We start from the raw sequence: 115,343 nt of genomic DNA on the forward strand, positions 1-115,343 counted from the left end.
TGATGACCTTTGACAAAAGGTAGTCTACCGACGGAGGCACTCAAAAAGGAACGCGCACAAACATAGAATGACAAAAAAACACTATCCACAATTTATATTAAGTTAGTGTTGAGCGTAGTTTACAGACTACCGCACCGGCGGAACAGTGCGGTAGTCTGTAAACTACGCCAGACGCGATCAAGCGTGCGATTCTTGAAAAACTTGGAGAGTACGCTATTTCAATACGTTGCTTTCCTGCGCGTTTTTGATGTATTCTTGAGCATCTGCGGCTAACAGGAAGCGCCTTTCTACCAATTCCTGAACAGAACGCCGGACGGCCGCTACGTACCCATCATGAGTTTTGTAGCGTTCCTCCAAAGACAGTCGGGAATCGTTTACGGCCAACCGTTCGGCTTTTGTTGTTTTGAACGGGATGTATTGGCCCGATCCTTCGCAACCTTCATTTTCGCCAAAGTCAGCCCGACGTAACGCCCAGCCTGTCGTGGTAGCCGTTGGGGCTGCAACAGGAGGTAAGCGAATACCCGCTATCTCATTTCCGTCTTTATCAACTTTAGAGACAAAATTTACATAAACGAGTCGCCCATCTATTGTTGGCGGATACTTCGTCAGGATTCCCTGCCCGACCGAAGTGCCGAAATCAAGCTGGTAGCGCGTTGTAATGAGGCCCATATACGTAACGCCGGGAATAGTCGGCCAACCCAGCGCACTTTGTGGAACCAGGCCAGTTTGAGAGCCAGCTTGCGGAACAGCCACTACGCTCGTTCCGTCTGATTGTCTGGGTACGGCGCTCCTAGGGGGTTCCGTGCCTTTCGTAACCCAATCGTCGAGCGCCATGAAAAGTGCACGTAGCAGCGGTTCTCCGTTCGTTGGATTCTGAAATTGCTGGCACATGCCGCGCGTGGTTGCATTGCCCGCGCCATGCTGAGCACCTGAAACGAGAAAGAAACGAACATTCTCAGGATCAGGCAGATCATTGCCTTTTGTATCGGTATGCAGAAGCGAAGCCGCTTTTACCCAGTATTCATTGGCCGAATTAATTTCGAATACCTTAGGGCACGTAGTACTAGCCGAACAGGCCGCAATTCGGCCCGCCGTTTTACCGGTAAGCGGATCGGTCATTACGGGATAGGCGAACGGGAACAATGCTTCGGGATAAAGGTGATTTTGCCGGTTGCGTTCGGTGCGGGAAGGTTGAGCAAAGCGTACATTCAGACCGATACCACTGCCGCCACCCAGCCAGTTTTCGATTCCGTCGAGAACGCGTTTGCCTCCCTCATCGGCATTGAAACCGAGTGTTTGAAAATCGTTCAGGTAGCGGGCGGGTTGCGAAACAGCAAAAGAGTATGTGAATTTGATATCGTTTGCCAATGGATTTGGATTACCAAAGTCATCGGACGTAGCGTACCGCAAGAACGAAACGAAATCGCGCGTAGCGGCAAATCCGATTCCAGCGACTATCGGATCGCGGGCAGTATAACTGAACTCATAAATGGCACTTTGCTTGAACGCTGTACCGGCTGGCAATAACCGAATGGTGCGTGCATTTTCGTATTCCCATCCATCCGCCGGAATAGTTTTAGGAGTATCTTGTAGGTGCTCGCGGACGGTGAGTGTCGCCTGAGTCTTATTCAACGTAGCGGCAGGGTAGGCGAGAGGATAACTTGCCGACGTAGCATTATCATACACAATATACTCGTAAGAGGGACCGGTAATAGCTGAGCCATCCGCGTTTTTAGCAACCGGCACATTAATAGTCAGATTGTTATTGGTTGGAGCGGCCGACGGGTCCCAGCCGTTCCAGATGATGGTGTAACCCTGATTCATGAGAAAACCGTCGCCAGCATGGGCCGCTGTAGTGGGGTCGTTGCCACCGCTACTTTTGTTAAATCCGCCGAACAGCTTTCCGCCCCGGTTGTTGACTTCCAGAAAGAGTTTATGATTGCCTTTGCTCAAATCAAGAGGCTTGAGAATGTAAATATCCATTACGTACTCAACCATGCCTTTTGCATTACGGGGCGCTAGTGTAAGGTCTGTAATGACTGAATTTTGCGGGCTGTTCGGATCAAGTTCGCCATATGCTTTTCCGCGAAGCTTTTCGTAAGTACCTACCTGCCCGAACACTTTTCCCTCAAACGTTGGTGACTGTCGGCTGGTGATCTCGATACGAACGATACGTGCCTGTGCCGTTGAGAGTAGGCAAATGGAAATACAGGTGAATAGAACAGCCTTCAATCGATTCATGCAGCTTCTTTTTGCTAATAAACCGTTTTCCGATCGAACCTACTCTGACGTTTCTTAACCAAGGGTAGTTTTGCCGAAACGGACGGGCTGCCCAAGCGGATAATTCGTTGTTGCGTCAGTAGTTTAAAAAGCCGTTGCAAGGATAAAGGGCTTTGTGGGACGACCGCTATTCAGGCATGAGCAACTTTTGGTTCCCACTAATCTTAATTCTTGTGGTTTTGCCTCACAAAATCATTTCTTTCATGGCTCAACGTTAAATGAGCCGTACGGGCAAAATAGTTGAGCCGTAGAAGAAACTAGTACGTGTTTTGACGGTTGACCTTTGTGACATGAAAAACAGCACAAAAATTCAGTTGGGTCAACATGGCCCGTTCGTGTCCAGGCTTGGTTTAGGCTGTATGCGTATGTCGTCTATCTGGGGCGGACCTACACCTGACGAAACAGAAAGTATGGCTACGATCCACGAAGCCCTGGATAATGGGATCAATTTTTTGAATACCGGGGACTTTTACGGCGCCGGTCATAATGAACTACTGGTTGGCAAAGCCATTAAAGGAAGGCGCGACGATGCGTTCATCAGCGTAAAATTCGGTGCCATCTTTCACAACGGTCAGTGGTTGGGAATGGATTTGCGCCCCATCGCTATCAAGAATTTTATCAATTACTCGCTGACCCGGTTGGGTATTGAAACCATTGACCTCTACCAGCCTAGCCGAATGGATAACAGCGTACCAATAGAAGACATCATTGGCACGGTCGCCGACCTGATCAAAGAAGGCAAAGTGCGTCACATTGGCGTATCGGAAATTACGGCTGACCAACTTCGTAAAGCCAACGGCGTTCACCCCATAAGCGCGCTGGAGATTGGCTATTCGCTGGCCGACCGGCAAATAGAAAACGACCTGCTGCCAACAGCCAGGGAATTAGGCATTGCCGTCGTGGCCTTCGCCAATACGGCTGAAGGGTTATTGACCGGTGAACTGAACGCACCGCTCGCTGAAAACGATTACCGAAACCATTTCTCTCGTTTTCAAGGTGAAAACTTAGTGAGTAACCTGGAAAAAGTCGACGTCCTGAAGCAAGTAGCTAGCCATAAAGGGTATACGCCAACACAGGTGGCAATCGCCTGGGTAAAAGAGCAAGGCGATCAGATTATGCCGTTAGTCAGCATGAGTCGTCGGTCGCGCTTGCCCGAAAATATCGCAGCGATGGATATTATGTTTACGCCGGAAGAACTGAACACCCTGAACACTACGTTTGCCATAGGCGCAATACGTGGCGGCACTTACTTACAACGCTAAATGACCAGTCCAGCAGAAATTCTCCCCGGCGTAATCTTCTATTCTTACCTCTCCGCTGAGCGGAAGGAAAAAGTATGTTTCTGGAATCACCATACTTTAATATTGCAGGTTTCAGGACAGTTTACCCTAGAAACCTCCGGGCAAACCATTTCGATGACTGGGGGAGAAATGCTGCTGATCGGCCGAAACCAGGTGGGAACGCTCATCAAAACTCCGCTACCCGGAGCGAACTATGAGACAATCGTGATATCCCTGCAGGAAGACCTGTTGCGCAAGATCGTATTAGAAGAAAAGCTCGAAGCAGACCGGAAATACATTGGGCCACCAAATATCCTGATTCCTGCCAACGAATTCCTGCAGGGGTATTTTCAATCGATTGTTCCCTACGCCCGAAGCTCAGGAGCGACCATGACTGACGAAATGGGCATTCTAAAAGTGAAAGAAGGCGTTAAATTACTACTCCTTGCTCTACCGGGACTTCGCAACTTCCTGTTCGACTTTTCAGAACCTCATAAGATCGACCTGGAAAAGTTCATGCTCAGTAACTATCATTTCAACGTTCCCATTGAAAAATTCGCGCAGCTCACCGGCCGCAGTCTGGCCGCCTTCAAACGCGATTTCCTGAAAACATTCGGTGCTCCGCCCCGTCACTGGCTGCAGGACAAACGGCTGACCGAAGCCAAACACCTCATCGAAACGAAACATCAAAAACCCTCAGCTATTTACCTCGACCTGGGGTTTGAAAGCCTGTCGCACTTCTCCTATTCCTTCAAAAAGAAGTTTGGCATGGCGCCTACGGCACTGAATTATGGTCTTTCTCCAAAGAGATCTTTAGAAAATGTAGTAGGCGTCTCGTAAAATGCCCCTGTAAACGATGGTCGCTGAACGTCTACTAATTGCGTTAATGCTAGTCCCGTTCTATCCGCTTCGGCGACCGGGTCCGTTTCTGCAAAACCACCCATCTAAGACAATCAGATACTTATTTGACTCCGTCAGAATCTAAACCTGACTCACTCGTTTGGTACGTTGTCCGAACTTATAATCGCTGTCGTACGCCAGACCCAGACCGACGCTGGAGAGCTTATTCTCATCGGCAATAGCGGCATTCGGGAAAAGGTTTTTGAAGGCCGTTTGTATAGACTGAACCTCGGTTGAACCGCCCGTGAGAATAACCAGATCAATGGCTTCGTTTCTAACCCCGGCTAATTGAAGACACTGTCTGGCCGAGGCTGCTATTTTTTCAACATCGTCTTCAATAGACTTTTCAAAAAGCTCCCGTTTGACGGGAATGAAAAAGCCATCCTCGATAAAATCAAACGTAGCATTATGCTCCGCCTGACTCGAAAGTGCGATTTTTGTTCCTTCAGCAGCGGCCAGCAGCGTGTGGCCGGTTTCGTCTTCAAGCACTTTCAACAGCCGACCGTACCGCTTTTTATCGTGCGATTGATGGAGTAATTGCCGGACCTGCATGATTATTTTGGGCGTATACAGAAAGTTGACTTTACTCCACTCCGCCAGATCGACATACGGTTTCAACGGAACTTCCAGATTTTTAGGGCCATACGTGCTTCGGAAACCCAGCTCGGGCATGATGGCCGCCAAACTTAACTCTTTATCAAAATCATTACCGCCAACCCGAATACCCGTATTGGCTAAAATATCCGACGAACGATCCGGTTTGTGAACGTATTGATTCGATAACTTGATCACCGTAAAGTCGGACGTCCCTCCGCCCAGATCCGCTACAATCGCCAGTTTTTCGCCACTTATTCGGGCTTCATGCGCAAAGGCAGCCGCAATAGGTTCAAACTGAAACTCGATATGCTTAAATCCAATCCGTTGTGCAATGGCCAGTAATTCCGCCTGTGCCCGAACATCAGCCTCCGGGTCGTTATCGACAAAATGAACGGGGCGACCCATAACAACATGGTCAATTTCCTGATTGGCTACCGCATCCGCTTTATCTTTGATGTGTTTCAGAAAGGAGCTAATGATGGTGGAAAAATTCATGGAAGCCCCGTTGACAAGCGTGCCCTGTTTCATCAGAGAGGTTCCCAGCACTCGCTTTAAGCTCCGCATAAATCGACCGTCCTGCCGATCGAAGAATAAACTAATGGCCGTTCTGCCGTAAAACGCTTTGTTATCGACACGCCTGAAGAAAAGAGCACTTGGAATCGTTACGTGCGCAGCTTCAACCGGCACAAGGCTAATCTGGCCATCGTTGGCAATAGCTACGCTTGAATTTGACGTACCAAAATCGATTCCGCAGGAAATTAGTGCCATTCTTAACTGTCTTAAAATTTCTCTTACCCGATTTCTTTTGTGGCGGAGCTAGGATCAAAAAAGAATCATACTCCGCCGATTTTTTTCCTGGAAAAAGGGCGCAAATTTAACGAAAACGCGATAAAGCACAGCGCTATGCTATGGATTATCGCGTTACAGTACCCAGATTAAAATGCAGGTTGAACCCTATAGTTTCTGGAAGATGACCGTACCATTATGGCCGCCAAAACCAAACGTATTACTCAAGGTCGTGTTAACTTGTGTAGGTAATGCTTCGCCTAACACAATCGGCAGGTTTTCTGGAATTGCCGGGTCCAGTTCGGTTGTGTTGATGGTGGCTGGAATAATATTGTCGCGCATCGCGAGCAGGCAAATAATCGCTTCGATGGCACCAGCAGCGCCCATCAAATGACCCGTAATTGACTTCGTAGCGCTGATTTTTAGCTTCACTGGCTCATTTCCCGTTAAGGTATGAATGGCTTTGATTTCCGATAAATCACCGACGGGTGTAGACGTAGCGTGCGTGTTCAGGTAATCGATATCGACAATTGTCAGATTCGCTTCGTCCAGCGCCAGTTGCATGGCTTTGGCGGCTCCCAATCCTTCCGGATGCGTAGCGGTCATGTGATATGCGTCGGCAGTCATGGCGGCACCGGTAATCTCGCCGTAAATGGTGGCTCCCCGCTTAACGGCGTGTTCATATTCTTCCAGCACTAGCGCTCCCGCTCCTTCGCCCATAACGAATCCATCCCGATGAACATCGAAAGGCCGCGAAGCCGTAGTCGGATCAACGTTACGTGTCGACATCGCTTTCAGGGCACTAAATCCACCGAATGAAGCGGGCGTAATCGTCGCTTCTGAACCGCCGGTGATGATGATTTTGGCTTTCCCGAGTCGGATGTACGTAAACGCGTCCATAATGGCCGTGTTCGACGTAGCACAGGCCGAAACCGTAGTGTAGTTAATGCCCATGTAGCCGTTACGTATTGAAATCATGCCCGATGCCATGTTGATAATGAGTTTGGGGACAAAGAACGGGCTAAAACGGGGCTGGCCATTTCCACGTGCGTATTCCGTTACCTGCTCTTCGAAGACGTCCATGCCGCCCTGTCCTGATCCCCAGATAACGCCCACATCGTAGGGGTCCATGCTGGAAAAATCGAAACCCGAATCGGTAATAGCCTGATCAGATGCAATCAACGCGTATTGCGTAAACAGGTCGGTACGTTTGATATCGGCGTGATTTAAATATTGCGAGGCACTGTAATTTTTGAGTTCAGCGGCAAACTGCGTTCTAAATAACGATGCGTCAAAATGCGTAATAGGAGCGACCCCACTACGTCCGGCGACTACATTCTGCCAGAAGGTTGGAATATCATTGCCCACGGGCGTTAACGCCCCTATACCTGTAACAACAACTCGGTGTAACATTGTCTTTGATTCTTCGTAGTGACTGAACGGATCTATAATTCGCAGATCAATTCAGTTAGTGGATTGATAAAAAATTGCACGCAAAGGTAGGTAAATAAAATACCATTTGGTATTTTTGTAGTATGAAAAACGATTTGTCCAAAGCTGAACGAACCCGCCAGTACATTATCGAAACAACGGCGGGCATATTCAATACGAAAGGATATGCAGGAACGTCGTTATCTGATTTGACTGAAGCTACCGGGTTAACGAAGGGTAGTATTTATGGCAACTTTGGAAACAAGGAAGAAGTTGCTTTAGCCTGCTTCGATTACAATCTCTCGAAAATCAATCAGACCGTTCAGCAGCGTCTTGCCGAGGCAACTACGTATCATCAGAAATTGATGGTGTATGTACAAATCTACCAAGATTTCGCTAAGATGCCTTTTCCGGAAGGCGGTTGCCCAATTTTAAATACGGCAATTGACGCGGATGATACAAATAACCTGCTGAAAGATAGAGCCGCTAAAGCAATTCAGGCCTGGAAGAAACGTATCGTCGATCTGATTCGGGGTGGAGTTGAGGCCGGTGAGTTTAAAGCCGACGTGGTACCCGAACAAATAGCGTTGTCGATGATCGCTCTGATCGAGGGCGGAATCATGATTGCCAAAGTGACGAATAATCCAGCCAGTCTGGCAAAAATCCTAAAGACAGTGGAAATGCTCATCACTCAAATAAAAACATAAAAAATTTTGAACTAAAAAATACCGATCGGTATTTTAATTGAAATTGACAAATAACATTCAATAAAATGAAAACGACTCAGAATACAGTCTTGATTACGGGTGGGAGTGCAGGTATTGGTTTAGAAATCGCGAAATTGCTTGATCAGAAAGGTAATTATGTCATTATTACCGGTAGGGATCAACAACGGCTCGATAAAGCACTGGGCCAGTTAACGAATGCGACTGGTATTATCAGCGACGTTAGTAAAAAAGAAGATGCTGAAGCCCTGGCCGCTACGTTGACGCGCGATTTTCCAGCCCTCAATCTGGTGATCAACAACGCGGGTCGGGCCATTCTGTACGACATTGCCAATAGCGAAGGCGGTTTTGATAACGCCCAGGATGAAATGCTAACCAATTATCTAGCCGTTATCCGGTTGAATGAATACCTGTTGCCGTTGCTGAAAGCTCAGCCCGAATCGGCTATTGTCAACGTATCGTCCGTCGTCGCTTTTGTTCCGGGTAATTTACCCACGTATTCGGCCAGCAAAGCGGCCCTGCATTCCTACACCCAATCGTTACGTATCGCCCTGAGTCGGACCAGCAACGTAAAAGTATTCGAGTTGATGCCCCCGCTGGTCGATACTGAATTTTCGGCGATCATCAACGGCAAAAGCGGTATTGCGCCATCCGCGGTTGCCGAGTCATTTATCGAAGCGCTTGAAACAGATACCTACGAGATCCGCGTGGGCAAAACGCAGTACATCTATGACCTCTATTTGAAATCGCCAGAGGAAGCCTTGAGCGTAATGCAGCCTGCGCATTAAGTTGCGAGTAGAATAAATTGATAATCAGACTTTCGCCGTAAGTTGTGCCACCGTTCTAAACCGTAGCATAATTTACGGCGAACGCTTTTTTATTGGGCTTATACAAGTGTATTAACCACAGAGGCACAAAATGCACAGAGGGTTAAATTACGGATAATAAGCATATTTTTTCTCTGTGTTTTCCGTGTCTTTGTGGTTACTATCTTTTCTTTTTATTCAGCTTCTTCTACAGAAAATCCTCCCTGATGACTAAACGATCTTCCCTTCTCTTTATCCTCCTTTTTTGCCTGATCGGATTGGCGCAGGCACAAGGTCCCAAGTTGGATAAGCTGCTATTTGGCGTAGCGTATTACGACGAATATATGCCCTACGAGCGCCTGGATAAGGACATTGCGATGATGAAAGAAACGGGCATCAACGTAGTACGTATTGCCGAATCGACCTGGAGCACGGTTGAGCCGCAGGACGGTACGTTCGATTTTTCGCATATCGACCGCGTACTGAACGCCATGCAGAAAGCAGGCATTAGCGTTATTGTCGGAACACCGACCTATGCCGTTCCAACCTGGCTAGTAAAAAAATACCCCGATGTACTGGCAACCACTCCGCAGGGACAAAATCGTTACGGTCCACGCCAGAACATGGACATTACTAATACACACTTTCGTTTCCATGCCGAGCGTGTTATCCGGAAGATCATGGAACACGTAAAAGATCATCCGGCCATCATTGGCTATCAGGTCGATAATGAAACGAAGCACTACAACACGACGGGTCCGAACGTTCAGAAGCTCTTTGTGGATTACATGAAAGCGAAATACAAATCGCTGGATGTGATCAATAAAATCTACGGCCTGGATTACTGGAGCAACCGAATCAATTCGTGGGACGATTTCCCGTCAACAGTCGGGACGATCAACGCCAGCCTTAGTTCAGAATTCGCTACGTTCCAGCGTAAACTGGTGACGGATTATCTGGCATGGCAAGCCGCGATGGTGAAGGAGTACAAACGACCAGCGCAGTTCGTTACGCAAAACTTTGACTTTGAATGGCGGGGCTATTCGTACGGAATTCAACCCGATGTCGATCATTTTGCGGCTGCCAAAGCGATGGACATGGCGGGTGTCGACATTTACCATCCAACGCAGGACCAGCTCACCGGAACGGAAATTTCGTTCGGTGGCGACGTAGCGCGTTCCATGAAACTCGATGCGTCGAACCGGGGCAAAAATTATCTGGTGCTGGAAACGGAAGCGCAGGGGTTTCCGCAGTGGGTACCGTATCCGGGTCAACTTCGTTTACAAGCGTTTAGCCACGTAGCGTCGGGGGCCAACATGCTCGAATACTGGCATTGGCATTCCATTCATAACTCCGCAGAAACGTACTGGAAAGGGTTGTTGAGCCATGATTTTGAGCCAAATCCTACGTATACCGAAGCCAAAACCATCGGGAAGGATTTCGCCCGACTCAGTCCGCATCTGGTTAATCTGAAGAAAACGAATTCGGTGGCTATGCTTTTCAGCAATGAAGCGCTAACCGCTTTCAATGCCTTCAGTTTCGGATGGGGCGCTACCGAAAAATACAACGACGTATTACGGCCCATGTACGATGTCCTGTACCGTATGAACGTGGGCGTTGACTTTGTCGATCCGTCCAGCACCAATTTGGAAAGCTATAAACTGCTGGTTGTTCCAGCTTTGTATGCCGCATCGGATTCATTGTTGCAGCGGCTAAATCGGTACGTCCAGAACGGCGGGCACATTGTTTATACCTTTAAAAGTGGCTTTTCGGATGAACACGTAAAAGTGCGAACGACGCCCCAGCCGGGCATCATCAGCGAAGCCTGTGGCATTACGTATTCGCAGTTTACGATTCCCCGCGCAGTATCGTTGAAAAATGACCCCTATCAGGCTGGGAAAGACAACGTAGTGAAAACCTGGATGGAGCTGATCACGCCAACAACGGCGAAGGTTTTGGCTTATTATGATCACCCGGTCTGGGGAAAGTACGCAGCTGTTACGCAGAATACCTACGGAAAAGGAATGGCTACGTACATTGGCTGTATGACTAGTGAGGCCGTACTGAAGAAAATACTGGAAGATGCCAGTAAGAAAGCCAACGTTTGGGGATCGGACCAGCAACTGACCTTTCCACTGATTACGAAGTCAGGCGTAAATCAACAGGGGAAAACGATTCATTACTATTTCAACTATTCGTCGGTTCCCGGTTCTGTTACGTATCCGCATCAGGATGGCAAAGAATTACTCACGAATGAGTCAGTCTCGAAAAATAAGTCTATGCCGTTGGAAGCCTGGGGCATGAAAATCGTAGAAGAAAATTAACGTAGTACCTGCTTTCTGTTGCTTCTAGACGTATCAAGTTAATCCAGACAGGCACACTGTCTGTAAATTAGTTAGCTGTATTTTATAAATAGATACTTATAATACAATCTATATACCATTTAGTAGATTCACAAACCACAATTGGCGCTACTTTCTACATTTGGCGCAGTCTTGGGTCGTCCCATCTTCCTGTTCTTTTTTTCGGGATGACGGATCGATTGACCTGATTCTATGAAATGGCAAAACCGTTTCCTGCCATTTCGATTAGTCTTATCCATTTATCATCACCTTACCCTTTTAGTTATGAATCTTGATGTTGCCGTAGTAGGCGGAGGTGTCTCCGGAGCCTACAGTGCCTGGCGTCTCCAGCAGGAAAAAGGAGAAACCGACCGGATTGGTCTGTTCGAATATAGTGACCGTATTGGCGGCCGACTGTACACCATCACAATCCCCGGAATGCCTCATGTAAAGGCGGAAGTCGGTGGGATGCGCTACATTCCTGACCAGCATATTATGGTCGCTACGCTGGTCGATCATCTGGAAATTCCAACAAAAGATTTTCCGATGGGCGCCCCCGCCCCAATTGGCGCTAAATGCAATATTTTCTATCTGCGGGGCAAACACCTGCGGCTGCATGAACTGGCTGATCCGGACAAAGTGCCGTACCGACTGGCCTGGTCGGAGCAAGGACTTGGACCTACGAATCTGCAGGTGCAGGTCATGAACAACGTGTATCCGAACCTGGGTAATCTGAGTCTGTGCGACCAGATGAAGGTAAAAGTGTTTAACAAACCGCTGTGGAAACACGGATTCTGGGATTTAATGTACCGGACGCTGAGCAATGAAGGGTATCAGTTTATGCGGGATGCCGGTGGTTACGACGCCAATGTAGCCAACGCCAACGCCGTAACCCAGCTACCGGCTACCGAATACAGCGACGAAACGGAATTTCTTACCCTGCGTGATGGCTACGATCAACTGCCGATTACCCTGGTAAAGCAATTCAATGATACGTTGCCGGGGAAAATGCCCAAAGGGAAACGGGTATTTATGAACCATCGATTGGCAGAGATCGAAATCGGTTCGGGTGAGTATCCATATACGCTTACCTTCGAACTAACCGAAACGACGGATAATCGGACTTTGGTAAAAGCGACAAAATCGAAGGACGATGACAATACGCTGGTCGTAAAAGCGAAAAAAATTATTCTGGCCATGCCACGCCGGTCGCTGGAACTTATTAAAAGCTCATTCTTCGAAAATGAGTGGTTGAAGAAGAATTTGTCGTCGGTGCTGATTCAGAGTGCATTCAAACTTTTTCTGGCCTACGAGCGTCCGTGGTGGCGGGCCTTGGGTTTGGTGGCCGGTCGTGCTGTTACGGACTTGCCCGTGCGCCAGGTCTATTACTTCGGTACAGAAGGGGAACAGCAATATGGATTGCCCACTATGAATTCGCTGCTGATGGCGAGCTACAATGACATTAGTACCGTACCGTTCTGGAAGGGGCTTGAAGATGGCGAACCGTATCGGGGTTATCGGCCTGCGTGTATGGAAGAGGATGTAACGGATGTAATACCAAAAACCGAATTTCAGGCTACGGATGAGATGGTACAGGTTGCGAATCGGCAGGTGGCCGAAGTACACGCATTACCCGAAATTCCGATGCCCTATTCGGCTGTGTACCATACCTGGAACGAGGACCCATACGGTGGAGGCTGGCACGAATGGAAAGCCAATTATCGGCTGGATGAAGTGATGTGTCGCATGCGCAAACCTGACGATAAGGAGGACATTCACATTGTGGGTGAAGCGTATTCATACGGGCAGGGCTGGGTTGAAGGCGCGCTCACTACCGCTGAGTCAACACTACAGGATTTCTTTAAGCTGAAGAGACCTCACTGGCTTCCCGAAACGTATCAGTTATTGCCGAATCCATGTCCTGGCTGTGGTGACCTGACGGGCTGCGTAGAGTGTCCGGATTGCGTGGAGAACCTGAGTGGGATCACACCGAACTGTGCGAAACCTATCCCCATCAGCTAAGCTCATGACGAACACAACCGTTGCCGCCTATCTCATCGCCCGGTTGAAGGAGGCTGGCCTGGAACACGTATTCACGGTGCCCGGCGATTATGCCGGGCCTTTTCTGAAAATTCTGGATGATACACCTGGCATCACCCGGATTCCCACCATCAACGAACTCGGTGCTGGTTACGCGGCTGATGGCTATGCCCGGTATCGGGGAATTGGCGCGGCCTGTGTGCAATACGGTGTCGGTACGTTCAGTCTGCTGAACTGCACGGCGGGTTCGTTCGTCGAGCGGGTGCCGGTGGTCGTGATTTCGGCCAGTCCTAAAACATCTGATCGTAAACTAGAGCGCGAACAGGGGATTCTGTTTCACCACAGTACGGGTAATCTGCGCGCCGATCAGCTTGTTTTTCAGAACGTAACGGTCGCTTCCGAAATTCTCCGCAATTCGACGGATGCCCCTGGTCAGATTGACCGGGCCATTACGGCTATGCTCACGCACCGACGTCCGATCTATCTCGAAGGACTGAACGACGTCTGGACGGAAGTTTGCCCGGCACCCGCCGGTAAATTAATCCCTCAGACTGTTTCGAGCGACCCTGCCTCGCTGGCTGCGGCTCTTGATAGGGCCTGGGAAAAAATTCAGTCGGCTAAATTGCCTGTGTTGTGGGCAGGTGTTGAAATCCAGCGGTATGGTTTGCAGGATGTACTTCAGAAACTTATCGATGTCAGCGGGCTGTATTTTACGACAACCAGTCTCGGCAAAACGATACTGGACGAAAGCCAGCCATCCTTTGTCGGTACGTATGCGGGACCGGCCTCACCCGCGCTCACGCGAGCGGTAATGGACCGAACGGATTGTCCGATTGCGCTGGGCGCGATCATTACCGACGATTATCTGGCGATCATGCAATCGGATTTCGGGAAAATGATTGAGGTGACGGACGACGAAATGCGCCTTGGCTATCAGTATTACCACCGGGTGACGCTGAGCGATTTTCTGCATGGTTTACTGCACCGGTATCAGACTTCCAAAACTCACAAGAACTATAGCCTTCCAACTGTACCACCGGACGTAGCAAAACCAGTCAAAGGACAGGATACGCTCACCTACAATCTGTTCTATGCTGAACTGGCGGAGTTTCTCCGCGGTGAAAAGCTGACAGACACGACTGCGCTAATCCTGGGGGAAAGTACATCTCTTTACGTATTTGGTAATTTGTTTGGACTACCTCAGAATAGCTTCGTCGCGCAGGCGGCCTGGGGCTCGTTGGGGCACGAAACGGGCTGTGCTTTAGGCGTCGCCTTGGGTAGCGGGAAACGTCCGTTCGTTGTTGCTGGCGATGGCGGTTTCATGATGATCTGTCAGGAAATTTCCAGCCTGGTTCGGCAGCAGAGCAACGCTGTCATTTTTGTAATGAGCAATAAAGGCTATGCCATCGAGCAGGCGTTTGTCGATATTACGGCCTTTGAACCAACGGGTGCCTTTGCCGACTTCGATATTCTACCCGAATGGGATTATCTGGCCCTGGCAACGGCCTTCGGTGCGCAAGGGTACCGCGTAGAAACGGTCGATGAGCTGCACACTACGTTACATGCGGTTCAGGGATTGACAAACATACCGGCCTTGGTCGAAGTGGTGATTCCTCAAAAAGACCTGGCTCCTCAACTAAAACGGTTGGCGGCAACGCCCAGCCTAGATGGCTCTCCACTTACAGGCAGGCATCAGTGGTAGATTTAACCAATTTATCGATTCCTGACATTCGTTGCTGTTGTTTTACCCTGCTCTTCCGTTAATTTGCTGATCAGCCTGAACGGAAGGGCGGGGTATTTTTTGATACAGATAAATGATAGTCGTGCAAGTCTATGTCGCTCTCGGTTCCTGTTTATAAGATTCAGTCGTTTCCCCGTCATGAACCCGATGCGTTATTTTACATGACGCGGCTGGAAAAACTGGTGCAGGAGTTTAAAGGGATCGACAAGCCGCATTCGCATACATTTTATCTGGTCATGTGGCTGGCGCAGGGAAGTGGTACGCATACCATCGACTTTCGAACATATGACATAGCACCCCACCAATTGTATTTTTTAACTCCCGGTCAGGTGCACAGCTGGGAATTATCGCCCGATACCCGGGGCTATAATCTGTTTATCGACGCTAACTTTTTCCGGGGTCGGTTTGGGAATCGACTACAGCAGTATCCGTTTTTTCATTCGCACCAACATCAACCTTTGTTGGAAATCACCGATCAGCAGCCCCTCTTCAGCGATCTGTTTACCTATGCGTATGAGGAGTATGAACATCGCTTGCCGAACCGGGCAGACGTATTTCTGTCGTTTGTGCACATCCTGCTCGAAACCGCTAATCGGCTTTATAATCAGCAATGGGTAGGCACGGATACACATCTTTACGACCGGATTCGCCAGTACGAAGACCTGATCGAGCAGCAGTTTCTAGCGATTCGGGAAGTGAGTGCTTACGCTGAGAAAATGAACCTGACCCCGAATCATCTCAATCACATCTGCAAAAAAGTTCTGGGTAAAACGGCCAGTCAACTGCTGCACGAACGTATCGTTATCGAAGCCCAGCGATTACTGACACATACAGCCCAATCCATCAAAGAAATTGGCTTTCAACTGGGTTTCGAGGACCCATCTTATTTTGTTCGTTTCTTCCGAAAATATGCCGGGCAAACCCCCGTTGAGTTTCGCCAGTCGTTGGTCGCTAATCGTTGATTTGTACCATACATGGCCTGGTCTGTATGCTTCGAAAAATGGCTTGGTACGTACCTTTGTTACGTAAAAACTGTCTGAGCAACAGGTCTCAATGAGGTAAGTTTACCTCACTCATTGCTCCCAAGCCATGTCAACCGATAGCCGATTATACAGCGTTGTTTTCAATAAATGTCCTCGTTGCCATCAGGGCGATTTCTTTGTTAAGAATAGCGCATTCAGCAAAGATTTCGATAAGATGCACGAACATTGCCCGCATTGTGGCGAAAACTTCATGCCTGAGCCTGGCTTTTATTGGGCGTCGATGTTCGTGAGCTATGCGTTTTACACCATTTATTCACTGCTTACCTTCTTTATTTTCGTGCAGTGGTTACAGATTGATCTGGATTACTACCTGATCGGCCTGATACCCACGCTTATTCTCCTGACCCCGTATTTCTTCCGAATGGCCCGTCGTACGTGGTTGACGCTCTTTATTGCGCCGAGACCACATGTTCATGCCGACGTAACCGAGCAGAAATAATCGATTCGCGAACGGAGAATAGCTTGTCGCCACGAACTGATCAATGCTGTAGGTAGAACCGATCAGTAGCAATGAGCTTACCTGATACGTACTAAAGCGCCGTCAGTGCGATCTAAAAAGATAGGTCGCACCGACGGCGCTAACTTTTTGATACAGCTGTTCACTATTTTACAGGTCGCCCGTACCGGGCTTGAATGCTTTATCTTTGCTCTTTCGTCATAGCCGGGCGATGAATCGCGTTTCCAGGCGCTGTCGTGCTTATAAAAGTTCATCTTTACTAATCATCCAATGCAGATCAGAGTTGCGGTTATTCAGGCCACGCCCGTGTTCTTCGATATACAGAAAACGCTCGATAAGCTCGAAGCTCTAATAATTGAGTCGGCGCAGAAAGGGTGTCAGTTTGTACTATTCCCGGAATCATTCATTCCCGGCTATCCGCGAAAATTCACCTTTGGCGCAGCCGTTGGTTTACGTACCGATGCTGGACGCGAACTCTATAAAACGTACTGGCAAAATAGTCTGCAATTGCCCAGCCCTGAACTGAAACGTATCGAGCAGATTTCCCGCGAGAATAACGTCTACTTAGCCATCGGCGTTACGGAACGGGATGCCTTGAACAGTAGTCTGTATTGCACACTGATTTACGTATCGCCAACGCAGGGTTATTTAGGTAAACACCAGAAAGTGAAACCAACAGGCGTCGAACGATTGATTTGGGCAGAAGGAACGGGGAAAGATTCATTACGCGTGTTCGACACCGAAATTGGGCGAATGGGCGGACTAATTTGCTGGGAAAATTACATGCCTCTGGCGCGCATGCGTATTTACCAACAGGCACCCCAACTGTATCTGGCCCCTACCGCCGATGCTCGCCCGACCTGGCCCGCTACGTTGCAACACATCGCCTGCGAAGCTCGCTGTTACGTATTGGGCAGTAATCAATTTTTTAGCCGTACCGATTATCCTGAAGCTTATCAGGAATTCCTGGACGAAGACGAGACAATTTTATGTCGGGGTGGCAGCGCTATCGTATCGCCACAGGGTGAATTCATTGCGGGACCGCTGTGGGACCAGGAAGGTATACTGATCGCGGATCTAGATTTGGATGAAGTGTTGAAAAGCAAGCTTGATTTTGACGTGATCGGTCATTACACACGCCCGGACCTGTTCGATTTTAACGTGAACAAGCTATGACACGGGGCAAGCTAGATTATTGATGTGAACGACAAAAAATAACCGCTCTCTCAAAATGAGAAGAGCGGTTGAATTGAGTAGTGGATCGAAGAGGTTCATAACCGCATCAGGATTGTATAGTTCCCTATCGGCTTTGTAAAACTGCACTCCTGTCGCATCAACTATCAGGAAATGTATGTGAACTGATCGATTTGGTAGGTGAACGACTTGATTTGGTAGGAGAGCGAGCCAATGGTACTAACCTACCGGAAAGTAAAGCGGCTAATAAACGTATCGCGAAACGAACGACCCATCGGTATCTGATAGATTCCAATACTTACTTCATGCTCGTTAAAAGCATCTACCCGATCAATATTCACCGCATACGATCGATGAAGTCGCACAAATCGGACGTAGTTGAGCCGCTCCAGAACCTGTATCAGCGAAAGCCGCAGTGCATATTTCTTCTGAGTTGTAACCAGAGTTGTGTACGTATTGTCGGCTTCGAGATAAAGAACTTCTGAAAGATTCACGCGCACAAACTGTTGATTGCTCTTCACAAACACGTAGTCGTCAATTTGCAGAATGGTATCGCGGCTCAGGTCGGTTTCGGGTGCAGGTTTGGCTGGCGCGTTATCAGCGGCTGGCAATGATGGGGTTGGCGCCAAGGGACTGGCGAAATTACTGATGGCCAATTCGATCGCAATGCGAAGCTGGGCGATGTTGACGGGTTTGACCAGATAGGCAGCCGGAGCGGTTTGCTTGGCCCGGTTGAGGGTGGCTGAGTCGGAGAAGGCTGTGAGGTAAATCAGGGGTACGGCCCGTTCGGCCAGCAGTCGGCGGCTGGTTTCAATCCCATCCCAGTCTCCTTTGATATTAATATCACACAGTACCAGGTCAACCCGCTGCTGTCCACCAAAGAGTTCCAACGCCCGAACACCTGTCGAAGCGACACCTATTACTACGTAGCCTTCGCGATGAAGTTTGGCTTTAAGATCAAGGGCCAGAATGGCTTCGTCCTCAATAATCAGAATGTGTAGCTGTTCAGACATTGACAAGGAATAGGGAAGAGGTGGCAGTAAACAAGAACTCCTTATTGCTGCCGACTGTTCACCAATTCTATCAGGCCGCCTGTGGTATGGTGAGTTGAAAATACGCCCCATCGCGATTATCGACAGTAATTTTACCACCTACCTGCTCACTTAATGACCAGATCAATTGGCGGCCAAACGAGTCAGTGTCAATGTCCAGGTTACGCCACTGGTTCAGATCCAGTCCCGGGCCGTTATCCTGCACTTCAAGCGTCAGGCCATTTTGCTGATGCAGATCTATTCGCAGCGAAGGCTGGTTCCGTCGACCGATTCGATGTCGGTTGTTTCCATAGGCGTACTTGAACGAATTGGTTAGTAATTCGTTCAGAATCAGTCCTAACGGTATGGCTGAGTCCACATCCAACTCCGGTTGGTTAACGCTGACCGACAAATCGAACGTATCGGGACCGTAGCCATAAGCGGCCATCAGACTCTCGGCCAGATCGGTAATGTAATCAGCCATATTGATGGTCGTTACGGCATCGGTGCGGTACAGTCGCTGGTGAATCAGCGACATAGCTTCGACTCGTCGTTGACTTTCCTGTACGGCTTCGATGGCTCCGGTATCGGTCAGTCGATACGTTTGCAGGTTGAGCAGGCTCGATACGATGGCAAGGTTGTTTTTAACGCGGTGGTGTAATTCCCGCATCAATGTCCGTAATTGACTGGATTGTTCCGTAAGTCGATCACTCGTTTCGGCGATAACCCGATTCTGTTCCGACAGTTGAGCGTTAGCACGTCGGATAGCCCAATACTGTACGAAACTGATTCCCAGTAGCAACAAGACGAGCCCTAATCCACCAACCAAATAAGCCATCTGACGCGCCTTGAGGGTATTTTGCTCAGAAAGCTCCGAAATCTGTTGCGTTTTTTTTGCCGTTTCGTAGCGGGTTTGAACTTCGGTCACCGCCCGGGTCTTAGCCACTTCTGCTTGGGCCTCAATCTGCGCAATCCGATGTTTCTTTTCCGCTTCGATGGTCGCTACTTCGCGGGCAGTTTTGGCTTCAACGCTGGCGACTTCTTTCGTTTTTTCGAGTTCCAGATTCGCCCGTATGGTTGCTAATTCAGCCGCTTTCTGCTGTTCATATTTCCCCTGGAGATTCGCGATAATCCGGGTTTTCTGAATGTTCATCAAGGAATCTTCGATGGTTTTTTCACGTAACAGGAACTGATAAGCTTCTGCATGCTGACCATTCGCGGCATAAGCGATTCGCAGTACCCGATACACTGAACGGGCCAGGGAAGCGTCATTAACTTCGGCTAAAAAAGCCAATGCCTGTTTAGCGTGATGAAGTGCCTGCGGAGTTTTTTTTAATTCGTAATACGCTGTCGATAAGTTCCGATGATTGTGTACCAGACTTGATTTACGGCCAAGTTTCTGATTGATCGCTATGGCGCGTTCCAGAAACGGAATGGCTGAATCATTTTGTTGCTGTTTCTGGAATAAATTACCAATATCGTTGTAAATAACCCCCAGGCTTTCATTCGCCGGGTTTTGTTTCCTTGCTAATTGCTCGGCCATCTGATAATACCGTAGCGCTGTAGTAAACTCTTTCAGGTCTTCGTAGCAAATCCCCAGATTAATGTAATTGTCGATAAGTCCTGTCGTTTTACCAGCAGCCTGATTAAGCACGACCGCTCTCTGGATATAGTCAATACCCTGGTTCGTTAGGGCGGCAATATCTCCATTGTTACCCATATGTTTATACAGGTAGCCCATGTTATTGTAGACGGTAGCAACGGTATGGGGACGATTACTTTTCTGGAAATACGTAGCGGCCTGCTGCAACTGGACCAGGGCCGTTTCGAACATGCCTCGATTTCTGGCAATGTTGCCACTTAACTGGTAATAAGAGCCTAGGCCGTACCAGAACCGGGTTCGCTGACAAACCGGGAGCATCTGAGTCAGGTAAACCTGAGCCGAGTCGAACTGGTTACGTCTGTAAAAATCTCTCGCAATGGCGTGATACGTAAGCGCACGGGATGTATCGGGCAGAAACTTGACTAACTTATTTTTCAGGCTATCGATTAGTGGTTTTTGCGCCACGGCCGTCAGCGAAAACGATAGGCAAAGCCCCGATAAAATCCATCGTTTCAGCGCACAGTTCATAGATAGAGGATAAGCTCATAGAGAGTTACGCAATTTACTAACGAAACCTAATAAACTGGCTAAATGTATCTGAATAAACCGCTTAACGTAACCCTCCTGTCATTTCCTTTAACAAATCGAAGAATGCTTTCTTCCGAGGTGAGCTGATCTGCCAGTTCACTGGTACGGACTGATAGCCATCATTGAATCCGTCGTCTTTCAGCCGATAATCGAAGAATCCCCAGGAAGCATAGGCGCTGATAGCTGCCTGGAAATTATTGGACGGTTTGTCGAAATCGAAGTGATCATCCTCGTTGAAAACGATGGGCATCGGCCGGTAGCCAGCCACAGCGCGGGTTTGTTTCACCAGGTCAGTAATCCGGTTTGGGTCTTTTACGCCGTTGCCGTGCAAAATCAGAAAGTCCGCTTCCCGAACAACGTTCTCCTTCGGAATAGCACCACCCCCGTAACTCGTGCTGACTAAAAACCGATGCCCGTTCGCTTTTTTAGCTTTTACCCGCAGGATGAGTTCATGAACGCGCTCGGGTTGCAGAATGACATGGTCGTAGCGGATGTTACACTCGTTGTTAATCTCGATCAGTACGTTCCGGTAACCTCCCTCGGCAAGCCAGTCGATCGTATTGTCCACAGCCCGAATGACGGCGGCTTCATCAGTCAGATATTGATCCTGTCCAAAGTAAAAGAGGCCAATAATAGCCACCATACCCAGTTCGTCGGCTTTGTTCAGAATACGTCTCAGGCGATTCCAGTAATCCGGATTCCAGCTTCCGTTGGGATTAAATGCTGAATTGATCCACGGCTGATTCTGCGAGTACCCTTCCGGACTGCCACCCTGTAAATTGAGCGTAAAGGCCAATAATCCATGCGCTTTCCAGACAGGCATGGCCGCTATGAATTCGTCGGTGTTGCGGTTCGGGTCCCATGTTTTCGTATCCGGGTAAACCCATTTTGAGCGCGTTTCCGGATTCAGATCGTCGAAAATTCCCTGCACCATTCGGGAATTAGGCAGTAGTCCTTCGATACGATTTCCATTCCAGCTACGGCCTTTAAACGTTGGCTGGTCGTTTATGTAAAACCGCTCGCCTACGATGGATACGTTCGTTTTCCGCTTTGGTGGTTTGGGAGATTCTGCTGGTGCTGGATTGAACAAACAAGAGCCGAAAACCAACGCCAGAACAAGGGCGAATCGGTACGTTTTCATAGGAAAGAAAAGGTTTTACAATTCCTTTACAAGGTTTTACAGGTCTTTACCTACTCTCGCTGAGGGCAATTATACATTTGCTTCTGTATCACAAAAGAATCGAGACCATGAAAAACGTACTTCAATTAAGTGTCCTGTTTTTTTGCTGTGCCCTGTCAAACCTGTGCGCGGGTCAACATACGTTTACTACGTGCTCGGCGGCTTTTCTGAGGAATAAAATGATCGTGAATGAGTACACCACAAAAGGTAAGTGCAGCGTAGCGACCAATGCTACCGGTAAATTGACGGTAAACATCGTCGAGTTGTCACCTGGCGAAAGTAAGGTAACAACTCGACTGCCCTTTACCGTGGCTATCCGGGATAAGAACACGAAAACGCTGACGATGTATTCCACGCAGTCCTGTAAGCAGCTACCGGTTCAGAACGTACTGTCGAGATGCCGGAAAGGGGATCATATTGTGCTGATCACAACGGATAATCAATATGCTTTACCACATAATGAAATTTTGGTACGTTGAGTCTGTTTCTGAATATTACCTGTCCTTAACACTCATCTCCTATGCATAAGTACATAACCCGAACGTTGCTTGTTCTGCTGGCGACGTTATTGGCCACCCAAGTGCTGTTGGCGCAAACGGTGCAGTTCGCTAGTTATCGTTTAGAAAATGAACCAGCTCGAGAACGTAATTTCTCACATAATCCATTAGTTTTAGACGGTAATTCATTGGATTATACCTTTTTCTCTATCTTTAGTAAAGGTAGACTGGCGGTTGTTTCTGGAGAACCTGCATCAAAAGACGCCGTTAAAATCCCGTTTCGGATTTACCTTCGACGTAGTGGAATGATCATTCAGAAAGGAGCCTCCGACAATGGCCGACAGTACTATGATGTTGACATTGCTACGGTGTTGGCGCAGGCGCAGCATGGCGATGAATTAGTGATCGATCCGGTTTACAAAACCGACTGGGTAGCCCGGCGGATTCTGAGAGTGAGAAGCATGTTCTGGCTTTTTCCACTTCCAGGGTGCTAGCCGGTAAAACGAACAATACGTATGAGCAAATTGGCAAGAATATTCGGTATCACCGTGCTTGTATTAACCGGCATATTGTTCGCGCAGTTTGCTCCATTGCCGTTTGCTCATTCCACAACGGACACAACTCAGTTTTCCCGCAAAGTCAATCTGGCGCTCCGGCGAACGGCGCATCATCTACTACGTAATGCGGGTGATGATACGTCTCGAATTGCGCCTGTAAACCAACAGAATGCCTATACCTTCAGTGTGCAGTTGGATCGCCCGTTCGATTATAGTCAGTTGCCAGCCCTGCTTCAGGAATCGTTTCGGATTCATGAAATCAGGGCGAATTACGATGTTGCCGTGCTGGATTGCGCACATGGTGAATTGCAGTTAGGCTACAATTTTCGGGATCTGACAGAAAACAAAGAGGTGCCCTGCGAGGGTCGAAAACAAGTCAACGGCTGCTACAAGCTGCAAGTCACCTTCGCTACGTCCGAAACGGCTTCTCAACCACCCGTATTGGGATGGATACTGGCGCTGGGCGTGGTGATGACCGGATTTGGGTATGTTGTATGGCGTAAATCAGCTTCCACAAGCGCATTAGGCAGTACGTCCGAATCAAATCAACAGGAATCCAGGCTGGTACGCTTTGGCGAGTCTAGCCTGGATTGTACAACACAAACATTGATATCGGGCGCGGCCCGCCATAACCTGACCTATCGGGAAGCGAAGTTGCTCCGGTATCTTATTGACCACGCCAACCAGGTTATTGAACGCGATCGCATTCTCAAATCCGTTTGGGAAGACGAGGGAATCTTCGTCGGCCGTAGCGTGGATGTGTTCGTGTCACGTCTGCGTAAACTGCTTCAGGCTGACCCAACAGTCCGCATTGTAGCGGTACATGGCGTGGGCTACCGGCTGGAAGTTCAGTGACTGGGCGGAATGGGCGCCGGCACTACGTTGGCCACGGGTTTCGTCGATTTAAGATAGGCGAAAACCGCTTTGATATCCTCATCTTTCATAGTACGGTAGTTAGGCCACGGCATGGGCGGAAGTAACGACCGATTGGTGGCTATGCCTTTGTATTTGCCCTGCGTTAGCGCCCGCTTGAACTGATCTTCAGACCAGTTGCCAATACCCGTTGCGTCGGAGGTAAGATTAGCCGCGAAAGAAACGCCCCATGGACCTGCTGCGGCTGTATTGTCGCCATTGAACAGCACCCAGTCTTTTAGCGCGTCTGCATTCCGGGCGGCTACGGGCCGGTCGGCAGGGTAGCCCGACAATAATCGACTGGCAACAGGCTCGGGCCCCTGCGGCCCCATCATTTTAGGCGAGTGGCAATCGCCACAACCCATGATGGCGACTAGATATTCTCCTTTTTTGATGAGCGCCTGATCGGGCGGCAGGCTGGTTTTTTGGGTCTGGTACGTAGCGGGTGGAGACGAAAAGCCAGCCACTAGCACTACACTAAACAGCGCAGCAACAACGAAATGTAGTGAGTTCATGGTAAATTGAGGTTAGTGGCTGGTAAGCTACTGACCTGGAGAGTCTTGGGCAAAAAAATCTATTTACAGGCAGACAAACCAATCCTTACTCAGCAGGTAAGTAGACACTAAAGGTTGATCCCTGATTTAGCTGACTAATGGCCGTGATATCGCCCCCATGATTCGTTGCCACTTTCTTGCAGATAGCCAGGCCGATACCGGTCCCGGCAAATTCGCTCTTGCCATGCAGCCGCTGAAAAACCTGAAAAATGCGGTCCAGGTATTTTTCATCGAAGCCCACGCCGTTATCCACTACGTCGATGCGATGATACCGATTTGCCAATCGGGTAGGCTTGATGGTAGATGGTAACTCTGTCGTCTCGATCAGGCGGGTCGTAACATCAATGTGGGGCGCTATACCAGGTTTGTGAAACTTCAGCGCGTTACTTAGCAGATTCTGGAACAGTTGACCTAACTGGATAGAATCGCCGTAGATGGTCGGCAACGTATCGACTTTTATCTGCGCCCCGCTATCCTGAATGGTCAGTTCCAAATCGGCCAGTACGGTTTGCAGAACCGTAGTCAGGGATACAGCCGTACTTGTATCGCGCTGGGTCGAAATACGCGAGAAGTTCAACAAATCCCGAATCAGCGTCGACATGCGGCTGGCGGCCGACTGCATGCGCTCCAGATACACCAACTCCTCGCTGGACGACGGCGCGAAGCGTGTTCGGAGCAGATCGCCGAACTGCTGAATTTTACGCAGAGGCTCCTGCAGATCGTGGCTGGCTATGTAGGCAAATTGCTGTAAATTTTCGTTCGATCGTTTTAATAAGTCATTCGCTTCTTCCAGGTCTTCATTGACAGAAGCGTATTCGGTATTACTGTCTAGCAGCTCTACGTTCGTGGCCGCCAGCGTTGCATTCGCGACTGCCAGTTCTTCGGTACGCTGGTAGACTAACTGCTCCAGCGCCAGCTGAAGTTGCCGATGCTGCGTAACATCCTGAGCGGTTCCGTTTAGTGTAACAGGTTTTCCACTTTCGTCGTAAACGACCTGGCCCTGCACGTGAATGATACGTTCCTGACCCGTAAGCCGATTGATAATCGGGTGTTCGTTCTCGTAAAGCCCGGACGAACCTGGTTGAATGGTGGCCGCTATCGCGTTAACAACCATCGGCCGATACGCGTCGGGCAAGGGATTATAAGCTTCATCCAGATTTTTCGTCTCTTCGGATAAACCCAGCCAGTTCATAAATCGCGCTGAATACCAGTAGGTGCCTTTTTCGATGTCGAGACTCCACATGGCCAGTTCCGCCAGTTCAATGGCACCGTGCAACGACTCTTTCGCTTCTTCCAGCGCCTTTTTCGCTTTTATTACGTCCGTAACATCGGTTGCAATACTCAGAATAGCATACACCTGCCCATCGGCATTGAAGAGGGGCGTATAGATCAGATTGAAGAAATTATGGGTCACTGAGCCATCCTGCTGCACAATATCGACCTGCGTGCCGAAGTCGTTGTACGGCTGGCCTGAGGTATAGACGTTATCTAAAATGTCCAGGAATAATTGGCTTTCCAGTTCGGGCATCAACGCGCGCAGGGGTTTCCCCGTAACATCTGGGCCCCGGTCGATAATGTCGATGAAATTCTGGCTGGGCATCTCCACAACAAGCTCACGCCCAACGAACAGAACCATAGCTGCGGGAACGGCGGCAATAATGGCGCGCTGTTTGGCTTCACTTTCTTCTATCTTTTTTCGAGTCTGTACCTGCTGCGTTACGTCGATAACGACCACCAGCACCCCCGAAATTCGCCCGGAATTAGCTTCTCGCTGCGGTTGATAAGTTAGGTCAACATAAAGGGTTTCCAGCTGATTGTTACGGACCATATCCACGGCTACCTCGTTGGCAATATACGGCGTGCCGGTAGCCATTACCGACCGCATCAGGTCGTCGAACCCCTGTCCGACCAGTTCGGGCATGGCTTCCAAAAGTGGCTTTCCAACAATGTCCTCAGGCTTCCGGCCCACCAGATATCCGTAAAACGGATTCGCCATTTTCAGAATCAGATCATCCTCACTGATAATGGCAATACCAATCGGCGACTGTTCGAACGAAGCCAGTACCTGCCGCTGACTTTCTTCAAGTTCCTGGCGGCCTTTTACAGACTTCGTGGTTTCGGTACACGTAACAAAAACGCCCTTTATCTGGCTGGTATCGTCGTAGGCAGGACTATAGCTAAAGGTCCAGTAAATGTCTTCAATATGACCATTGCGGTAGAACGGAACGAGCTGGTCTTCGAAGAAAACCGGTTTTCCACTACGTATCACCTGCTGGATCATTGGCCCGATAAAGTCCCAGATTTCAGCCCATACCTCCGGGCCTTGTTTTCCCAGCGCCGGATGCTTGCCATCAACGCCCAGACTTGGCCGGAAAGCATCGTTGTAGAAGCAGACTAAATCGTTTCCCCAGAAGAGAAACATAGGGAAGGCTGAGTGCAACACAATACCTAACGTAGTGCGCAGGCTGATAGGCCACTGATCGGGTGCGCCCAGGGAGGTCTTCGACCAGTCGAAGTTTCGGGTGAGTTCACCCATCTCTCCGCCACCCGACAAAAAGGGATAGTTATTGGTAGCCGTTTCCAATGCAGTTCGGTATCATTCGATGGCAAGATAACCAGATGAATCCAATAGAATAAGTTTACAAAAACTGTTTTTGCGTCAGTCGATTCGGGACATCTGGGTTGCTTTCTTTTTTATCGGCTGAACGATACCGGTTTTAGCCTGCTGACGATGAAACAAAACCGAAAATCAACGTAACAAAACTGAAAACTGAATTATAAATATTTCAATAATTAATTGATTATCAGTCAATTGTAAAATGGCTTTTATTTGTAATTAATTGAACAATTCCCGAAAGCCTGCTCCTGATACGTAGCGTAAGTTTGACCTATGAATCGTGCGTATCCCGATTCATTTTTGTCAACCTATGAATCAGAAACAGCGTATTTTCTTTTGGTCCATCACGGCCGCTCTGGGTGGATTCCTCTTCGGCTTCGACACGGCTGTTATTTCCGGCGTAGAGCAATCCCTACAATCGCTCTGGAAATTGGACGTGTGGGAACACGGCTTAACGGTTTCGATCGCGTTGATCGGTACCGTACTGGGTTCCATGTCGGGAGGAATTCCAGCCGAGCGGTTGGGCCGAAAGAAAACGCTGTTTTGGATCGCCATTCTGTATTTAGCGGCTTCCATTGGAACGGCGCTGGCTCCCACCTGGGGCGTCTTCCTGGTCTTCCGGTTTCTGGGCGGTCTGGGCGTAGGCGCGTCGTCGGTGGCGGCACCGATGTACATCACTGAAATTTCGCCCGCTAAATCGCGCGGAAAACTGGTGGGTCTGTTTCAGTTCAATGTCGTATTTGGTATTCTGATTGCCTATCTGTCTAATTTTCTCCTGGCCGACGTGGGGGCCGAGCCGTGGCGCTGGATGCTGGGCGTACAGGCGTTACCATCACTGATTTTCCTCATTGCCGTTCTCAATATCCCCGAAAGCCCACGCTGGTTGTTGCTCAAAAAAGGCGATACAACGCAAGCGCTGGACGTGTTGAATATGATCGATCCTGAAACGGCCGAGCAGACGCTGGTCGCTATTCAGCAGAGTGATCATCACACAACAGCGTCGACGCGACTGTTTTCGGGAGAATACAAAACGCCCATTATGCTGGCGGTTCTGTTTGCCGTCTTCAATCAGGTATCGGGCATCAACGCCATCATTTATTATGCGCCCCGCATTTTTGAAATGACAGGCCTGGGTAAAAGCTCGTCACTGCTGTCATCGGCGGGAATTGGTCTGATAAACCTCGTCTTTACGCTGATTTCAATGAACCTGATTGACCGCTACGGTCGTCGGACGCTGATGAAAATCGGGTCGGTGGGGCTGATCGTTACGTTAGGACTGGTCGCACGGGCTTTTTACGTAGAGGATTTTAGCGGGATGACCGTACCGTTTTTGCTGTTCGGCTACATCGCCTTCTTTGGTTTCTCGCAGGGGGCAGTCATCTGGGTATTCATTTCCGAGATTTTTCCGAATGAGGTCCGGGCCAGCGGACAGGCACTTGGCAGCTTCACGCACTGGTTCATGGCCGCCATCATTACGTTCACGTTCCCGTATCTGGCCGAGCATTTCGGTGGAGGAAATACCTTCCTCTTTTTCACCATCATGATGGTGCTGCAACTCCTGTTTGTCGTACGACTCATGCCCGAAACCAAAGGCACCAGCTTAGAGCAAATCGAACGGACATTCGTCGTTCACTGATAATTAGTCATTGGTGGTCATGAGTTGTCATTGATTGCTGAACAATACATGGCTACGAATAGCGATCAATGACAACTAATGCCGCGAAGCGAATGACCACATAATGACAATCCAAAGATTATGACACAAACCATCACCTGTTTCGGCGAAATTCTCTGGGACGTACTGCCAACCAGCAAACAAGCCGGTGGCGCTCCCATGAACGTAGCGGCTGACCTTCGCAATTTCGGCATCAACGCCCAGATGATCAGCCGCGTGGGTACCGATGACCTGGGCCGTGAACTAATCCAGTTTCTGGAACAAAAAGGGCTCCCGCTCGATCTGGTTCAGATTGGTCAGAGCCATTTAACGGGCGTTGCCAAAGCCAATGTCTCGGATACGAATGAGGTCACGTACAAGATTGTTCAGCCCGTTGCCTGGGATTACATTCACCTCGAACCGAATCTAATCGATGCCGTACAAAATAGCGATCTGTTTGTTTACGGCAGCTTAGCCGCACGTAGCCAGATGACGCACGAAACGCTGACGGCACTGCTGGCCGTGGCTCGTCGGAAAGTATTCGATGTGAACCTTCGGGCTCCGCATTATGAGCGTACTACGGTCGAAGAACTGCTGCACCAGGCCGACATTGCCAAGTTGAACGAACACGAACTGGTTGAATTGTCAGACTGGTATGGCCATGAAAACGAGCTACGTCAGGCGATGGAGAAATTGCGGGAACGCTATAGTCTGGAAACGCTCTGCGTAACACTGGGCGAAAAAGGCGCGGCCTTGCTGGACAAAACCGGCTTCGTGCAACAGGCGGGTTTCCCGGTCGACGTTGAAGATACCATCGGCAGTGGCGATGCGTTTCTGGCGGCTTTTCTCTACAAAACCTTACAGGGGGCAACCCCACAGAATACCCTCGAATTTGCCTGTGCGACCGGCGCGTATGTCGCTACGCAACGGGGCGCAACCCCTACGTTCACGGCGGAAACGATTGTGGAGAAAATCCTGCGTACCGAAGTGATCTGATTGATGCATGACCGCTCTTTCAACCTATGTACCTCTTAAATCCAACAACAAAATGCGTAAGAAAAATTACCTGTTTACGCTGGTCGCTCTGTTGCTAACCGCTACGTTAGCACTCGCCCAGCAACGCACAATTACGGGGAGCGTTCTCGATTCGAAAACGAAGGACGCCCTCCCCGGAGCCAGCATTATCATTCCGGGAACGACGACGGGTACTGTAGCCGATGCTACGGGGAAGTTTACCATATCGGTGCCGCAAAGCGCTACGGGCGTTACGGTATCGTTTATTGGCTACGCGACACAGGACGTATCAGTGGCTAATACGAACAACATAACGGTTTTACTGGCCGAAGGTGGTCAACTGGCCGAAGTCGTTGTGCTGGGTTACACGACGGCCCGCCGTCAGGACTTAACGGGAGCGGTAGCCATTGTGGACGTAGCGGCTACGAAAGCGACTAGTTCGGGTAACCCCATGCAGGCATTGCAGGGGCGGGTACCGGGTTTGTACGTCGAGAAATCGGGTACGCCTTCTGGTGAATCCAGTCGGGTTCTGATCCGGGGCGCTAATACGTTGGGGAACAACGATCCGCTGTACATTATTGACGGGGTGCCGACCAAGCGGCCATTCGTATTTCAAAGTTTGAATTCAACGGCCATTCAATCCATTCAGGTGCTGAAAGATGCGTCGTCGGCCTCTATTTACGGAGCGCGGGCGTCGAACGGGGTGATTATCGTCACGACCAAAAACGGCTACAATACGGATGGAAAGCTGAATGTTCAGTTCAACACCAGTATTTCATCCCAGTCAGAAAAACCCGAGCGGTTCAAAATGCTGAACGCCGTTGATCGGGGGCGGGCGCTCTGGCAGGCATCGGTCAATGATGGTGCTGATCCGGCTTCGGCCTACGGCGAAATCTACAACTTCGACTGGAATAAAAATTTCAGCAATCCGGTACTCAACAACGTAACGGTGCAGCCCTTCGTTGGCGGCAATCAGAACGTACCGGCTGGTGACACAGACTGGCAGAAAGAGCTGTACCAGACTGGCTACGTAACAAACAACGACCTAACCATTTCGGGCGGCACCAAAAGCTCGTCGATTCTGGTCAACCTGAGTTATCTCAATACCAAAGGCATGGTCCGGTTCACCGACTACAACCGGATTACGGGTCGCGTGAATGGGCTAACGAGCCTGGCTGATAACCGGGTAAAATTCGGGGTTAATTTGCAAATGACAGCTTCCCGCGAAACCCCCGTTACAACTGACCTTGGGGGAGCGCCTACGCCGGGCCTGGCCGTTACGTTAGCGCCAACCATTCCGGTCTACACTAAAACGGGTGATTATGCCGGACCTATTGGATCAGGTTACTCGGACCGAAACAACCCAGTGTTTATGCAGTACATCAACCGCTGGGATAAAATCCGCCGGACATTTGTGTTCGGAAATGTCTTCACGGAGATCGAACCAATTCGGGGTCTGATTTTCCGGTCGTCGCTGGGGATGGACAACGCTGGTTTTTCTAACAAAAATATTGAGCAGTCGTTCCAAAACGGGTTTATTGCCCGTTCGCTGAATAGTCTGACACTCAATACCAACCAATTCCTTAGTCTGACCTGGACCAATACGTTACGGTACAATTTCGAACTGGGGCAGCACCGATTCAATGTGCTGGCGGGGGTTGAATCCATCAAAGATAACCTGGATAACGTCGTGTCGTACCGCGAAAATTTCGCCGTACAGACCGAAGATTACTTTGTGCTGAGTGCTGCTTCGGGCAATGCCAGCAGTACGGGTACATCGACCGGAAGCCGGTTGCTATCGCAGTTTGCCCGAATCGATTACGGCTTTGGCGACCGCTATCTGGCCGCACTAACGCTACGTCGGGATGGTTCCTCGCGATTCGGTACCGATAACCGGTATGGCTTCTTCCCGGCGGCTTCCGTCGGCTGGCGGATTGATAAGGAAGCGTTCATGCAGAACGTGAAGGCCATCAGCAACCTGAAACTGCGGGCGGGTGTCGGTCGGATTGGTAACCAGGATATTGGTGATCTGGCCCGGTTTGGTCTGTTCGAGCCCCGCTACGGTACGCTTGCATCGCAGGTGCCTAACGGACACAACAGCTTCTTTGATCAGTACTGGAATGTAGGAACGGCTTACGACTTAAACGGGACCAACAGCGGTACGTTGCCATCCGGCTTCGTGCAAACCCAGGGTGCAAACGCGGCCCTGAAATGGGAGACGACCGACGAACTGAACGTCGGGCTTGATTTTGGTTTCCTGAACGGCAGTCTCGTAGGTTCGTTCGATTATTTCACCCGTACAACGAAAGATATTCTTATTCAGCCACCCGTTGCGGCAGCGGTGGGTGAGGGTCAGTTGCGGTTTGTGAACGGCGCGACGAAAACTAACAAAGGCTTCGAATTGCTCCTGACGTACTACGGCAAACCTAAAGGCGACTTCCGGTATAACGTCTCGGCCAACTTTGCCCGCTTCCGGGATAAAATAACCGTACTGCCCGAAGAAGTGCGGTCGGCCTTTGCCGGTAACGCCGTAACGACGATCATTGGTCATTCGCAATTTGACCTGTTCGGTTATCGGACCGATGGCCTTTTTCAGAGCCAGGAAGAGGTGACGAAACACGCAGCACAGGTGGGCGCAGCGCCGGGCCGGATTCGGTACCGTGACCTGAATGGCGATGGTAAAATCGACGCGCTCGATCAGGAGTTTTTCGGAACAACATTACCGGGTCTTGAATACGGTGTTCGTGCCGAATTTGGCTATAAAAATTTCGACCTTTCGATCTTCGGTTCGGGCATAGCCAGCCGGACGGGCTTTGATCCGTATACGTTCTACAACAATTTCATCCGTGGTCGCGAAAACGTAGGACCGGGCGTATTTGGGGCCTGGACACCGCAGAACACGTCATCCCGTATTCCGGCGCTTACGCTGGCTGATGGAAACAACGAAACCCGTTCGTCGGATTATTTCAACGTCAGTACGGCCTATTTCAAGCTTCGGAACGTCCAGTTAGGCTATACGTTCCCACGGGATATGGTTGGTAAAATCGGCATGACGAGCCTGCGTCTGTATCTAATGGCAGAGAACGTATTCTGGCTGAAAAACAAGAATTTCCTGGGACCCGATCCTGAGCGGATTGATGTCAATACGGTTCCGGTGCCACGCACGATCACGTTCGGTTTAAATGTTTCCTTCTAAGACCAAGACTTACGATCATGAAAAATAAAATTCTGGTTTCATTGCTTCTGATAGCAGGTGGCGGTTTACTCACATCCTGCAAAGAGTTTCTGGATTATCAGCCGCAGGGAACACTCTCGGCCGATAATATAAAGAGTGCCGATAATGCCGATGCGCTGGTAACAGCCGCCTACGCGTCGCTGGGGAACGGCGAAATGATTGGGCCAATTGCCAGTATGTGGGTGTACGGCAGTGTCCGGTCCGACGATGCCTACAAAGGTGGGGGCGGAGTTTCCGATCTGGAAGATATCAACTTCTATGAGCAGCATAACCTGACGCAGCCGCAGCAGGGCGGTGGTTTCTACCATCCCTATACCTGGGAAAATTATTACAAAGCCATCTCCCGGGCGAACGTAGCGTTACGTTCGATCAATGATCTGACCGATGCAGCTTTTCCGTTAAAGAAAACCCGTCAGGCTGAGTTACGTTTCCTCCGGGGGCATGCGCACTTTATGCTGAAAATGCTGTTCAAGTTTGTTCCCTACATCGATGAAACGCTGACAAATGAACAGATCCTGACAAAGTCGAACCGGGAGTTTACGAATGATCAGTTGTGGGATAAAATCGCTACGGACTTTCAGTTTGCGGTCGATAATCTACCCGTTTCGCAGTCACAGGTTGGCCGGGCCAATAAACTGTCGGCGTCTGCCTATCTGGCTAAACTTCGGCTGTATCAGGCGTATGAGCAGGACGATAATAACAAGGTTACGACCATCAATAAAGACAAACTGCAGCAGGTTGTTACGTTGACTCAGGCAGTTATCAGTTCAGGAAAATATAGTCTGCAACCCGATTTCGCTGAGAACTTCCTGCCGGAATATGACAACGGCGTTGAATCGGTCTTCGCGGTTCAATACTCGATCAATGATGGAACAACTGTAGGCCGACTCAATTTTGAAGATGGGTTGAATTACCCGCACGGCGCTCCACAATACGGTTGCTGCGGCTTCCACCAGCCCAGCCAGAATCTGGCCAACGCATTCGGAACAGACGCGAACGGATTACCCAAATTTGATACGTTCAACGATGCTGTTATCGACTTCAAAACCGCTACGGTCGATCCGCGCGTTGATCATACCATCGGCATTGATGGTCACCCCTACAAATACAATGCGGCATCGCCGTTCAGCAGTAGCTGGGTACGTGATCCGGGCGTTTATGGGAATTTCCAGGCAATGAAATCGCAGCAGCTGGCGACCAGTTCATCCTACAAAAAGCAAGGACCGTTTATGGGTGTTTCGAAGAATATCGACATCATCCGGTATGCCGACGTATTGCTTTTCCAGGCTGAAGCCTATATCGAATTGGGCCAGCAGGCATTGGCGTTGCCACTCATCAACCAGATCCGGGCCAGAGCCGCCGTGAGTACGGGTCGCACGAAAAAGGCCGATGGTACTGCGGCCTCTAACTACCTAATCAAGCCGTATACGGCTGCCAACTGGACACAGGCTTACGCCCGGAAAGCGCTGCAATTCGAACGTCGCCTGGAGTTCGCTACCGAAAGTCCGCGCTTCTTCGATCTGGTTCGCTGGGGCATTGCGGCCGAAACGCTGAACGCATACATAACCAAAGAGAAAACCAGACGTTCTCATCTGAGTGGGGCTAAGTTCACCGCTGCCCGCGACGAATATTTGCCCATCCCGCAGCGGGAAATCAACTTTACGAAAGGACTTTACAAGCAAAATGTCGGCTTTTAATTGAATTTGTCCAACTATTAGAAAGTACCTATTAGGTTGGTAGTACAGTTTAGAGTAGGGGGCGACTAGTCATAGTAACGATCCCCTACTTTATCTTTCTAATCCCTGAATTTCTTACGCTACGTCTTATGAAAAAATTACGCTTATCGATTATCCTGCTGGCTTTTGTTGTGCAGTATTCATTCGGGCAGGCCAGTCAGGCCGATGCACAGTCGGAACGATACCGGCCTCAGTTTCACTTTTCGCCCAAAGCCCACTGGATCAACGACCCGAACGGGATGGTCTATTACAAAGGGACGTATCATTTGTTCTGTCAGTACCACCCGGAGAGTTCGGTCTGGGGACCTATGCACTGGATTCACGCAACCAGCAAGGATATGGTGCATTGGCAGGAGCAACCCATTGCGTTGTATCCCGATAGTTTGGGGTATATTTTCTCGGGTAGTGCGGTTGTCGATGTAAATAATACGTCGGGTTTTGGCAAAAACGGCCAGGTTCCGTTGGTCGCCATTTTCACGCACCATAATTCTAAACTAGAGAAAACCCAGCCGGAACAGGTTCAGTATCAAAGTCTGGCATATAGCCTTGATGAGGGAAAAACGTGGACTAAATACGCTGGAAACCCAGTGCTAAAGAATCCGGGTATCACTGATTTTCGCGATCCGAAAGTGCGCTGGTATGAGCCTCAGAAAAAATGGATCATGACCCTGGCAACGAAAGATCGCGTTACGTTCTACTCCTCGCCCGATCTGAAAAAATGGGCTAGGGAAAGCGATTTCGGCAGCGACGCGGGTGCTCACGGGGGCGTTTGGGAGTGCCCGGATCTGTTTCCGCTGAAACACAATGGGAAAGACGTATGGGTGTTAATCGTGAACATCAATCCTGGCGGACCGAATAAAGGATCAGCTGCGCAGTATTTCCTGGGCGATTTCGATGGAAAAAACTTCAACGCGTATTCCAAACAAACCAAATGGATGGACTACGGGACAGACAACTACGCGGGCGTTACGTTCTCGAACACCGGTAATCGGGTCGTTCTAATGGGCTGGATGAATAACTGGCAGTACGCTCGTGATGTTCCTACGCCGAAGTGGCGCGGAGCTACAACCATACCACGTGAACTTGGTCTGAAAGAAGCGAACAAAGAGTTGTACTTAACGTCAACGCCGATAAAAGAACTGGACGTACTGGACGGCAAAATAACGTCGCTGACGAATGTAGACGTAAAAGGCAGTTCTGATCTAACGGCCAAAACCGGCGGAAAGTACGACACGTTTAAGCTGACCCTGTCGGCACCGGCCACCAATGATTTCTCCGTGGTACTTGCCAATGAGCAGGGTAACGAACTGGTTATCGGCTACGACAAAAGCGCCAATACGTATTACATTGACCGGACGAAATCGGGGAAAACGGATTTTGAGAAAGATTTCGGGAAACGAATGACAGCGCCACGTTTATCGACCGACAAAACCATTTCGCTAACGCTGTTTATCGATGTGGCATCCGCCGAGCTATTTGCCGACGACGGACTCAGCGTCATGACGGGCATCTTTTTTCCGAATCAGCCTTTGACGAAACTGTCCATCAAATCAGCGACTGGTACGTCAATCAGTAAGTTAACGTATACAAAGCTGTCGCCTTCGGTGCAGTAAATTTTATCTATAATTGAGACAGCCGCCCCACTACGTATCAAAACAGGTTGATACGTAGTGGGGCGATTGCGTTATTAACAAGCTAAATGCTGGGTGCTTGAGTCATGAGGAAACCATTTTTGTCATTCCGACGCAGGAGGAATCTCAAAGCCGCCTATTATGGAAGTTTGAGATTCCTCCTGCGTCGGAATGACAAAAAATGGCTTTTAAACCTATTTTACACCCAGAGCATTTATGGCCTCGGAAAAGGTAGCTACCCAACAGGCTTACCATTTCTTGAAATTTTTGATTGGCGGGACTACCCGTTTGAAGCCGTGTTCTTCCCTGATTTTATCCTGCTCGGCTTCCGACATGTTTTTAGCCACCCCTTCGCTAAGCTTCTTAAAAAACTCTTCCATTTTACCCGCCGGTTGAAAGAACATTAACAGTCGACCTTCTCCTTTGCCCACTTTCGCAAAACTGTGCGGCACCTTCCCTGGACCGAAAACACTGTCACCCGCTTTGGCCTGGTGAATTTCGTCACCTACTTTAATCAGAAATTGCCCCTGAAGAACGTACCACCATTATGCAAAACAGCTAATCGGTTTTAACGTACTTTATTGCTGCGCTGTCCGTAGTCCACTTTGTTAAAAGCAGGCAGGTACTTCCTAAATCGCCTATTCAATTTTTAGTGGCGGACCCACTACCTGCATCTCGTTATCACTGAATACTTTGGCCAGTTCTTCTTTCGTGGGCTCATGATCCATACCCGCCATGGTGACAAAGAAATACTCCAGCTTACCAGCCGGTTGCAAAACGACCATCATTTTACCTTTTTCAGCCACCTGGGTCCAGGCATGAGGTACTTTGCGGGGCAGAAAAATACTGTCTCCTGTTTTCAAGTGGTATTTTTCGTCACCCACCTGAAAATAATAAGCTCCTTCCAGTACGTAAAAAACTTCATCCTGCGAGGGGTGCACGTGCAACGGCGTCCCTCGTCCCGGCGAGAGCGAGGTCTGTTCAAAAATTGCTAAACCGCCATCGGTATCCGTACCCGAAATTTTCACATCCAGTACGTTTGCGTTAACTCCTTTGAGTTTGATGTGGCCGTGTTTGCGGCCTTCTCCCGCATTAATTTTAAATCCTTTGCTCATTTGAAACGTTTTTTTTAACCCGGAAAAGGCCAGGGAAGGTGCAGCTGCCAGCGTGGAGAGGGCAGCTATAAATCGGTTTCTATTCATGATTTTAGCAGATTGGTGAAGGTGAATTGATTGCTTTCCTGGACCGAAATTGCCACCATCACGAACTGAAAATAGAACAGAATTAAGGGGGTAGCCTCTTTTACTGAACCAGTTTGCGAAAAGCCAGTGGGATGAGTCCGGTATGTTTTTTGAAAAGACGGATAAAATGACTCTGATCCGAAAAACCACAAGCGTAGGCCAGCGAGGTAAGCGAAATCGGATCACGGTTCATTAGTCGTTCGGTTGCCTTTTCAATCCTGATTTTACGCACGTACTCACTCAACGTACACTGGAATAGCTTTGGAAACTGCTGACAGAGGTAAACCGGATGAAGCTGAAGTTCGCTGGCAATGCTGGTCAGGCTGAGGGTTTCATCGTAATGAGCATAGAGAAGCTCTTTAATTTTTTCCTGCCAGGCTGGCTTATGATCCGAAAACTCACGCAGTTGTAGCATCTTACTGAAAGCCGTCAATACCAGGCTTTCCGTACCGATACCTTGCTCGGTTCCACCCTGCTTAGCCTCGGCCAGTAAGCGCGCAAAGATGATTTTCAGATCAGGCGATTGCAGTTCCCATAAGCCTTCGGGTCGGGTATGACGAAGGTCGCAGCGGTCAAACCAGCGTTCATCGATATCAACATGAAGGGCTGATACGTAGGGGGAATACCGGCTATTGCAATGTGGTTCCTGGCTATAATGATACGTTAGCGAGCCAGCGCTGAGTGCAATATCTTTTCGTTTATAGGTCTCGAGCAAATGGCCGCTGGTGGTAAAGGCGAAATACGCATTTTCGTGGTAATGCCAGGGGCAACTAGTCAGGTTATGATACGCGGACTGCACCACGGTTAGTCCATTAACGACCATCTCATTTCTAGAATGGCCAAAAAACTGCCCTTTTGCCAGATTATCCATAACCGAGTTTCGATGATAGATAAGATACATTCTCAGCGGATGCCGCAGGGAAGATTTTTATTCTTCGGTTAGTTTATTTCGGTGTGTGGTGACTTAGTAAACAAAGTACAGCTGACTTGTAAACCTATTTCATTACGTTTCGTATGTCTATTTAGGCCAGTTTCTGTTTCGACCGTACCAGTTCGTTGTTAACCGGGCAGGCCCACTACGTATCATTTGATTTGATACGTAGTGGGCCTGCCCGGTCACTAATTCTCGAAAAATTTGGCTTGTCTGTGAACTGAGCTTTATGAAAATAGTCGACTATGGTCTAAGCCGTTGCTGGAGTCTGTGGCTGTACACTACGATGAACTTTAGCAATCCGCTTACGTAACGAGACTCGGAAACTCTCTGGTTCAGCCACGATGCGTGCGCCCGTCCAGGTTGAGGCAATAACCATGCCTGCAGCTACCAGGATAATGTCCTTAATAATGTACTGAGCTGCTAACGTAGGGGCAAAGTACGGTTTAATGAAAAGCTCGCCGGGATAGATCAATAGGGGAGACATGGCACCGATCATCTGAGCCGCCATGAGCCAGACACCTACGCGCAGAAAGCGGCCCGTGAGGAAACAAATTCCAATAATGCACTCCAGACCCGCGACAAAATCCATTGCGTCGTGTCCTGACAATACTCCCAGCGTGAGTACATGCGTGGTGCGGGTCGCCAGGTCCTCAATTGGGCTAATTCCCGGAAAAAATTTCAATACACCGAAACCTAAAAAAACGATGCCCATGCCGATACGTAACAGCGCAATACTGTGAGCAACCAGCCAGCGGTTCATACTTGTATCAAGATGGTCAAAACGATCAAAAAGAGTGGTTAGCGTCTTCATAAGAGTAGAAGTTATATACTATCTACGTAATAAAGAGCATAGAAAGATTTAAAGAATTCTTATAACGCTATTAAAAAAGCAGGTTGCTTAACGGGAGGGCAATGTAAGAAGGTGTCGAAAGAAATGAAGGAGCTAAAATCGTTACTTAGCGTACTATTACTTAGCGTACTATTCAGATTATAGCGAATGAAAATTGCTAGTGTAGTGCCGAGTTTAAAACCTTGTTCCGCTGATACTGCGATGGCGTTACGCCCGTATATTTCTTGAACGCAATGGAAAAATGTTGTGCGTATTCATAGCCAAGAACATCCGCTACGTCATCAATGGATACGGCGCAATTACGTAACAACCGACCGGCATGTTCCATCCGCAGTTTCCGGATGTGATTGAATACGGTTGTTCCAAAGAGTTGCTTAAACCCTTTCTTGACCTTAAACTCATTCAACAAGCATACCCGGCTCAGTTGGGCAAGCGATAGTTCTGAGAGAAAATTAGCCTCTAAATAGGCCTTCAACTGATGCAGTTTTTCGACTTCATCCGGACGTAGCGTTTCGTCAGTGACGGGTGCCGTACTGAACTGTTCAATTTCCAGCGCCAACAGTTCCAGTATCCTCGACTGAATCAATAAATTCCGCATGGGCCCCTGGACTTTACAATGCCGAATATCCTCGATCAGATAAAGCATTTGGGGGGTAATAATTTGCGTACCCGTTACGGCCGAAAAGGAGCGTTGATTGTGCAGATCCGTGACAAGACGCTCGCTCCAATGGTCATTCTGCCCGATAAGCGACGCGAAGAAATCCTTATCTAAGCTGATCAGGAACAACTCCATCGACTGGTTGCCTTTTAGCTGATTAACATGGCCTATCTCTGGTGTGTGGATCAGGTTATGTCGGTTAGGGCGCATGTCGAGATCATGGGTCAACCCCTGAAACCGGGAATACATAAATCCCTTCAGCTGAAAATTGATGTGAATGTTATCGGAAGGCGTCGAATCAAAAATTTCGATGTCATCGGCGGTATTCCAGCGCATATCCATTACGTGCATATGCGGAAAGAACGTACTGTTGAATTTGAACTGTCCCGCTTTGGGATGATGGAAATAAGTGAACGTATCGGTTGGCGTACGAGAGGCTGGTGGTCCTAGTTGGTGAGGGTGGGGGAGTGATACAAAATCCGTCAGCTCACATGAGTTTACAACCGTGGTCGCCATATTCCGTTTTGCGTAGATTTTTATCCGTTTTGCGTAGGTACTCCCTGCGCTTGGGTGTGGACTTTTGTACAAAATTATAGGCCGTGTTCTGGGATCTCCCTACCGGTCAGTAAGTCACCACACTAAACAACAAAAAAGTCATGCTACGTAAACTAGCCAAATGGACGGGTATTGTACTGGGAACGCTCGTGCTCCTGCTACTGGCCGGGTACTTTCTCATTGCCCGGAGTATTGCCCAACGTATTGACAAAACCTATTCGTTTACTAATGAAACCCTGACTATTCCGAATGATAGCGCTACGGTAAGTCGTGGAGAACATCTGGCTGTGATCAAGGGCTGTACGGATTGTCATGGTACCAATCTGAGTGGAAAAATCATGATCGAAGATGATGCCCTGGGGCGGCTTTCTTCATCTAATCTGACGAAAGGAAAGGGCGGCCTTCCTGCTGATTATAGTACAACTGATTGGGTACGTGCATTACGTCATGGGGTAAGTCGGGCAGGTAAGCCGCTGTTGTTCATGCCTTCCCACGAAACAACGATGCTTTCGGAGCAGGACATGGCCGCTGTCATCGCTTACTGCCATAGAATCCCTTCGGTCGATCATGAATTGCCAGCTAATAAAATTGGGCCCGTGGTTAACGTAATGGCTTATCTCGATAAAATGCCGCTGTTGTCAGTTGAGAAGATTGACCACAACCGCTCGATGGTCGCCAAAGTAGATACAGTGGAAGGAGTCGCTATGGGTAAGTACTTGGCGGTATCGTGCAGTGGCTGTCATCAACCCACGTTTAAAGGTGGCGAGCCGGCAGCGCCCGGATTTCCGCCTTCGGCTGACCTGACTCGTACAGGCAACGTAGGAAAGTGGACGCAGGCGCAATTCATTGCCACACTACGTACCGGCAAGACGCCCAGCGGCCACCAGCTTAATAATGAATACATGCCCTGGAAAATGACCGCTCAATACGACCAGAAAGAACTGGCCTCGCTCTATCAGTATTTTCGGTCGCTTAAATAGACCTGGAAACGCCACCTGATGTTTGAGTCAACAACTGATCATCACTTTTGACTAATTCATACACCAAGTTTACCGGTTTATAAGTATCCGATAGAACCAATCTGGAATTGATACGACCTTTACCAGCGTAAACACAAAGTATCATGAAAACAGGCCTATCCCTTTTCCTACTGCTGGCTGTCACGACAGCGTTCGGGCAGATTGTTAATGAAAATACGTTTAACGCGAAGATTGACGGTAAGGATTATACGACACAACCCCGCCGTGTTCGTTTCGGTCACTACTGGTACGTTACCGCTAACGCCATCAAGCCCGACAAGTCGATGCGTCTTTGGCTGGCCAGTTATGATAATAAAGACAATGTAGAACCGGGGACGTACCTGATTGTGGACGCTGACAAGCCCGATACCAAAGAAAACTGGAAACGAATTCAGGAATTGGGTAAATACAAAGGTCTGGCAGCTGTCAAGTACGTCGAAGAAACAAGAGAGCCACGTATGGAGTACCACGTCGGTATGTCGCAGAACAACAACGAAACCATTACGGTAACGAAAGCTGCCGACGGGTCGTTAGAAGCTACGTTCAATTCAACACTGGCGGGAACGTACTGGAAAGAAAAAGGAACGGCTACCGTTTTTGGGGGTATGGGACGGTTAATGTCGAAAATGGAAGATAAAGTCATTACCAAAACAACCGGCTACGATTCGGATATCGACCCGGAGGGCAACGGCTATAAAAAGCAAGCCAAAACCGACGCCATAACCGTGTCAGACGCCAGGTTTAAGCTTAAAATGAATTGATTCCGGGCTTGCTTTTGATCCTGTATGACCCACCGGGGTCATACAGGATTCGCTTTTCTTACGACGTAGCACGCATATCCATTCGGTGATATGCCATTTGCTTCAGCAGAACCATAATACCCAACTGCGCGATCTGCGCCCTGTATGATTTATACAGCGTAACGAAATACGAAAACGTTTGTAAACGTGCCGAAGCCAGTGGCGAAATACTCAATAAAGAAACAACATCGGTGCTGTTGATCTTGGACCAATCATCCTGATGTAGATTGGGGTCATTTATTTCGTACGTAACGCCATTATCGTCAGTGGTTGTCGATAAATAATGGCCATAGGCGGCCAGTAAAAAGGCAATACGGCGAACATCCCGGTTTTCTTCCAGCAGTTCGCGTAACGTTGGGAGCACAAAAGCCGATAGCTTAGACGCTCCATCGCAACACAATTGATCGAGCGAGTCGCTGATCGCCAGTGAAGAAAAGAGACTGGCCAACTGATTCTCGTAGTCGTCTGAATCAGACGTAGTGAGGGCAACGTCCTGATCCAGAAAAGCACTTATATAATTACTGAACAAGCGATCATTCAGCGCTTCATCTACCGTGCGGTAGCCAGCCAGAAAGGCCGGATACGCCAGCATGGTATGCGATGCGTTTAGAATGTCCTGATTATAAGTTTGCATGATGATCGAGGTTGTATAGATTTGATTAATAGACACTTCGTACGCTAATTGACGTAGCAACATCTAATATAGCATAATGATGTCTATTTCTGTAGCTCTTTAGACTCAATAGACTTTTGAAATGTCACGTCTAGTCCACAGAATCTAAAAAAATTTACTTTATGGTCTCCCCAGAAAGATTAGGCAAAGTAGCTCAGGCGATTTGGCGAACCAGCTCGTTGCCATTCACTATCCCGGTAACGTAATGCCTGAGCAATGCTGATAATTTGGTTGCCCAACTTGCCTTGTTCTTCAATATCAGCATGATCGTATTGATCTTGCCGCCTGGGTTCCCAGGAGAAAAGCTCGGTTTTGGCGTCGTAAATGCCAATGGGAACACGGTCTTTTCTGCCCGTGATTTGTTGTAGAACAGTTTTGGCCTCTTCGAGAGTGGCACAATAAATCTGATAATATTGCTTCTTAAGAGTGTATACTACTGAAAAACGTTTCATCGTGATGGTTAGTAGCGAACGCCCTGCATCAGTTTGGTAACTGCTGAAGAGTATTCTGGTGAAAGTCTCGGGCCTTAAGCCAGCGAGGTTTGTTGAAAGTGTATGTAAGTGTTGCTCCTGATCCTGGAAGACGGACTAAAAACAATAGTGTCACTGTCAGCGTAAACAGGTTTCCAGTAATCGTAATTAATCCCGAATCTGTTACGTACCCTTAGGCGACTATTGGTTTACCGGTTATCCGTCAGTAGAAAATAAGCGAAAATGGTTGTCGTGATGGTTTGAAGCGAGGTTACTGGCTATCTCTTTTGGCTAGTAAGCTACCGCCGAATGGCGTTGCTGTGCGAGCCAGGCTCTCGAAAACCAGCGCATTTCGACTAATAAAGCTAAGAATAGATAAACGCGAAAAAGTGCAAATACGAATCCATATATTCTGAGCCTTATTTTCTATTTTTAGACCGTATGATGAGTTCATGATTTCTATAATTTATTTATAATCAATATAAAAAGATAGGGTATGACTCCCTTGTCTCCTCAGCAAATAAACGGGATGTACCAATAAAACGTTTCGCTCATATTGAAAAAGTGCAAAAACTGCCTTTGATTTTTCATCGAAAAGGTGAATTGTACAAGCGATTCTTTGTCAAGTAATATGATTTTACCGGGAAAACAGATGGTCTGTAGTCGTCATTACCTAAACAGAACACATAACCGTTGGCTGATTTTCCCGATTGATGACTACGTATCAAACCGTTTCGCCCGTCAGGTGCAAACGGGATGAAGTAGGTCGGAGCGGGTTTGAAAAATCATTCGTGACAATACGCTCAACAACGTTTCTGATACCGCTTAAACACTGCCCGTAAACTATCTGGAGTAGACATCGTTAGCTCTTAAATGCATTATACGTCTGGATGGCCACTACGTTTCTGACCGCTGAATGGCGAAACCTGATCTTCGCGAATTATGCCCTGGATCGGCAGTTGCTGGAACCGTTAACGCCGTACGGTACCGAACTGGACGAATTCGATGGTGTCTGTTACGGCAGTCTGGTTGGCTTTTATTTCCAACGCGTCAAGATGTTCGGGCGGCTATCCGTGCCGTTCCACCGCGAATTCGAAGAGTTCAATCTCCGGTTCTACGTACGGCGCAAAACGCAAACCGGGTGGAAACGCGGGGTCGTTTTTGTTAAAGAACTGGTTCCCAAACTCGCCATTACGCTTGTTGCCAATACGTTGTATGGAGAACCCTATGCTACGTGTCCAATGCGTCATACCTGGAACGTAGAGGAACAAACGCAGCATATCGCTTATGAGTGGAAAGTTGGTTCAGACTGGAACCACATCCGTGTGAGCGCCGACCGGACCGGACATGCGTTGGTGCCTGAGAGTGAAGAAGCATTCATTACGGAACACTACTGGGGTTATACGCGTCGTGGTGAAACCCGGACGTCGGAATATGAAGTAGTCCATCCCCATTGGACAATTTATCCCGTCAACACGTATGACGTACTATGCAACGTAGAAAAACTATACGGAGCTGCATTTGTGCCGTTTTTTGATCAACCTCCGCATTCGGTATTTCTGGCAGACGGCTCGGCAGTAGCCATAAAGTCGGGAGCAGCCATCCGATAGCTGTTTATTCATCGAACAAGAACTGGTGCTACAACTTCCTGAAATTCCTGATTCGGTGGAATGTCAGGAAATTGGCATCGTGGTTGTTGTGGGCGCCCCCTTCTTCATCGTCGAAGGCGGTACGTGATAAGAAAATCATATCCCGACCGTCGAATTGCCAGTCAACGTACTGAAAACCGTGTTTCGCTACGTCCGGATGCGTTAGAATAACCTGCCTGACATCCCAGTGCCGCAAATCCTTCGAACGGCACAGCGCCTGCGTGTTCCGGATACTCGCGGGGTTTTTTCCTGAATTCAACGCCTGTACGTCTGAGGGTATGACGTTTGCCAGCGTCCAGTAGGATTCCGTCTTGGGATCATAGCGAACGCAGAACTTTTTGCTCCCGCCCGGAAAGAAAATAAAGCCGGTTGCCGGATCGAACGTAGCAGTTTTGCCGTCGGGACTGATGGTTACCAACGCGGCTTTTTCATTCAGCGTCGATTTGTCATCAACCCGCAGAACGTCCAGCAATTGACCGGTGGGCGTTACAACCGCGTTCCCTTCCAGCCATCCCCCAAAATGGTTATTCAGATAGGTCGAATCATACCGCATTACGTTCGTTCGGGACCAGCTGCGGGCGTCCATCAGATCGGCATAAATCGGGATCGACATCAGAAAAGCACCGTACCGCTTCCCCCATTGTTTAACGGGCCCCATCGCATCTTCCATCGCCCGCCAGAGTCGGCCCTTGTATTCAACCAGGGGCATTGGGCCACAATGATATTCGCCTTTCAGTAACAGCCCGTTCTCGGAATTGCCTGGATCAGACCAACTTAATCCACCATCGATAGACGTACGGATAATCAGATTACCGTGGTGTTTATCGGTTCCCATGAAATAAAGCCTGCCGCGATGAACGAACAACTTCGACCAGAACTGGCCAATAATATCGGCAATGGGTGTCCACGTTTTCCCTTGATCGCGTGATCGGTAAATACGGGAAACGGGCCGCTCAAACTCTTCTGATTTTGGGCCAAACAGATCATGGGAGGCCAAATATTCGCCGTTGGGCAATACGCAAAGACTGGGTGAGCCGATATACAATCCCGATGAAGCCGGACTATGGGCCACAACCGTTCCGGGCACCTGCGGTATGTCGGATGATTGAGCGAACGAAACGCTCGACAGGAAAAAGAAGTAGAATAGAAAGAGGTGGATAGGTTGCTTCATAGTCCGGTCAGAAGGTATACGGCTCAAGTTTACTAAGAAACTTTCTGAAAATTACATCTTCATCGAACCTTACCTACACCTAACTCCGAGGCAAAGGCTTTAGTCAATAGCGTGAAATCCCTTCCGCAGATAAATAAACGGGTCGTTAAAACTCACCTTCGCTGCCTTCTTTCACTTTTTTCTTGGCCTGCCGTAACCGATAACTGAACGTTAAATTGATCTGCCGCAGCCGCCCCTGTGAATTGCTTTCTGTATAGAAATTAGGCCCTTCGGTGATGGATCGGTAACGACGCGAATTGAATACGTCGAGCACGTTGAGGGTTAACGTAGCGTTGTTGTTGAGCATATCCTTACTCACGGATACGTCCAGCGTAGCGAGCGATTTCCGGCGGCCCTGGGGCGTTTGCTGAGGAGCTTCGTAGTTACCCCGCAGTTGAATATCCGTTGATTTTGGGAGACTAAACCGGGAAATCATCCGCGTGAACCAGCTATACGTATCGCTCTGGTAATTGACGTCCAGGTTGCTTCCGTTTGTGACGGCTCGAAAAAAGTTAAAGCTACCATCAAGTTTCCACCAGGTATAGGGTGAATACGAACCGGCAAATTCAGCACCAAATGAATTTTCACTCGCCAGATTTTCGGGGCGGGTTGTCGCAAATCCCTGCTCATTTACCCGCCGGATCGACAGAATTTTGTTGTCCGTATGTCGATAATACGCCGACGAGCTAATCGACCCTTTGCTGAAATATTTGATGTGCCCCAGTTCAAATGCATTTGTGAATTCGGGATTCAGATTCGGGTTGCCGCTCCAGAAATTTCGATTGTCGCTAAACGTCGAGAACGGGCTCAGGTCGTTATAGGTAGGTCGGCGTATTCGACGGCTGTAGCTGAGTTGCAGGGCATGCTGGCGGGGCAGGTCATACGTAGCATGTACGCTCGGGAACAGATTCGAATAATGACGCGGATTCACATCGTTGGTACGTCTCAACGTAGTCGTTACGTCGGTTTTTTCGGCGCGGAGGCCTGCCTGATACGAGAATTTACGCACTTTGTTGCCCACCATGCCATACAGGGCGTTGATCCGTTCCTGATACAGAAAATCGTTGACTAGGCCGGGTAAGGGTACCCAGCTACCATCGCCCCCCTGCTGCGTAACCGAAAAATCGTTGGTCATGTCGCGTGTGCTGCTGCGTAATCCAGCTTCCAGCTTACCGTTCTTGCTGAAGGGGCGGACGTAATCGGCCTGAACTAGAAATTGCTTTTCGGTTTCGTCGTTGAGTGAGCGCTGTAAGATGGATGGTGCCGTCAACGTCCGACCGTCGGGTTGATACGTCTGCTGGGTAAAATACTGATCGGAGCTTTCCCAGTTGTCGAGGTAGCGCAGGTCGGCGGTGAATTCGTGTCCTTCCCGGGCGAACGTTCGTTTGTAAGTGAGCGCATACTCCGAATTCGGCTCGGTTTCGGTTTCGTCCTGCGTGCGGGTCGTAATGCCTCTTGGGTTGTTTACCGAAAACTGATAGTCACGATACGTAATGTCGGCGAACCGTTTGCCCTTGCTCAGTCGCCAGGTGTACGAAGCCGTCAGAATGCTTTTCGGACTGAAGAAGTAGTCGAGGCCAGCGCGGGCGCTGTTATTGATCCCTTTCAGGCTACTGTTCGAATTTTGCTGCGTAAGAAAAGTAGTGTCATTCCGGTATACCTCCTGATAGAGCGAACTTCGGCCCGGTGTATTCCGAAACGAGTTTGTATAGTTGATAAAGAAGTTCAGATTTTTTCGGCGGTAGTTCACGTTGGCGGCCAGACCAAAGTTGGTCGGATAACCCGTAATGACGTCGAACGAGCCATTGATGCCTTCTTTGTGTTCTTTTTTCAGAACGATGTTGATGATGCCGCCCATACCCTCGGCTTCGTAACGGGCGGACGGGTTGGTGATGACCTCAACGCGTTCGATGGCGCTCCCCTGTAACTGTTGTAAACCGGCCCCACCTTTAAAACTGACTAGCCCCGATGGCTTTCCATCGATCAGAATCCGGACGCTATTACTACCGCGAAGACTGACATTCCCTTCGGCATCGACCGCCACTGACGGTACGTTGCTCAGAATGTCGGAAGCGGTTCCGCCAGCATTGGCCAGGTCTTTCCCGACGTTGAATATTTTTTTATCCAGCGCCAGTTCCATCTGACTCCGTTCGCCTTTCACGACGACTTCTTCCAACCGCTTCGAACTGGCTTTGAGCACTAACTTCCCCAGATCGAGAGGCTGGTCAGCCACGCGGACGGTAGCCACGCGTCTCTCCTGATAGCCCAAAACGCTGATTTTTAAGAAGAAAAGACCAGATTTGCTACGTATCTCAAACGTACCGGTTTCATCGGAAATCGCTCCCGTTACCAAAACTGAATCCGATTTCTGGTACAACGCTACGTTCCCGAAAGGTATAGGCTTGTTCTGTTCATCGGCCAGCACGCCTTTGATGGAAAACGGCTGATCGGGTTTGGTTTGGGCCAGGGTTAATAGAGGCAAGAAAAAAAGAACGAGTAGTTGAATCCTTTTACGGGTCATGGTTGAGCGTCAGCGAGAGCATAATCGACTGCTGGTTAGCAAAGGCAGGCTTTCCGGAATTCTCCTTTGTTAAATACGCTCAAGTAGGGCAAAGCCCAGCTTGTTTTTTGTCAAGTATTTAAATAAATACGATTTTAAGGCAGTACCGAACGGCGAGTTGCCAGCGGAGTAAGTCTGGTTTTTCTTAGTGAAACCTGAAGTAAACGTTTCGACTCCTGCTGGTGAATGTTAAAGCTTGGCCGGATGACCGGTGCCACAGTTCAATTGTCGATTGTATCCCGTTTATATGAACCTGTTTAGGATTTTTCTTTTGACGGGGTTTTGTCATTCCGACGCAGGAGGAATCTTCGGTAGCAAAGCCAGATTTACGCTTTACCGAAGATTCCTCCTACGTCGGAATGACAAAACCCCACCCACTTCTTGACTTTTTTGTAAATCATAAACAGCCTATATAATAAGAGTTTAAAATTTCATGGTGTCATTTCCCTTTAATCAATGCCTGGGTTCTGAAACCCACATCGGAATTGATCTTGCCAAAGGTAGTCTGTCAGTAGCTGTACCGACAGCCTTTGTTTGTAATACGAATTTGTAATTATTTCTTACTTGAGAAACGTTACTTGACGAATCATTACACTAAGGGATAGCAGCAACCAATCGTAAAAGAAATTCTATTTTAGCTTTACCCGAGGATGGAGGCAAATGGGCTTACTAGTACGTCTGGACAAATCAGTATCCTACTACCTATCCAGACGTACTAGTAAGCCCTCGATCGAGGGTATACTAGGGAGGGGCCACTGTGACGACTAGGCCAGGGCTCACTGCTGGAAATACTCGACCTTATCGGCGTCAGTGTTGTTGTTGGTACGCGTCTCACCCCCACCCAACACCGTCGCACTGCAGTTGACCATGCCCGTGGTGCTGCCCGCCCTGAGCTGACCCGTTAAGCCAATGCTCAGCCTGTCGCCACCTCCAATCGACTGAGTAGTGGTGAGGATGTAGTAAGCCGCATCGCTACTCAACGTCCAGCTCCCATTCTGCACACTACGTCCCTCTACGCTGGTTAAGGCCTCATTCAGACTCAGGCTTATGCGGGCATCTTTGGTAATTTTGACCGTAATGAGGCCACTACTGACCACCCCATTGGTTTCCACCACATCCACCACCACGCTGAAGGGAGCGGAGCCGTAAACCAGGGTCGGTCGGGCATAGAGCAACAGGGTCAGATCGGGGGGCAGCGCCCGTTCATAGGCCCCCATATCAATGATACCATTCTGAATCCGCACATTGCCTGCCAGATCAGTAGGAGGGCCACTGACAGCGGTGTAAGCGGTCGTGCTGCCCTTGTTAATGGCCTGGGAACCGGCCGCTAACTGGGTATCGGTAGCACTCACAAAAGGGGAGGTGCTCGCCGTGAGGTTGGTAGGATCAGACGTGTAGCCCGTTACCGTGTTGTCGAACAAACTGTAGGTCGTTGTGACGGACGCGACCGTTGGGCTGCTCACGTTGTAGAATGTATTGCTCCCGCCGTTGCCAAACAGCACACAATTGGTGAGTTGCGCGATACTGGTGTTGTTGGCGATCGCTCCACCCTGGTTGGTCGTAGTCCCTCCCGAAACCGAATTATTCAGAAAACTACAGTTAATCAATTGCGGGTTGCTGGCGCCGTTATTGATGGCTCCGCCCCGGGTGTTGGTGCCGCCCATAGCCGAGTTCGTAACAAAACTACAGTTAATCAACTGCGGGTTGCTGTTGACGTTATTGGCCATCGCTCCACCGAAGTTACTGGAACTTCCTGAAACTGAGTTAGCCAGGAAATTGCAGTTGATCAGAAGCGGGCTACTGTTGGTGAAATTACTGATCGCCCCACCGTAGCTGAATTGGCCATTTGCCCCCGAAACCGAATTGCCCTCAAACTGACAGTTGGTCAGCTGTGGGCTGCTGCCATTGCCGTTGTAGATGGCCCCGCCCCGGCTGGTGGAGGTGCTGGTCACCGATACGGCATTCGACACAAAGCTACAGTTGCGCAGAGTGGGGCTGCTGCCCTCGTTGAACATTCCGCCCCCCAGACTGCCACCGGCCCCGCCAGTAATCACAAACCCATCCAGTACCGCCGTTGTGGTCAGGCTCAAGCTCGCCGGATTGCTGATGACCCGAAAACTGTTGTCGCTGGTATTGCCCACCGTACCGATATCCCCACTGAGCGTTGTGATGGCGGGTTGGCCTGTCACGGGATTGAGGGCTGGACGATCGGTCAGGGCCGTTTCATTGCCCGCAAAACCGCCGTAAATAGTTACCCCATTTCTCAGGGCAAAGCTGGCATTGCGGTCACTCCCGGTAGTTGGTTTATACGTCCCGGCAGCCACCCAAACCTGCCCGCTATTCCCGCAACTGGCGGCCGCGTTGATCCCAAACTGAAGTTGACTGCTTCCGAGCGCATTGGCCCAACTGCTGCCGTCGCGTTGCCCGCTCCCGGTTTGAGTCACATAAATAACCGGGCCGCAACTAATGGGCGTAACGGTGATGGCCAGACTCGCCACGGTTGAACAGTTGGCTCCGTTCCTGGCCGTTACCGAGTAGGTAACGCTGGTGGTGGGGTTGATCACGATTGAGCTACTGGTGCTGCCCGTCACCCAGTTGAACGAAGTGGCTCCCGTGCCCGATGCCATGAGGGTAATGGCAGCCCCCTGTGTGACGGTAGCCGATGGGCTGGCCGTGATGGTGACGCTCGGTCTGGTATCCGTTACGATAGCCGTGGCGGAGTTGAAGCAGCCATTAGTCGCCACGCCCGTCACTGAGTACGTACCGGGCGTAGTGGCAGTCAGCGTATTGCCCGTGGTATTGTCGCTCCAGGTGTATGCGCTGGCTCCGCTGGCGGTCAGTAAAACCGATGAAGCCTGACAGATGCTGGCTGGGTTGGGACTGATGCTAACAGTCGGTTTATTTTCCGTTATAATGGCCGTGGCAGTGTTGGTGCAGCCGTTGCCATCCACACCCGTCACCGAGTACGTACCGGCCGTGGTGGCAGTCAGTGTATTATCCGTGGTATTGTTGCTCCAGGTGTATGTGCCGGCTCCGCTGGCGGTCAGCAAGATCGATTTACCCTGACAGATAGTAGCCGATCCGGGACTGATGCTGATGGTCGGTTTGTTTTCCGTTACGACAGCCGTGGTGGAGTTGGTACAACCATTGCCATCCACGCCCGTCACCGAATACGTACCGGCCGTAGTGGCGGTTAGTGTATTACCCGTCGTACTGTTGCTCCAGGTGTAGGAGCTGGCTCCGCTGGCGGTCAGTAGCACGGACTTACCCTGACAGATGGTGGCCGAGCCGGGACTGACGCTGACGGTCGGTTGATTCACCGTCAGGTTGAAGGCCGTTGAGGTGAGTGAATTGCAGCTCCCCGTCACCACCAGCGAATAACTGCCGGCATCGGCCGGTTGTACATTGATCAGGCTAAGGGTAGCCGATGTCTGGCCCGTAACGGGGTTGGCAAAGCTGTCTTTGTACCATTGGTAGGTCAGGTATGTACCGCTCACGCTGACTGGTACCGACACGGATGCCCTCCCGCACACCACTGAGCTGGCAGCCGGTTGAGCGGTGATGGCTACGGTGGGATCATACTGAAGCTCATAGGCACCCATATCGATCCGGCAGCCAACAATACGGGGGTTGCCCGCTACGTCCGTCCCCTGAACACTGCTGTAGCCCGCGTTGACGGCGGGGGAGTTGGCCGCTAATGCAGGGCTGTTGGGGCTGGCAAACGGGGAGGTACTGGTTGTGATGGTGTTTAATGTACCTTCTACACCTTCGGGATAGTAGTTCGTTGCGGAGGACTCAATCAGGCTGTTACGGACCCGGATAATGTCGAAAACATATTGCCCTCCTGTACTCCCGGCGGCAAACGTTTTGGCTCCCCCATTACCAAACACGACACAACTAAGCAGGGTTACGTCGCAGAAGCTATACAGAAAACCTTGTCTTGCCTGACTATAGGCGTATATCGCTCCACCCAGGTTTGCCGCCGTATTCGCCTGAAAAGAGCAGTTGGTCAACTTAGCGTTGATTGACCCTCCTGACGCTGATAAATAAATAGCCCCGCCAAGCCTGCCAAGGTCACGCGTGTCCTGCTTAATTGAGTTTCCCTGAAAGGAACAGTTGATCAGCTCTGGATAAGAATACCCTCCCGCATCTGCACTGTGGTTGATGGCCCCGCCCGCTATGTCAGCCGTGTTGTCCTGAAACAGGCAGTTGGTTAGCCTGAAGTGGGACGCGCCACTATTATTGCTGTAGTTTTCCATGGCTCCCCCATTAACAGCCGTGTTGTTGATGAAGTGGCAATTGTCGAACTGAGGACTGCAAAAAAACGCACTGCCACTGGCATTGTTGCTGACCGCCCCGCCCGCTCGCGCTGAATTATCCCGAAAAACGCAGTTGATCAGGATAGGGCTGCAGTTCTGTGGATCACTACTAGATCCCCCCGGCGATGCATCGTTATAGATGGCCCCTCCATGGGAAGCCGCATTGCCCTGAAACAAGCAGTTACGCACCGTGGGGCTCATGACGCCTGCCGGGCGTCGGCATATGTTTGCCATGCCTCCTCCCCCCTCAGAAGAATAGACATCATTGGCATTACCGCCCGTAATGACAAAACCATCCAGAATATCGGTTGAGCCCAGTCCATCGCGATTCAGGATGACGTGGTAGCTGTTGTCTGAGTTGTTACCCACCACACCAATGTCGCCGGAGAGGATTGTCGCGCTGGGGTTACCCTTGACGGGGTTGATGGCCGGTCGGGCACCCAGGGACGTTTCATTGCCCACAAACCCCCCGTAGATTTCCACTCCGGGTCGCATGGCAAAACTGATGGTGCGGTCAGTACCGGTAGTCGGTTTATACGTACCGGCCGCCACCCAGACTTTCTCGGTTCCGAGAAGGTCGATCTGGCTTTGCAGGTCACCGCTGGCATTGGCCCAGCTATCGCCGTTACCCGTACCACCCGCTTTAACGTAGCGGATGGGTTTGTCGGACCTCACCCATAGGGTGCAACTACCCTCGCCCCAACAGCCGGTGACCTGGTCCATAACCCGCACCGTGAAGGAAAATCTGCCCACCTGGGTGGGGGTACCACTCAGTACGCCCGACGTAGACAGCGATATGCCCGGGGGGAGGCTGCCGCTGAGCAGCGAATAGGAACTACTGCCGCCCGAAGGAGAAAACGTCTGGTTATAGGCGGTGCCCACCGTTACAGTGCTCGGGCTGGGTGGACTAACCGTGATCGTGCTGGGAGCCCCCTGAAACTCAACCGCACCCATGTCGATGCGGCCACCGTAGAAGCGATTATTACCCGCCAGATCGGTACTGGGACCATTGATATTATTGTATGAAAAGTCATAGCCTCTGTCGATAGCCGGAGCGCAGGCATTGAGGGCTACCGAACTGGTACTAACAAAGGGATTGACCGTTACGCCACCCACATTATAATAAGCATTAGTGGTGAAAGCAGGAGTAAACGCGGCACCGGTCTCGAATAACGAGCATGTGGCCTCCACGTAGGAGTTCGCGGAATTACGAATGGCATTGCTCTCTCCATTGCCGAACAGTACGCAGTTATTCGGTTTCGGCTGACTATTGCCCCCAACACCGGTACCGTCATTGTAGACGGCCCCGCCCTGGGAAGCCGAATTGTTCTGAAACGAGCAATTCGTCAGCACCGGCCTGGCGGTGAAAGTCTCACCAACGTTGAAGATAGCCCCGCCCGCTGTGGCAGCCGAATTGCCCTGAAACGAACAGTTGGTCAGCATCACCTGATTGCTCCCCGAATATTTATAATTAAAGACGGCCCCGCCCGATATGGTAGCCGAATTACCCCGAAATGAACAGTTGGTGAGCATCGAATTACCGCTGCTACCCACATTATAAATGTAGAAGGCCCCGCCGATACTCGCCGAGTTGCCCTGAAACGAGCAGTTACGCACTGTGGGGCTCGCCCCCGGTCCACTCGCAGTACCCGGGTTGAACATCCCGCCCCCCGCCGAGCTACCACCATTGGCATTACCCCCTGTGATGATAAAGCCGTCGAGCACCGCCGTATTGATTAGGGTTATCGGGTTGCTGATGACGTGGTAACTGTTGTCGGCGATGATGCCTGGGGTACCCAGGTCGCCACTGAGTATACTACTGCTGGGCGTGGTCAGGTTGATGGCCGGACGCTGGCTCAGGGCAGTCTCGGTACCTGCGAAGCCTCCATAGATAGCGACCCCGTCCTTCATCGAAAAGCTGATGGCGCGGTCGGTGCTGGTGGTAGGCTTATACGTACCGGCCGCTACCCAGACCTGATCAGTGGCCGCACTGGCATTGATTATTGCCTGCAGGTTGCCGCTGGCGTTGGCCCAACTGCTGCCGTCGCCGGTGCCCGTGGCAGCTGGCTTAACATAGCGAATGGTCTGGGCCTGAGCCAGCAGGTCCATGCCGAGCAGTAGTACGAGCAGACTCAAGGCTCCCGTTCTAAAGTGGGTAAAGAAAGGTAAAGAAAGCGTCATAAGAGGATTAGTTGGCAGATGATTACGGGGAAAGAAAGCAAACAAAATGGGTAGCGGGTAGGCCTATCCGCCACATAGCCTACTTCCCTTGTCGCTCTTTGGAAGAGACCGATGGGTCGGCAGGATACGCTAGAGCCGCCATACGGGCAGTGGACAAAACCAGTTGGTTCAACCAGGTGAAGCAGGCACAAAGAGATTGATCAGAGTTAAAAAGAGGAAGATTCAAAGGCCTTTAACACGGGGGTGAAAAAAAGATGATTTTTCGGTGCTGAACGCTGGTGCAAGTTTAGCCCAATGCCCTCGTATGTATGTGCATTTTTCACCCAAATAGGTGCATTTTTCACCCAAACCGATGCATTTTTGTCACACCTTAGCCAAAAAATGAAACAGAAGCAGTCGATTTGTTTCACTCATTGGGGAAAATAAAACCGATAACCCAGTGACGAGTTCACAAGCGAAATTAGTTGCGTCAGCCCCAGGGCAGACAAGCAAAGGGGACCTGAGTAAATCGGATACGGGATCAATGACAAGCCAACCCTGACCGACATCACCCCGTCGACAGGGTACCGGCGACGGGGTCATGAGCTGGGGGGCTGCCCGTTCTTGGTGCTCGAGCCATCTGCCGCGGGCGTTAAGAAGCCCTATCTTTTTACACCCGTGCACGAGGCATGACGGCGTCAGTAATTCCTTACCTGAGGACGCTTCGCCTACAGAAAGCCGGAGCGCTGCTGAAACAGTCATCATTGAGTGTTGCCGAAGTTGCCTATGCGGTGGGCTTCGACAATCCCCGGTACTTCAGCCGGGTTTTTTCGGAAGAAAAAGGGGGCTCCCCCAGCAGCTTTAGAGACATGGACTAGCTCACATATTTCGGACAGTTTTGCTCCAGCAGACCAGCTGCTTCGGTAAAGTCACCTTAAGGGTATTATATTCGCCATCACCACAATTGCGATGAGTAACATGATTTTCCCGTCGTTTTTGAAGTGTAGATCTTCAACTACGGTCGTCTGTGCGGTTGAACCCCTGGGTTTTGAGATGCTTGAAGCATGTTTTAATCCGCCAACGAGAGTAGCTCAGCAGAGTCATTTTTTTGCTCTTGAGCATAACGATTGATAAAGTTCCTCCGTTGTGTGCGAACCCTTTGATAACGCTCCGGTTGCGTTGATAAGCCTGACGAGTTAGTTTCGAACAGCTGTGACCAGGTGCTTAGTCAATGGGACGTTTGGAACAGCCTTCGTTGAATCATATCGTTGCGCGCTGCTTTTCGTCATCTGTCCATTTTACCGCTCAGATGGAATTTATAAACCTAGGATAGGACGTAACATATTCGTGAATAACTTGCTTATAGCACGAGCTGGTGAATCAACATTTTGTAGTTACACTTAACTCTCAGCACAGTGCATTTAAAATACCTTACATATCATGAGGGGGTATGTAGACGTGTTCAGGCCGATTAGTCCGCCGGGGTGATCTTGCTGAGTATCGTTTTGTCGATGTAGAACGTACCGAAGGGAACCATACAGGCCAGTAAGACTTTCCAGGTTGTGGTTTTAAACTTCCAGTTATACTCTACGCCAACGCTTATCGTATTGAAAACGAATAGCAGAAATAAGATACCATGAACGGGCCCAATGGACCTGACCAGGACCGGATTATCGAATAGATGTTTGGCGGGAACGGCAATGCCAATTAACAGGATCAGCGAAATACCTTCCAGTAAACCGAGTAAGCGCAGGCGTCCGATGTTTGTGACGAAGTAATTTTTCATGATTAGTACGGTCTGAAATACGGTCTGTTTGCAAGTGGTGAAAACGGCCACAGAATGGCCAGGAAAATAAGCCCAAGGGCAATGGAAAACCAAACCAGCATCGTTCTGAATTTCTCTTTATCGGTCGGTTTCCGTTTTGCCAGCGCTGAGCCAATCGTAATGACAACAATGGCCGTCAGCATGAGCAGGAAGTGGATAATGCCAAAAAAGGCCAGGTCGATCCGTTGACTTTCCTGTTTAAAATTAGCAAAGAAATACTTGATAATCGGACTGGTGAAGTATAACGTAAAGCCGATCACCAGCTGACTATGCGCAATGGTTGCTGTCCAATGCCGGGCGGAATTATCCGTTTTGGTGAATACACCATCAGAAGTGTAACCTCGATACGCTCTGCCGATAGCGTACAATAAACTCACTAAGACAAGCCAGCGGAAAAGTGAATGAAAAAACAGCAGTGACGAATACATGTTCGTTACGTTGTTTACGCCCTGCAAAGGTCAACGTAACGAACGATTTTTGAGTAGGATGGACGAAGCTGATTTTAGGATTTTTCAATCATCTGGCGGAAAGCCAGTGGCGTAACACCTTCGTATTTTTTGAATAGACGGCTAAAATAAGACGCATCGAAAATACCGACTTCAGCTGCTACGTCACTGATTGATAAAGCGCTCTGGTGAAGGAGCACCTTTGCTTCCAGCACAATGGCTTCGTCAATCCATTTGGTCGGCGATTTGCCGATAATGGTCCTGACGGATTTGTTTAGATGGTTGGGCGTAATGTTCAGTAAAGTTGCGTAATCAGTGACGCGGTGGTTGGTTTTAAGGGTTGAAAACAGCAGTTCCTTAAATCGATTGGTAATGGTAACCGCATTCGTTTGCGTACTGGACGACATTGGTTTATAAACCCGGTTGATCTCGCAGAGAAGCGCCACGAAATACGATTGAATAATGTCCAGGTCCGTCAATCCATTTTCTGAATAAGCAAGTAGTATTCGCCGGAAAAGATGCGCGACAAAGTCGGACGTTTGGCCGTCCAGACTAATACGGGGGTTGCCCCATACGCGCAAAAAGTCAAAATCCTTCAGCAGCTCTGCCTTTCCAAATTTACCGATGATCATGTCGTTGTGGAAGTTGCATAGATAGCCCTGATTGAGATCGAGATTGGCGAACGAAAAAACCTGCCCTGCCGGAACCACCAGACACTCGTCTTTGACAATTTTGTGGGTCTCACTGCCAACGGTCATGATTGCTTCGCCATCGGTGAGGTAAATCAATGTGTGGTTGGTGCTGCGAACGGGTGGAACCGGCAGTTTGATCAGGCGAATCAGTTCGTCGACCTTAACAACGAAAAACTTACCAAAATCCAGCTTCAGCAACGTATCGATACGTGGTTCGGTCTGAATATAACTTTCCCGAAACGATTCAACGCTGTAGGTTTTTATCTTGCTTTTGGTCACCTTTTTTCTGCTTTCGATGAACTCAAAACTACAGGAAATTCCAATCGAAGACACTGGCCGTTTTGGGAAGACAAGTATCTTTGAGAAACCCAACGATACATCCGATCTGGATTTGAAATCATAACCTTATGAACCGAACCGAATTTCTTTCGCTCGGCGGCCTTCCAGTTCTGTTAGCGCTTACAGCCATGACCCAAAACGACACCGAACCCGAAACGTTTTTATTCAAAGACGACGGTAAAATTCCCAACAACAAATACCCGCTACTGCTCTACAAAAAAGCGTTTCAGGCAACGGGTTCAGCAGGTGCATTAGGGATGGAAGAGCATTTTGCGGCTAACAACTGGACTAATTCCTGGCGGAATGGCGTCTTTTCGTATCATCATTATCATAGCACAACGCACGAAGTTCTGGGGATTTACAGCGGTTCGGCACTCCTGCAATTAGGTGGAGAAAAGGGACAGAGAGTTCGGGTTCAGGCCGGTGATATTATTGTAATTCCCGCTGGCGTCGGCCATAAAAAACTCGAATCATCGGCTGATTTTGGGGTGGTAGGCGCTTATCCCGACGGGCGGAGTTATGATACGTTACGGGGTGAGCCCGGCGAGCGCCCGCAGGCCGACAAGAACATAGCCGCTGTGCCCATCCCAACCACCGATCCATTTTTGGGTAAAGACGGTGGAGTGGGCGATTTTTGGAAATAGCAGGACGTAGCATTGGTTTTAACGTTCTTTTTGAACTTAGCACCCATTGAACGTTTTTAAACTTTGTCGGAGAAAGCTTTCCGGGCAGAATCAACGTAAAGAACTATGGAATACAGACAATTGGGTGCGTCAGGACTATTTGTTCCGGTACTGAGTTTTGGGACCGCTACGTTTGGCGGACAAGGCGATTTTTTTAAAGCCTGGGGTAATACGCAGGTAGACGAAGCGACCCGCTTGGTCGATCTCTGTCTGGATGCGGGCGTCAATCTGTTCGACACGGCCGACATTTATTCGGATGGGGCTTCGGAGGAAATTCTGGGTAAAGCCATTCAGGGTAAGCGCGACAACGTGCTCATTTCGACTAAAGCCACGTTTACATTTGGCCAGGGACCTAATAATCAGGGCTCATCGCGGTTTCATTTGCTCAAACAATGTGAAGCCAGCCTGAAACGCCTGAACACAGATCATATTGACATTTATCATATGCACGGCTTCGATGGAAACACGCCGGTTGAAGAAACGCTGCGTACGCTGGACGATCTGGTACAGAGCGGCAAGGTGCGCTACATTGCCTGTTCTAATTTCTCGGGCTGGCATCTGATGAAATCGCTGGCTGTCTCGGAAAAATACGGCTGGAATCGCTACGTTGCTCATCAGGTCTACTACTCGCTGGTAAACCGGGAATATGAGTGGGAGCTGATGCCGCTCGGGATCGATCAGAACGTAGGCGCGTTTATCTGGAGTCCGCTGGCCGGTGGTCGGTTAGGGGGCAAATACGGACGTAATAAACCGAAACCAACCGAAGGTCGTGTTGTGGAAGGCGGCAGCCCGGTTCCGCAGGCTGTGGTCCCTGAAGAAACGTTCTATACTATTACTGATGCGCTGGATGAAGTCGCTGAAGAAACGGGGAAATCCGTTGCGCAGGTATCGCTTAACTGGCTCTTGCATCGGCCAACGGTGTCGAGCATCGTGATTGGCGCACGTAATGAAGAACAACTTAAACAGAACCTGGAATCTGTCGGCTGGAATCTGACCACTGACCAGATTAAGAAATTAGATGCCGCCAGCGACGTACCAACCATTTATCCGTATTGGCACCAACGTCAGAATCTGACGCTAAATCCGCTGCCGAAGTTTTACTAGGAGCCATCTGTACAAACAGAACGCAGATTTTTATGATCCTGGTAATCATAAAAATCTGCGTTCTGTTTCTTATTGATAGTTGCTGTTATTGATTTACTCGATTTCGCGGGTCAGGCTTTAGTTCGATCTGATATTCTTTTGGCGGCTCGGCACCTAACAGATTTTTGACGAAATAATCCCAGCGACGACGCATCATGTAGGAACTGTAGCTGCCAAACGCGTGGGCACTGTTGGGGAATATCACCAGATCATAATCTTTATTGGCTTTTTCCAGGGCCTCAACGACCAGCAACGTATTGTAAGGCGGTACGTTATTGTCCATCATGCCGTGCGCCAGCATTAGCTTGCCTTTCAGGTTTTTGGCGTAGTTCTGGTTAGCCTGCGCTTCATAGTCGGAATTAGCCGCCAGGCCATTATAGCGTTCGCCCCAGTCGTCCTCATAATTGCGGTTGTCGTGGTTGCCCGACTCAGAAATACCTACTTTGAAGAAATCAGGATGACGGAACATAGCCGTTGCCGTAGCAAATCCACCACCCGAATGCCCCCAGATACCTACGCGACTCGTATCCATATACGTATATTTCTGAGCCAGTTGCCGGATGCCGCCAATCTGATCAGGAAGCGTATTTTCGGCCATATTCCCGTAACTCATATCGTGGAAACTCTTGGAACGTAGCGGATTGCTCGTTCCTTCAATTTCAACCACGATGAATCCCAATTCAGCCAACGCCTGATTATCGCGTCTGGCCGCCGAAAACGACCAGTTGCCAACGCTACCCCCCTGCGGACCCGGATAAATGTAATTCACAATCGGGTACTCCTTACTCGGATCGAGCTGAGTCGGCTTATACATCAATCCATAGATGTCGGTTTTGCCGTCGTGCGCTTTTACCGTGATTGGAGTAGGCGGCTGCCAGCCGGTCGCTGTCAATCTGGAAATATCCATTTTTTCGAGCGTGGTAATGATCTTACCGTCTTTGTTACGTAGTACGATAACGGGTGGAACATCCGGTTTTGAATACGTATCAACAAAATAGGCTCCTGATGGGGAAATGGATACCTGATGATTCCCTTCTTCGGGCGTTAACACCGTCAAGTTTTTACCATCGAAGCCAACTTTGCAAAACTGACTAAAATACGGATTAACAGCCTGTCGCCCATTGGCCATGAAGTAGAGTACGCGGTTTTTCTCGTCCACTTTCAGGAGTCGGGTAACCAGCCAGTCGCCTTTCGTAATCTGGTTTTTTACTTTCCCGGTCGAGGCATCGTACAGATAAAGATGTCCCCAGTTGTCGCGCTCCGAGAACCAGATAAACTCGTTTGTTTTGTCCAGATACCGCCAGTTGATGGCTCCCCAGCCGGATTCATATTGCGTCGGTACGGTCTCTTCAAAAACTTCACGTACCGTTCCCGTTGCGGCATCGGCCAGGCGAATTTTTTCCTGTTTATGATCGCGGGAGGTTGAAACGAAAGCCAGTTTTGATCCGTCGTCGTTCCAGTTTACATCGTCGAACGTACCGCTGCTGGCTATGTCATCACTTAGGGTAGCCCGGTGTGGATCGGGGGGAATCTGTAACTGGATAACTTTCGGATTATCGACCTCAATAATAACCCGCTGGATGGTTGCTACGTCCTTGTCACCCGGCAGCGGATACTTCCATTGTTTCAGGGTTGGCTTGCCCACGTTCGTCGTAACCAGGTACATATCACTCACGTTACGCTGATCCTGCCTGAACGTAGCAATCTTTTTCGAATCCGGCGACCACGTCAGAATGGCCCTGTCGCTCGATTTCCAGCCAGCGTTATCCGTCGCGTAGCCAAAATCCTTTATGCCATCGGTGGTAAGCTGCGTTTGCTTGCCGGTTGGCACGTCACGAACCCATAAATTATAGTCTTTGATGTAAGCCGCTTTCTTTTTATCGGGAGAAAGTACCTCAAGACCAGCCGCTTCTCCTCTGGGTGGACGGCCACCATCGCCAGCTTCCTGTACGGGTTGCTTAGGAGCTGTACCGGCTGTGATTTGATTGCTCTGTAAATCATAATTCCACCATTTTCCGCCTGTTTGAAAGGAAATCGATTTAGCATCGGGCGAAAAACTAAAGCTTTGAAACGGCAGCATCGATGCGTCGTATGTTTTGCCGGTTGCCGCCGACAGCGCACTGGTCAGTTTCTGGTGGTCAAAAGCCGCCGAGCGCGTGCCTTTCGCTGGATCGACCAGGATAAATTCGCTTCCCTTCGCGGTTAAATCCCGATACCAGAATCGTTCACTGGGTAGCCAGTTGGGACGCACACTGCCATGATCGACAAGTTGTTCGGCATTGGTCGAAACAAACCGTTGGGCCTGATCATAGTCTTTAGTCGTTAACGTGTTACGTTGTTGAGCCTGAGCGGATACGATTAACGCAAACCCAATGCCCGCAAAGAAAAGTTTATGCATTTGTTGATTGAATTTGACGAAATATACTACGTAGAAATGTCAAATTCACAGTTTGTGCTTATAGCAAAATCACGACGCTTGAGCCTTATATTCGCCTAACGGATGTTAGCTACTGCCAATGTGGTATTATCACCAGATTCTCTTAGGATATTTCTATACAATCGACAACCTGAATAATTCCGATAAACTAAGTTCTTATGACATTTACTACGCAACGTTTAACAAGTAGCTGGTACAAGCTCTGCTACGTTACTCTATGTTTTCTTTTCTCGGTATTGACACACGAATCGGCTGCTCAAAGTCCTGTCAATAAACAGGATTCGATTTACGTCCGCGAGAACTATACAAAACTCGAACGGATGATCCCCATGCGTGATGGCGTGAAGCTGTTTACGTCGATTTACGTGCCGAAACGTACCGATCAGAAATATCCCATTATGCTGGGACGTACGCCGTACAGCGTAGCGCCTTATGGGGAAGACAAATACAAAACATCGCTGGGACCGTCCATGATCTTTGCGCGGGATGGCTACATCATTGTTTATCAGGACGTAAGAGGTCGGTATATGTCGGAAGGCGATTTCGTAGCGGTACGTCCTTACATGCCCAATAAGAAAAAGAAAACCGATGTTGATGAGACTACCGATACGTATGACACCATCGACTGGCTACTCAAAAATGTGCCGAACAACAACGGTCGGGTTGGTACCTGGGGCATATCGGCGCCGGGATTTTACACCACAATGACGGCTATCGATGCACATCCAGCGTTAAAGGCCGTTTCGCCACAGGCGCCAGTGACGGACTGGTTCATGGGTGATGATCGTCATCATAACGGCGCGTTTTTTCTGATGGGTACCTTCGCTTTTCTTTTCTCCTATGGGCAGCCTCGCCCGACGCCAACGCCGAAAAATAGCCCTGCTTTTTCGGCTTACGGTACGCCAAGTGGGTATGAGTTCTATAAGAATTTAGGGCCGCTTAAGAACGCTAATGAGCGGATTTTTAAGGACCAGAATGCTATCTGGAACGAGATGATGAATCATGAAGCGTACGATGAATTCTGGCAGGCCCGTACGCCCGTTCCATATCTGAAGAATATTAAACCGGCGGTTATGACGGTTGGTGGCTGGTTCGATCAGGAAGATTTATACGGTCCGCTGAAAACGTATGCGGGTATCGAGCGGAACAATCCGAAATCGCCGAATCTGCTGGTGATGGGCCCCTGGATTCATGGTGGCTGGGCTCGATCGACGGGCGAAATCTTGGGGAATATTCGCTTTGACGCCAAAACCGCTCCGTTTTTTCGGGACTCGATTGAATTTCCTTTTTTCAATCACTACTTAAAAGATACCCCGAATCCGCAGCTTCCGAAAGCCTACATTTTCGAAACAGGGTCAAACGAATGGAAAAAATACGAGCAGTGGCCTCCCAAAGCCGCTCAGCAGAAAAAGCTTTATTTCCACCCGAATGGCAAACTCTCATTTGAGACTCCTCCAACCAGTCAGGTCCCATTCGATGAATATATCAGTGACCCGAAAAAACCAGTTCCGTACACGGCTGAAATTCGGAATGTACGGGGTAGTGATTTTATGTATGAAGATCAACGCTTTGCCGCTACCCGGCCCGATGTGGTTGTGTATGAGTCGGATACGCTGACGGAGGACGTAACGATATCGGGAAATATGATGGCGGATCTGTTTGTCTCGACAACCGGAACGGATGCTGATTTTGTTGTCAAGCTGATTGACGTCTATCCCGACAAAGCGCCGAACAACAGCCCGATTGCAGCGACAAAAATGGGCGGGTTTCAACTGCTGGTGCGGGGTGAGGTGATGCGGGCTAAGTTCCGAAACAGTTTCTCGAAGCCCGAGCCGATGAAACCGGGGGAGGTCGCGGAAATCAAATTTGATATGCAGGATGCCGCCCATACCTTCAAAAAAGGACACAAACTCATGGTGCAGGTCCAGAGCTCCTGGTTTCCGCTGGTTGATCGAAATCCACAAAAGTTTGTCAACATTTATCAGGCCACCGAAGCCGATTTTCAGAAGGCTACGCACCGGATTTACTTTTCACCCCAGCAACCGTCGAGTGTGGTAGTCAGTGTATTAAACGAAGACAATTAACATGATCCAGTTCAAACGATTAGACCATATGCTTATTTGCATTCCTGAAGGAGCTACTGAGCAGGCCCGAGCATTTTATGGAGACGTGCTACGTCTGGAAGAAATTCCGGGTAATCATCCATCGGGAGCGATCTGGTTCAATATTGCCGATATTCAGTTGCATATTCGTGAAGAGGCTGGCGGGAATTATTCCAAGCGGCACCCCGCATTTGAAGTGACGAACTTAGCGGAAGCAAAACAGGAACTGGAACGTAACGGTCTTGCCATCGAATACTCCTCTGAAATTGATGGGCGGCAGCGCTTTTTCTTCCGCGACCCGTTCGATAACCGGATTGAATTATTGGAATTTATTGGGTAGGACGTAACGAAAAGTGTCTGACTTGTTACGGACAGACCGAAAAACCTAAAACTACTGGCTTTATGAAAATAACAAACGTATTGTCTCGTACGTACTTAACTTTAACGATGTAAATTGCTTCATAAACGTTGTCGTAGACAAACCATTGAATACATATACAGAAACGACTGGGGATCTCTTCGACCTGTTGACCAAAGCTACCCGGGACGCGGTTTGGAACTGGGACCTGGAAGCCAATACAGTTTGGTGGAACGAAGGGTTTTCGATTTTATTCGGTCACGATGATACCGTAAAAGAGAGCGGGTTACCATCGTGGTACGATCACATTCATCCAGACGATAAAGATCGAATTTTAACGTCTATTCATCACGTAATTGACGAGGCTGGAACAAACTGGTCGGCAGAATACCGATTTCGACGGGCTGATGATACGTATGCTACGGTTCATGACCGGGGGTATATTCTGCACCGTGACGGCAAAGCCGTCCGCATGATTGGTGCCATGCAGGATATTTCTGAGCGCGTTGCACTGCAACAGGCCCGGGAAGAAAGTGATGATCGACTACGTTTTGCCCTACAGTCAGCTCAATTGGGAACCTGGGATGTAGACCTGATTCGTGGCCTTGTTAATTGGGATGAGCGATGTAAGCAGATTTTCGGGCTCGCCAAGTCCAGCACCATCTCTTATGACGATACATTACGATATATTCACGTAGACGATCAGCGCCGGGTGCAGGATAGCGCAAAATGGTCGCTGAATCCCCAGTCGGGCGGGCATTACCAGTGCACGTATCGCATGATTGGGGATGACGGAAAACTGCGCTGGGTTCGCTCGATGGGGCAGACGTATTTTACGGAGAGCGGGCAACCTTACCGGTTCTCGGGTGTTGCTCAGGATATTACGGAAGAAGTCTTAGCCCGAGAGAAATCAGATTTGTCTGAACAGCAGTCTCAATTGGCGTTAGAAGGGTCGGGCTCGGGTTCTTTTCTGATTGACTTAAGCACCGACGCGATTCTGTACTCTCCCGCTTTTGCCCGTATACTCACCGGCGAAACAACCCTTGGTCTCACGCGGGATGTATTTATTAACAATGTCCATCCAGAAGATCGGCCAATTCGCGAAAAGGCTTACGAAACAGGGGCTAAAGACGGCACCATCAGCTACGAAGTCCGGTTTGTCTGGAACGATCAATCGATTCACTGGGTCAAAATACTGGGTCAATACATATTTGATATGTCCGGTAAGGCCATTTCGTTCTCGGGAATTGCCCTGGACATTACGGAGCAGAAAGAAAAAGCCAGAGCCCTCAAAGAAGCCGAAGAGCGTTTTTCAATTGCTTTTGCCAATACGTCGGTAGGAATGGCTTTCGCCGATCCACAAGCCAATTTTTCGGCTGTCAATGAAGCTTACACGCAATTGCTGGGCTACTCAGCGGAGGAGTTATGTGCACTGAATAGTATTGAGTTAACCCATTCCGACGACCGGGCGAATAACCTGAAATTATATGAGGAGGTTGCTCAGGGTAAACGTCCTTTTTTCAATCTGGTTAAGCGCTACGTTCGTAAAGATGGTTTATTCCGATGGGTGCAGATGAACGTGACCCGGCTGGCTGACGCGCAGGACGAGTCGCAGAGCATGGTTATTATAGCTTACGATATTACCGAAGGTGTTGAGGCTGAAGCGAAGTTACGAGCCAGCGAAGAACGGTTCCGGAATATGGTCACTCAGGCACCCGTCGCCATCGGTGTACTGAACGGACGTAACATGACTGTAGAAACAGCTAATACGTCCATGCTGGAAATATGGGGCAAAGACGCGTCAATTGTCGGTCTGCCCCTTATTGAGGCTCTCCCTGAATTACAGGGGCAGGCCTTTATCGAACTACTGGAAGGCGTCTACACAACCGGAATTGCTCACTACGGTTTTGAAATGCAGGCTCAGTTGCATCGTAAAGGACACCTGGAGGAAGCCTACTTTAATTTTGTTTACGCACCCATACGCGACGATGGCAATATTACCGGAGTCATCGTGATTGCCACGGAGGTAAGCGTTCAGGTAAAAGCCAAAAAAGCCCTTCAGGAAAGTGAGCAACGGTTTCGGACGTTGATTCTAGAGGCACCTGTGGCGATCAGTTTATTCACTGGACGCGATATGGTCGTTGAGTTACCCAATGAAAAAATGCTCAAATTTTGGGGTAAAGACAAAACAGCTGAGGGTAAACCGTTACGTGAAGCTGTCCCGGAACTAGTAGGGCAGCCATTTCTCCAGATTTTAGATACTGTTTTCACAACGGGAATTGAGCATAGTGAGCAGGAAGCTCCAGCCAGCCTCTTTGTGGATGGAACCTTAAAAACGTATTATTTTAATTTCACCTATAAACCGTTACGTAACGCCGAGGGCGAGGTGTATGCCGTTCTCGATATGGCTACAGACGTAACGGAGCAGGTAACAGCCCGGCGGGCCATTGAAGAAAGCGAGTTGCGCTTCCGCACGCTGATGGAAGCTATGTCACCAATGGCCTGGACCAACACGCCAGAGGGTGACGTCAATTTCTATAACCAACAGTGGTACGATTATACTGGATCAGATTTTGAGCAAACAAAAGACTGGGGCTGGCAAGAGGTAGTGCATCCCGACGATTTACCGCATACATTGGCCGCTTACGTCAGAGCGCTCGCCGACGGCACTATTTTTGTTGTTGAAAACCGCTATCGCCGTGGTTCCGATGGTATGTATCGCTGGCATTTAAACCGAGCTGTGCCGGTTCGGGATGAAACCGGTAAAATCACGATCTGGGTTGGTACGGCCACGGATATTCACGAGCAGAAACAGCTGGAAGCCGATCTGGAGCAGCAGATACAGGCCCGGACAGAGCAATTGGTGGCTTCTAATCAGGATCTCCGTCGCTCCAATGATAATCTGGAGAAGTTCGCCTATATCGCCAGCCACGATCTACAGGAACCGCTGCGGAAAATACAATCCTTCGGAGATATCCTGAAAACACAGCATACGGAACAGTTAGGCGCTGGAGTCGATTATTTAGATCGGATGCAGGCGGCCGCCAGTCGAATGTCGTTGTTAATTAGAGACTTACTGACCTTTTCGCGGATTTCGACCCGGCAGGAGCGCGTTACGCCTGTTGCCCTGAATAACGTACTGACCGATGTACTCGACGATCTGGAAATGACCATCAGGCAGACAGAAGCGAAGATCGAGATCGATACGTTGCCGACTGTATTAGGCGATAAGTCACAAATGAGGCAGTTGTTTCAGAATCTGCTGAGTAACGCACTTAAATTTCAACAAGCTGGTGTTTCGCCCCTTATCCGGATTCTGGTAGAAACTATTACCGCAAACCGACTGCCTGAATCGGTTAAACCAACCCAATCGGCAGCGCGATATCATCAAATCAGTATATCCGATAACGGAATCGGTTTCGACGCGAAATATGTAGATCGTATTTTTCAGGTTTTTCAGCGGCTCCACAGCCGTAATGAGTACGCGGGCACGGGTATTGGTCTGGCAATCTGTGAGAAAGTAGCGGCCAATCACGGTGGAGCGATTACAGCGATCAGCCAGCCAGGACAGGGCGCTTCATTTATTATTTACCTGCCTGTCGAATAGCAACGACTTAACAGTTTTTAAAGCCTAACATCCGTTTACACAGTCAGAATCTGGACTCGTAAACGGATGTTAGGCTTTTATGTGACTTATTTTCAGGGATAAAAATAATTTATTGAAAAAATTTTCTGTTCTGTGCAACCTGTCGACCGTACTCTGACATCTTCCTGTCAAATAAACAAAAAATCTACTGGACACTAACTGAATACAAACACCATGAACATGTTCAAACACCTCCTCACTACAGCGCTGATCGCTACCACTGTCACTACGTTCGCGCAAACAACCGTTACAGTTATAACTTCCTCTGATTCGACAAACACAACTAGTTCGACAAAATCGGAAAAAAGAACGTATCGTGTTCGATCCGGGCCTAGCTTCTACATAGGTTTCAATAATTTTGGTGGATCAGTTCCAGCAGGTTACGACTTGAGTCCAGTAGGGTCGCGGTTTGTTGCGCTGGGTTGGCAGACGCGTATTCCGCTGGCTATGAATGGTTCGACCAAGTTACGTCTGATCACGGGACCTGAAGTTGCCTGGAACAATTTTATGTTCGAAAATCGCAATACACTGGTTGAACGGAACGGACAACTCACCATTGAACAGGCTGATACGGATTTGCGCAGATCTAAACTGGTAACGGCGCAACTGAACTTACCTCTGATGATGAACGTATCGTTCCGATCTGGGCTATCGCTTAGCGCAGGTGCGTATGTGGGTATGCGTTTGGACAGCTATACTAAAGTCAAACCAGAAGGAGGCTCAGCCGTTCGGAAGCATGGATCGTACCAACTAAATCCGTTCCGCTGGGGGCTAACTACCGAATTAGGTTATCGTGGTAGCACTAAACTCTTCTTGCGCTACGAGCCAAACAGTCCCTTTCGAACTGGGCAAGGACCCGACGCCAGCGTATGGTCGGTGGGACTGAAAATCTGAGGATGCCTGAACGGGGATTTACAAGATTCGACAGATTCTCAGGATTGCTCCACCTGCAGAAATCCCGGTAATCTTTAGAATCTTGTAAAAATCCCGATTCCGTCATGCAACATTACGGCTTCGACGGTGTCTTTCGATCGAAGATCTTTTTCAACAACAGGAATTCAACCCCTTGAATCCACTCATCCTATCATTCAGACCGCTTGTGTAAGAACAGGTACTATGTGACACCCACTACCTACCTTTGCCATGTACTTTGGTATGAACAGAAAGAGACCTTCAAATAAATAGTGCCATGAAAAAGAATCTATCTTATCACCTATTGCTCTGGACAGCTTTCTATGGGTTGCTTTTGCTAACGCTCTCCACCGCGTCTGGGCAGGCTTTAACCCGGGGAACCGTCAATGGAAATGTAGGAACAGTAGCCGGAAAACCCTTGGAGTTTACCACTATGATGCTCCTGAAAGCGAAAGACTCTACGTTGGTAAAAGGCGCGATTAGCGATGCCGAAGGGAAATATGCTTTCGATAATGTTGGTGCTGGCCGTTATCTGGTAGCCGCTCAGCAGATCGGTTATCATAAAACGTATAGCGCTTCGTTCGCAATTGATGAAAAGCAGCCTGCGCTGGAATTACCTATGCTGGCCATGGCCGATGAAGCGAAAAACCTGACCGAAGTAAAGGTTGTTGCGCAGAAGCCTTTCATCGAGCAGCAGGTTGACCGAACCGTAGTTAACGTTGAGAATAGCATTGTAGCCAGCGGGAATACCGCCCTGGAAGTTCTGGAAAAAGCGCCGGGAGTAACGATTGATCGTCAGAATGACCAGATTCAGTTAAAAGGTAAATCGGGGGTTATTGTCTACATCGACGGAAAGCAAACCTACCTCTCGCAGCAGGAAGTATCGAATCTGCTAAAGAACACGCCCAGCGATAACATTGCTTCAATTGAGATTATCACCAACCCCGGCTCTAAATACGATGCGGCCGGTAACTCGGGGATCATCAACATCAAAATGAAGAAAAATAAGAATTTCGGTACAAACGGAAACGTTGTCGTTAGCACTGGCTACGGCTGGGTAAACAACCTGAATGGAGTCCGTAACGATTTACCGAAATTCAATGGCTCGCTGAATCTGAATCATCGGGAGGGTAAAGTGAATCTATTTGGAAATTACAGCTACACGAATCGGCAGAGTGCGCAGATGAATGAACTGAATCGGGTCATTCCATACAACGGCCAAACCACTTATTTCGACCAGACGTCGTTCCGTCCGAATCAATTTATGGGTCATTCGTACAAAGCCGGACTTGATTATTTCGTCAGTCAGAAAAGCACTATTGGCGTGTTGGTGAACGGTTTCTCGAACGATTGGCAGTCGACAGGGCAGAATAATACGCTTATCAGCAATGGTAATCGTCAACTGACCAGTAAAGCGCTGACTCAGACGGATATGCGGAACTTCCTCTCGAACGTAACGACTAATGTTAATTACAAATATGACATAGGCCAGGGTCGCGAGTGGACCGTCGATGCGGATTACGTTCACTACGGTGGTAATAACAGCAACAACCTGGGAACCTCGTATACCAACGCTGAAAATGTGACGATCCGTCCAAATCAGGATGTTCGCAACGTAATGCCATCTACGATCAACATTATGGCTTTCAAGACGGATTACGTTCATCCGATGAAAAATGGAAGCAAGTGGGAAGCCGGTTTGAAAAGTAGCTTCGTCAACGCCGATAACAACACGATTTATGATACGTTGCAGCAGGAATCCCGGCAGTGGCTGCCCGATGCGAGTCGCTCGAACCAGTTCAAATACGACGAAAATATCAACGCTGGTTATATTAATTACGCTGGCAAATTCGGAAAGTTGAAAGTGCAGGCAGGTTTGCGGGCTGAACACACGCACTCGGTTGGTACGTCGGTTACGCTCAATCAAACCGTTGATCGGAACTACCTGAACATTTTCCCGACGTTATTCCTGTCGCGCCAGCTAGATACAAACAACGTACTGAACCTGTCGTATAGTCGCCGGATCGACCGTCCTGATTATCAGAATCTGAACCCATTCGTGTTCTACCTGGACCCGTACACTTTTCAGAAAGGTAATCCGTTTCTGCAACCACAATACACGAATTCGGTTGAGCTGACGCACGTATTCAAGAACATGATCACCACAACGCTTGGGTTTAGCCGCACCACCGATTTCATCAACCGCGAGACACCCCGGCAGATCGCGTCTGAGAACATCACCTACATAACACCTGAAAACCAGGGGCATTTGGATAACCTGAGTCTGAACGTCAGTTTTCCGGTGACAGTTACCAAATGGTGGCGGATGCAGAACAACGTGAGCGCGTATTACCAGACGTACCAAACCTTCTATTCGGGAACACCATACGAAGTGAAGCTGGTGGCGTATAATCTGTACTCGTCTAACAACATCACGATCAGCAAAACATTATCCGCCGAAGTATCGGGTTGGTATAATTCAGCGTCGCAGTATGGCTTCTATCGGGCGCAGCCAATGGGTGCTTTCAGCCTGGGTTTGCAGCAGAAAGTAATGGATGGTAAGGGCAGTCTGAAGCTGAACGTAAGTGATCCCTTCTGGTTAAATTACTTCCGTGGACGGGCCGTTGTACAGGATATCGATTTCCGCGTAATGTCTCGTTGGGAGAGCCGCCGGGTTACGCTGACGTTTACGTATCGTTTTGGTAATCAGAATGTAAAAGGCGAACGCCAGCGCAACTCAGCTACGTCAGCCGAACAGAAGCGGGCTGGTGGAAATAATTAACGAATGGATAATGTACGATAAATAGTGAGTGTAGGGTCTCAATCTAATTTAGGAGACAGTATTCATTGAAAAATTTTAGTTTAGGTTAAGAAAACGTGAAAGCCATGCTCGCCTTGAAGCATGGCTTTTTTGTTACTTGATTGTCAGTGAGTTATGGACATGCTAGTGTGATGGGGTAGGAGGGGGATATAAATAAGGAACAAAATCTGACACTTGTTCAGATAAACTTGGGAACGTAGCCACTTGTACTCGTTCTCGAGGCAAAAAGTAAATAATATTCCACTGCCATCTATACTTAAATAATGACAGATTATTGATTTTACGGTGGGCGTTTGCTAAGTAAACAATGGTATTCTTTCTGGCTGGTAATGGTAAAGCCCCCTATATAGACTTTACCACCTTACCACCCAAGAATTGGCAAGACTTGAGCCTGACAATAAGGATCACAAAGCCAAAGCGTTTCAATAATGAATGTCTTGAAGGGGAGTCTCTTAATCTAATACTGTCGTAGTGTCTGGTTGATTCTAAAAAAATTCCGTTCCAATAGGAAATCACGTGTTTGCTGGTACGAGGGGTTCGTTTGTTTTTCCTCCTCCAGGGTTTGCAGTAATTGGTCTTTGGTCACTTGCAAGGCTATTGTAGTGACGGCAAACGTACCCAGCGATCTGATCTCATAATTACAGGTGAGATACTGATTACGTGTTGTTTTAGTCAGTGCGTCCTGAGTCGTTAAAACGAGTTGCCCGTTCAAAAGCTTAAAGGTTCCCCGCTCGAGCGTAACCAAGACGGTCGTAGCCGAGAGGGTTGAGTCGGACGAACGCTTGACATATGTGCTGTCCCAGTTGAAGGTATAGGTGCCCGCTTTAAAGGCGTTGAATAAGGCTGCCTGTCCAGTTGTCATGGGGGTACTGCCTTGACCCGCTGATTCAAAGTTGAGCCCGCTGGCGTTCCACGTACCGTAGATATCGGCAGGGATGGCTGGTCGGGATGTATCTCCCTGCTCTTTGCAGCCTAGTAGCCACAACAGCATTGCTAAATGGAGACAGACCGCCAGTAAACGGCCTGGACGTCGACATACATGGTTCATCATTTTTTTAGTTAGTTTAGATTCATCTTATTTGAAGTTGAGGGCTCACCCCTATACTTCACTACAGGAATAGCAGAGAACATCCAGTCGACTTTTGCCTCAATAGTCCTGCCCGATGCTGCCCCCCACCGTAACGTGACCTTTTTCCAGGTCATTTGGCTACTGAGCATTGGTCAGCTTTTGGCTCTGCCAACGAAGGGCAACGCCAGACTCAGTAGAATTAAAAACCGTCTCATCATATAGGCCGTCTGTTTTTCCTAAAGAGATGAAGTGAGTTGTCAAAGTTGGAAACTGGATCGACATTTTTTTTAACAGGACAGATGACGTCTCTGAGCATCATGCAACGAATGGAGCTGGTATTAAACTGCTTGCTTGTATGCCCTCAACAATTAGTACGTCAGTTATGGGTTACACTATGGCCTGCAACAATCAGACATTTCCCATGTCTTCTGCTAGCTTCTGATTACGTCGTAGTGAACCCTTCGACTGATACTATTGCTTTTGCACTAAAATTGGTATTGGTGATCAGCCTGCTGTTGCTGGTTTATTTTGCCTTGATAGTAATTGGCTACCGTGTTAGCTCCAATTTAACAGGTTTAGCATAAAGAGGAAAAGTAGCAACATGATGGCCATAGAATAGTAGTTAATTGAGTCCTTACCCGTTTGTCCATGCCCTCTTGTTTTCGGTAGTTATCAACTTATTTTTTCCAAAAGCGCTTATACAGGTGCCCGGCAAAACTGGCAAAAGGGTATAATACATCATAGTATGCAATATACTTGATATACTCCCCACCCTGCTTAAAAGAGGCTTTGCGCTACTTCGTCTCCACCAGAGAAGGCCCCCTATATACTCCCCTTCTCCCTTGTCCACAGCTCACCCCAAAACGCTGTGGATAAAATTCATAAAAAGGCAAAAAATGATTAGTGAACTAGGGGTAAGAACAGGCCCATTGTTATCAAATGGCAAAAACAGAGAACCATGTTTAATATGTGTGTTTACTTGATCCTACCGTACAATAACTTATCATCATATAAGGGCCATTTTCTATATTAATTCTTCCATTTTTGTTTAGCTTACCTCCGTTAAGTGAACCAACGAGTAAACAAAAACCGAATGCAGGACCATGGAAAAGAAAGGCATGATCCCGATCCGGTTATAAGACTACATGAGATACTTACCAAGTGGTTGGTTGCCGTCGCTGACTTTTACCAGCTGTATCACCAACTCAGCACCTGCCTGGGTTCGGATGTCAGTTCACAGACCACTATCTCAAAAACAGGCTGGCTTGGCCAGTGTCCAATTAGTCAACTACTAAACTTGCAGGATAGCATGCGAGCTGAGTTGGAGAAATTAAACCTTGAGATGCACCAAACGGATTCACAATCGATCGTAAGCAAAGGCGAAACGTTGATGAATCATACCTGTCGATTGCAAGCGATTAACCATCAAGCGATCGTCCTGTTGAGACTCGTTTCACTATCCGCATCGTAAACTTTTAGGGGTAGTGGAAAAGTAAAAAATAAAGATGCTTTTTGGCCTACATATCCTACATAGTTAAAACGGACTCTCCAACGGCTTTAAGGTTATGACTGACTGATCTGAAGGTAAATTAAATCCAGATTCGAGTTTATTGAAGCGGGCTTCATACGTTTCTACTTTTGCTTTTAGTTGCGAATTATCAGCTTTTAACTGTTGCACTTCTTTGATCAGTGCCTGAATGGCAATCAGGTTTACCCCATCAAAATCAGCCTGATTTATTGACTTGGCTTCGCCAATGATCCCTAGCTCGTCATGACCGAAAGCAGCAAAGAAGTCTTGAGCCATCGGGCCGTAGTGGCGGTATTGCTTCACATCCTGGCCTTTGTAATTCCAAGAGCCTAAACGCAGGCTAGCGATCTTGTTTAGAAACGAAGCGCCGTCCACGCTTCGGAAGTTCTCCTTGCGGGTCGAGTCCGATAGCGTCTGCCAGGCGTTACTACCAGGAGCCAGTTTTACCCCTACAGCTGCGGCTTGACTCGCTGGGGCAGTGCTGTAGAGTATGTAACCACCTCTAAAGCGCATCATCATTTGATTGTAGGTCGTATTGGAATAAAGGTCGGTGGAAAGATCCCCAATAATAAAAGAACCATTTTGATTGGTAGTAGATACATAGTTCCCCATTGCTGTCGAGTAATCGCCACTAGCAATAGCCTGGATGCCTAAAGCCATAGAGTTGTAGCCATTGGCGGTAGAGGTGTTGCCTATAGCTGTAGAGTAGAAGCGACTAGAGGTGTTACCGTAACCTATAGCTATAGAGTTTAAACTACTGGCTAAGTTTCCCCGCCCTATGGCTATTGCAGCACTACCGCTGGCTGTATTGTTGTCCCCTATGGTCACAGAACTATTACCACTGGCTGCATTATCTTGCCCCATCGCGATGGCGGTTAGGCCACTGGCAATACTACTGAACCCCAAAGCGGTGGCGTTCTGGCCACTGGCAATTGTATTACGGCCAGCCGCAAAGGAAGTGACACCTATCTGGGCCGGATCCCATTGACTTCCATCGATATAGCCAACCCGAAAGGAACCTTGTACGGGGTACCAGATAAGTTTACTGCCCGTACCCGACATACTGCCACCAAACAGCACCTCTTTATCAGCCGCTACATTAAAAAAGGATTTAGGCGTAGTCGTGCCAATGCCAACTTGAGCATGCAGGCTAGTTGAGATTAGTGCGAGGAGGGCAACCAGATAGAATGATTTCATGATGGGGATTAGTAGTAAAATTTATACGTGTTGATTGAGTTATTAATTTATTCCTTCTTGCTGAATGCTACTGTTTGGACAATGATCAGGTTTTAACTACTCATCCAGCCTAAGATTTGGGGCAACCTATATCAATTTGGAGGCAACAGAGTTGCCTGTTGAGCGAACGGTCAACGTCTCCTGAGTTGGTTAGTCGTAGATGAACTATTTAAAGCAAACAGATCAACAAAAAAGCCCCGACTCTTTGCCGGGGCCTTCTTATTGCTGTCACTAATTCAGCCGCTGGGCAGTCTTATGAGACTTAACTAAGCAGAAGGTTATTGAGTTGCCTCCACCTCTCACTGCTGAAAATACTCAATCTTATCGGCGTCAATGTTGTTATTCAACTTGGCTTCGACTACGGTTGTAGGCAGCACTGTCGCGCTGACCGTCACCACACCGGTGGAAGCGCTGGGAAGCAAACTACCTGTTAGTCCAAACGACAACTTGTCGCCAGCGGCTATGCTCTGGGAGGTGGTTAAGATGTAGTAGTTGAGATTCGAATTGTCCAGACTCCAGACGCTGTTTTGCACCGACCGGTTGTTGACGCTACTTAAACCGGGATCAAAGCTTAGGTTGAGCTTTTGATCTTTGGTAACCCGCACCGTGAATGTGCCGCTGGTGGCCACTGAGTTTAGCTCCAGTACGTCAACCACGACTGTAAAAGGCGAATTGCCGTAGACTATTGTGGGCCGGGCGTAAATAATGGGTGACAGATCCGAACCAAGCACCGTTAAGCTAAACACGCCACTGGTCACACTGCCGCAGCCATTACTGGCCACTAGTGAGTAAGAACCTGCCTGACTCAGTTGTAGGTTAGTCAGATTGAGCGTGGCCGAGGTTTGGCCACTGATAATAGCCCCCTCCCGGTACCACTGGTAGCTAGTGACCTGACCGCTGACCGAAACGACAACCCGCACACTACCACCGACTTGCACACTGGAGCCACTGACGGGCTGGCTACTGATGACAGGAGGAGCAATAACCACCAACGAAGCATTGGTGGACGTTGTTGGCGTGCATCCCGTACTCGATGAAATCCGCACGTTATAATTCGATGCGTTATCAGTGGGACTGGCGTTACTGATGCTCAGGCTGGCCGTGGTGGCGCCCCCAATGGATGATCCCGTGCCAGTGGCTCCATTAGCCAAAGCGGTGGTGCCTTTATACCATTGATAACTGAGCGTGCCGCTACCGTTGGCAGTGACGCCAAACGAGACAGTATTGCCTGCGCATCCACTGGTGTTCGCGGGCTGGCTACTGATGGCGGGGGGTATATTCACGACCAGCGAAGCGTTGGTGGCGGTGACGCTACACCCGGCGGTCGAACTAACGCGCAGGTTGTAATTAGTAGCGGCATCAGCTGAACCAGGATTAATGATGGTCAGGGTTGCCGTGGTAGCCCCCGAAAGGGTTGATCCGGTACCGGTAGCTCCATTGGCCAAAGCGGTGGTTCCTTTGTACCATTGGTAGCTGAGCGTACCACTACCCGTAGCGGCTGCATTGAAGGATACGGTCGTCCCTGAGCAGGTGGTTGCATTGTCAGGCTGGTCGGTAATCACGGGAGCGGCATTCACTGTTATCGAAGCCCTAGCCGTAGCATCATTGGCAGGAACATTGTCTACTACAGCGTTGACCGTACCACTGCCTGGAGTGGTGCCTGCGGTGAAGGTGGCGGTAGCGGTGCCGGTTGCCTGGATAGTAGTTTGGGCTGACGACATCGTACCTAGAGTCGTATTGAACGTAATGGGCACCCCGGTAAAGGCCGACAGATTACTGGCAGCAATGGCTGTCCCAGCGGAATTGACAGTAAAGCCGGCGGTGATACCAGTAGAATTGCCACTACATAGGGGAGAACTGGCTGCGGTGGTTCGTAATTGCAGGTAAGGTGTCGTCGTTAGTGTGCCCGAACTGCTGCCAGGATAGCGATAGGCCTTATCGGCACAACTGGTTGGCCCCCCGTTGCAGCCCCACCAGTTATTGCTGGCATCGACACTGCCCTGCGTATCAAAGCTGATCAAGGCACTGCCAGCGCTAACGTTGGCCGTATTACCCACAAAACGGTTATAGTTAATGCGAAATACATTGGTAGGACTGAATGAATTGGTGGCCGAAATAGCCCCACCTCTGCCATTGCCGCCCGAGCCAGGCGCACTGTTGTTAACAAACGAATTTTCAGCAATCGTAATGGACAGCGTTGGTCGGGGTGGATCAACGGTGGAGAAGCCTCCCGCCGAAACGTTGATAGCACCACCGATGCCGTTATTGCCCACCGAATTATTGGTGAACACAGAGTTGGTGACCGACAAGCTGTTGTCTGGATAGGTATAGACATTATTGATACTAAAGCTATAAGCTTCAAAATCAACCGCACCACCCGCCCCGTTTGCATTGGCATTAGAAGGGGCCGAGTTTGTGGTAAATGTACACTGATCGATGGCTAAATAACCACCCCCTAAATAGGCAATAGCCCCCCCTGCACTGGCCCGTGAGGCATCAATTGTATTATTAGTAAAACCACAACTCGTGATCGTCAGCGCATTATTCGGGCCACCCGCAATAATCGCCCCCCCGCCATAATTATCGGATGTCAAATGGCCATTGGTGAAGGACACGCCGGTGATTGTCGTTTGCACATTGTAAACGAAAGCGGTTGGATTAATAAAAAAAATCCGGTCACGATTCGTCGCGGTCATATTGATGATGGTGGAGCCCGCCCCCGCGCCATTAATGGTGATGTTCTGGGCTTTGTTGCCAAAAGTGACTGTACCCAGTGTCAGGTTATAGGTACCAGCGGGCACGTTGATCGTATGCGTACCGCCCAAAGCGTCAGCGGCCAGGATCGCTCCCCGCAAATTAACCGTACCGCTGGAGGAATTGCCATCGGCCGTTGTATTTACGTTATAGGTATTGGCCTTTGCCCACAAGCTGATCAGAGTGAACAGCAAACAGGTTACCAGTTGTTTGGTTGCCAATGGCTTTTTACTAACTCCACTTTGGGGAATTAGTCGATTGAAAAACAGATAGTTGTTGGTCATAGAGGTCGTTGTTTAGATAAAAATGGGAATTAGTTCAGACGTTTACAAATCATCCATAGCAGCATCATTTCTTACCATTTAAACAAAACGTATTATAGGCGGAAGTGGAGGGCTGATAAAGGCTGGCAGTAGTACTATCCGAGCACATCTGAGGGTAATACTCCGGCGGAGTGGCAGCCTCAGGGCCGAGTAGAGTCACGGTCATTATGATTCAGTGGGAATAAGATCAAGCGAGTTTAAGCAAAGTAAATCAGGGGATTACTTACTTGCTGGGGGATGTATGCGAATAACCACCAGTGGTATGTCAGTAACGCCAGCGTGTAGGTGAGTGAACAATCATACCCTTGTCGGATGAGTTCGCTGACAATGCATAGTTAAGCCTACAGTAGGCGAATCAGTGACTTACGAAGCTAAGAGAGGCAGTACAACCGCTCATCGTTACACTCCCTCTCCCTTCATTCAACAGCCAGACAGGGTTATAGCGCTCGGCCGAAAAGGCGACTTCGTACAGGGAAATTGTCCACGGCTGCTGAATTTTAGCAGGCCTTGTAGATGGGCAGGAATGGACGTGTTGGTTCGGGTGCCCTTTGCCCTGGAGCGGGATCCATTGAATTAGCCATGTAGCCACAGCCTCCGGCAACCGACGGTCATGGTTTACGTAACGAATCAACTGCCTGGTTGAGGTCCAACCGGCCGCCATCTTGATCTGGGGACGCATCAGCAGGTTATGGGTTGTCGGCTCGGCCGCTGTTCAGCTTGTAGTTCAGGTTGCACTGTGGCTACCTGAATGGGTTTTTCGGGTAAGCCAACCGGAGCTAAACTCCGCACGGCATAGGAGGCCTATTAAGGTAAATACAGTACTGTATTTACCTTCTTTTCCAGGAATACATCGTTGAGTTATATTGGATCGAGCCAGGCAAACCCACGCAGAATGCGTACATTGAACGGTTCAACAGGACGTTTCGGCGAGAAGTTTTAGATGCACATGTTTTTACCAGTATCAAGCAGGTAAGACAAATAGTGAATGCCTGGCTGATGGAATATAACACGTAACGGCATCATCAGGCCTTGAAGTTTATGATGCCGGTTGAATATCGGCAGGTGGCTTAAATGCTAGCAAAACTGGCTCGCTCAACGAGATAAGGACACTCATCAAGCAGCTTTTGGAGATAGAAATAAGAAACCTCTATCAGGGTCTCTTAGCTAGCCCAAAAACTCAATCAAGCGCTTCGAACAACTTATAACTTAGGATGGGCCTTTGAAAGATCGTGCCCTAGATCGAACGGATGAGCGTTAAGTAAACAGAACCTAACCGCAAGGTCTTAAAAGACTGTAGTTGGGCTATTCGGTGTATGAGGCTCTGGCCTAACTCTGAGACTCTTGAGCGTATATGTGCAGCCAAGCCCCATATCTCGGGCTAAGCACTTACTTCCTGGAAAGGGTGAGCCCGTTGCGGGATGCGCAAATAATTTCCAACCTGACGATGGTAGAGCAGCTAAGAAGCCTTAAGGAAGAAATAATCCAGCCGTTAGACAAACAGATTCGGGAGCTGGGCGGCTAAAAGATAAGACTTTATATTCGGTTAGATATCAGAACCCTAAATGGATGACATCAACCCTTACTTATTAGCCAAATGAACACATAATCCATTGATCATCAATACATAACGGCGTATATACGTCTCCCAAAAGAGACGTTTTTTTGTTTGTACTTTTTGATGAATCTTTTAGTATAGGTATTTCTATTACAGACTCTGTTACCAAAAAATGTTTTGTGAAAACAGCTGATAAATCAAGCATAATCAGCTAAGTATACTTAGATAAGATAAGTAGTACTACCTATACGTTTATATAACTATTCAAATATAAAATTTCAAATAATCAATAATTATTTATTGATTTAGCGGTATTTAACCCCGAATTTTCGCAAAAAAAGCTCTACAACAGGTTGACGACCAGATGCGGGGTCCTACAAGGGTTTAACGTTTTAACCATTAAACGATCAACGTTATGTAAAACTACGGATTGGCTTTATGGGTCCTAAAGCCAATCTCACTGACAAGCGCCATGGACACAAGCTGTCATTGGCTATTCATCGATCTGGTCTGCGCTACTAAGCCTGGGAAGCATCACGTACGTTGCTTAAAAACTGGTGTCAAATGCTCAATTCTTACCTCAACAAGATCATGAAAAATTCATCTCCAACCTCAATCGTATGGATACTGATTTGTATCCTATTGCCGCTCTCCTGTAATACAGAAATAAATTCGCTTACGCTCGATAAGGATAATACGGGGAAAGCTCCCCTGAATCTGAATGGCGTTGTTACGTTGGATAATATCCTGTCCAGAAACAACGCCTACGCCCGCCCCAGAGATACGACGGGCTACAATTTCAACACCCACGGCCAAGTACTACTGAGACATATCAAATATTACTCGGCAACGATCGATCCATTGACCTACTTACCTGCCGATCAACGAGCAGGATTCAAGGCCAAGTTTGACGCCTACCAGGCGAAGATAAACGCAAATCACTGGAATCATGACCAGATTATTGATGACCTGGTAGCTCAGAAAAGCTATACCCAGCGGCAGGGCCAGATCATCAAGGACCAGCAACGTTCGCTCCTGGAGCTGTTAGATACACAGCCGACTATGCAAAGCGCATGGGACTGGTTTGCCCAAAAAGAAAAGGAGGTTGCCCAAGATAATACCCTGACTCCATCCGAGAGAAGCGAAGTGTTGAATCAACGGTCAACTGTCAAATATGCCTTGCTTTTTCGCCTGGAACAGGCCCCTGCCTCAGCAGGCCCTAGTCAATCAAAGGCCCGCTCCACGTCCGCCTGCGGATTTTGGGCTAAGCTATATTGCTACGTAGGAACGATCAGTGGGTTATCGTCTACGGGCAATGCTATTGGTGGCGTTGAAGCTATTGTAAAATCGGGCGCGACAATACTCGTAAAAGGGTCAGCTATCGGCGCCATTATCGGCGCTGCTTACGGAGCCATCCAGGCCTTTACCTCCTGCCAATGCGATCAGCAGGAATTAGCAAAATGCGATGCGCCGACAACCGTTTCTTTCCCTTACCGCTGCTACGTACCGGGAGCTGGGCTACGCTATACGGCCGTTGGCTACGGTACAAATGGACCAACTCAGTTTATCTGGAAAATATCAGCCAATGATGACTTAAATAACGTCATCTATGAGAACATAGGCAGTGGTGACTACTTTGATATACCTGGCGACAAACTAACCCAAAACAATGTCAGTACGGTCGGCATGCGCGTCACAAGCCAGTGTCATGATACAGGGGTGACCGAATCCAGACAGTCTGATGCCTTCGGCTGGTATGATTTGAGCAAGTTGGGCAAGCCTTATTTTACCATATCAGGGGCTGACAATATTTCCCGGGGTCAGTATGCTACGTACGGCGTAGCTGGCTCATACGAGAATATTGAGGGTGGCGTTACGATTACCTGGGAAATCGTTCCTCAGGGCTACCCCAATTATTCCTTAACAGGAACATTTAGTAACGGGCAAACGACGATAACCGGTTATTCGTTTGTAGGGGTTCAGTGGAGTTCAAATGCGGGTTATGGGACCATCAAGGTTACCATCACCAGCTATTGTGATGGTGGCCAAATAAGTGAAGTTCAGTACATAAATGTTCATGCACAATAGGATCATTCTATAATTGCCTTAATCTAAGCGCTTCTACAGCCTTAACACGGTTCAGCAACTGCGGGAGTTTCAGGAGTAGATGAATAGCTTTATTGAGACGAGAATCAAAGAACTAGAAAGCCAAGCTGGCTTTCTTATAGAGTGGATATTTGAAAGCCCGGCGCTGATGGTGCCGGGTATTTTTTTGTGTGCAAAGTTAGTGCGTGTATTTATCTCTATCATAGGACAATGTCTTTATTATCAGTAGAATAGTAACGGATAGCCTTTTTAATCTATTACCACAGATGCATTATGTACACTTTGAACGGTATAGTATAATAACTACAATCAGGCTTACTTCTCCGGAATTTATAAGCTATTCATCCGCTGTTAGTCTGGTTGGTGGTTGTCAATACGAATCCGTGCCAAAATGGGATAAGCATCTGTTTTAATTGTCTATTTACTCTCTTTTTAAAAAACCAAAACCAATTTATGAAACAGTTCTTTACGGCCCTTCTGGCCACTTGTTTAACAACAGCCACGCTCGCCCAAAGCAATCTGGGTGTAGGTATTAACACGCCAACTCCTAACCCCTCAGCCATTCTGGACGTAACCAGCACCAAGCAGGGCGTACTCATCCCGCGCATGACCCGAGACGAACGAAACCTCATACAAACCCCGGCTACGGGCCTGATGATCTACCAGAACGACAACACGCCCGGCTTTTACTTTTATAACGGCTCGGCCTGGGTAACGCTCAATGGGGCCACTGGTCCCGCTGGTAATCCCGGACAGGGTTTTGCCAGCGGCACAGCCGGTGGACAAGTATACTTAACCGGCGCGACAAGTCCCTTCGCCCCTCAGGCTCCTCAAACCGTAACTGGCGACGTAACGATATCATCTACAGGGGCCACTTCAATCGCCAACAACGCAGTTACAACGGCCAAGATTGCCAATGGTGCCGTCAACACCAGCAAGCTATCAGCCACCGGTACGCCTAGCGCCACTACGTATTTACGAGGGGATGGGAGCTGGGCAACACCGGGCAGCAGCTCACCATTTTATTCGATTCTGACCAGCAATGTCACTGTTTCTACCACATCGCCTTCTTATGCCAATGTAACCAGTATTTCATTGGAAGCGGGAAAAACCTATTTTCTGAGAGGCACTATTTTCGGCCAGCGTGACCCTAGCCTCACCACAAACGCACCTTCAACTTACCGAATTACCTACAGCGGTACGGCAACTAATCCCATTGGCGCGGTCATTTACGCCAACGGAAGTTATTTAGCCGGAACCGTTTTTAATAGTAGTGGCGGTTATGATACAGAAACGGCTGGTTTTGGTGTTACAGCTACGACGAGCCTCGGTGTTCGATTTGAATTTTTCACCATGATTTCCACCACAACGGCGGGTACGTTAACGGTGCAGGCCGCCAGAGCCACGACCAATACAACCAATAACTTTATCTTGAGACCAGGTAGTTTCATCCTGGCAACGCCGGTGCAGGCTGGCAACTAGTAAGAAGCGGTCACTAACCAGATGACCTTACCGGCCTCGAAACATCAAACCAAATCTTATGAAGCTCTTATTCCTTACTCTTATCCTGCTACTGTCTCTGCGGGTATCGGCACAGCTGGTGGTCGGTAGCAGTGGCATGACTGTGCTCACAAGCACCTCGCTAACCATGGGTGGTCTGACGCTCACACCATCTACCAGTTTAAGTTTGGTCAACAACAGCATCCAGCGCACCAACACCCCCCTGGCTAACAATCCCAGCATCACCCGGCTCTACCAGTTTAGTGCTCCGCTGCTTTTTTCGGGCCAGGTAGGCATTAGCTACCTGACCCCCGAGCTTAACGGATATAGTGAGCCAACGCTGCAAGTGGCCTACGCCCCAGCACCTAGCACCAACCTGACCGTTACCACCAGCAGCACGGTCAATACAGCCACGCATTACGTGCAGAACATGTTGACTAATCAGAATCTGTATGTGGTCACGGCCACGGCGCTCTCGGATCTGTCGCCCATCGTCTACGCCCGGCCCACGACCGTCTACGGATCGGCGCCCTTTACAGTCGTCATCGATGTGGTCGAGCTAAACTCGGTAGCCACCAGTGGCACCTTTACGGTGCGGGTCACCAAAGATCAGAAGCTTACCCTGGGCTTTGATCCGGGCTTAACCAGCGTCAATGGCCGGACAGTGCAGAACAGCGTCTGGAGACTGGATAACTCAAACCCCAACTACTACATCTTAACCACTTCGCAAAGCGTAGCGGCTGGCGATCGACTGTCGTTTGGCTTGACGGGTCAATTGAGTCCGGGGGCCTCTTCGGGTGTTGTAACGGTTAGCTCAACAGTGCTACCGGCAACGCTAGTGGAAGCGAGGCTAAACAATAACATTGATGCTGATAAATTGGAGTACTTTCAGCAGTAATCCAGATTGTCAGAAAAAAGTACCAAATAGCCTGGCAACTATTTTAATAACAAAGCCCCGCTCAATTGATAGGCGGGGCTTTGTTATGTGCCATCTACCAAGCCAAAGCCGTGTTGGCTTTATCAAGGACGTACCATCATAGTTATCACACCAGTAACATCTTTCACTTTGGCAAATCGAAGTAGGGCATTGCTCAGATCATCGGTTGAGCTGGCAGCCAAGTGAACAACAAAGCCAAACCGGTTTACGCTTCCCAAGACGATCTGCTTGGCGTTCGCTAACGAAATGGCCAGATTTTCTTTCTTTACGCTCTCTCCCTGGATCAATATTAGGCTTTCAATGACCATACGAGTAAAGGTTTAGGTGATTCCTTACCGTTAAGGCTCACAGGAAGATTGGTCGAAGCCTGACAAAGGGTACATTAGACAAGCAGAAAGCCCCGCAAATGGAACTTATGAGCCTTAAAACCCTATCCATGAAACACGACGTGTGCTGATTGGCTTGCCTTTGTGGCGGCACTGAGCTTGAGCAGCATGAGCTTTCTTCTGGGGCTTCGTACTCGATCAATTCTATTTCATAAGCCTGGATCTCCTCTTCGAACTTTTCCCGTGCGGCCAGCACCAAACGAGTTAAGGGTTTGAATACTTCACTGGTTGATGGCGTTTGCATACTGGAGGGATCGCTAACAACGGCTCCCCATAGGTTTGGTACAATCGTCCAGTCGTCTTAGTTTTTTTTGCTGAATCGTCTGCCGAGGACCAATTAGAGAAGAGAGCATGAGTATAGCTGTTAATGCCACAAAATCCAGTGGGCACTTCATTCGGTAAGCAATGTCGATAAGCCACGGGCGTAGGGGTTCTGCTATCATTTCGGGGTCAAGTAGCACGACCCCAGTAAGCTGTCGGTGATTGGTAGAGAGTCTGGCCAGTCTATTTTCGGCACCGCCCGCTGCTAATCTTGACTAAAAAAGCGGAGTCAAAGCCTTCCGTATTTACATCATATTGCTACCTTCGTAGTGCGTAGCGTTCATAGTATTAGCGTATTAGCCGCCGTTTGGGACCCAAACCCAACGGCGGTTTTCCATTATAGAAGTGTGACCGTGAACGATGGTACTACGCTTGTTTCGGGTGGTGCCTTTAGTAGCGGCCGATGTTAGTTCGTCAACCGTCATACAACGTCCGTTCTCAATTCAATCCATCAATTCGCTACGAAGGAAATTCAAGCGCTTGCCGGGGCGGTGGCTAGGGGTGCGCCGTTTGTGTACTAGGTCGTACACAGTGGCTGTAGTTACGTCTAATAACTCGGCAGCCTGCTGAACATTAAGCTTGACTTTAGCCTTAGCGTGGGTTGCGTAAAGCTAAAGTCAAGCTGATTCAATAGGGGAATAATACATTAGTTGAATGACTGAACCCATCAGTGTTGATATAAAAGCTCTTCCCACTGCTGCTGAAGTGATTGCAGCGGTTTCTTCATTGGCTTTCCATCAAAGACTTCAACAGGTAGCCAGGTAACCGTATCGGGATCAACGGAAAGTTTTATACTAATAGGCTGCCAATTAGATCTAACCAGTGCCGAAAATAAGTCTAGGCAGGATTCAATATCATTCCCACCGACGCTGGATTCAAGGAATCCCGCCAGAGGATTGTAGCAGGTAAAATAGAGGGTTACCATCTGGAAAGCATGGTTTGGTTCTACCGACGAATTTTAAAATAGAAAAACCTCAAGGGGCTTGTTATTCGCAGGAATTTTCAGGCCGCCCGCTATAACAGGAAGTCAAACCCAGTCGAACGTATCACCCAATGGCCGGCCTGACAGCAGTTGATTTCAGCTTAACCTTTCTCGGGGCCTATCTCCTGAAAATGCTAGGTCAAAAGTAGGCCCTATGCCTCCCCTAAAACGATAAGAAATGATCCAAAAACAATAAAAATTGGTCCAATTAGCCCTATTGTGGACTTAACCTACCCGGAAAGCAGCCCTGACGCCTAACCGTTAACCAGAGAGCCGACATAACCTCGAGGCTCTATGCCCGAGCCCAGTACCCTGTATGGCACCTCGCCCATCACCATTGTAGTAGATGTGATTGGAGTCAATGGCGTAGCCACCAGCGGGCAGGCTACCGGTATGGTCACTAAGGATAGTAAGACCAGCCTCAGTTCTCCCGGCAGCGCCACCATAGTGAACAATCGGCCTGTTGAGAATAATGCATGGATTTTTGATCCTAACTCTGATCGGTCAAGGCTATATAGGAGGTAGCTTACGAAGGTTGAGTGGTAAACTATTCGGGTAGACTATAGCGCTCATAGCCTGACGAACGACCCTACTAACCAGATTTATCCTTAAGTAAGTCTGGTTAGTAGGGTCGTTCGTTGTTTTAAATTATTCTAAAAGAATTGAAACTATAGGTGTGTTTATTTACGGCCTGAATACCTTTAGCTATCTTTTTCTGTAAAGCTGAATTTGTTTAGTTCGAGTACTTACGCCTACAGCCAGATAATCTGGTCGGACCTGTAGCACATGTCGGCCACGGATAACCAACCCTTTGAAGCGCCTTAACCAAGATTCAACATCTTCAGGCTTGTAATACTTCGTGTTTCCAAAAGAACGGCTCGATTCCAGGCCGAAAGCTTCGCGAAGGTAGTCGAACGCAACGGGCGTAATGTTGTGCTTGAGGCAGATGAGCGGTTTACTTAAGTAACCCGATGTCGACTGGGCAGTGGGAGGCTTATTATGAACCGGCCTAAACTTAGAAATAGCCTCCTGTTCCAGTCGATCCAAGTCAATTTCTTCGCAGGGGAAAAAATTATACCGAACGAATTCTTTGCCGGAGAATCGGTGGGTAATGAGCTGCGAATACAGATTTTTTGTCTGCCCAACATAAGTGACCTCATCATTATCATCGATCAAATAATAGACGCAGGGCTGGTTCTGAAATTGTCTCGCGTTATCGAGAATTTCGCTTAAATCAAGGTGTTTCTGGTGCATTTTTAGCGCGTTTTTCATGTATTAAATATACTACTAAAAATACTTATATACAACAAAAAAGGCCTATATTTTTTCAACTTTTTTTTACCTTTGAGCATGAGCGGACGGAAACAAAAAAAGCAGGATATTCAGGGGAAATGGTTAAGGGAAGCCCTAGCCAAACAAGGGGTTACGGTGTACCGATTAGCTAAAGAATTAGGCTACAGTCGGGAGAAATTTTATCGGCACATTAACAACAAAACGTACCTAAGCAGTGAGTCGCTGGCGGAGATTGCGCGTAAGTTTCCGACGATGAACATGCGATTTGTCTTAACTGGCGAAGGGACGCCGACGCTCTAGTTGAGAGATTGTGTGACTTTGTTTTTGATTGATTGTCGGCTAGATTCTGGCGGGTGCTAATTCTTATGCGTCTTCGTTGCAGATGCACACAGCGAACAGGTTCAGTAGCTTTAGTCAACTAAATACAAGAGCTTTTGTGGTTGGTAAACAGATTAGTCTGGAGTCGGTTAGTACGATACACCTATTCGTACATGCTCATGAAAACAACTCGTCAACTCATCCTACTGGGACTGTGGAGTATTCTGATACCAGCCTATGCCCAAAAGACTAAAAAGGAAGCATCTACAACGGCTAAATCAGTAATTGTTGCACAAGGAGAAATTGTGCGCTGGCCCGGAAACTGTTTGCGATGCAGCTTCGAAAAACGGGCTTGGGCTGCTGTAAACGGTACGTGTTATTATCCAGTTGATATGGATATGAAGTCCGGCACCTATACTATCTCCCGCCGGACGACGGGTGGAAAACTCGAAAGTGCTCGACTGATCGTAACGGAAAAGCCGTGTGTTCAGGAAGACTTCACGAATTTTCCGAAGAAGGAGTATGTAAACGTATCGACTCAGAACCAGGCTCGTGCGGCTAAAGAAGCGAAGCAGGTCAATCCGCTGATTGCTTACAAAGCCGATGTACGGCCAGCCGTATTCGATCTGCCAATTGGCAAGCCTGCTGATCCGCTCCCAAAAGGTGAAGGTAATTTTGGTGCTTGTCGCACATTCAATGGGCAGCCCCGCGACCGGCATACTGGTCAGGATTATCCCGTCGGGGAAGATAAATCAGTTCTCAGTGCCGGTAATGGACGGGTACTATTGGCGGCTAATCTGTTTTATAGCGGGAACTCTGTATTTATTGATCATGGCAATGGCTTGATCTCCGAATACTTTCATTTAAAAAGTTATACGGTGAAGCCGAATCAAACTGTCAAGAAGGGGCAGAAAATCGGTCTTGTCGGCGAGACTGGACGCGTAACGGGACCACATCTGCATTTTGGCGTCCGCTGGCATGGCGCTTGTGTCAACCCAGGTTATTTACTGATCGATCCGTCGGATATGACTGAAGTTAAGTAGAGTTAAACACAAAGCCACCAAGAACACAAAAACTATAAAGCTCAGTTTAGAACTCCGTGTTGTCTGTGGCTCTGTGTTTACTTAATGCTAGTAGAATTTCTCAATATATAAAGCTGTTCGTAACTCGATCAGAATCTGATTGATTCGGTCTAGCTTGGGCCGATCGGGGAGGGGACTGTTAGTCTGCTACATCGACCTGGATAAGTTTTTGTTCAGCCAGTTTAATCAGGTCGTCGTATTCGAACGCGCCCGCCCGAATCTGTAGTAATTCGTCGCGGTTTGGCCGACGAACCAGTACCTGTCCACTTTCCAGAATTTCGATAGCCATATCCAGCAGTCTAAACAGTGTGCATCATGTTGTTGGCATCGTAGTTTTTGTAATAACTCGAATAGCCGTCGTGATTGACGTAGAAATAAGCCCGTGCCTTTTAATCTAGTTGATTGCGTAGCCCGCAAATGTCTCCCGGCATACTTTCGACAGAAAATCGCTCGGTTGTAGTTGGGCAACTAAAGGGTGTTTGTAAACAATGCAATCGGCGGGGGCACAAAGGAGTTCGAGAATAGTTGGACGGTTGGCCACTACTATTGTTTTTGGATAAAAGCTCAATAAATCGGCCTAGCTCGTAAAAGATTACGTCGTTTTATCATCATTGACCTGCTTAACGTAGTGCAGTCCCTAGAGTTCTATCTGTGGCAGGATAAATACGCCCCGAATGCAGTCAAACAAAATAAGCTTGCGGTCGTGGAGGTCCTGAATCGTCATAGACCTGCAAAGCAAACGTATCAAAAACCTTTTTCAATTTGTGTGAAAGGCTCAGTACGATACGTATTGCCTGAATACCAGTTAGTTAAATCCATGTTGCCATTTCTGAGCAATGGCCAAAGCTGTTTCTAGCATCGTGGAATTCCAGTTTTCGACTTGCCAGGCGGAATTGGCTAAACTGGACGAGCGAAGAAGGTGCTGAGCTTGTTGATAATTAGTTGCCGTCTCGAGAATCGTAGAAAGCTCAGTCTGTTGAGTATGTAGCAAATGATTTTGTAGCGGAGACGAGCTTATATCGAAAGGGACCAATGGAAGAAATAGATTCTCTGGCGGTATGGTGTTGGTATAAGTCGTTATGATGTCATCCATTCTTAAAAAATCCTCCTGAAATAAGCGCCGACTTTCTTCTGTTATCAGTCCGCTGCCAAGCTGCTCAAGCACCACAAAATTCAGATTGGGGCATTGCGCGATTACCTGCTCCAGCAATTCAAACACTTCCATTGGAACAGCCTCATCGTGTGTATCGCGTCTGATTCGTTTTTCCGGTTCTGTCGAAGACGATGTCCAGCTTCCACCCGAAATATGAATTTCGCGTACTCGATCCAGCGGGTAAAGCGAAAGCAAATCGGAAACAGCAACACTAAAATTCTGACTTTGGCAATACAGATTGTGCAGATCTAAAATGATAAATCCGTTAATCGGTTCAATTAACTGATTCAGGAAATCGCCATGTTGTTTCACTTCATCCAGGGAATAAGCAAACGCCAGATTTTCTAATCCCACCGGGCAGTTGCAGGCATTCTGAATGCGTTTTAGGCGATCCTGTCCCAAGGCAAGCGTTGATGAGATAAAAGGAACGCTAATGGGGGCACCTTTATGAAAATCCTCTCCCGTCATAAACCCGAAATGCTCGGTAATATGATTGAACGTAAATTCACTGGCCAGCTTCTTTAAACGATCCAGCCACTCCTGCTGAGCAGTTGTCCACTTCCCCGCGAAAAGGGAAAAGAATACACCATGACCAATCAGCCGGTTTTCCTGACCATACGCCTGTAGTAATTCCGCAAACCAATCAGGAATCTGATTATGCTGATAAAGCGTATCGAATGACCACTCAATCGCCTGAACTTTTTCCGCTTCAAAAAGAGGAAGCGTTGCCTGCAAAATGTTGGTATCTACGTTGCAGGCAATAGACGAATAAATTTTAGGCATAGCGAAAGTCACTTAAACGAACGATTAACCCATACCGCAAGCCGGGCAGTTGTAAGGTTCGCGTTGCTGCTCACCCTGAGGCGCTTTGGGATCAATGACTTTGTCTTTCGTGCAGGAGCTAATTGTCGTGACGGTAACGGCTACGGCAATAGCCTGAAGTAAGGGTTTAGAAAGTTTCATGGCTCTAATTTTCTGAGTAAAAAGCAGGAAAAGGTGTGCCTGAGAGAAACAGAGCACAAACAATAGACTCAGGCCAGTATAATAGGGTTGGACTGCTACGCATTCTTTTTGAAGATGAGCTCTGGCAGTGAAGAACCGTGATTAAACAAAAGGCCAAATAAGATATCTGATCTTATTTGGCCTATAAAAAAGATAAGGTTCCCTGATCATCGCAGAGAACCTTATACTGACTATTCCTAAACCCTTAACCTTTTCTACATGAAAAACTAACTTTTACTCTTTTCTGTTCCAAATCCCGTTTTAAAACGGGATTTAATTAAGATTACTGAACGTCAGCGGCTTGGCTGATAAATTGATCGGCATTCCAGAGGAAATTGATCATCCGGACCGTATGATCGGCCTGGTTCGTCCAACGGCTGGCTTCGGCATTTTTATGCTTAACCAGTGTATTCGTTACTTGAGCAGCGGCTTCGTTGAACTTTATACGGTCGGCAGGGCTAACATTTAGCACAGCGGCCGGATTTTGATTGTACAAAGAGACTACGCTCATAAAGTTTTGCCAGTTGGTAGTTTGTGCAAATTTGTTGTTGTTACGTCCGACATAAGAAGCGAACTGCTTTTGTGAACCATTAACAAGCATAGCACTTGCCGGCTTGGTGGCTGCCGGGCTATCATCAGTGTTGGTGGTGGTAGCCGCGGTTGCCTGACTTGTCGCTAATCCTAATCCAAGAATTACCGACGCAAAGATAACACGCGTTTTCATTGATTTGTTCTATTTTCGTTTCAACTAGATAACGCACAAAGGTCTATTGAAAGTTCTAAAACACAAAGACTCTACAGGTGCCGGTCAAAATATTATTCCGAAATTAAGTATTGATTAGCCTTATTTAAAGCTCTTTGTAAACTGGTAATACTGTTTAATCGAAATATTATTTCGAATTGTACGTTTCTAATATATAAAAAATATTGTCTTCAAATAATGAAAGATTCTTTAAAAAATTATATCATTGGTTGTAATTGTTCATGGCTATTTGTATCCCCATAGTACAAAAACTTAGTGCAGCGTCTCCAGCTCGGTCTAAATAAGCTGGTAATTGGATCAATTCGTCCTCTGGAAACTGTCCCAAAACAAAATCAACCTGCCGGCCTTTCGAGAAATTATTGCCGATTCCAACCCGTAATCGTGCGTACTCCTGGGTAGTAAGTGTCTCATCTATACTACGTAAACCATTGTGCCCTCCCGGCGATCCTTTGGGCTTCAGGCGAAGCTTGCCAAAGGGTAAATCTTTGTCGTCTGTAATAATGAGGATATTCTCGACCGGAATGTTTTCCTGTTTCATGTAATAAGCCACCGCCCGACCGCTGAGGTTCATATACGTAGTGGGTTTTACGAAAAACAACTGCTTGCCTTTATGTTGCCATTTAGCCGTATAGGCGAGACGGGTCATTGAGAAATCGAAACCATGTTGAGCCGCCAGTCGATCAAGAACCATGAAGCCGGCATTATGCCGAGTTAGTGCGTATTCGGGGCCAATATTGCCCAAGCCAACAATCAAAAATTTCATCTACTATTCGTTTAATAAAGCTACCGACTCACGATAGCTGGTTTGTGTGCCGTCGGGAAGCTGATAATCCAGACGATACACATAAATACCTTTGGGGGCTGGTTGGCCGTTAACTTGCCCATCCCAGATAGAGTCGCCGGTAGAAACCTCAAAATTAGCACGATTATACATCACTACTCCCCAGCGGTCATAAACTGTAAATCGCGAAATGGTTAGGGATGGAAACCCAAAGTGAATGGTAAGCGCATCATTGACGTGATCAGCATTGGGCGAAAAAGCCGTTGGCAAATGAATCGTACTCGCGCAATCGAAGGGGACCACTATGTTCTGGGAGACCGTGCAATTATTGGTGTCTCTGGCAACAAGAACGTAACTTCCTGCTTTCAGGCTCGAAAAATTACTGGTACGTTGGAAAGCCTGGCCGTTGATCGAGTAATCAATGGTGCTCACCGTATTCGCCGACGTAATCAGGATGGCCCCATTAGGCTGTCCACATCCTGCAGGCATCGTCTGGACACGAGCGAGTTGAGGCCCTGTGCTGGCGGCTACACTAATCGTTTGGCTAACCGCACAACCCGTGCCATCCCGCGCCTGCAGAACATAATTGCCGGACTGTAACCCAGTAAACGTATTGCCCGTTTGATACGTCTGGTTATCGATACTATACTGTATGGGATTATTGCCTCCCGAAGTTGTCATTGTTACTGAACCGTTGGCTTGTCCACAGGTGGTGGGCAAACCCGTTGAGCTGAGAACGGCCATTGAGTTAGCGGCTGGAAGCGCAATGGCTTTGTTAAATTCGCATCCATTGTCATCACGTACGCGAAACGTGTAGGTGCCGCCAGCCAATTTGCTGAAAAGCGGACTGGTCTGAAACGTACTTCCGTAATCAATAGAATAGGTTAGCGGAGCTTTTCCTCCGCTGGCTACTACGCTTACTTCACCATTCGCCGTTCCACATTGGGGTGGGGTAGCTTTTAAATCACTAATGATCGGTCCAGATACGGAAGTAAGCGTAATCGATTGCTCAGACTGGCAACCCGCTGCATCTTTTGCTTTGACGTTATACGTTCCCGGTCCAAGCCCAGGAAATATGGGCGATGTCTGAAACGCTCCGCCGTTAAGGCTGTACTGCCAACCGGTGGCACCCGTCGCTGCCGTCAAAGCAATTGAGCCACTGGTTCGACCGCAGCCTGGATTGGTCGGGATAGCGGTAAACGTTGGTTCGATTACTTCAATCGTTACCGGAATAGCAGGGCTTTCGTTCTTGTAAAGAGTCTGGGTAATATAAAACGTAGTGGTTTTGGTAATAGTTGGATTGAACGTATTGCCTTTCGCAATCGGATTCGTACGCGTCGGTGAGCTGTACCACTGGATATTCTTACCCGTAACGATCAAACTAATGGGGCTGCCTTTACAATATTTGGTAGGGGATTTAAGTACAATTCGATACAGTTCGACCTTGCCACTTCCAACGATCGTGCAGGTACTATTCGTCATGTTTTCGTAGGTGCCAATCAGGCTTTCCTCCGTTGGGTTGTAGGTTAGCTTACCACGCCAGAAACAGATGCCTTTTACGGATGTACTACCGTTCTTGTCAGCCTCGCTAAAATTGACCTGATTTGATACTATTTGCCCCGATAAATAAGCAAGTCCGCCAAACGGCACATTGGGATTCGAGGTTTCCGTAGTACCACCCAACGCGCTGCCGTTCTGAGTAATCGTCATCGTGTAGTTATAAACAGCCTGATTAGGGTCCGCTGGATACGTAACGCCAAGCCAGAAACCCGATACGTCCTGAGCCTGACTTCCAGCGGCTGTCAGAATAAGCAGTAGCAAAAGGCCAAGGGTATTACTTTGTTTCATGACCAACAGGATCTTCTCATTAACTAAACAAAGCTAAAGCGACACTAAAGTAGTGACAATACTGCATTTGTATGATTTATCCGTCGATAGGCAAAATCCCCATTGCAGTCAGTAGATAGTCAGCAGCCGTTTGTATTCTGATGGCTTACAATCTAAGATTATCAATTATCAACTGAAGACTATTACAACTATTTTTACTCCATGAACCAACAACGCCTGATTCTGTCCAGTCCTTTGCTCGAAATTGTGGTTAGCCGGCTGACGCAGCAGTTAATCGAAAATTACCAAAATTTTGCCGATACCGTTATTTTGGGGATGCAACCACGGGGAATTTATTTTGCTGAACGGGTCAGCCGGGAGTTAAGTCGAACGTTAAATTACGATGTACCGCTCGGCTATTTAGATGCTACGTTCTACCGTGACGATTTCCGTCGACGGGATACGCCCCTTCGTCCGAACACAACCAACGTACCATTCATCATTGAAAACAAGCGCGTGATTCTGATTGACGACGTACTGGCAACGGGCCGGATGGTACGAGCTGCTCTGGATGCCATGACCGCATTTGGCCGTCCGCGAAAGGTTGAATTACTGGTACTGATCGATCGACGTTACAATCGTGATTTGCCGATCAAACCCGATTATACGGGGATGCGTGTCAATACACTAGAGTCGCAACAGGTACTGGTTGAATGGACCGAGCAGGGGGCTGATGCCGATCGAATATGGCTCGTTGGTTAACGGTGAAAATAAGTAGAAATTACCACAAAATTTCTTGATGAAAATTACTTAAAGTTTTGTTAATTTTGAAGATTGTTACGAGCAATGATTAGCTAACAATTTGTGTAAGGGGTTCGACAATTGGTTGGTTAATTGTGAAGTTTGAGTCAGTGAGTTCATTTATACATACCAATAGTTATAGTAAATTCGCTTAACCTAACTAGAACAACAAAGACTACCCAACAATTGAAGACTCAGTTACATCCACACCCTCTTTTTATTGTTTTTTGGTTATTGCTTATCGGAGGAGTTTCGCCAACTCAGGCTCAAACTATTTATAAAGTTACAGGGCTGGTAACCGATGCGAATACAGGTGAACCTATCCCCTTTGCGAGTGTGGCGCTGGTTGGGCGTCGGGTTGGCGTTCTTACTGATGAGCAGGGTCGCTATACGCTGAATGCCAAACTCCTTACTGACTCAATGGCCGTTAGCTCGCTCGGCTACAAAACGCTACGTAGGGCCATTGATCCCGAGCGGCTGACGCAAGCTGTCGACTTTAAACTGGAATCAGCCGGAAATGCGTTGCAGGAAGTAACCGTAAGAGCCGGTGAAAACCCAGCGTGGCGTGTGCTACGTCAGCTTCGCAAAAATCGCGGTCTAAATGATCGAAAACGACTGGCGGCTTACGAATACGACAGCTACGTTAAGACCGAAATAGCCCTTAGCCACGTAACAGAACGCATGCGCAAAAATCCGCTCATCAAGCGGATTAACGAGGCCATGAGCAAACAGGACTCGATTGTCGATGACGATGGCCATCGATTGCTGCCATTATTGGCTTCGGAATCAGTTTCTCGTTACTATTTCCGAAGCAGTCCCGAACGTAAACGTGAAGACATTCGGAAAACCCGGATCAAAGGCGTGGCCGTTGATGATGCAGGTCTGAGTTCGCAATTGCTGGGAGGCACGAACCTGGTTAGCCAGAATTTCTACGATAACTATATTCCGATTCTGGGTAAGGATTTTGCTTCACCCGTTGGCGATAACTGGCGGGGCTGGTACGAATTCTTTCTGGCCGACACGACCCAGATTGGCGATCACATTTGCTACGAAATTCAGTTCGATCCTAAACGAAAGGAAGATCTTGCCTTCATCGGCAAGGCTTGGATTGATACCACTACGTTTGCGCTTTGCCAGATCGAAACCCGCATTGGCGACCAAGCCAACCTGAACTATGTTCGGGGTCTTACCATTGAACAGGAATTGGAAACAACTACCGATTCAACGGCGGGGAACTCAGGTACGGCAGGTTGGTTACCAGTCAGTATCAAACTGACGGCAAATCTGACAGGTGTTGGTAAACAGTCACTGGGGATGCGGGCACAGGTAACGCTACGTAACAGCAACATCATTGTGAACCGACCGCACCCGGCGCTCTTTTATGAACAGCCGATTGAGCCAAGCGATACGGTCGCAACGACCAACGAAGCGTACTGGCATGCCGTTCAGCGGAATCTTGCTGGTCCTGATTCGTTGAGTAAAGAGGACCAGAAATCCCGTCAGATTATTGATAAACTCCGGGCCGTACCCGCTGTGAAAATGGCCGAAGCCGTAGGAGAGGTAGCTATCACTGGATTCTATAAAGTCGGTGGCTTAGATCTGGGACCGTATCCGTATTTGTTCGCTGTTAATAGCATTGAAGGCCTACGAACGCGGATTGGTTTCCGGACGAACGATCAATTTAGCCGGAGCTGGATATTTCGTGGTTATGTGGCTTACGGTACACTGGATGGCCAATTCAAATATGGAGCTGAAGCCGACTATTTGTTTTCGCGACAGCATTGGACCGTAGCCGGTGTCCGGGTAGCCGACGATATTGAACGGTTAGGATTGACCCCTGAATTGATTGGCGGCAACCGAATCTTTTACGCACTGAGTCGCTTTGGTCGGGTTCGGGGTGGTTACGAAAGTTTTCAAAAGGAAGTTTTCTTTAAAACCGAGCCGGTTAAAGGTGTATTGATTACGGCAATGCTGGGTAGCCGGACATTCGATCCTTATTTTAACTTTCTCTATAAAGCCCAACCTGAACTGGGCGATCAATCTCCATTGCGATCTGAGATTAATGACGCCTTCTGGTCGATCGAAGCGCGTTTGGCCCGGAAAGAAAAGTACATCATGGATGGTAACGAGCGAATCACGCTGGGTACCAAACGAGCCCCTATCCTCACCATCCGATACACGCACGGCGCAAAATCACTCGGAGGAGATTATAACTATGATCGCATAACGATTCGCGCGCAACAGACATTCCGGTTGGGTACTCTGGGTCGGACAACTTATTTGCTATCAGCTGGTTATACGCCATCAACGTTACCCGCTCCGCTGCTGTTTCCGCATATTGGAAACCCAACGCCCTTGCTAACGACCAATACGTTTAACCGGATGAATTACTACGAATTTGTCAGTGACCAATTCGTGGCTATTCACGTGCAACATCGATTTGAAGGGTTGCTGTTTAACCGGATTCCGGGTATTCGCAAATTGAACTGGCGATTGATTGGCAACGTTGATGCACTTTGGGGAACACAGTCGAAAGCGAATCAATCGCTGGAAACGAATAGGCTCCTTCCGAATGGACAGCGATCGGTTCGGTTCGGCACGCTTGATCCGAAAATTCCTTACATGGAGTTGGGCTACGGAATCGATAATATTTTCAAGCTAATTCGAATTCAGGCGATTCACCGGTTGAATTATCTCGGTGATGGGCTGAATGGAATCCCAATCAATTCCTTCGCTCTTAAGGCATCGGCGACCATTAGTTTTTAGCTTTCGATGGGTGTAGCACGGGTTTCCAGGGCAACGGCGACCGTCCGTGCTACGTAACTTTCTGCTGTCATCGGGAGTTGATTGGAAAACAACCACTCGTATGTCGCTCGTTGCCCCCGCTACTGTCTGGAAAGTTTCTGGCGAAAGTCGGACTGAAGCCCCTGATTTAGTAGCTGTTGAAGAACCGCTGGAAATTAGATTGGGTTTTGGCCCTGCCAACGACCGGCAGCAACGACCCGTATCGGTTACGATGCGAACACCCGGCCATGATGAAGAACTGGCGATGGGTTTTCTCTTTACCGAGGGAATCATCCAGCAACGTACCGACATTGTTTCCTGTCGTCATTGTGTACAGGATTCACAGAAAGAAGGCAACGTTCTCCGCGTTGAACTCCATCCCAGCGTAGTGGTCGACTGGGCGCGGCTCGAACGGAATACCTTTACCTCGTCAAGTTGCGGACTTTGCGGGAAAGCCACCATTGAAGCCGTCATGGCACTTACTCCCGGACCTATTCAGGCCGATTTTAGCGTGAAGCCGACTACACTTCATGCTTTACCGGGGCGTGTCCGTGAGACGCAACGAGCCTTTGCGTATACGGGAGGATTACACGCTGCGGCTTTGTTCGACGCTGACGGTAAACTGTTACTTATCCGGGAGGACATTGGCCGCCACAATGCTTTAGATAAACTTATTGGGGCGGCATTCTGGCAAAACTGGTTGCCGCTTAGTCAGTTCGGCGTTTTCCTGAGCGGACGTATCGGCGTTGAGCTGGTTCAGAAAAGCTGGCTGGCGGGTGTTCCGTTCCTGGCCGCCGTGGGTGCCCCATCGAGCCTGGCCGTACAAATGGCGCAGGAAGCCGGAATGACACTAGCGGGTTTCGTACGTGACGAACGATTTAATCTATATAGTGAACCAGAGCGAGTAGATGAGCAAGTGGTGCGCGAAATATCTGCTACGTAGTCGGTAAAAGCATCGTTAAGGCTCCCGGTCGAATGTCGGCTTTTAATTTGGTAATCCGGCCACGATACTCCCCATCTATCTGAAAATAAGCCCGTCGTTGCGTTTCGATCACGACAGAAGTGGCGGGGTAAATCTCAATGTTTTTTGGGTCGAAGGGCTTAAAGCGCCAAAAAAGTTTTAGAATTGACCAGAACGATAAGCGCCGAAAAATAACTACCTCAAACTGTCCATCAAAGGGCGAGCCATCGGGATTGATCACTGCCCCCGTACCATACATACGGGCATTAGCCAGTACCACCATAAGAGCAGCCCGATGAACACACTCCTCACCAACTGTGATCGATATACGTAGTAACCTCCTTTTCCTCAGTACGTTAACTACGCTTCGAAGATAGCCCAATTTGCCCCTCAGGTTATTTTGCTCGTAGTGTTTCACAATCTGCGCGTTTAGCCCTATATCGCTTAGATGCAGGCACAGATCACCGTCGTTGACGGAAATGATATCCACTGGTTTTGGCGACCCATTCACCAGTGCGTCCAGACTGCCCCGAACATCGGGTGGTATCCCCAGCTCGCGAGCCATACCATTAGCCGACCCCGCTGGTAACACCCCCAGCATAAGGTCTGTATCAAGTAGGGCCGTCGCGACAATTTTGAGGGTGCCGTCGCCCCCAACCGCTACAACACAATCGGGTTTATGCTGGGTAATCTGCTGACGAAGGAGCTGATCGTCGGTTTTTCCATCAAAATGAAACTGGTGAATGCGGTGGGGCAAATCAGCGAAATAGGTCTGTATACCTTCTTCCCAAAGGCTTTTGTCCTGGCCACCCGAAACGGGATTAATAGCAAATAAAAAGGTCAACTTATAAGCTGATTAGCGGTTATAAACAATATATAGCCAGTTGCGTACTAGAAACCCACATAACTGCTACGTATGAGTAAACAAAAAATAAGCCTGAAGGGTAAAATATTTCGCTATTTCTTAACACTGCTACGGTTAACGGATCAGCCTACAGTGAAGGTATACCGCGGGTTTGGTACAGCTGACCGATTGACTGTTTTCGGCCATGCCTTTCGGAGAAGTGCGCTGCCCAGGAAGAACTACCGTGATATTGATTTAGTAAATCTGCTGGCCGTAATCCGGTTGTTTTTGGTACGTCCATATTCACAGGCGCTGGTGCGCATTCAGGTTGGTGAGCAGGAAGTGCAGACACAGGCTGATGAGAATGGCTATTTTCGGATAGACGTGTCGTTAAACAAGCCATTACCTTCCGGCTGGCATCGGGTGCAGGCACAGCTCACACAAACCATAACCTCCGAAACAATACTGGCCGAAGGTGAAGGAAACGTATTAATTCCATACGCAACTCAGTTTATCTGTATTTCCGATATTGACGATACGTTCCTGGTGTCCCATTCGGCCACGATTGCCAAACGATTGCTGGTCTTGTTAACGGAAAACGCGCATAGTCGGATGCCTTTTGATGGAGTCGTTTCCCATTATCAATTGCTTGCCCAGGCTAACAGCGGTCCTGAAGCAACGAATCCATTCTTTTACGTATCGAGTAGTGAGTGGAATTTGTACGACTATATTCTGGAGTTTTCTCAGAAAAACAGGTTGCCCGATGGCGTTTATCTGTTGAGCACGCTGAAACGTTTATCGCAGGTTCTGCAAACAGGCAAAGGTAAACACCATACAAAATTTGACCGAATCAAGCAGATCATTGAAACATACCCCAGTCAGCAATTTATCTTATTAGGTGACGATTCACAGCAGGATCCCATTATTTATGAGTCCGTTGTTCAGCAGTTTCCGGATCGTATTCGTTGTGTTTATATCCGGCAAATTCACGCTGAACATAAAGCCAGAACAGAGAGTTTGATGGCTAAGATCGAAACGAAGGGTGTGTTCACGTGCTACTTTGCGCATAGTGCCGACGCCCGGCAACATTCAGTAGATATTGGCTTAGTCGCTACGTAGCACTACAATGAAACAGAACACGCCCCCTGAAGAACTAACTGGCAAACTCGAAGTCGACAAACCCTATGATGAAGCGGCTGGTTTGCCCGCTATTGCTGCCTCTTTCAAATACGTATTGCGCGGAACAGGACCGGCTCGTGGCTGGAAAGCACTGGTTAATATGAACCAGAAAGATGGCTTTGACTGCCCGTCCTGCGCCTGGCCCGATCCGGATGGACATCGATCAAATATTGCAGAATATTGCGAAAGCGGTGCCAAAGCCGTTGCCGATGAGGTCATGACCAACCATACGGCATCCCCCGTTTTGTTTCAGCGCTATTCCGTTGATGAATTGATCAAGAAACCGGATTTGTGGTTGGGACAGCAGGGCCGTTTAACGCAGCCTATGATTCTAAAACCTGGCGCAACCCACTATGTACCTATTGACTGGTCTGATGCTTTCCAACTCATTGCCGATCAACTACATGCGCTCGATTCGCCCGATGAAGCAATTTTTTACACATCGGGTCGAACGAGTAACGAAGCCGCTTTTGTATATCAGCTATTCGTTCGGATGTTTGGTACAAACAACATGCCCGACTGCTCGAACATGTGCCACGAATCGACCAGTGTGGCGCTGGCTGACTCGCTTGGATTGGGAAAAGCCTCGGTCAAATATGAAGATTACGAAAAAGCCGATGTGATCATGATTATGGGCCAGAATCCGGGTACCAACGCGCCCCGCATGCTAACGCCCCTCGAAACAGCCAAACGTAACGGTGCCAAAATTATCTCCGTTAATCCATTACATGAAACCGGACTACTCAAGTTCAAGGACCCACAAAGTCCGCGTGACATGCTGTTTGGCGGGGAAAAAATGACCGATGTATTTCTGCAAATACCGATTAATTCCGATATGGCTCTGTTAAAAGCCATGTGTAAACTGCTGCTGGAAGAAGAAAAAAAATCCGCCACAGCGGGCCAGTCAGGAAAAGTGCTGGATCAGAAGTTTATCCAGCAGTACACATCCGGTTACCATGAGTTTGTGAAAAGTCTGGATCAGTTTGAGTTGAACGAATTAGCAGCTCAATGCGGTCAAACCGTAGCGCAGATTCAGGAAGCAGTTGATTTGTTTAAATATACTCCGAAGTTGGTTATCTGCTGGGCTATGGGCCTAACGCAGCATCGTAATGCCGTTGAAACGATTAATGAAATTATTAACGTACTGTTGCTCAAAGGGAGCATTGGTATCGAAGGGGGAGGAGCTAGCCCTATTCGTGGACATAGTAACGTACAGGGCGACCGTACTATGGGCGTTTGGGAGAAGCCGAAGCCTGAGTTTTTAGATGCTCTCAAGCGGGTGTTCAACTTTGAACCGCCCCGCAAAGATGGATTTGATACAGTAAAATCGGTAAAAGCCATGCATGAAGGCAAAGCCAAGGTCTTCTTTGGACTAGGCGGCAACTTTGCGATGGCTGTATCTGATACAAATTATACTGCCGAAGCGCTGAGAAAATGTAAACTTACTGTTCACGTATCAACTAAACTGAACCGGAGCCACCTTATTCACGGCGAAACGGCCCTGATTCTTCCCTGTCTTGGACGTACTGATCGTGATAAGCAGGCCACTGGCGAGCAGTTTGTCAGTTGCGAAAGCACGACTGGGGTAGTCGCGCAGTCGCATGGTGTTGTTGATCCGGTCGTCAATACGCTCAAAAGTGAAGTGGCTATTCTTTGTGAATTGGCAAAACGCGTAGTGTCAACTGTTCCAGTCAATAAAGACTCAACCGTTACGATTCCTGGCCAGGATGGTCACCACTACATCAATTGGGATGCCCTCGTCGCTAATTACGACCTGATTCGTGACATGGTTGAAAAAGTTGTGCCGGGATTCAATAATTATAACCAGATGGTTCGTCGACCGGGCGGTTTCTACATTCCGAACGGTCCGCGGGATCGTAAGTTCAAAACAACGGACGGCAAAGCCCATTTTACGATCAATACGCCGACTCACCACAAGTTGGAAACCGGCGAATTACTATTAATGACGATTCGGAGTCACGATCAGTTCAACACGACGGTTTATGGTAATAACGACCGCTACCGGGGCATTCATAACGAACGCCGTGTTGTGTTCATGCATCCTGACGATATTGCAAACTTAGGCTTACAGGAAAAACAGGTTGTGGATTTACACAGTCGTTACGACGGCCAACTACGTACTGCTCACCGTTTTATTGTCGTTTCATACGATATTCCACGTGGCTGTACAGCAGCTTATTTTCCCGAAACAAATGTGTTGGTCCCGATTTCGTCAATCGCTGAAAAAAGCCACACGCCTATTTCAAAGTCTATTGTGATTACGGTGACACGGGCAGCAGATCGTTAGTAAAAGGAAAGCGGCTGTAACTCTAGAGCCACAGCCGCTTTCCTTTTACTAACGATTAGTTTTGAAAATATTCAATTTTATCGGCATCTGAATTGTTATCCACTTTCAATTCTCCCTTATTGCCGCCCATAACAATTGAGCTAATGGTTAATGTACCTGTAGTAGCTCCTGTTGTCAAACTTCCACTTAAACCGAAGGATATTTTATCACCGGGAGCAATAGCTTGTGAGGTGGTCAATACATAGTAATTGGGATCTGAATTACCATCAAACGTCCAGGCGTTATTTTGTACATCTCGGTTATTAGCCTTAGTCATAGTTGGATTTAGAGTCAGATTCACGCGAGAATCCCTCGTAATCTTGACCGTTATAGGACCACTGGTAGCTACTGAGTTCAACTCAACTATGTCTACCACAGCCGTAAAGTCTGTAGTGCCATATTGGATAGTAGGCCGAACGTAAAACAAAGGGGTTAGATCGGGAGGTAAAACGTAGTTCGCTGTATAAGTTGTATTAATATCAGGTATTGTAATGTTCCCATTGACGTCAGGCCCCTGCGTCCATTTGCTAAATCCGTAAGCCTTATTGGTCTGCATCTGAGTTGTTGTCGCAGCCAAGCTTACAATAAGCCCTGATACAAATTGTTGTGTACGGGGGGTAGTAACGGGTTGACCATCTAACGTAAGTGTCAGGCCAGGCGGATTAGTTGCGAAATTAATGGTCACTATTTTTGGGTCAATATCGACAAAAGTTGTAGCGACTCCTCCCCTTGAATCTGTTACAGTCAAAATAAGCCGATAGAAGACATCCGCAGATACTTCATGCCCCTGGTTGGGAATAGTAAACTGTCCATTTGTAATTCCAATGGGTATAGTCGGGCCAGGATGATAATGTACATTATGATGAAACTCGACGGTCCACCTAAAGGCACTGGCGGGTAAAATTCCATCTTCAGGATCAACGGCGGTACCCGAAAAATTAATAACATCCCCAGCCCGATAAATGGTGTGATTTGTTGGTGATAAGATCATGGCTACTGGTAACTGGTTCGACGTTGTGATTGACAATGTAGCCGGGTTACTGGTTGCACTGCCAGCAGTATTACTAACAATTACCTGATATTGACCAGCATCACTAGCTGTTGTACTGGTAATAGCATAACTGGCAGATGTGGCCCCACTTATATTACTGCCGTCTTTTTGCCACTGATAAGAAAGGGGAGCAGTGCCCGTAGCATTAACCGAAAACATTGCAGGTTGGCTTTGAGGCACAGTTAAACTTATTGGATGACTAACTATATTGGGAATAGTGTTAGTCGTATAGATAATTTTATAAAGCGAGCCAAAATCGCGGCTAAAAAAATACAGGTTTCCATCTGGTCCTACCTCTAAGCTTGTCAGATGGCTTGGTAAGAAACTGGCAAATATTGAACGGGTAACTGTAGGACCTGATAAATTTAGAGTGCTAATTTCATTGGAACAAAAGTCCATATAGAAATACTGTCCTGAATAAATGGCAGGATAGGTGGTTGTATTCGGATTAAAAAACGCTCCGCCCGTAATAGCGCACCCCCATTCGTTAGCATTACTATTGTGTCCATATGTATAGATTGGGTTGGTGTAAACCGAATTTGTACTATTCCCTTCTACATTGGACCAACCGAAATTAAGACCACCACTAGTAGCATCGTTGATTTCTTCCCATGTGCTTTCACCGACATCATTGACAAAGATTCGGCCTGTTCCTGGCTGTATGTCAAATGTGAATGGATTTCGTAAGCCATAAGCCCATATACGTTTTCGCTGTTCCGAACCTATTGTGAATGGGTTGCCGGATGGAACGCTACCATCTGGGTTGACGCGGAGAATTTTTCCCATGTAAGTATCTAAACTTTGTCCAAAACCAGGATGACGACTGTCGCCTACAGCGATGTATAGTTTTCCATCAGGACCAAAATTTAAAGCTCCACCATTATGCTGGTTAACCTGATAAACTGGATCTAGATCTAGAATTGCTGTTTCACTTTCAGCTATAGCTATATCTCCGGCGGCTGTAAAACGACTAATACGATTATGAAAGGTCCAAAATGGTGGATCAATGAATGTATGATAGACATATACATAGCCATTATTAGCAAAATCAGGATCTAGTGCAATACCATTTAATCCTGATTCCCCATTTTGATACGTGTTTGGTACTATCACAAAGGGTGTGGGTAATAAGCTACCATTCTTAATAATGCGTACTTTTCCATCCTGCTCCGTTACGAAAATTCGTCCATCTGGTGCAAATGCCATGCTGGTAGGACTGTTTAAGCCATTAGATACCAATACTTGGCTAAAACCCGGTGGATAGGTTTGACCATAACAATAGCTAACTATAAACAGAAACACCAATAAAATGGATTGTGATCTAAGCGTCTTCCTGACACTTAGGGCTACTAAATAAATTTTATTAAAATTCCTGATTGATTTGTAGGGAGTTTTCATGAAGTTGGATTTGATTACTTTTTAATTGTTCATACACGGTAAATAATTACTAAGTATTTACATTATGCATTTGATAAAAATATACATATGATAATATACAAAAGAAAATGCAATAATAATCTTGGAAATGAAAGTTTATTCATATTTATTGAGATTTCTTCACTAGATAGGTAAGCTCAACAGCTTTGTAATCACAAAATGCACTCCCTAGATTGGTTATGTATTTCTATTTGTCCAATGAGATCAACCCAATTAAGTGTGCGGACTTGCCTTATTTTATGAGGCACATGGTGCTTTAATGAGCATAATCCTATCGAAACCATACTTGGGCCGATTGGATAGTCTGCCATATTTATAAATTATATGTTACTATATATTTGCAAAGTTAATTTATTATTATTGAAATAATAAAAATATTTCCTTTAAAATTAGAAAATAGAGTACTGTGCACAAGAAATGTACAGATATTCACATAATAATGATTGATTATTAGGCTTTTAGGTATTGTATTCCAACTTCATATTTTATAACTTTCTATATAGGCGAGGAAACAAAAGAATATGACCCCATTATATGTGAAAAAGGGCAACAATAAGTTGCCATGAGGTCGGTAGAAGAGAACTCGTGAGATAAATTATTAGGATCCTGTAAATAAAGAATAAACTGAATTACTTTGTGGCTATGTAGAAAAAGTCAAGGCTACCAGCCGGATCGCTACTGACTATATAATCTGTATAATTGATTTCAGCAGCCAGACCATCAGCTTGCAGGAGCCGATTACGATTCAGACGATTCATTAGGTCGTAGGGAACCTGAAGTAGTCGACGGGGGAGTCGGTATTGCAGATTGAAGATATCGAAGCGCGTTAGTTTTTTGACGGACTCTTTGTTCTGCTCGTAATACGTCATAACTTTCTCATTGCCATGAATACCCCGCGCTTCAATTGTTGGGAAATATTTGGTTATAAGCAACTTTAAGTCATCGGCATAGTATTCCCGAACGTGCCAGGGATTGCGGGTTAGTGAGTACGTTTTGTTAACCGTTGTCAGTAGCAATTTCCCGCCTGGTTTCAGTACACGATGGGCTTCTTTAATAAATAGATCGTCGTTTTCAATGTGTTCAATTACCTGAAACGTAACGATGTAATCGAACGTATTGTCAGCTAAGCCCCTGAGCGGTGGAATATTGGCAGCCATGAATGTTGCATCGGGATACGCTTTGCCAAGCGCCGAAATCAACTCTGTGTTCTTATCAATACCCGTATAGTGGTCAGCGGCTTTTGTGAGTAATTCCAGCCCGCGCCCCCAGCCACAGCCAATTTCAAGTACGTGCCCGCTAACCATAGCAGCGGCTTCTACATACGGAAACAGCAATCGCTGGTGAACAGGATTATCTGAGGCAATTTCGGCGGAGGTGATTTCAGTAGTCTTATACATGTGCTTGCAATTCAATCAACAAAATTACTCTTTTGCACAGGTAAAGAAAAATGCACTCGGTTCGTAACCCAAATGAGCGTATTTTTTCGTTATAGATAATAATGTATATTGATACCTCTTCGGGGGCCTGGAAATTAAGTGATAATAAGCTTTTTATCGTCCAGACTAACTAAGAATTCGTATCAGAAAATAAGCGTAAGAATTGCTATTTATGCGTATTTTATCTGCTCTGTTTTTTATTGCTATCGTATCAGCTTGCTCTAGTGCCCAAAAAAAGACACAGCAAGCTCGTATCAATGCTGCCTATGATGCCCGTACGGAAGCACAGCGGAATCAGCCCGCTGCTCGTCCGGCTAGTAGTCAGCCATCTAATCCGTCTACTGGCTCGGCTAATCCGTCCCAGCCTAGCGTTGCTTCTGGCGATTCACGTTCCACTACGTCCCAGGCACCAGCACCGGTCAAAGTGATGGCTGATGGGCCGGCGTTGGGTACAACGCCAACTTTATCCAGCAAAACAACCGGCGAGTGGATGGTTACGTCGATCAAAGGTAAATTTTTGGTAACGGATTCGACCAACGTCAGGATCTACATGGATCTAACGGCCAAATCGCCCGGCGGACAGTCTGTACTGAATCCAACTGATTTTTCTGAGCATTTTCTGGTGGCTTATGTCATGTATCCGGATTATAACAACCGTGATCGACTGGCTTACGGAACAGTACCGCTTACAGCGCAGTCTGTCAATCAGCAAGGTGATCATCTCACGTTAACATTCGACCTAAAGCGCCCCAAGGATGCGGCCAATGCTGTACTGCTTACCGAAATTACGGAGACAAATACGGGGACCAAGGCACGTAACGATCTACCCTTACGCTTCAAGGTGACTAAGCTAAGTGATCGTTTTACGTTGTTTGATAAGCAGGGTAACCAGCCGCAGTTGCGCAATTTTGTGAATGCAGGTGACACCATTATTATTCGTGATGTGAACGGCACAAGTAAGCCACTCTTCGGCTATCGGTATCGGCACGATTTCGATGCCGCTTCGTCGCCTATGAATACATCATCGCGTCCAGCTACGAAATCGCTTACGGTCGATTCAACGTTAAACATTGCAACCAATCAGCCGTTTGTATTGCCGCGCGAAGGCTTATATTATTTTGTGGAAGACACAACGGCGGAGTCTGGTATTGGCTTAGTAGTTGCAGACAAACGATTCCCGAAACTAACCCGTCCCGAAAAACTTATCAAGCCAGTCTTATATATGAGCACCAGCAGCGAAATCGGTGAGCTAAATCAAGCGCAGGATACCAAAAAAGCACTTGATAAATACTGGTTAAGCCTGATGGCGGGGAATGAGGGTGTGGCAAAGAAAACGATAAAAGCCTATTTCGATCGTGTCGAAGAAGCGAATCGACTATTTACTACGTATAAGGAAGGCTGGAAAACCGATAAAGGCATGATCTATATCGTGCTGGGCGCCCCCGACCGCGTACAACGGAACCGGGAGCGCGAAGTTTGGGTTTACAATCGCCGGGCTAACGTCTCGGAGGTTAATTTTACATTTACGAAAAAACCCAATCAATTTGTCGAGGATCACTACGAACTGGTACGTTACATTGAGTATCAGCCGATTTGGTACCCGATTGTCGAAGCATGGAGAACCGGCGCAATCCGCGAATAAATCGCTCTAATCCTAATCGTACTACAAATGCTCGGCCTCAATTTCGTCCGCAACCCGACGAAATGGTGTTTGGTATTCAGTCCGTGATCGAAACACTTCGGTCTGATCAACAGATCGATAAACTGTATATGGAAAAGGGGCTTAGCAACCCCGACATTCAAAATCTGGCGTTTCAAAACCGGGTAACGATCCAGCGCGTACCGGTCGAAAAACTGGATCGTCTGACTCGTAAGAATCATCAGGGCGTAGTATGCCTGGTCGCGCAGGTTCAGTACGTTAAGCTTTCTAACGTAATTGCTGACGTATTTGAACGGGGTGAAACGCCGTTCATACTTCTCCTGGACCGTATTACGGATGTTCGAAATTTCGGTGCCATTGCCCGTACCGCTGAGTGTACGGGTGTGCAGTGCATTGTAATACCAGGCCGAGGGGCGGCAGCGATTAATTCTGATGCAATGAAAACTTCGTCGGGGGCCCTGAACCATATTTCGGTTTGCCGGGAACCTGAGCTGACAGAAACCATAAAGTACTTACAGCAGTCAGGTATTACAGTGGTTGCCTGTACCGAAAAATCGAGTCGTGACCTTTACGAACGTAGCACTGACCTAACTGGTCCAATTGCTATTGTTATGGGCTCGGAAGAAGACGGGATTTCGCCCGAGCTGTTACGTATGGCTGATAATCATGTTAAGATTCCGCTGCTGGGCGCAGTTGGTTCATTGAACGTATCTGTCGCAACTGGCGTCGTATTATATGAAGCTGTACGTCAGCGAAGTTTAGTCATAAACACAGAATCGTAGAATAATCCCAACCGAAAAATTAAAAAGCACCAGATGTTCGTCTGGTGCTTTTTTTATTAATATCCTAAGCTTCTACTTTGCGAAACGACTTGTCAGATACATGACATGCTAATTTTTGATGTATTTGTTTCCCGTCTACAGTATAGCCACGACTAACTGTTTTGGAGAGCCAACGAGCGAATACAAAAGCTTAGCTGGGTATCTACATATAAGTAAATCAACCCACCGGCACGTAGTCGGATGGTATTATCCACACCATTTAGCCAAAACAAGACAATGAAAACCAATCGCTTTTTTGCGTATTACAGTACCCTAGCTGTTGTAGCTACTTGCCTGTTATCAGCACCTTCAACTCATGCACAGACCTTTACAGGTCGGGAAAAGTTGACAGTAGAGCCTATTAGTTTTCAGGCTATAGCCTATCCGGTCACCAACACACAGGCCGCAATTCGCGTAAACTTCGATAATCGAACAGCGGGTGGCGTTTCAGTCGCTATCCTTGATGAAAAAGGACACAGATTATATAATAGATTTGAAACGACTGTCGCTTATCGTTGCCGTCTAGATTTATCGTCGTTGCCCGCTGGCAAGTATACGCTTGAACTCAGTAAAAAAGGCGAATACTTTACCCGGTCGTTTACGATTGAGCCGCCAACGATGGGCTACATCACGATGGGCGATCAGCCGGTTCAGAGAGCCCCTGAACAAGTCGTTGATAAGAAGTTAGTTGTTAGCTATTAACAAAGTACGTTGATCATAAAAAAGACCGCTCCAGATTGGAGCGGTCTTTTTTATGAAAATTTACCTACAACTTAAGCCGACTTTTTCGTAGACTTTTTGGTAGTTGTTTTCTTGGTTGAGCTTTTCTTTGCTCCTCCATCTAAAGAGTTGATCCAGGTAGCCAATTTCATGGCATCCTCTTTAGGAACCTGTTTCATAGGTGCCATTGGGGGATAACCCGGCCAGTGCGTAGGAATCGGGTTGTAGATCAGGTTGACAATTTCCTCATCCGAGTAGTTTTTCTTGGCTACATCTGCATAAGCAGGGCCTACTAATCGCTGGTTTGGGCGGTGGCAGGCAATACAGGTGTATTTACTCATCAGCGCATTCATGTCCGCTGGAATGTCGGCTGGTGCCTGAGCGTTAGCGTCAATGGAAGCTACGGCCAGCGCAGCCGAAGCGATGAGAATACCAAATAATTTTTTCATGAGATCAGGTAAGCAGTAAATTGAATGAACAAATTGATACGCGGCAACAGGTCACCCTTGCAAAAATAGACGGTTTCGGATGATAACCCAATTTTAGCTTTGGTTTTTCCTATTAAACCAATGATTAGACACTTGTTCTCAAAAAACGTTTAAAATTGGAAAAATAAAAAATTATGCAGCCACTCGATCGCTTCTCAGGTCATGCCGACCTGTATGCCCAATACCGCATTGATTACCCAGCTGATCTGTACGATTTTGTGCTTTCATTTACTCAAAACCGCCAAAGTGCCTGGGATTGCGCCACCGGCAATGGACAGGTTGCCGATACGTTAGCCGAGTTTTTTGGGCAGGTTGAAGCAACGGACATCAGTGAAACTCAACTCGCTCGGGCAACCCAGAAACCGAACATCCATTATCAAATCAGCCCAGCCGAACAGACGCCCTTTGCCGATCATACCTTTGATCTGATTACCGTAGCACAGGCAATTCATTGGTTCGATGTCAATGCGTTTCATCAGGAGGTCCGACGAGTCGCGAAACCTGGCGCTACCCTTGCTGAATGGGGGTATGGCTTAGTTCAACTCGGGCCTGATCTCGATCCGATGATGCTGGACTTTTACCGGAATTGGATTGGTCCGTACTGGGACCCGCAACGAAAGTACATTGATGATGCCTACGCTACGTTGCCATTCCCTTTCGCCGATGTACAACGGGCGGAGTTCACTATTCGACGCACCTGGTCATTGGATCGATTCCTGAATTACCTACGTACCTGGTCGGCTGTTCGGCAATACATTCACGAGAATGAAGAAGATCCTACTATACGCTTGAGAGAGGAATTTGTACAAGTTTGGGGTGATCAGGAACGTGATATGAATTTCCCGGTTTTTTTACGGGTAGGACGTGTATAGAGGCCGGTCTTTATGCTTCCCAAATTACCCGAACAACTTTGCCATGCACGCCAATCGTCTGGAAAAATTCCAGCCAGTGCAGTTGCTGCGGACCAAGGTGATCCGTTGGTGATTTCACTTCTACAAATTCATAATAGCCTTGCTCATTCCAGATCAGTAAATCAGGGAAGCCGCGCGTGTGCTCACGGAGGTTGCGGGACATTTCGAGCAGAATCAGTCGAAGTTGATCGATGTCCAGTAAATCAACCATTCGCTGCACGAGCGTCAGCAATTCATCGGACCAGTCGACCAGTACGTTCGTGATACCGTATTTGGCGTTAAACATTCGCCCGGTATGGCGTCGCCAGTCGTCTTTTGTCGCTAATTCGTTTAGCCGTTTTTTTAATAAATCTTCGCGCTTTATGTAAAAATCGGGCAGATAAAAGTCCGATGGCGCGCGCTGGAGAGGGTGGTGGATAGCTGATACGTTGGCGTCGTAAATAATATCCCAGAAAACCAACCCAAACAAGCCACGCCAGGGATAATTTTCCGTGAAGGCCGCGTCGTAGTCGTGCTCCAGATAATAGTTCATTACGCCCGCTTCGACATGGTGCCGATAAGCCGCCGGGATGTTTACACTCTCAGCGTCTGATAAAAAGCGGGTTGTGGCTTTACGAGTCCGTTTTTTCTCGCCTATACTTAGAATTTTCTCACGGAAATCATTGGCAAAGTAGCGCTCTTCGGCATTGAGCGGATTTATCGCGATTTCATCGCAGAGAGCTAAGGCTTCTTCAACCGAACCATTTCGGAATAATAACCGAACCCGTCGTTCGCGGGCTGGTACCCGATCTGAAAGTTCATAGACTGAGAGAGCCTGTTCGGGGAGCTTTTGCCGTTCTAAATAGCCGCCCACCCGACATACAAGTTTCTGATAACCCGGAATGGCGATTTCGGTTAATTCAGGACGAGTCTCGTTCCAGTTCAAAAACCAGTTATAAATATCTTCGGCAGGCGCTTCGGCTTCTTTAAGGTCGTAAAATTCCTCATTCGTCAGTGAGATCAGTAATTTGTCTTCTACCTCCTTACGGGTACGGAAACGCGCCGTTAGCTTATTTTCGTCATATCGCTCAAAATTGACCATGCCCAGGTCACGTACTACGAACTCGGTCATGTTAGTGCCCCGATTGCCGAAAAACAGGTATTTCACCATCGTACCTTCGGCGTCGAAATTCATTTTAACGACCGTTTCGAACGTAGTAAGGCTGGTAACAATTTCGCCAAAGTCAAGTTCACTCAACGCATAGCGCACTAGCCCTTCTTTCTTTGCTTTGCCCAGGGGCTTAATTTCTTCGGGCTCAAGCGGTAGCAGTTCGAGCAATTCGGGTTTGGTAAAAACACTCAGTGCATCGTCGCCCAGGCTGACTTGCTGGGGCGATAAAGGCTCGATAAAGCCCGCACTAATTAATTCGTCAACGGCTGCCGATAAGTCAGTTATTTCGGCATATTGTAGTTTATTGACACGAAAAAAGAGTCCTTTGCGGTTACTGAATCGTACGTAAAGACATTGAGCATCGAGACCGAGAGCCTCAAATCGACGCACGAAGTCCCATTCGGCATCGTTCAATAAAGCACCGTACAGACGTTTGACGAAATCCAGCACGTAGCGGAAATTGTCGAGATAGTAACGGGGTGTAAGGATAACCTTTTGTCGTCCGATCATAATGTATCTGCGGTCGGGCTGGCGTTCCCGATTTATTCCGTGCTATACTGTTCACAGAGTTTAGCTGAAACGCCAGCCCGGTTGTGACTATAAATACAACACAAAAACAGCTATTTATGTCCCCAAATGACGTTCTTAATAAGCTACACAAACAAGGATTTTTGCCGCCTGAACAGCAAGCGATAATCGCTGAAATAGAGCAGAAAAGGCCATTTTCGCTGCATTGGGAATTGCGGTCGATGCTGTACATCGGCATCTTGTTGCTGAGCTCAGGATTGGGTCTTCTGGTATATGATAACTTTGATCAAATTGGTCACGGCGCCTTGCTGGCGGCTATTGCTGTAGCCTGCGTAGGATGCTTTTTCTTCGCCTGGCGATTCCGGCCAGAGTGGAC

General features: G+C 48.2%; 86 protein-coding genes and 3 pseudogenes (1 of these 89 running past the window's edge). 46 read left to right on the top strand and 43 right to left on the bottom strand.

Annotated features, from left to right (window positions below; translation table 11 throughout):
* Positions 1–213: 213 nt before the first annotated feature.
* Positions 214–2,241 (bottom strand): alpha/beta hydrolase domain-containing protein, encoded by a 2,028-nt coding sequence (locus IC230_RS23375; protein ID WP_191041494.1) that lies wholly within the window; start codon positions 2,239–2,241, stop codon positions 214–216.
* Positions 2,242–2,570: 329 nt separating this feature from the next.
* Here IC230_RS23375 and IC230_RS23380 point away from each other — a divergent pair, with 329 nt between their 5' ends.
* Together IC230_RS23380 and IC230_RS23385 are read left to right on the top strand one after the other, a co-directional pair.
* Positions 2,571–3,542 (top strand): aldo/keto reductase, encoded by a 972-nt coding sequence (locus tag IC230_RS23380; RefSeq protein WP_191041495.1) that lies wholly within the window; start codon positions 2,571–2,573, stop codon positions 3,540–3,542.
* A complete protein-coding gene (locus tag IC230_RS23385; protein WP_191041496.1) occupies positions 3,543–4,400 on the top strand; it encodes a helix-turn-helix domain-containing protein in 858 nt (285 codons plus the stop codon).
* Positions 4,401–4,541: 141 nt separating this feature from the next.
* Here the strand turns inward: IC230_RS23385 and IC230_RS23390 are convergent, their stop codons facing one another.
* Entirely contained in the window at positions 4,542–5,825 is a 1,284-nt protein-coding gene (locus IC230_RS23390; RefSeq protein ID WP_191041497.1) for an Hsp70 family protein, read from the bottom strand.
* A gap of 186 nt (positions 5,826–6,011) precedes the next feature.
* On the bottom strand, positions 6,012–7,256 hold the full coding sequence (gene fabF, locus IC230_RS23395; protein WP_191041498.1) for a beta-ketoacyl-ACP synthase II: 1,245 nt from the start codon (positions 7,254–7,256) through the stop codon (positions 6,012–6,014).
* Between the two features lie 122 nt (positions 7,257–7,378).
* Between fabF and IC230_RS23400 the strand changes: the two genes are divergently transcribed.
* The 8 genes from IC230_RS23400 (at position 7,379) to IC230_RS23435 (ending at position 17,604) form a co-directional block, all read left to right on the top strand.
* The gene (locus tag IC230_RS23400; protein ID WP_191041499.1) at positions 7,379–7,981 is read left to right on the top strand and encodes a TetR/AcrR family transcriptional regulator; all 603 of its coding nucleotides are present in this window, start codon (positions 7,379–7,381) and stop codon (positions 7,979–7,981) included.
* Between the two features lie 65 nt (positions 7,982–8,046).
* Positions 8,047–8,787 carry an SDR family oxidoreductase gene (locus IC230_RS23405; RefSeq protein WP_191041500.1) on the top strand — a complete coding sequence of 247 codons (741 nt, stop codon included), beginning with the start codon at positions 8,047–8,049 and terminating at the stop codon, positions 8,785–8,787.
* Positions 8,788–9,032: 245 nt separating this feature from the next.
* On the top strand, positions 9,033–11,129 hold the full coding sequence (locus IC230_RS23410; protein ID WP_223860801.1) for a beta-galactosidase: 2,097 nt from the start codon (positions 9,033–9,035) through the stop codon (positions 11,127–11,129).
* A gap of 303 nt (positions 11,130–11,432) precedes the next feature.
* Complete coding sequence (locus IC230_RS23415) at positions 11,433–13,169, top strand: flavin monoamine oxidase family protein (protein ID WP_191041501.1); 1,737 nt, start codon at positions 11,433–11,435, stop codon at positions 13,167–13,169.
* 4 nt (positions 13,170–13,173) lie between these two features.
* Positions 13,174–14,889 (top strand): alpha-keto acid decarboxylase family protein, encoded by a 1,716-nt coding sequence (locus IC230_RS23420; protein ID WP_191041502.1) that lies wholly within the window; start codon positions 13,174–13,176, stop codon positions 14,887–14,889.
* 131 nt (positions 14,890–15,020) lie between these two features.
* Complete coding sequence (locus IC230_RS23425) at positions 15,021–15,890, top strand: helix-turn-helix domain-containing protein (protein WP_191041503.1); 870 nt, start codon at positions 15,021–15,023, stop codon at positions 15,888–15,890.
* Positions 15,891–16,017: 127 nt separating this feature from the next.
* The gene (locus IC230_RS23430; RefSeq protein WP_191041504.1) at positions 16,018–16,410 is read left to right on the top strand and encodes a DUF983 domain-containing protein; all 393 of its coding nucleotides are present in this window, start codon (positions 16,018–16,020) and stop codon (positions 16,408–16,410) included.
* A 288-nt stretch (positions 16,411–16,698) separates the two neighbouring features.
* Positions 16,699–17,604, top strand: a complete 906-nt coding sequence (locus tag IC230_RS23435) for a carbon-nitrogen hydrolase family protein (protein ID WP_191041505.1) — start codon at positions 16,699–16,701, stop codon at positions 17,602–17,604.
* 242 nt (positions 17,605–17,846) lie between these two features.
* Here IC230_RS23435 and IC230_RS23440 read toward each other — a convergent pair whose 3' ends face one another.
* The 3 genes from IC230_RS23440 to IC230_RS23450 form a co-directional block, all read right to left on the bottom strand.
* Positions 17,847–18,635 (bottom strand): response regulator, encoded by a 789-nt coding sequence (locus IC230_RS23440; RefSeq protein ID WP_191041506.1) that lies wholly within the window; start codon positions 18,633–18,635, stop codon positions 17,847–17,849.
* Positions 18,636–18,705: 70 nt separating this feature from the next.
* The gene (locus IC230_RS23445) at positions 18,706–20,784 is read right to left on the bottom strand and encodes a tetratricopeptide repeat-containing sensor histidine kinase (RefSeq protein ID WP_191041507.1); all 2,079 of its coding nucleotides are present in this window, start codon (positions 20,782–20,784) and stop codon (positions 18,706–18,708) included.
* Between the two features lie 82 nt (positions 20,785–20,866).
* Positions 20,867–21,985: a hypothetical protein gene (locus IC230_RS23450; protein ID WP_223860802.1), complete on the bottom strand. Its 1,119-nt coding sequence runs from the start codon at positions 21,983–21,985 to the stop codon at positions 20,867–20,869.
* A gap of 107 nt (positions 21,986–22,092) precedes the next feature.
* On the opposite strand from IC230_RS23450, the gene IC230_RS23455 reads away from it, so the two are divergent.
* Genes IC230_RS23455 through IC230_RS23465 form a run of 3 tightly spaced genes read left to right on the top strand, consistent with a single transcriptional unit; the run spans position 22,093 to position 23,933 of the window.
* A complete protein-coding gene (locus IC230_RS23455) occupies positions 22,093–22,503 on the top strand; it encodes a hypothetical protein (protein ID WP_191041508.1) in 411 nt (136 codons plus the stop codon).
* A 41-nt stretch (positions 22,504–22,544) separates the two neighbouring features.
* Positions 22,545–23,015: a hypothetical protein gene (locus IC230_RS23460; RefSeq protein WP_191041509.1), complete on the top strand. Its 471-nt coding sequence runs from the start codon at positions 22,545–22,547 to the stop codon at positions 23,013–23,015.
* A 21-nt stretch (positions 23,016–23,036) separates the two neighbouring features.
* Complete coding sequence (locus IC230_RS23465; protein WP_191041510.1) at positions 23,037–23,933, top strand: winged helix-turn-helix domain-containing protein; 897 nt, start codon at positions 23,037–23,039, stop codon at positions 23,931–23,933.
* Here IC230_RS23465 and IC230_RS23470 read toward each other — a convergent pair.
* Positions 23,927–24,505, bottom strand: coding sequence for a c-type cytochrome (locus IC230_RS23470; protein WP_191041511.1), 579 nt, complete (start codon positions 24,503–24,505; stop codon positions 23,927–23,929). The genes IC230_RS23465 and IC230_RS23470 overlap by 7 nt on opposite strands.
* 85 nt (positions 24,506–24,590) lie before the next feature.
* On the bottom strand, positions 24,591–27,128 hold the full coding sequence (locus IC230_RS34095) for a PAS domain-containing protein (protein ID WP_223860803.1): 2,538 nt from the start codon (positions 27,126–27,128) through the stop codon (positions 24,591–24,593).
* A 343-nt stretch (positions 27,129–27,471) separates the two neighbouring features.
* Between IC230_RS34095 and IC230_RS23490 the strand changes: the two genes are divergently transcribed.
* The 5 genes from IC230_RS23490 to IC230_RS23510 all read left to right on the top strand — a co-directional run bounded on the left by IC230_RS23490 (position 27,472) and on the right by IC230_RS23510 (position 36,413).
* Positions 27,472–28,797: a sugar porter family MFS transporter gene (locus tag IC230_RS23490; protein ID WP_191041512.1), complete on the top strand. Its 1,326-nt coding sequence runs from the start codon at positions 27,472–27,474 to the stop codon at positions 28,795–28,797.
* A gap of 120 nt (positions 28,798–28,917) precedes the next feature.
* Entirely contained in the window at positions 28,918–29,811 is an 894-nt protein-coding gene (locus IC230_RS23495; protein WP_191041513.1) for a carbohydrate kinase family protein, read from the top strand.
* Between the two features lie 52 nt (positions 29,812–29,863).
* On the top strand, positions 29,864–33,025 hold the full coding sequence (locus tag IC230_RS23500) for a SusC/RagA family TonB-linked outer membrane protein (RefSeq protein ID WP_191041514.1): 3,162 nt from the start codon (positions 29,864–29,866) through the stop codon (positions 33,023–33,025).
* Between the two features lie 17 nt (positions 33,026–33,042).
* Positions 33,043–34,761, top strand: a complete 1,719-nt coding sequence (locus IC230_RS23505) for a RagB/SusD family nutrient uptake outer membrane protein (protein WP_191041515.1) — start codon at positions 33,043–33,045, stop codon at positions 34,759–34,761.
* 128 nt (positions 34,762–34,889) lie between these two features.
* Complete coding sequence (locus IC230_RS23510) at positions 34,890–36,413, top strand: glycoside hydrolase family 32 protein (protein ID WP_191041516.1); 1,524 nt, start codon at positions 34,890–34,892, stop codon at positions 36,411–36,413.
* Positions 36,414–36,679: 266 nt separating this feature from the next.
* Here IC230_RS23510 and IC230_RS34515 read toward each other — a convergent pair whose 3' ends face one another.
* The 6 genes and pseudogenes from IC230_RS34515 to IC230_RS23535 all read right to left on the bottom strand — a co-directional run bounded on the left by IC230_RS34515 (position 36,680) and on the right by IC230_RS23535 (position 40,630).
* On the bottom strand, positions 36,680–36,811 hold the full coding sequence (locus IC230_RS34515; protein ID WP_262893179.1) for a hypothetical protein: 132 nt from the start codon (positions 36,809–36,811) through the stop codon (positions 36,680–36,682).
* A 30-nt stretch (positions 36,812–36,841) separates the two neighbouring features.
* A pseudogene (locus tag IC230_RS34100) lies at positions 36,842–36,964 on the bottom strand (cupin domain-containing protein); the annotation flags it as partial.
* A gap of 105 nt (positions 36,965–37,069) precedes the next feature.
* A complete protein-coding gene (locus IC230_RS23520) occupies positions 37,070–37,633 on the bottom strand; it encodes a cupin domain-containing protein (RefSeq protein WP_191041517.1) in 564 nt (187 codons plus the stop codon).
* Positions 37,634–37,733: 100 nt separating this feature from the next.
* A complete protein-coding gene (locus IC230_RS23525; protein WP_191041518.1) occupies positions 37,734–38,573 on the bottom strand; it encodes a helix-turn-helix domain-containing protein in 840 nt (279 codons plus the stop codon).
* A 280-nt stretch (positions 38,574–38,853) separates the two neighbouring features.
* A complete protein-coding gene (locus IC230_RS23530; protein ID WP_191041519.1) occupies positions 38,854–39,417 on the bottom strand; it encodes a DoxX family protein in 564 nt (187 codons plus the stop codon).
* A gap of 196 nt (positions 39,418–39,613) precedes the next feature.
* Positions 39,614–40,630 (bottom strand): helix-turn-helix transcriptional regulator, encoded by a 1,017-nt coding sequence (locus IC230_RS23535; RefSeq protein ID WP_191041520.1) that lies wholly within the window; start codon positions 40,628–40,630, stop codon positions 39,614–39,616.
* 140 nt (positions 40,631–40,770) lie between these two features.
* Between IC230_RS23535 and IC230_RS23540 the strand changes: the two genes are divergently transcribed.
* Positions 40,771–41,649, top strand: a complete 879-nt coding sequence (locus IC230_RS23540; RefSeq protein ID WP_191041521.1) for a c-type cytochrome — start codon at positions 40,771–40,773, stop codon at positions 41,647–41,649.
* Positions 41,650–41,792: 143 nt separating this feature from the next.
* Positions 41,793–42,449, top strand: coding sequence for a hypothetical protein (locus tag IC230_RS23545; protein ID WP_191041522.1), 657 nt, complete (start codon positions 41,793–41,795; stop codon positions 42,447–42,449).
* Between the two features lie 58 nt (positions 42,450–42,507).
* Here the strand turns inward: IC230_RS23545 and IC230_RS23550 are convergent, their stop codons facing one another.
* The gene (locus tag IC230_RS23550; protein ID WP_191041523.1) at positions 42,508–43,122 is read right to left on the bottom strand and encodes a mannitol dehydrogenase family protein; all 615 of its coding nucleotides are present in this window, start codon (positions 43,120–43,122) and stop codon (positions 42,508–42,510) included.
* 179 nt (positions 43,123–43,301) lie between these two features.
* Positions 43,302–43,613, bottom strand: coding sequence for a hypothetical protein (locus tag IC230_RS23555; protein ID WP_191041524.1), 312 nt, complete (start codon positions 43,611–43,613; stop codon positions 43,302–43,304).
* Between the two features lie 908 nt (positions 43,614–44,521).
* Here IC230_RS23555 and IC230_RS23560 point away from each other — a divergent pair.
* Positions 44,522–45,241, top strand: coding sequence for a YqjF family protein (locus IC230_RS23560; protein WP_191041525.1), 720 nt, complete (start codon positions 44,522–44,524; stop codon positions 45,239–45,241).
* 28 nt (positions 45,242–45,269) lie between these two features.
* On the opposite strand, the gene IC230_RS23565 is transcribed toward IC230_RS23560, so the two are convergent.
* From IC230_RS23565 to IC230_RS23575, 3 genes are all read right to left on the bottom strand, one after another.
* On the bottom strand, positions 45,270–46,451 hold the full coding sequence (locus tag IC230_RS23565; protein WP_191041526.1) for a sialidase family protein: 1,182 nt from the start codon (positions 46,449–46,451) through the stop codon (positions 45,270–45,272).
* 145 nt (positions 46,452–46,596) lie between these two features.
* A complete protein-coding gene (locus tag IC230_RS23570; protein ID WP_191041527.1) occupies positions 46,597–49,011 on the bottom strand; it encodes a TonB-dependent receptor domain-containing protein in 2,415 nt (804 codons plus the stop codon).
* A gap of 815 nt (positions 49,012–49,826) precedes the next feature.
* Positions 49,827–55,550: a beta strand repeat-containing protein gene (locus IC230_RS23575; RefSeq protein WP_191041528.1), complete on the bottom strand. Its 5,724-nt coding sequence runs from the start codon at positions 55,548–55,550 to the stop codon at positions 49,827–49,829.
* A gap of 668 nt (positions 55,551–56,218) precedes the next feature.
* On the opposite strand from IC230_RS23575, the gene IC230_RS23580 reads away from it, so the two are divergent.
* Entirely contained in the window at positions 56,219–56,407 is a 189-nt protein-coding gene (locus IC230_RS23580) for a helix-turn-helix transcriptional regulator (RefSeq protein WP_223860804.1), read from the top strand.
* A gap of 593 nt (positions 56,408–57,000) precedes the next feature.
* Here IC230_RS23580 and IC230_RS23585 read toward each other — a convergent pair.
* The 3 genes from IC230_RS23585 to IC230_RS34675 form a co-directional block, all read right to left on the bottom strand.
* Positions 57,001–57,315, bottom strand: coding sequence for a DUF3817 domain-containing protein (locus IC230_RS23585; RefSeq protein ID WP_191041529.1), 315 nt, complete (start codon positions 57,313–57,315; stop codon positions 57,001–57,003).
* 2 nt (positions 57,316–57,317) lie between these two features.
* The gene (locus tag IC230_RS23590; RefSeq protein WP_191041530.1) at positions 57,318–57,782 is read right to left on the bottom strand and encodes a hypothetical protein; all 465 of its coding nucleotides are present in this window, start codon (positions 57,780–57,782) and stop codon (positions 57,318–57,320) included.
* Between the two features lie 74 nt (positions 57,783–57,856).
* On the bottom strand, positions 57,857–58,825 hold the full coding sequence (locus IC230_RS34675; protein WP_191041531.1) for a helix-turn-helix domain-containing protein: 969 nt from the start codon (positions 58,823–58,825) through the stop codon (positions 57,857–57,859).
* 74 nt (positions 58,826–58,899) lie between these two features.
* Between IC230_RS34675 and IC230_RS23600 the strand changes: the two genes are divergently transcribed.
* Complete coding sequence (locus IC230_RS23600; RefSeq protein ID WP_191041532.1) at positions 58,900–59,475, top strand: cupin domain-containing protein; 576 nt, start codon at positions 58,900–58,902, stop codon at positions 59,473–59,475.
* A gap of 105 nt (positions 59,476–59,580) precedes the next feature.
* Complete coding sequence (locus tag IC230_RS23605; protein WP_191041533.1) at positions 59,581–60,618, top strand: aldo/keto reductase; 1,038 nt, start codon at positions 59,581–59,583, stop codon at positions 60,616–60,618.
* Between the two features lie 85 nt (positions 60,619–60,703).
* Here IC230_RS23605 and IC230_RS23610 read toward each other — a convergent pair whose 3' ends face one another.
* Positions 60,704–63,055, bottom strand: a complete 2,352-nt coding sequence (locus IC230_RS23610) for a S9 family peptidase (protein WP_191041534.1) — start codon at positions 63,053–63,055, stop codon at positions 60,704–60,706.
* A gap of 197 nt (positions 63,056–63,252) precedes the next feature.
* Between IC230_RS23610 and IC230_RS23615 the strand changes: the two genes are divergently transcribed.
* The 5 genes from IC230_RS23615 (at position 63,253) to IC230_RS23635 (ending at position 72,894) form a co-directional block, all read left to right on the top strand.
* Positions 63,253–65,178 (top strand): CocE/NonD family hydrolase, encoded by a 1,926-nt coding sequence (locus tag IC230_RS23615; protein WP_191041535.1) that lies wholly within the window; start codon positions 63,253–63,255, stop codon positions 65,176–65,178.
* Between the two features lies 1 nt (position 65,179).
* Positions 65,180–65,536 carry a VOC family protein gene (locus tag IC230_RS23620; RefSeq protein ID WP_191041536.1) on the top strand — a complete coding sequence of 119 codons (357 nt, stop codon included), beginning with the start codon at positions 65,180–65,182 and terminating at the stop codon, positions 65,534–65,536.
* Between the two features lie 145 nt (positions 65,537–65,681).
* Positions 65,682–69,161 carry a PAS domain S-box protein gene (locus tag IC230_RS23625; protein ID WP_223860805.1) on the top strand — a complete coding sequence of 1,160 codons (3,480 nt, stop codon included), beginning with the start codon at positions 65,682–65,684 and terminating at the stop codon, positions 69,159–69,161.
* Positions 69,162–69,374: 213 nt separating this feature from the next.
* Positions 69,375–70,094 carry an outer membrane beta-barrel protein gene (locus IC230_RS23630; RefSeq protein ID WP_191041537.1) on the top strand — a complete coding sequence of 240 codons (720 nt, stop codon included), beginning with the start codon at positions 69,375–69,377 and terminating at the stop codon, positions 70,092–70,094.
* Between the two features lie 295 nt (positions 70,095–70,389).
* Entirely contained in the window at positions 70,390–72,894 is a 2,505-nt protein-coding gene (locus IC230_RS23635; RefSeq protein WP_191041538.1) for an outer membrane beta-barrel protein, read from the top strand.
* A gap of 496 nt (positions 72,895–73,390) precedes the next feature.
* On the opposite strand, the gene IC230_RS23640 is transcribed toward IC230_RS23635, so the two are convergent.
* The 4 genes from IC230_RS23640 to IC230_RS23655 all read right to left on the bottom strand — a co-directional run bounded on the left by IC230_RS23640 (position 73,391) and on the right by IC230_RS23655 (position 80,522).
* Entirely contained in the window at positions 73,391–73,984 is a 594-nt protein-coding gene (locus IC230_RS23640) for a hypothetical protein (protein ID WP_191041539.1), read from the bottom strand.
* Positions 73,985–75,536: 1,552 nt separating this feature from the next.
* Entirely contained in the window at positions 75,537–76,727 is a 1,191-nt protein-coding gene (locus IC230_RS23645; RefSeq protein ID WP_191041540.1) for a tail fiber domain-containing protein, read from the bottom strand.
* Between the two features lie 338 nt (positions 76,728–77,065).
* Complete coding sequence (locus IC230_RS23650; RefSeq protein WP_191041541.1) at positions 77,066–79,804, bottom strand: beta strand repeat-containing protein; 2,739 nt, start codon at positions 79,802–79,804, stop codon at positions 77,066–77,068.
* 394 nt (positions 79,805–80,198) lie between these two features.
* Positions 80,199–80,522, bottom strand: a complete 324-nt coding sequence (locus IC230_RS23655; protein ID WP_191041542.1) for a hypothetical protein — start codon at positions 80,520–80,522, stop codon at positions 80,199–80,201.
* 185 nt (positions 80,523–80,707) lie between these two features.
* Here IC230_RS23655 and IC230_RS34830 point away from each other — a divergent pair.
* The 4 genes and pseudogenes from IC230_RS34830 to IC230_RS23675 all read left to right on the top strand — a co-directional run.
* Positions 80,708–80,851, top strand: a pseudogene (locus IC230_RS34830) (integrase core domain-containing protein); the annotation flags it as partial.
* Between the two features lie 1,138 nt (positions 80,852–81,989).
* A complete protein-coding gene (locus IC230_RS23665) occupies positions 81,990–83,486 on the top strand; it encodes a hypothetical protein (RefSeq protein WP_191041543.1) in 1,497 nt (498 codons plus the stop codon).
* Between the two features lie 471 nt (positions 83,487–83,957).
* Entirely contained in the window at positions 83,958–84,986 is a 1,029-nt protein-coding gene (locus IC230_RS23670; RefSeq protein WP_191041544.1) for a hypothetical protein, read from the top strand.
* A 58-nt stretch (positions 84,987–85,044) separates the two neighbouring features.
* The gene (locus IC230_RS23675) at positions 85,045–85,902 is read left to right on the top strand and encodes a hypothetical protein (RefSeq protein WP_191041545.1); all 858 of its coding nucleotides are present in this window, start codon (positions 85,045–85,047) and stop codon (positions 85,900–85,902) included.
* A 122-nt stretch (positions 85,903–86,024) separates the two neighbouring features.
* Here the strand turns inward: IC230_RS23675 and IC230_RS23680 are convergent, their stop codons facing one another.
* From IC230_RS23680 to IC230_RS23695, 4 genes and pseudogenes are all read right to left on the bottom strand, one after another.
* Positions 86,025–86,249, bottom strand: coding sequence for a hypothetical protein (locus IC230_RS23680; RefSeq protein WP_191041546.1), 225 nt, complete (start codon positions 86,247–86,249; stop codon positions 86,025–86,027).
* A gap of 37 nt (positions 86,250–86,286) precedes the next feature.
* Positions 86,287–86,616 (bottom strand): DUF3987 domain-containing protein, encoded by a 330-nt coding sequence (locus tag IC230_RS34835; protein WP_191041712.1) that lies wholly within the window; start codon positions 86,614–86,616, stop codon positions 86,287–86,289.
* 475 nt (positions 86,617–87,091) lie between these two features.
* Positions 87,092–87,214: pseudogene (locus IC230_RS34840) on the bottom strand (helix-turn-helix domain-containing protein); the annotation flags it as partial.
* A 101-nt stretch (positions 87,215–87,315) separates the two neighbouring features.
* Positions 87,316–87,573, bottom strand: a complete 258-nt coding sequence (locus IC230_RS23695) for a hypothetical protein (RefSeq protein WP_191041547.1) — start codon at positions 87,571–87,573, stop codon at positions 87,316–87,318.
* Positions 87,574–87,924: 351 nt separating this feature from the next.
* On the opposite strand from IC230_RS23695, the gene IC230_RS23700 reads away from it, so the two are divergent.
* On the top strand, positions 87,925–88,155 hold the full coding sequence (locus tag IC230_RS23700; protein ID WP_191041548.1) for a hypothetical protein: 231 nt from the start codon (positions 87,925–87,927) through the stop codon (positions 88,153–88,155).
* Between the two features lie 180 nt (positions 88,156–88,335).
* Here the strand turns inward: IC230_RS23700 and IC230_RS23705 are convergent, their stop codons facing one another.
* Positions 88,336–88,902 (bottom strand): GIY-YIG nuclease family protein, encoded by a 567-nt coding sequence (locus IC230_RS23705; RefSeq protein ID WP_191041549.1) that lies wholly within the window; start codon positions 88,900–88,902, stop codon positions 88,336–88,338.
* A 78-nt stretch (positions 88,903–88,980) separates the two neighbouring features.
* Between IC230_RS23705 and IC230_RS23710 the strand changes: the two genes are divergently transcribed.
* Entirely contained in the window at positions 88,981–89,223 is a 243-nt protein-coding gene (locus IC230_RS23710) for a helix-turn-helix domain-containing protein (protein WP_191041550.1), read from the top strand.
* A 197-nt stretch (positions 89,224–89,420) separates the two neighbouring features.
* On the top strand, positions 89,421–90,284 hold the full coding sequence (locus tag IC230_RS23715; RefSeq protein ID WP_191041551.1) for a M23 family metallopeptidase: 864 nt from the start codon (positions 89,421–89,423) through the stop codon (positions 90,282–90,284).
* 178 nt (positions 90,285–90,462) lie between these two features.
* Here IC230_RS23715 and IC230_RS34110 read toward each other — a convergent pair whose 3' ends face one another.
* The 6 genes from IC230_RS34110 to IC230_RS23745 all read right to left on the bottom strand — a co-directional run bounded on the left by IC230_RS34110 (position 90,463) and on the right by IC230_RS23745 (position 95,870).
* Positions 90,463–90,612, bottom strand: coding sequence for a hypothetical protein (locus tag IC230_RS34110; RefSeq protein WP_223860807.1), 150 nt, complete (start codon positions 90,610–90,612; stop codon positions 90,463–90,465).
* Between the two features lie 516 nt (positions 90,613–91,128).
* Positions 91,129–92,259, bottom strand: a complete 1,131-nt coding sequence (locus IC230_RS23725; protein ID WP_191041552.1) for a multinuclear nonheme iron-dependent oxidase — start codon at positions 92,257–92,259, stop codon at positions 91,129–91,131.
* Between the two features lie 24 nt (positions 92,260–92,283).
* The gene (locus IC230_RS23730) at positions 92,284–92,439 is read right to left on the bottom strand and encodes a chryseobasin-related MNIO class RiPP peptide (protein ID WP_191041553.1); all 156 of its coding nucleotides are present in this window, start codon (positions 92,437–92,439) and stop codon (positions 92,284–92,286) included.
* 322 nt (positions 92,440–92,761) lie between these two features.
* On the bottom strand, positions 92,762–93,202 hold the full coding sequence (locus tag IC230_RS23735) for a hypothetical protein (protein ID WP_191041554.1): 441 nt from the start codon (positions 93,200–93,202) through the stop codon (positions 92,762–92,764).
* A 241-nt stretch (positions 93,203–93,443) separates the two neighbouring features.
* Positions 93,444–94,004 (bottom strand): aminoacyl-tRNA hydrolase, encoded by a 561-nt coding sequence (gene pth / locus IC230_RS23740; RefSeq protein ID WP_191041555.1) that lies wholly within the window; start codon positions 94,002–94,004, stop codon positions 93,444–93,446.
* Positions 94,005–94,007: 3 nt separating this feature from the next.
* Complete coding sequence (locus tag IC230_RS23745) at positions 94,008–95,870, bottom strand: T9SS type B sorting domain-containing protein (protein WP_191041556.1); 1,863 nt, start codon at positions 95,868–95,870, stop codon at positions 94,008–94,010.
* Between the two features lie 201 nt (positions 95,871–96,071).
* Between IC230_RS23745 and pyrR the strand changes: the two genes are divergently transcribed.
* The 3 genes from pyrR to fdhD all read left to right on the top strand — a co-directional run bounded on the left by pyrR (position 96,072) and on the right by fdhD (position 100,377).
* Positions 96,072–96,611 carry a bifunctional pyr operon transcriptional regulator/uracil phosphoribosyltransferase PyrR gene (pyrR, locus tag IC230_RS23750; protein ID WP_191041557.1) on the top strand — a complete coding sequence of 180 codons (540 nt, stop codon included), beginning with the start codon at positions 96,072–96,074 and terminating at the stop codon, positions 96,609–96,611.
* 225 nt (positions 96,612–96,836) lie between these two features.
* On the top strand, positions 96,837–99,416 hold the full coding sequence (locus tag IC230_RS23755) for a DUF5686 and carboxypeptidase-like regulatory domain-containing protein (protein WP_223860808.1): 2,580 nt from the start codon (positions 96,837–96,839) through the stop codon (positions 99,414–99,416).
* Positions 99,417–99,516: 100 nt separating this feature from the next.
* Positions 99,517–100,377, top strand: a complete 861-nt coding sequence (gene fdhD, locus IC230_RS23760) for a formate dehydrogenase accessory sulfurtransferase FdhD (protein ID WP_191041714.1) — start codon at positions 99,517–99,519, stop codon at positions 100,375–100,377.
* On the opposite strand, the gene IC230_RS23765 is transcribed toward fdhD, so the two are convergent.
* Positions 100,370–101,239, bottom strand: a complete 870-nt coding sequence (locus IC230_RS23765) for a diacylglycerol/lipid kinase family protein (protein ID WP_191041558.1) — start codon at positions 101,237–101,239, stop codon at positions 100,370–100,372. The two genes, fdhD and IC230_RS23765, sit on opposite strands and share 8 nt — an antisense overlap.
* Positions 101,240–101,311: 72 nt before the next feature.
* On the opposite strand from IC230_RS23765, the gene IC230_RS23770 reads away from it, so the two are divergent.
* A complete protein-coding gene (locus IC230_RS23770; RefSeq protein ID WP_191041559.1) occupies positions 101,312–102,358 on the top strand; it encodes an App1 family protein in 1,047 nt (348 codons plus the stop codon).
* Positions 102,359–102,365: 7 nt separating this feature from the next.
* Positions 102,366–104,726, top strand: coding sequence for an FdhF/YdeP family oxidoreductase (locus tag IC230_RS23775; RefSeq protein ID WP_191041560.1), 2,361 nt, complete (start codon positions 102,366–102,368; stop codon positions 104,724–104,726).
* A 55-nt stretch (positions 104,727–104,781) separates the two neighbouring features.
* Here IC230_RS23775 and IC230_RS23780 read toward each other — a convergent pair whose 3' ends face one another.
* Complete coding sequence (locus tag IC230_RS23780; RefSeq protein WP_191041561.1) at positions 104,782–107,214, bottom strand: PQQ-dependent sugar dehydrogenase; 2,433 nt, start codon at positions 107,212–107,214, stop codon at positions 104,782–104,784.
* A 668-nt stretch (positions 107,215–107,882) separates the two neighbouring features.
* Positions 107,883–108,650 carry a class I SAM-dependent methyltransferase gene (locus IC230_RS23785; RefSeq protein WP_191041562.1) on the bottom strand — a complete coding sequence of 256 codons (768 nt, stop codon included), beginning with the start codon at positions 108,648–108,650 and terminating at the stop codon, positions 107,883–107,885.
* 211 nt (positions 108,651–108,861) lie between these two features.
* On the opposite strand from IC230_RS23785, the gene IC230_RS23790 reads away from it, so the two are divergent.
* From IC230_RS23790 to IC230_RS23800, 3 genes are all read left to right on the top strand, one after another.
* Positions 108,862–110,331 carry a GWxTD domain-containing protein gene (locus IC230_RS23790; RefSeq protein ID WP_191041563.1) on the top strand — a complete coding sequence of 490 codons (1,470 nt, stop codon included), beginning with the start codon at positions 108,862–108,864 and terminating at the stop codon, positions 110,329–110,331.
* Positions 110,304–111,131 carry a 23S rRNA (guanosine(2251)-2'-O)-methyltransferase RlmB gene (rlmB, locus tag IC230_RS23795; RefSeq protein WP_191041564.1) on the top strand — a complete coding sequence of 276 codons (828 nt, stop codon included), beginning with the start codon at positions 110,304–110,306 and terminating at the stop codon, positions 111,129–111,131. Before IC230_RS23790 ends, rlmB begins: the two co-directional genes overlap by 28 nt.
* A gap of 276 nt (positions 111,132–111,407) precedes the next feature.
* The gene (locus IC230_RS23800; protein WP_191041565.1) at positions 111,408–111,872 is read left to right on the top strand and encodes a DUF3244 domain-containing protein; all 465 of its coding nucleotides are present in this window, start codon (positions 111,408–111,410) and stop codon (positions 111,870–111,872) included.
* Positions 111,873–111,943: 71 nt separating this feature from the next.
* Here the strand turns inward: IC230_RS23800 and IC230_RS23805 are convergent, their stop codons facing one another.
* Positions 111,944–112,339, bottom strand: coding sequence for a c-type cytochrome (locus IC230_RS23805; protein ID WP_191041566.1), 396 nt, complete (start codon positions 112,337–112,339; stop codon positions 111,944–111,946).
* Between the two features lie 173 nt (positions 112,340–112,512).
* On the opposite strand from IC230_RS23805, the gene IC230_RS23810 reads away from it, so the two are divergent.
* A complete protein-coding gene (locus tag IC230_RS23810) occupies positions 112,513–113,250 on the top strand; it encodes a class I SAM-dependent methyltransferase (RefSeq protein WP_191041567.1) in 738 nt (245 codons plus the stop codon).
* A 10-nt stretch (positions 113,251–113,260) separates the two neighbouring features.
* Here the strand turns inward: IC230_RS23810 and IC230_RS23815 are convergent, their stop codons facing one another.
* Complete coding sequence (locus IC230_RS23815; protein WP_191041568.1) at positions 113,261–114,949, bottom strand: VRR-NUC domain-containing protein; 1,689 nt, start codon at positions 114,947–114,949, stop codon at positions 113,261–113,263.
* 116 nt (positions 114,950–115,065) lie between these two features.
* On the opposite strand from IC230_RS23815, the gene IC230_RS23820 reads away from it, so the two are divergent.
* Positions 115,066–115,343, top strand: partial view of a DUF2157 domain-containing protein gene (locus IC230_RS23820; RefSeq protein WP_191041569.1) — the start only. Its footprint extends 730 nt past the window's final position; the window shows 278 of its 1,008 coding nt (coding positions 1–278); its start codon is at positions 115,066–115,068; the stop codon falls past the right edge of the window.

The sequence above is a fragment of the Spirosoma validum genome (assembly GCF_014699035.1).
Lineage (GTDB): Bacteria > Bacteroidota > Bacteroidia > Cytophagales > Spirosomataceae > Spirosoma > Spirosoma validum.

Excerpts from the sequence above, each read along its gene's own strand:
- IC230_RS23375 (WP_191041494.1), bottom strand. The coding sequence starts at position 2,241 with ATGAATCGATTGAAGGCTGTTCTATTCACCTGTATTTCCATTTGCCTA.
- IC230_RS23380 (WP_191041495.1), top strand. The coding sequence starts at position 2,571 with ATGAAAAACAGCACAAAAATTCAGTTGGGTCAACATGGCCCGTTCGTG.
- IC230_RS23385 (WP_191041496.1), top strand. The coding sequence starts at position 3,543 with ATGACCAGTCCAGCAGAAATTCTCCCCGGCGTAATCTTCTATTCTTAC.
- IC230_RS23390 (WP_191041497.1), bottom strand. The coding sequence starts at position 5,825 with ATGGCACTAATTTCCTGCGGAATCGATTTTGGTACGTCAAATTCAAGC.
- fabF (WP_191041498.1), bottom strand. The coding sequence starts at position 7,256 with ATGTTACACCGAGTTGTTGTTACAGGTATAGGGGCGTTAACGCCCGTG.
- IC230_RS23400 (WP_191041499.1), top strand. The coding sequence starts at position 7,379 with ATGAAAAACGATTTGTCCAAAGCTGAACGAACCCGCCAGTACATTATC.
- IC230_RS23405 (WP_191041500.1), top strand. The coding sequence starts at position 8,047 with ATGAAAACGACTCAGAATACAGTCTTGATTACGGGTGGGAGTGCAGGT.
- IC230_RS23410 (WP_223860801.1), top strand. The coding sequence starts at position 9,033 with ATGACTAAACGATCTTCCCTTCTCTTTATCCTCCTTTTTTGCCTGATC.
- IC230_RS23415 (WP_191041501.1), top strand. The coding sequence starts at position 11,433 with ATGAATCTTGATGTTGCCGTAGTAGGCGGAGGTGTCTCCGGAGCCTAC.
- IC230_RS23420 (WP_191041502.1), top strand. The coding sequence starts at position 13,174 with ATGACGAACACAACCGTTGCCGCCTATCTCATCGCCCGGTTGAAGGAG.
- IC230_RS23425 (WP_191041503.1), top strand. The coding sequence starts at position 15,021 with ATGTCGCTCTCGGTTCCTGTTTATAAGATTCAGTCGTTTCCCCGTCAT.
- IC230_RS23430 (WP_191041504.1), top strand. The coding sequence starts at position 16,018 with ATGTCAACCGATAGCCGATTATACAGCGTTGTTTTCAATAAATGTCCT.
- IC230_RS23435 (WP_191041505.1), top strand. The coding sequence starts at position 16,699 with ATGCAGATCAGAGTTGCGGTTATTCAGGCCACGCCCGTGTTCTTCGAT.
- IC230_RS23440 (WP_191041506.1), bottom strand. The coding sequence starts at position 18,635 with ATGTCTGAACAGCTACACATTCTGATTATTGAGGACGAAGCCATTCTG.
- IC230_RS23445 (WP_191041507.1), bottom strand. The coding sequence starts at position 20,784 with ATGAACTGTGCGCTGAAACGATGGATTTTATCGGGGCTTTGCCTATCG.
- IC230_RS23450 (WP_223860802.1), bottom strand. The coding sequence starts at position 21,985 with ATGAAAACGTACCGATTCGCCCTTGTTCTGGCGTTGGTTTTCGGCTCT.
- IC230_RS23455 (WP_191041508.1), top strand. The coding sequence starts at position 22,093 with ATGAAAAACGTACTTCAATTAAGTGTCCTGTTTTTTTGCTGTGCCCTG.
- IC230_RS23460 (WP_191041509.1), top strand. The coding sequence starts at position 22,545 with ATGCATAAGTACATAACCCGAACGTTGCTTGTTCTGCTGGCGACGTTA.
- IC230_RS23465 (WP_191041510.1), top strand. The coding sequence starts at position 23,037 with ATGAGCAAATTGGCAAGAATATTCGGTATCACCGTGCTTGTATTAACC.
- IC230_RS23470 (WP_191041511.1), bottom strand. The coding sequence starts at position 24,505 with ATGAACTCACTACATTTCGTTGTTGCTGCGCTGTTTAGTGTAGTGCTA.
- IC230_RS23490 (WP_191041512.1), top strand. The coding sequence starts at position 27,472 with ATGAATCAGAAACAGCGTATTTTCTTTTGGTCCATCACGGCCGCTCTG.
- IC230_RS23495 (WP_191041513.1), top strand. The coding sequence starts at position 28,918 with ATGACACAAACCATCACCTGTTTCGGCGAAATTCTCTGGGACGTACTG.
- IC230_RS23500 (WP_191041514.1), top strand. The coding sequence starts at position 29,864 with ATGCGTAAGAAAAATTACCTGTTTACGCTGGTCGCTCTGTTGCTAACC.
- IC230_RS23505 (WP_191041515.1), top strand. The coding sequence starts at position 33,043 with ATGAAAAATAAAATTCTGGTTTCATTGCTTCTGATAGCAGGTGGCGGT.
- IC230_RS23510 (WP_191041516.1), top strand. The coding sequence starts at position 34,890 with ATGAAAAAATTACGCTTATCGATTATCCTGCTGGCTTTTGTTGTGCAG.
- IC230_RS34515 (WP_262893179.1), bottom strand. The coding sequence starts at position 36,811 with ATGGAAGAGTTTTTTAAGAAGCTTAGCGAAGGGGTGGCTAAAAACATG.
- IC230_RS23520 (WP_191041517.1), bottom strand. The coding sequence starts at position 37,633 with ATGAATAGAAACCGATTTATAGCTGCCCTCTCCACGCTGGCAGCTGCA.
- IC230_RS23525 (WP_191041518.1), bottom strand. The coding sequence starts at position 38,573 with ATGTATCTTATCTATCATCGAAACTCGGTTATGGATAATCTGGCAAAA.
- IC230_RS23530 (WP_191041519.1), bottom strand. The coding sequence starts at position 39,417 with ATGAAGACGCTAACCACTCTTTTTGATCGTTTTGACCATCTTGATACA.
- IC230_RS23535 (WP_191041520.1), bottom strand. The coding sequence starts at position 40,630 with ATGGCGACCACGGTTGTAAACTCATGTGAGCTGACGGATTTTGTATCA.
- IC230_RS23540 (WP_191041521.1), top strand. The coding sequence starts at position 40,771 with ATGCTACGTAAACTAGCCAAATGGACGGGTATTGTACTGGGAACGCTC.
- IC230_RS23545 (WP_191041522.1), top strand. The coding sequence starts at position 41,793 with ATGAAAACAGGCCTATCCCTTTTCCTACTGCTGGCTGTCACGACAGCG.
- IC230_RS23550 (WP_191041523.1), bottom strand. The coding sequence starts at position 43,122 with ATGCAAACTTATAATCAGGACATTCTAAACGCATCGCATACCATGCTG.
- IC230_RS23555 (WP_191041524.1), bottom strand. The coding sequence starts at position 43,613 with ATGAAACGTTTTTCAGTAGTATACACTCTTAAGAAGCAATATTATCAG.
- IC230_RS23560 (WP_191041525.1), top strand. The coding sequence starts at position 44,522 with ATGGCCACTACGTTTCTGACCGCTGAATGGCGAAACCTGATCTTCGCG.
- IC230_RS23565 (WP_191041526.1), bottom strand. The coding sequence starts at position 46,451 with ATGAAGCAACCTATCCACCTCTTTCTATTCTACTTCTTTTTCCTGTCG.
- IC230_RS23570 (WP_191041527.1), bottom strand. The coding sequence starts at position 49,011 with ATGACCCGTAAAAGGATTCAACTACTCGTTCTTTTTTTCTTGCCTCTA.
- IC230_RS23575 (WP_191041528.1), bottom strand. The coding sequence starts at position 55,550 with ATGACGCTTTCTTTACCTTTCTTTACCCACTTTAGAACGGGAGCCTTG.
- IC230_RS23580 (WP_223860804.1), top strand. The coding sequence starts at position 56,219 with ATGACGGCGTCAGTAATTCCTTACCTGAGGACGCTTCGCCTACAGAAA.
- IC230_RS23585 (WP_191041529.1), bottom strand. The coding sequence starts at position 57,315 with ATGAAAAATTACTTCGTCACAAACATCGGACGCCTGCGCTTACTCGGT.
- IC230_RS23590 (WP_191041530.1), bottom strand. The coding sequence starts at position 57,782 with ATGTATTCGTCACTGCTGTTTTTTCATTCACTTTTCCGCTGGCTTGTC.
- IC230_RS23600 (WP_191041532.1), top strand. The coding sequence starts at position 58,900 with ATGAACCGAACCGAATTTCTTTCGCTCGGCGGCCTTCCAGTTCTGTTA.
- IC230_RS23605 (WP_191041533.1), top strand. The coding sequence starts at position 59,581 with ATGGAATACAGACAATTGGGTGCGTCAGGACTATTTGTTCCGGTACTG.
- IC230_RS23610 (WP_191041534.1), bottom strand. The coding sequence starts at position 63,055 with ATGCATAAACTTTTCTTTGCGGGCATTGGGTTTGCGTTAATCGTATCC.
- IC230_RS23615 (WP_191041535.1), top strand. The coding sequence starts at position 63,253 with ATGACATTTACTACGCAACGTTTAACAAGTAGCTGGTACAAGCTCTGC.
- IC230_RS23620 (WP_191041536.1), top strand. The coding sequence starts at position 65,180 with ATGATCCAGTTCAAACGATTAGACCATATGCTTATTTGCATTCCTGAA.
- IC230_RS23630 (WP_191041537.1), top strand. The coding sequence starts at position 69,375 with ATGAACATGTTCAAACACCTCCTCACTACAGCGCTGATCGCTACCACT.
- IC230_RS23635 (WP_191041538.1), top strand. The coding sequence starts at position 70,390 with ATGAAAAAGAATCTATCTTATCACCTATTGCTCTGGACAGCTTTCTAT.
- IC230_RS23640 (WP_191041539.1), bottom strand. The coding sequence starts at position 73,984 with ATGATGAACCATGTATGTCGACGTCCAGGCCGTTTACTGGCGGTCTGT.
- IC230_RS23645 (WP_191041540.1), bottom strand. The coding sequence starts at position 76,727 with ATGAAATCATTCTATCTGGTTGCCCTCCTCGCACTAATCTCAACTAGC.
- IC230_RS23650 (WP_191041541.1), bottom strand. The coding sequence starts at position 79,804 with ATGACCAACAACTATCTGTTTTTCAATCGACTAATTCCCCAAAGTGGA.
- IC230_RS23655 (WP_191041542.1), bottom strand. The coding sequence starts at position 80,522 with ATGCGTCCCCAGATCAAGATGGCGGCCGGTTGGACCTCAACCAGGCAG.
- IC230_RS23665 (WP_191041543.1), top strand. The coding sequence starts at position 81,990 with ATGAAAAATTCATCTCCAACCTCAATCGTATGGATACTGATTTGTATC.
- IC230_RS23670 (WP_191041544.1), top strand. The coding sequence starts at position 83,958 with ATGAAACAGTTCTTTACGGCCCTTCTGGCCACTTGTTTAACAACAGCC.
- IC230_RS23675 (WP_191041545.1), top strand. The coding sequence starts at position 85,045 with ATGAAGCTCTTATTCCTTACTCTTATCCTGCTACTGTCTCTGCGGGTA.
- IC230_RS23680 (WP_191041546.1), bottom strand. The coding sequence starts at position 86,249 with ATGGTCATTGAAAGCCTAATATTGATCCAGGGAGAGAGCGTAAAGAAA.
- IC230_RS23695 (WP_191041547.1), bottom strand. The coding sequence starts at position 87,573 with ATGGTAACCCTCTATTTTACCTGCTACAATCCTCTGGCGGGATTCCTT.
- IC230_RS23700 (WP_191041548.1), top strand. The coding sequence starts at position 87,925 with ATGCCCGAGCCCAGTACCCTGTATGGCACCTCGCCCATCACCATTGTA.
- IC230_RS23705 (WP_191041549.1), bottom strand. The coding sequence starts at position 88,902 with ATGAAAAACGCGCTAAAAATGCACCAGAAACACCTTGATTTAAGCGAA.
- IC230_RS23710 (WP_191041550.1), top strand. The coding sequence starts at position 88,981 with ATGAGCGGACGGAAACAAAAAAAGCAGGATATTCAGGGGAAATGGTTA.
- IC230_RS23715 (WP_191041551.1), top strand. The coding sequence starts at position 89,421 with ATGAAAACAACTCGTCAACTCATCCTACTGGGACTGTGGAGTATTCTG.
- IC230_RS34110 (WP_223860807.1), bottom strand. The coding sequence starts at position 90,612 with ATGGCTATCGAAATTCTGGAAAGTGGACAGGTACTGGTTCGTCGGCCA.
- IC230_RS23725 (WP_191041552.1), bottom strand. The coding sequence starts at position 92,259 with ATGCCTAAAATTTATTCGTCTATTGCCTGCAACGTAGATACCAACATT.
- IC230_RS23730 (WP_191041553.1), bottom strand. The coding sequence starts at position 92,439 with ATGAAACTTTCTAAACCCTTACTTCAGGCTATTGCCGTAGCCGTTACC.
- IC230_RS23735 (WP_191041554.1), bottom strand. The coding sequence starts at position 93,202 with ATGAAAACGCGTGTTATCTTTGCGTCGGTAATTCTTGGATTAGGATTA.
- pth (WP_191041555.1), bottom strand. The coding sequence starts at position 94,004 with ATGAAATTTTTGATTGTTGGCTTGGGCAATATTGGCCCCGAATACGCA.
- IC230_RS23745 (WP_191041556.1), bottom strand. The coding sequence starts at position 95,870 with ATGAAACAAAGTAATACCCTTGGCCTTTTGCTACTGCTTATTCTGACA.
- pyrR (WP_191041557.1), top strand. The coding sequence starts at position 96,072 with ATGAACCAACAACGCCTGATTCTGTCCAGTCCTTTGCTCGAAATTGTG.
- fdhD (WP_191041714.1), top strand. The coding sequence starts at position 99,517 with ATGTCGCTCGTTGCCCCCGCTACTGTCTGGAAAGTTTCTGGCGAAAGT.
- IC230_RS23770 (WP_191041559.1), top strand. The coding sequence starts at position 101,312 with ATGAGTAAACAAAAAATAAGCCTGAAGGGTAAAATATTTCGCTATTTC.
- IC230_RS23775 (WP_191041560.1), top strand. The coding sequence starts at position 102,366 with ATGAAACAGAACACGCCCCCTGAAGAACTAACTGGCAAACTCGAAGTC.
- IC230_RS23780 (WP_191041561.1), bottom strand. The coding sequence starts at position 107,214 with ATGAAAACTCCCTACAAATCAATCAGGAATTTTAATAAAATTTATTTA.
- IC230_RS23785 (WP_191041562.1), bottom strand. The coding sequence starts at position 108,650 with ATGTATAAGACTACTGAAATCACCTCCGCCGAAATTGCCTCAGATAAT.
- IC230_RS23790 (WP_191041563.1), top strand. The coding sequence starts at position 108,862 with ATGCGTATTTTATCTGCTCTGTTTTTTATTGCTATCGTATCAGCTTGC.
- rlmB (WP_191041564.1), top strand. The coding sequence starts at position 110,304 with ATGGAGAACCGGCGCAATCCGCGAATAAATCGCTCTAATCCTAATCGT.
- IC230_RS23800 (WP_191041565.1), top strand. The coding sequence starts at position 111,408 with ATGAAAACCAATCGCTTTTTTGCGTATTACAGTACCCTAGCTGTTGTA.
- IC230_RS23805 (WP_191041566.1), bottom strand. The coding sequence starts at position 112,339 with ATGAAAAAATTATTTGGTATTCTCATCGCTTCGGCTGCGCTGGCCGTA.
- IC230_RS23810 (WP_191041567.1), top strand. The coding sequence starts at position 112,513 with ATGCAGCCACTCGATCGCTTCTCAGGTCATGCCGACCTGTATGCCCAA.
- IC230_RS23815 (WP_191041568.1), bottom strand. The coding sequence starts at position 114,949 with ATGATCGGACGACAAAAGGTTATCCTTACACCCCGTTACTATCTCGAC.